106 protein-coding genes (1 of these 106 cut by a window edge) are annotated in these 111,439 nt (G+C 68.6%); 59 read left to right on the plus strand and 47 right to left on the minus strand.

Annotated elements, in window-relative coordinates; translation table 11 throughout:
* Positions 1-87 precede the first annotated feature (87 nt).
* The 4 genes from AC3A6R_RS15570 to AC3A6R_RS15585 all read right to left on the minus strand — a co-directional run bounded on the left by AC3A6R_RS15570 (position 88) and on the right by AC3A6R_RS15585 (position 2,913).
* A complete protein-coding gene (locus AC3A6R_RS15570; RefSeq protein ID WP_487860367.1) occupies positions 88-492 on the minus strand; it encodes a hypothetical protein in 405 nt (134 codons plus the stop codon).
* 197 nt (positions 493-689) lie between these two features.
* On the minus strand, positions 690-1,400 hold the full coding sequence (locus AC3A6R_RS15575; RefSeq protein ID WP_487860366.1) for a L,D-transpeptidase: 711 nt from the start codon (positions 1,398-1,400) through the stop codon (positions 690-692).
* A 25-nt stretch (positions 1,401-1,425) separates the two neighbouring features.
* Positions 1,426-1,749 (minus strand): proteophosphoglycan ppg4, encoded by a 324-nt coding sequence (locus tag AC3A6R_RS15580; RefSeq protein WP_487860365.1) that lies wholly within the window; start codon positions 1,747-1,749, stop codon positions 1,426-1,428.
* 219 nt (positions 1,750-1,968) lie between these two features.
* Positions 1,969-2,913 carry a LysR family transcriptional regulator gene (locus AC3A6R_RS15585; protein ID WP_487864816.1) on the minus strand — a complete coding sequence of 315 codons (945 nt, stop codon included), beginning with the start codon at positions 2,911-2,913 and terminating at the stop codon, positions 1,969-1,971.
* Between the two features lie 139 nt (positions 2,914-3,052).
* Here AC3A6R_RS15585 and AC3A6R_RS15590 point away from each other — a divergent pair, with 139 nt between their 5' ends.
* The gene (locus tag AC3A6R_RS15590) at positions 3,053-3,472 is read left to right on the plus strand and encodes a RidA family protein (protein WP_487860363.1); all 420 of its coding nucleotides are present in this window, start codon (positions 3,053-3,055) and stop codon (positions 3,470-3,472) included.
* On the opposite strand, the gene AC3A6R_RS15595 is transcribed toward AC3A6R_RS15590, so the two are convergent.
* Positions 3,420-4,340: a LysR family transcriptional regulator gene (locus AC3A6R_RS15595; protein ID WP_487860362.1), complete on the minus strand. Its 921-nt coding sequence runs from the start codon at positions 4,338-4,340 to the stop codon at positions 3,420-3,422. The two genes, AC3A6R_RS15590 and AC3A6R_RS15595, sit on opposite strands and share 53 nt — an antisense overlap.
* A 194-nt stretch (positions 4,341-4,534) precedes the next feature.
* On the opposite strand from AC3A6R_RS15595, the gene AC3A6R_RS15600 reads away from it, so the two are divergent.
* Positions 4,535-5,317 (plus strand): SDR family oxidoreductase, encoded by a 783-nt coding sequence (locus AC3A6R_RS15600; protein WP_487860361.1) that lies wholly within the window; start codon positions 4,535-4,537, stop codon positions 5,315-5,317.
* A 19-nt stretch (positions 5,318-5,336) separates the two neighbouring features.
* Here AC3A6R_RS15600 and AC3A6R_RS15605 read toward each other — a convergent pair whose 3' ends face one another.
* The 7 genes from AC3A6R_RS15605 to AC3A6R_RS15635 all read right to left on the minus strand — a co-directional run bounded on the left by AC3A6R_RS15605 (position 5,337) and on the right by AC3A6R_RS15635 (position 10,326).
* Positions 5,337-5,645, minus strand: a complete 309-nt coding sequence (locus tag AC3A6R_RS15605; protein WP_487864962.1) for a copper-binding protein — start codon at positions 5,643-5,645, stop codon at positions 5,337-5,339.
* Between the two features lie 29 nt (positions 5,646-5,674).
* A complete protein-coding gene (locus AC3A6R_RS15610) occupies positions 5,675-6,181 on the minus strand; it encodes a cupredoxin domain-containing protein (RefSeq protein ID WP_487864817.1) in 507 nt (168 codons plus the stop codon).
* A 43-nt stretch (positions 6,182-6,224) separates the two neighbouring features.
* On the minus strand, positions 6,225-7,640 hold the full coding sequence (locus AC3A6R_RS15615; protein ID WP_487860359.1) for a multicopper oxidase family protein: 1,416 nt from the start codon (positions 7,638-7,640) through the stop codon (positions 6,225-6,227).
* Between the two features lie 21 nt (positions 7,641-7,661).
* The gene (locus AC3A6R_RS15620; protein ID WP_487864818.1) at positions 7,662-9,095 is read right to left on the minus strand and encodes a TolC family protein; all 1,434 of its coding nucleotides are present in this window, start codon (positions 9,093-9,095) and stop codon (positions 7,662-7,664) included.
* On the minus strand, positions 9,092-9,418 hold the full coding sequence (locus AC3A6R_RS15625; RefSeq protein WP_487860357.1) for a hypothetical protein: 327 nt from the start codon (positions 9,416-9,418) through the stop codon (positions 9,092-9,094). The genes AC3A6R_RS15620 and AC3A6R_RS15625 overlap by 4 nt, the downstream gene beginning before the upstream one ends.
* Positions 9,419-9,555: 137 nt before the next feature.
* Entirely contained in the window at positions 9,556-9,924 is a 369-nt protein-coding gene (locus AC3A6R_RS15630) for a hypothetical protein (protein WP_487860356.1), read from the minus strand.
* Between the two features lie 57 nt (positions 9,925-9,981).
* Complete coding sequence (locus AC3A6R_RS15635) at positions 9,982-10,326, minus strand: hypothetical protein (protein WP_487860355.1); 345 nt, start codon at positions 10,324-10,326, stop codon at positions 9,982-9,984.
* Between the two features lie 191 nt (positions 10,327-10,517).
* On the opposite strand from AC3A6R_RS15635, the gene AC3A6R_RS15640 reads away from it, so the two are divergent.
* From AC3A6R_RS15640 to AC3A6R_RS15650, 3 genes are read left to right on the plus strand one after another with little or no spacing between them, the layout of a single operon-like run.
* Positions 10,518-11,201 (plus strand): heavy metal response regulator transcription factor, encoded by a 684-nt coding sequence (locus tag AC3A6R_RS15640; RefSeq protein ID WP_487864819.1) that lies wholly within the window; start codon positions 10,518-10,520, stop codon positions 11,199-11,201.
* On the plus strand, positions 11,198-12,538 hold the full coding sequence (locus AC3A6R_RS15645; protein ID WP_487860353.1) for a heavy metal sensor histidine kinase: 1,341 nt from the start codon (positions 11,198-11,200) through the stop codon (positions 12,536-12,538). The genes AC3A6R_RS15640 and AC3A6R_RS15645 overlap by 4 nt, the downstream gene beginning before the upstream one ends.
* A gap of 35 nt (positions 12,539-12,573) precedes the next feature.
* Positions 12,574-12,960, plus strand: a complete 387-nt coding sequence (locus AC3A6R_RS15650) for a RidA family protein (protein WP_487860352.1) — start codon at positions 12,574-12,576, stop codon at positions 12,958-12,960.
* A 16-nt stretch (positions 12,961-12,976) separates the two neighbouring features.
* On the opposite strand, the gene AC3A6R_RS15655 is transcribed toward AC3A6R_RS15650, so the two are convergent.
* Positions 12,977-13,879: an amidohydrolase family protein gene (locus tag AC3A6R_RS15655; RefSeq protein WP_487860351.1), complete on the minus strand. Its 903-nt coding sequence runs from the start codon at positions 13,877-13,879 to the stop codon at positions 12,977-12,979.
* Between the two features lie 55 nt (positions 13,880-13,934).
* Complete coding sequence (locus AC3A6R_RS15660) at positions 13,935-14,933, minus strand: Bug family tripartite tricarboxylate transporter substrate binding protein (protein ID WP_487864820.1); 999 nt, start codon at positions 14,931-14,933, stop codon at positions 13,935-13,937.
* Positions 14,934-15,081: 148 nt separating this feature from the next.
* On the opposite strand from AC3A6R_RS15660, the gene AC3A6R_RS15665 reads away from it, so the two are divergent.
* The 10 genes from AC3A6R_RS15665 (at position 15,082) to AC3A6R_RS15710 (ending at position 25,362) form a co-directional block, all read left to right on the plus strand.
* Positions 15,082-15,642 (plus strand): VOC family protein, encoded by a 561-nt coding sequence (locus tag AC3A6R_RS15665; protein ID WP_487864821.1) that lies wholly within the window; start codon positions 15,082-15,084, stop codon positions 15,640-15,642.
* Positions 15,635-17,143 carry a bifunctional 3-(3-hydroxy-phenyl)propionate/3-hydroxycinnamic acid hydroxylase MhpA gene (gene mhpA / locus AC3A6R_RS15670; RefSeq protein ID WP_487864822.1) on the plus strand — a complete coding sequence of 503 codons (1,509 nt, stop codon included), beginning with the start codon at positions 15,635-15,637 and terminating at the stop codon, positions 17,141-17,143. Before AC3A6R_RS15665 ends, mhpA begins: the two co-directional genes overlap by 8 nt.
* Positions 17,144-17,176: 33 nt before the next feature.
* Positions 17,177-17,914 carry an IclR family transcriptional regulator gene (locus AC3A6R_RS15675; protein ID WP_487860347.1) on the plus strand — a complete coding sequence of 246 codons (738 nt, stop codon included), beginning with the start codon at positions 17,177-17,179 and terminating at the stop codon, positions 17,912-17,914.
* 46 nt (positions 17,915-17,960) lie between these two features.
* The gene (locus tag AC3A6R_RS15680; protein ID WP_487860346.1) at positions 17,961-18,812 is read left to right on the plus strand and encodes a fumarylacetoacetate hydrolase family protein; all 852 of its coding nucleotides are present in this window, start codon (positions 17,961-17,963) and stop codon (positions 18,810-18,812) included.
* A 74-nt stretch (positions 18,813-18,886) separates the two neighbouring features.
* Complete coding sequence (locus AC3A6R_RS15685; protein ID WP_487860345.1) at positions 18,887-19,339, plus strand: DUF1801 domain-containing protein; 453 nt, start codon at positions 18,887-18,889, stop codon at positions 19,337-19,339.
* A 10-nt stretch (positions 19,340-19,349) separates the two neighbouring features.
* The gene (locus tag AC3A6R_RS15690; protein ID WP_487860344.1) at positions 19,350-19,598 is read left to right on the plus strand and encodes a DUF7661 family protein; all 249 of its coding nucleotides are present in this window, start codon (positions 19,350-19,352) and stop codon (positions 19,596-19,598) included.
* Positions 19,595-20,116, plus strand: a complete 522-nt coding sequence (locus tag AC3A6R_RS15695; protein WP_487860343.1) for an N-acetyltransferase family protein — start codon at positions 19,595-19,597, stop codon at positions 20,114-20,116. Before AC3A6R_RS15690 ends, AC3A6R_RS15695 begins: the two co-directional genes overlap by 4 nt.
* A 463-nt stretch (positions 20,117-20,579) precedes the next feature.
* Positions 20,580-23,879, plus strand: coding sequence for a hypothetical protein (locus AC3A6R_RS15700; RefSeq protein ID WP_487864823.1), 3,300 nt, complete (start codon positions 20,580-20,582; stop codon positions 23,877-23,879).
* Between the two features lie 293 nt (positions 23,880-24,172).
* Complete coding sequence (locus tag AC3A6R_RS15705) at positions 24,173-24,652, plus strand: AAC(3)-I family aminoglycoside N-acetyltransferase (RefSeq protein WP_487860341.1); 480 nt, start codon at positions 24,173-24,175, stop codon at positions 24,650-24,652.
* The gene (locus AC3A6R_RS15710; RefSeq protein WP_487860340.1) at positions 24,649-25,362 is read left to right on the plus strand and encodes a phytanoyl-CoA dioxygenase family protein; all 714 of its coding nucleotides are present in this window, start codon (positions 24,649-24,651) and stop codon (positions 25,360-25,362) included. The genes AC3A6R_RS15705 and AC3A6R_RS15710 overlap by 4 nt, the downstream gene beginning before the upstream one ends.
* Before the next feature lie 12 nt (positions 25,363-25,374).
* Here the strand turns inward: AC3A6R_RS15710 and AC3A6R_RS15715 are convergent, their stop codons facing one another.
* The gene (locus AC3A6R_RS15715) at positions 25,375-26,145 is read right to left on the minus strand and encodes a TSUP family transporter (RefSeq protein ID WP_487860339.1); all 771 of its coding nucleotides are present in this window, start codon (positions 26,143-26,145) and stop codon (positions 25,375-25,377) included.
* A 280-nt stretch (positions 26,146-26,425) separates the two neighbouring features.
* Here AC3A6R_RS15715 and AC3A6R_RS15720 point away from each other — a divergent pair, with 280 nt between their 5' ends.
* From AC3A6R_RS15720 to AC3A6R_RS15735, 4 genes are all read left to right on the plus strand, one after another.
* Complete coding sequence (locus tag AC3A6R_RS15720; RefSeq protein WP_487864824.1) at positions 26,426-27,076, plus strand: TetR/AcrR family transcriptional regulator; 651 nt, start codon at positions 26,426-26,428, stop codon at positions 27,074-27,076.
* Positions 27,073-28,305, plus strand: coding sequence for a glycosyltransferase (locus tag AC3A6R_RS15725; RefSeq protein WP_487864825.1), 1,233 nt, complete (start codon positions 27,073-27,075; stop codon positions 28,303-28,305). Before AC3A6R_RS15720 ends, AC3A6R_RS15725 begins: the two co-directional genes overlap by 4 nt.
* Before the next feature lie 148 nt (positions 28,306-28,453).
* Positions 28,454-30,448: a putative Ig domain-containing protein gene (locus AC3A6R_RS15730; RefSeq protein WP_487864826.1), complete on the plus strand. Its 1,995-nt coding sequence runs from the start codon at positions 28,454-28,456 to the stop codon at positions 30,446-30,448.
* Between the two features lie 8 nt (positions 30,449-30,456).
* A complete protein-coding gene (locus tag AC3A6R_RS15735; protein WP_487864827.1) occupies positions 30,457-30,942 on the plus strand; it encodes a DUF1801 domain-containing protein in 486 nt (161 codons plus the stop codon).
* Positions 30,943-30,952: 10 nt separating this feature from the next.
* Here AC3A6R_RS15735 and AC3A6R_RS15740 read toward each other — a convergent pair whose 3' ends face one another.
* From AC3A6R_RS15740 to AC3A6R_RS15760, 5 genes are all read right to left on the minus strand, one after another.
* Complete coding sequence (locus AC3A6R_RS15740; protein ID WP_487864828.1) at positions 30,953-31,330, minus strand: hypothetical protein; 378 nt, start codon at positions 31,328-31,330, stop codon at positions 30,953-30,955.
* A 72-nt stretch (positions 31,331-31,402) separates the two neighbouring features.
* Positions 31,403-32,080: an alpha/beta hydrolase gene (locus tag AC3A6R_RS15745; RefSeq protein ID WP_487864829.1), complete on the minus strand. Its 678-nt coding sequence runs from the start codon at positions 32,078-32,080 to the stop codon at positions 31,403-31,405.
* 98 nt (positions 32,081-32,178) lie between these two features.
* On the minus strand, positions 32,179-32,856 hold the full coding sequence (locus tag AC3A6R_RS15750; RefSeq protein ID WP_487864830.1) for a TetR/AcrR family transcriptional regulator: 678 nt from the start codon (positions 32,854-32,856) through the stop codon (positions 32,179-32,181).
* 22 nt (positions 32,857-32,878) lie between these two features.
* Positions 32,879-34,009 (minus strand): acyl-CoA dehydrogenase family protein, encoded by a 1,131-nt coding sequence (locus tag AC3A6R_RS15755; RefSeq protein ID WP_487864831.1) that lies wholly within the window; start codon positions 34,007-34,009, stop codon positions 32,879-32,881.
* A gap of 46 nt (positions 34,010-34,055) precedes the next feature.
* Positions 34,056-35,213, minus strand: coding sequence for a CaiB/BaiF CoA transferase family protein (locus AC3A6R_RS15760; protein WP_487864832.1), 1,158 nt, complete (start codon positions 35,211-35,213; stop codon positions 34,056-34,058).
* A gap of 208 nt (positions 35,214-35,421) precedes the next feature.
* Here AC3A6R_RS15760 and AC3A6R_RS15765 point away from each other — a divergent pair, with 208 nt between their 5' ends.
* The 11 genes from AC3A6R_RS15765 (at position 35,422) to AC3A6R_RS15815 (ending at position 48,814) form a co-directional block, all read left to right on the plus strand.
* Positions 35,422-38,901, plus strand: coding sequence for an indolepyruvate ferredoxin oxidoreductase family protein (locus AC3A6R_RS15765; RefSeq protein WP_487864833.1), 3,480 nt, complete (start codon positions 35,422-35,424; stop codon positions 38,899-38,901).
* 92 nt (positions 38,902-38,993) lie between these two features.
* Positions 38,994-40,028 carry a glycoside hydrolase family 88 protein gene (locus AC3A6R_RS15770; protein ID WP_487864834.1) on the plus strand — a complete coding sequence of 345 codons (1,035 nt, stop codon included), beginning with the start codon at positions 38,994-38,996 and terminating at the stop codon, positions 40,026-40,028.
* A gap of 9 nt (positions 40,029-40,037) precedes the next feature.
* Positions 40,038-40,889 (plus strand): branched-chain amino acid ABC transporter permease, encoded by an 852-nt coding sequence (locus tag AC3A6R_RS15775; protein ID WP_487864835.1) that lies wholly within the window; start codon positions 40,038-40,040, stop codon positions 40,887-40,889.
* Positions 40,886-41,923 (plus strand): branched-chain amino acid ABC transporter permease, encoded by a 1,038-nt coding sequence (locus AC3A6R_RS15780; RefSeq protein WP_487864836.1) that lies wholly within the window; start codon positions 40,886-40,888, stop codon positions 41,921-41,923. The genes AC3A6R_RS15775 and AC3A6R_RS15780 overlap by 4 nt, the downstream gene beginning before the upstream one ends.
* Positions 41,920-42,687, plus strand: coding sequence for an ABC transporter ATP-binding protein (locus AC3A6R_RS15785; RefSeq protein ID WP_487864837.1), 768 nt, complete (start codon positions 41,920-41,922; stop codon positions 42,685-42,687). The genes AC3A6R_RS15780 and AC3A6R_RS15785 overlap by 4 nt, the downstream gene beginning before the upstream one ends.
* Positions 42,674-43,432: an ABC transporter ATP-binding protein gene (locus AC3A6R_RS15790; RefSeq protein WP_487864838.1), complete on the plus strand. Its 759-nt coding sequence runs from the start codon at positions 42,674-42,676 to the stop codon at positions 43,430-43,432. Before AC3A6R_RS15785 ends, AC3A6R_RS15790 begins: the two co-directional genes overlap by 14 nt.
* A 19-nt stretch (positions 43,433-43,451) precedes the next feature.
* Complete coding sequence (locus AC3A6R_RS15795) at positions 43,452-44,612, plus strand: ABC transporter substrate-binding protein (protein WP_487864839.1); 1,161 nt, start codon at positions 43,452-43,454, stop codon at positions 44,610-44,612.
* A gap of 26 nt (positions 44,613-44,638) precedes the next feature.
* Entirely contained in the window at positions 44,639-45,838 is a 1,200-nt protein-coding gene (locus AC3A6R_RS15800; protein WP_487864840.1) for a CaiB/BaiF CoA transferase family protein, read from the plus strand.
* A 54-nt stretch (positions 45,839-45,892) separates the two neighbouring features.
* Entirely contained in the window at positions 45,893-46,357 is a 465-nt protein-coding gene (locus AC3A6R_RS15805; RefSeq protein WP_487864841.1) for a MaoC/PaaZ C-terminal domain-containing protein, read from the plus strand.
* A gap of 2 nt (positions 46,358-46,359) precedes the next feature.
* The gene (locus tag AC3A6R_RS15810) at positions 46,360-47,136 is read left to right on the plus strand and encodes an enoyl-CoA hydratase (RefSeq protein WP_487864842.1); all 777 of its coding nucleotides are present in this window, start codon (positions 46,360-46,362) and stop codon (positions 47,134-47,136) included.
* 25 nt (positions 47,137-47,161) lie between these two features.
* Positions 47,162-48,814 (plus strand): AMP-binding protein, encoded by a 1,653-nt coding sequence (locus AC3A6R_RS15815; RefSeq protein WP_487864843.1) that lies wholly within the window; start codon positions 47,162-47,164, stop codon positions 48,812-48,814.
* A 21-nt stretch (positions 48,815-48,835) separates the two neighbouring features.
* On the opposite strand, the gene AC3A6R_RS15820 is transcribed toward AC3A6R_RS15815, so the two are convergent.
* Genes AC3A6R_RS15820 through AC3A6R_RS15840 form a run of 5 tightly spaced genes read right to left on the minus strand, consistent with a single transcriptional unit; the run spans position 48,836 to position 53,399 of the window.
* A complete protein-coding gene (locus AC3A6R_RS15820) occupies positions 48,836-49,564 on the minus strand; it encodes an NAD(P)H-dependent oxidoreductase (protein ID WP_487864844.1) in 729 nt (242 codons plus the stop codon).
* Entirely contained in the window at positions 49,561-50,280 is a 720-nt protein-coding gene (locus AC3A6R_RS15825; RefSeq protein ID WP_487864845.1) for an enoyl-CoA hydratase-related protein, read from the minus strand. The genes AC3A6R_RS15820 and AC3A6R_RS15825 overlap by 4 nt, the downstream gene beginning before the upstream one ends.
* Entirely contained in the window at positions 50,280-51,533 is a 1,254-nt protein-coding gene (locus tag AC3A6R_RS15830) for a CaiB/BaiF CoA transferase family protein (protein ID WP_487864846.1), read from the minus strand. Before AC3A6R_RS15830 ends, AC3A6R_RS15825 begins: the two co-directional genes overlap by 1 nt.
* Positions 51,530-52,399 carry an enoyl-CoA hydratase/isomerase family protein gene (locus AC3A6R_RS15835; protein WP_487864847.1) on the minus strand — a complete coding sequence of 290 codons (870 nt, stop codon included), beginning with the start codon at positions 52,397-52,399 and terminating at the stop codon, positions 51,530-51,532. Before AC3A6R_RS15835 ends, AC3A6R_RS15830 begins: the two co-directional genes overlap by 4 nt.
* A 10-nt stretch (positions 52,400-52,409) precedes the next feature.
* Positions 52,410-53,399: a Bug family tripartite tricarboxylate transporter substrate binding protein gene (locus AC3A6R_RS15840; RefSeq protein ID WP_487860330.1), complete on the minus strand. Its 990-nt coding sequence runs from the start codon at positions 53,397-53,399 to the stop codon at positions 52,410-52,412.
* Between the two features lie 115 nt (positions 53,400-53,514).
* Between AC3A6R_RS15840 and AC3A6R_RS15845 the strand changes: the two genes are divergently transcribed.
* Positions 53,515-56,220 (plus strand): LuxR C-terminal-related transcriptional regulator, encoded by a 2,706-nt coding sequence (locus tag AC3A6R_RS15845; protein WP_487864848.1) that lies wholly within the window; start codon positions 53,515-53,517, stop codon positions 56,218-56,220.
* On the opposite strand, the gene AC3A6R_RS15850 is transcribed toward AC3A6R_RS15845, so the two are convergent.
* Positions 56,177-57,100, minus strand: a complete 924-nt coding sequence (locus AC3A6R_RS15850) for a LysR family transcriptional regulator (RefSeq protein ID WP_487860328.1) — start codon at positions 57,098-57,100, stop codon at positions 56,177-56,179. The two genes, AC3A6R_RS15845 and AC3A6R_RS15850, sit on opposite strands and share 44 nt — an antisense overlap.
* A gap of 112 nt (positions 57,101-57,212) precedes the next feature.
* On the opposite strand from AC3A6R_RS15850, the gene AC3A6R_RS15855 reads away from it, so the two are divergent.
* The gene (locus tag AC3A6R_RS15855) at positions 57,213-58,202 is read left to right on the plus strand and encodes a Bug family tripartite tricarboxylate transporter substrate binding protein (RefSeq protein WP_487864849.1); all 990 of its coding nucleotides are present in this window, start codon (positions 57,213-57,215) and stop codon (positions 58,200-58,202) included.
* 12 nt (positions 58,203-58,214) lie between these two features.
* Positions 58,215-60,011 (plus strand): acyclic terpene utilization AtuA family protein, encoded by a 1,797-nt coding sequence (locus AC3A6R_RS15860; protein ID WP_487864850.1) that lies wholly within the window; start codon positions 58,215-58,217, stop codon positions 60,009-60,011.
* A gap of 13 nt (positions 60,012-60,024) precedes the next feature.
* Here AC3A6R_RS15860 and AC3A6R_RS15865 read toward each other — a convergent pair whose 3' ends face one another.
* Entirely contained in the window at positions 60,025-60,843 is an 819-nt protein-coding gene (locus AC3A6R_RS15865; protein WP_487860325.1) for an IclR family transcriptional regulator, read from the minus strand.
* A gap of 98 nt (positions 60,844-60,941) precedes the next feature.
* Between AC3A6R_RS15865 and AC3A6R_RS15870 the strand changes: the two genes are divergently transcribed.
* From AC3A6R_RS15870 to AC3A6R_RS15885, 4 genes are read left to right on the plus strand one after another with little or no spacing between them, the layout of a single operon-like run.
* A complete protein-coding gene (locus AC3A6R_RS15870; RefSeq protein ID WP_487864851.1) occupies positions 60,942-62,111 on the plus strand; it encodes an acyl-CoA dehydrogenase family protein in 1,170 nt (389 codons plus the stop codon).
* Positions 62,108-63,295 (plus strand): acyl-CoA dehydrogenase family protein, encoded by a 1,188-nt coding sequence (locus AC3A6R_RS15875; RefSeq protein ID WP_487864852.1) that lies wholly within the window; start codon positions 62,108-62,110, stop codon positions 63,293-63,295. Before AC3A6R_RS15870 ends, AC3A6R_RS15875 begins: the two co-directional genes overlap by 4 nt.
* Positions 63,292-64,263 (plus strand): Bug family tripartite tricarboxylate transporter substrate binding protein, encoded by a 972-nt coding sequence (locus tag AC3A6R_RS15880; RefSeq protein WP_487860322.1) that lies wholly within the window; start codon positions 63,292-63,294, stop codon positions 64,261-64,263. The genes AC3A6R_RS15875 and AC3A6R_RS15880 overlap by 4 nt, the downstream gene beginning before the upstream one ends.
* On the plus strand, positions 64,263-65,480 hold the full coding sequence (locus tag AC3A6R_RS15885) for a CaiB/BaiF CoA transferase family protein (RefSeq protein WP_487864853.1): 1,218 nt from the start codon (positions 64,263-64,265) through the stop codon (positions 65,478-65,480). Before AC3A6R_RS15880 ends, AC3A6R_RS15885 begins: the two co-directional genes overlap by 1 nt.
* Here the strand turns inward: AC3A6R_RS15885 and AC3A6R_RS15890 are convergent.
* Positions 65,477-66,403: a LysR family transcriptional regulator gene (locus AC3A6R_RS15890; RefSeq protein ID WP_487860320.1), complete on the minus strand. Its 927-nt coding sequence runs from the start codon at positions 66,401-66,403 to the stop codon at positions 65,477-65,479. The genes AC3A6R_RS15885 and AC3A6R_RS15890 overlap by 4 nt on opposite strands.
* A 134-nt stretch (positions 66,404-66,537) precedes the next feature.
* Here AC3A6R_RS15890 and AC3A6R_RS15895 point away from each other — a divergent pair, with 134 nt between their 5' ends.
* Together AC3A6R_RS15895 and AC3A6R_RS15900 are read left to right on the plus strand one after the other, a co-directional pair.
* A complete protein-coding gene (locus AC3A6R_RS15895) occupies positions 66,538-67,821 on the plus strand; it encodes a M20/M25/M40 family metallo-hydrolase (RefSeq protein ID WP_487864854.1) in 1,284 nt (427 codons plus the stop codon).
* A gap of 112 nt (positions 67,822-67,933) precedes the next feature.
* A complete protein-coding gene (locus tag AC3A6R_RS15900; protein WP_487860318.1) occupies positions 67,934-69,259 on the plus strand; it encodes an MFS transporter in 1,326 nt (441 codons plus the stop codon).
* 9 nt (positions 69,260-69,268) lie between these two features.
* Here AC3A6R_RS15900 and AC3A6R_RS15905 read toward each other — a convergent pair whose 3' ends face one another.
* The gene (locus tag AC3A6R_RS15905; protein WP_487864855.1) at positions 69,269-70,168 is read right to left on the minus strand and encodes a LysR family transcriptional regulator; all 900 of its coding nucleotides are present in this window, start codon (positions 70,166-70,168) and stop codon (positions 69,269-69,271) included.
* Between the two features lie 106 nt (positions 70,169-70,274).
* On the opposite strand from AC3A6R_RS15905, the gene AC3A6R_RS15910 reads away from it, so the two are divergent.
* Positions 70,275-71,441, plus strand: coding sequence for a mandelate racemase/muconate lactonizing enzyme family protein (locus AC3A6R_RS15910; protein WP_487864856.1), 1,167 nt, complete (start codon positions 70,275-70,277; stop codon positions 71,439-71,441).
* A gap of 35 nt (positions 71,442-71,476) precedes the next feature.
* The gene (locus AC3A6R_RS15915) at positions 71,477-72,454 is read left to right on the plus strand and encodes a tripartite tricarboxylate transporter substrate-binding protein (RefSeq protein WP_487864857.1); all 978 of its coding nucleotides are present in this window, start codon (positions 71,477-71,479) and stop codon (positions 72,452-72,454) included.
* 33 nt (positions 72,455-72,487) lie between these two features.
* On the opposite strand, the gene AC3A6R_RS15920 is transcribed toward AC3A6R_RS15915, so the two are convergent.
* The 4 genes from AC3A6R_RS15920 to AC3A6R_RS15935 all read right to left on the minus strand — a co-directional run bounded on the left by AC3A6R_RS15920 (position 72,488) and on the right by AC3A6R_RS15935 (position 76,554).
* Positions 72,488-73,273: an enoyl-CoA hydratase gene (locus tag AC3A6R_RS15920; RefSeq protein ID WP_487864963.1), complete on the minus strand. Its 786-nt coding sequence runs from the start codon at positions 73,271-73,273 to the stop codon at positions 72,488-72,490.
* A 17-nt stretch (positions 73,274-73,290) separates the two neighbouring features.
* Positions 73,291-74,229, minus strand: coding sequence for a Bug family tripartite tricarboxylate transporter substrate binding protein (locus tag AC3A6R_RS15925; RefSeq protein WP_487864964.1), 939 nt, complete (start codon positions 74,227-74,229; stop codon positions 73,291-73,293).
* Positions 74,230-74,348: 119 nt separating this feature from the next.
* Complete coding sequence (locus AC3A6R_RS15930; protein WP_487864858.1) at positions 74,349-75,518, minus strand: CaiB/BaiF CoA transferase family protein; 1,170 nt, start codon at positions 75,516-75,518, stop codon at positions 74,349-74,351.
* A 109-nt stretch (positions 75,519-75,627) separates the two neighbouring features.
* The gene (locus AC3A6R_RS15935; RefSeq protein ID WP_487864859.1) at positions 75,628-76,554 is read right to left on the minus strand and encodes a LysR family transcriptional regulator; all 927 of its coding nucleotides are present in this window, start codon (positions 76,552-76,554) and stop codon (positions 75,628-75,630) included.
* A gap of 208 nt (positions 76,555-76,762) precedes the next feature.
* On the opposite strand from AC3A6R_RS15935, the gene AC3A6R_RS15940 reads away from it, so the two are divergent.
* Positions 76,763-77,611 carry a DUF7822 domain-containing protein gene (locus AC3A6R_RS15940; protein WP_487864860.1) on the plus strand — a complete coding sequence of 283 codons (849 nt, stop codon included), beginning with the start codon at positions 76,763-76,765 and terminating at the stop codon, positions 77,609-77,611.
* A gap of 8 nt (positions 77,612-77,619) precedes the next feature.
* Here AC3A6R_RS15940 and AC3A6R_RS15945 read toward each other — a convergent pair whose 3' ends face one another.
* Genes AC3A6R_RS15945 through AC3A6R_RS15955 form a run of 3 tightly spaced genes read right to left on the minus strand, consistent with a single transcriptional unit; the run spans position 77,620 to position 79,637 of the window.
* The gene (locus AC3A6R_RS15945) at positions 77,620-78,000 is read right to left on the minus strand and encodes a VOC family protein (RefSeq protein WP_487860310.1); all 381 of its coding nucleotides are present in this window, start codon (positions 77,998-78,000) and stop codon (positions 77,620-77,622) included.
* A gap of 57 nt (positions 78,001-78,057) precedes the next feature.
* Positions 78,058-78,666: a flavin reductase family protein gene (locus AC3A6R_RS15950; RefSeq protein WP_487864861.1), complete on the minus strand. Its 609-nt coding sequence runs from the start codon at positions 78,664-78,666 to the stop codon at positions 78,058-78,060.
* A complete protein-coding gene (locus AC3A6R_RS15955; protein WP_487864862.1) occupies positions 78,663-79,637 on the minus strand; it encodes an AraC-like ligand-binding domain-containing protein in 975 nt (324 codons plus the stop codon). Before AC3A6R_RS15955 ends, AC3A6R_RS15950 begins: the two co-directional genes overlap by 4 nt.
* Positions 79,638-79,851: 214 nt before the next feature.
* Here AC3A6R_RS15955 and AC3A6R_RS15960 point away from each other — a divergent pair, with 214 nt between their 5' ends.
* The 6 genes from AC3A6R_RS15960 to AC3A6R_RS15985 are packed head-to-tail and all read left to right on the plus strand — an operon-like array spanning position 79,852 to position 85,799.
* Positions 79,852-81,042 carry an amino acid ABC transporter substrate-binding protein gene (locus AC3A6R_RS15960; protein WP_487864863.1) on the plus strand — a complete coding sequence of 397 codons (1,191 nt, stop codon included), beginning with the start codon at positions 79,852-79,854 and terminating at the stop codon, positions 81,040-81,042.
* Between the two features lie 4 nt (positions 81,043-81,046).
* Positions 81,047-81,925, plus strand: coding sequence for a branched-chain amino acid ABC transporter permease (locus AC3A6R_RS15965; RefSeq protein ID WP_487860306.1), 879 nt, complete (start codon positions 81,047-81,049; stop codon positions 81,923-81,925).
* Positions 81,922-82,854 carry a branched-chain amino acid ABC transporter permease gene (locus AC3A6R_RS15970; protein ID WP_487864864.1) on the plus strand — a complete coding sequence of 311 codons (933 nt, stop codon included), beginning with the start codon at positions 81,922-81,924 and terminating at the stop codon, positions 82,852-82,854. Before AC3A6R_RS15965 ends, AC3A6R_RS15970 begins: the two co-directional genes overlap by 4 nt.
* Entirely contained in the window at positions 82,851-83,603 is a 753-nt protein-coding gene (locus AC3A6R_RS15975) for an ABC transporter ATP-binding protein (protein WP_487864865.1), read from the plus strand. The genes AC3A6R_RS15970 and AC3A6R_RS15975 overlap by 4 nt, the downstream gene beginning before the upstream one ends.
* Positions 83,600-84,310, plus strand: coding sequence for an ABC transporter ATP-binding protein (locus AC3A6R_RS15980; RefSeq protein WP_487864866.1), 711 nt, complete (start codon positions 83,600-83,602; stop codon positions 84,308-84,310). Before AC3A6R_RS15975 ends, AC3A6R_RS15980 begins: the two co-directional genes overlap by 4 nt.
* 37 nt (positions 84,311-84,347) lie before the next feature.
* Positions 84,348-85,799, plus strand: a complete 1,452-nt coding sequence (locus AC3A6R_RS15985) for an aldehyde dehydrogenase (RefSeq protein ID WP_487864867.1) — start codon at positions 84,348-84,350, stop codon at positions 85,797-85,799.
* On the opposite strand, the gene AC3A6R_RS15990 is transcribed toward AC3A6R_RS15985, so the two are convergent.
* The 4 genes from AC3A6R_RS15990 to AC3A6R_RS16005 are packed head-to-tail and all read right to left on the minus strand — an operon-like array spanning position 85,762 to position 91,207.
* Positions 85,762-86,766: a LysR substrate-binding domain-containing protein gene (locus AC3A6R_RS15990; protein ID WP_487860301.1), complete on the minus strand. Its 1,005-nt coding sequence runs from the start codon at positions 86,764-86,766 to the stop codon at positions 85,762-85,764. The two genes, AC3A6R_RS15985 and AC3A6R_RS15990, sit on opposite strands and share 38 nt — an antisense overlap.
* Positions 86,767-86,790: 24 nt before the next feature.
* Entirely contained in the window at positions 86,791-88,392 is a 1,602-nt protein-coding gene (locus tag AC3A6R_RS15995; protein ID WP_487864868.1) for a tannase/feruloyl esterase family alpha/beta hydrolase, read from the minus strand.
* 45 nt (positions 88,393-88,437) lie between these two features.
* Positions 88,438-89,856 (minus strand): FAD-binding oxidoreductase, encoded by a 1,419-nt coding sequence (locus tag AC3A6R_RS16000; RefSeq protein ID WP_487864869.1) that lies wholly within the window; start codon positions 89,854-89,856, stop codon positions 88,438-88,440.
* 19 nt (positions 89,857-89,875) lie between these two features.
* Entirely contained in the window at positions 89,876-91,207 is a 1,332-nt protein-coding gene (locus AC3A6R_RS16005) for an MFS transporter (RefSeq protein WP_487864870.1), read from the minus strand.
* Positions 91,208-91,622: 415 nt separating this feature from the next.
* Here AC3A6R_RS16005 and AC3A6R_RS16010 point away from each other — a divergent pair, with 415 nt between their 5' ends.
* Both AC3A6R_RS16010 and AC3A6R_RS16015 read left to right on the plus strand, forming a co-directional pair.
* Positions 91,623-91,877 (plus strand): hypothetical protein, encoded by a 255-nt coding sequence (locus AC3A6R_RS16010; RefSeq protein WP_487860297.1) that lies wholly within the window; start codon positions 91,623-91,625, stop codon positions 91,875-91,877.
* A gap of 65 nt (positions 91,878-91,942) precedes the next feature.
* The gene (locus AC3A6R_RS16015) at positions 91,943-93,439 is read left to right on the plus strand and encodes a sensor domain-containing diguanylate cyclase (protein ID WP_487860296.1); all 1,497 of its coding nucleotides are present in this window, start codon (positions 91,943-91,945) and stop codon (positions 93,437-93,439) included.
* Here the strand turns inward: AC3A6R_RS16015 and AC3A6R_RS16020 are convergent.
* Entirely contained in the window at positions 93,433-94,878 is a 1,446-nt protein-coding gene (locus tag AC3A6R_RS16020; protein ID WP_487864871.1) for an aminotransferase-like domain-containing protein, read from the minus strand. The genes AC3A6R_RS16015 and AC3A6R_RS16020 overlap by 7 nt on opposite strands.
* A gap of 169 nt (positions 94,879-95,047) precedes the next feature.
* On the opposite strand from AC3A6R_RS16020, the gene AC3A6R_RS16025 reads away from it, so the two are divergent.
* Together AC3A6R_RS16025 and AC3A6R_RS16030 are read left to right on the plus strand one after the other, a co-directional pair.
* A complete protein-coding gene (locus AC3A6R_RS16025) occupies positions 95,048-96,202 on the plus strand; it encodes a pyridoxal phosphate-dependent aminotransferase (RefSeq protein WP_487864872.1) in 1,155 nt (384 codons plus the stop codon).
* A gap of 84 nt (positions 96,203-96,286) precedes the next feature.
* On the plus strand, positions 96,287-97,024 hold the full coding sequence (locus tag AC3A6R_RS16030) for a response regulator transcription factor (RefSeq protein WP_487860293.1): 738 nt from the start codon (positions 96,287-96,289) through the stop codon (positions 97,022-97,024).
* Positions 97,025-97,126: 102 nt separating this feature from the next.
* Here the strand turns inward: AC3A6R_RS16030 and oxlT are convergent, their stop codons facing one another.
* Positions 97,127-98,473, minus strand: coding sequence for an oxalate/formate MFS antiporter (gene oxlT / locus AC3A6R_RS16035; RefSeq protein ID WP_487860292.1), 1,347 nt, complete (start codon positions 98,471-98,473; stop codon positions 97,127-97,129).
* Positions 98,474-98,699: 226 nt separating this feature from the next.
* On the opposite strand from oxlT, the gene AC3A6R_RS16040 reads away from it, so the two are divergent.
* Entirely contained in the window at positions 98,700-100,538 is a 1,839-nt protein-coding gene (locus AC3A6R_RS16040; RefSeq protein ID WP_487864873.1) for a sensor histidine kinase, read from the plus strand.
* Here AC3A6R_RS16040 and map read toward each other — a convergent pair.
* Positions 100,525-101,271 carry a type I methionyl aminopeptidase gene (gene map, locus AC3A6R_RS16045; protein ID WP_487864874.1) on the minus strand — a complete coding sequence of 249 codons (747 nt, stop codon included), beginning with the start codon at positions 101,269-101,271 and terminating at the stop codon, positions 100,525-100,527. The genes AC3A6R_RS16040 and map overlap by 14 nt on opposite strands.
* Before the next feature lie 54 nt (positions 101,272-101,325).
* Positions 101,326-102,219: a LysR substrate-binding domain-containing protein gene (locus tag AC3A6R_RS16050; RefSeq protein WP_487860289.1), complete on the minus strand. Its 894-nt coding sequence runs from the start codon at positions 102,217-102,219 to the stop codon at positions 101,326-101,328.
* Between the two features lie 110 nt (positions 102,220-102,329).
* Here AC3A6R_RS16050 and AC3A6R_RS16055 point away from each other — a divergent pair, with 110 nt between their 5' ends.
* Together AC3A6R_RS16055 and AC3A6R_RS16060 are read left to right on the plus strand one after the other, a co-directional pair.
* A complete protein-coding gene (locus tag AC3A6R_RS16055; protein ID WP_487864875.1) occupies positions 102,330-103,328 on the plus strand; it encodes a Bug family tripartite tricarboxylate transporter substrate binding protein in 999 nt (332 codons plus the stop codon).
* Positions 103,328-104,638: an FAD-dependent oxidoreductase gene (locus AC3A6R_RS16060; protein ID WP_487864876.1), complete on the plus strand. Its 1,311-nt coding sequence runs from the start codon at positions 103,328-103,330 to the stop codon at positions 104,636-104,638. The genes AC3A6R_RS16055 and AC3A6R_RS16060 overlap by 1 nt, the downstream gene beginning before the upstream one ends.
* Here the strand turns inward: AC3A6R_RS16060 and AC3A6R_RS16065 are convergent.
* Genes AC3A6R_RS16065 through AC3A6R_RS16075 form a run of 3 tightly spaced genes read right to left on the minus strand, consistent with a single transcriptional unit; the run spans position 104,613 to position 106,859 of the window.
* Complete coding sequence (locus AC3A6R_RS16065) at positions 104,613-104,930, minus strand: DUF3325 domain-containing protein (protein WP_487864877.1); 318 nt, start codon at positions 104,928-104,930, stop codon at positions 104,613-104,615. The genes AC3A6R_RS16060 and AC3A6R_RS16065 overlap by 26 nt on opposite strands.
* Complete coding sequence (locus AC3A6R_RS16070; RefSeq protein ID WP_487864878.1) at positions 104,927-106,564, minus strand: PepSY-associated TM helix domain-containing protein; 1,638 nt, start codon at positions 106,562-106,564, stop codon at positions 104,927-104,929. Before AC3A6R_RS16070 ends, AC3A6R_RS16065 begins: the two co-directional genes overlap by 4 nt.
* A 1-nt stretch (position 106,565) precedes the next feature.
* The gene (locus AC3A6R_RS16075) at positions 106,566-106,859 is read right to left on the minus strand and encodes a hypothetical protein (protein WP_487860284.1); all 294 of its coding nucleotides are present in this window, start codon (positions 106,857-106,859) and stop codon (positions 106,566-106,568) included.
* Positions 106,860-107,027: 168 nt separating this feature from the next.
* On the opposite strand from AC3A6R_RS16075, the gene AC3A6R_RS16080 reads away from it, so the two are divergent.
* From AC3A6R_RS16080 to AC3A6R_RS16095, 4 genes are all read left to right on the plus strand, one after another.
* On the plus strand, positions 107,028-107,528 hold the full coding sequence (locus AC3A6R_RS16080) for a sigma-70 family RNA polymerase sigma factor (RefSeq protein ID WP_487860283.1): 501 nt from the start codon (positions 107,028-107,030) through the stop codon (positions 107,526-107,528).
* Between the two features lie 73 nt (positions 107,529-107,601).
* Positions 107,602-108,579, plus strand: coding sequence for a FecR domain-containing protein (locus tag AC3A6R_RS16085; protein WP_487864879.1), 978 nt, complete (start codon positions 107,602-107,604; stop codon positions 108,577-108,579).
* A 95-nt stretch (positions 108,580-108,674) separates the two neighbouring features.
* Positions 108,675-111,155: a TonB-dependent siderophore receptor gene (locus AC3A6R_RS16090; protein WP_487864880.1), complete on the plus strand. Its 2,481-nt coding sequence runs from the start codon at positions 108,675-108,677 to the stop codon at positions 111,153-111,155.
* Between the two features lie 84 nt (positions 111,156-111,239).
* Positions 111,240-111,439, plus strand: the 5' end (the start) of a protein-coding gene (locus AC3A6R_RS16095) for a sigma-70 family RNA polymerase sigma factor (RefSeq protein WP_487864881.1). It continues 316 nt past the right edge of the window; only the first 200 of its 516 coding nucleotides appear in the window; the start codon lies at positions 111,240-111,242; its stop codon lies off the right edge, out of view.

The raw sequence follows: 111,439 nt of genomic DNA on the forward strand, positions 1-111,439 counted from the left end.
TGAGCATGAACACGGTATCAACAACGATGACCCTGTAGGCCCCGTTTACACAGGGGAGAAATTCAACAGCCTGCTAGGGCGAAGGGCTCAGGCTCGGAAAGACAGCGGCTTCTCCAGTGCCTTCTCGAGCGATTTCCTGTGCCGGCGCAGTGCCGACTTCGAGGGCAGCTGCCCCTTCAGTTCCTTGAGCCTCGCCATCGCCCGCCCGCCCGCCGGCGTGCGCCGCGCATACAGCAGCGCGACCGCGAGCCCGATGCCCGCGACCGCCGCGCCGCCCCACACGGCGGGGCTGTGCAAGGCGCGCGAAAGGCGCGATCGCTCGCCGTCCCGGCCCGGTTGCTGGGAGCCGGTGGCGGCGCTTTCGAGCGGGGTCAGGGGCCGCGCGGTGTTGGGGTCCTCCTCGCCTCCGAGCATGGCCTGGGAGATTTCCAGCGGCGTGAGCTCTTCGGCGGTCGGGCCCTCGAGGGACTTGGCTTTCGTGTCGACGCTCATGGGGAAACCTTTCTGTCTCTGTTGGACGGTGATGTTGCAGTCGCCTCAAGCGTCGCCTACCGCTGCCGGACGAGCCTACGGCGGCCAGCGGACATTCGCGTAGGCCAAACGCGCAAGCGCGGGCGCAGGGCTGACCTCGTGCTGCCGACAGCACGATGATCAGGCCCCGCATTGTGTTGAAGGCAGCCTGGCGGCCGCTACAGCGCGGGCTGCTGCGCGGCCGCAGGCGCGCGTGCCTGCCCGACCGGCTTCAGAAAATCGAAGCGGCTTGCCACCGGCGACGAATCCGGCAGCACATAGACCACGCCACGCCGCGTGCCGAGCGCAGGCTTCACGTAGGCATCGTAGAACGCTGCGGGCACGTTGATGCACCCGTACGAAATGCGGTTGTCGGCGACGGTGCGCGATGCCAGGCGTTCGAGCCGCCGGTCGGCCGCATTGGTGGTGCGCACGCGGTGCATCGACACGGCGGCGTCGTAGTCGACCCACACGATGTCTTCGCCGTGCGTGTTGCGCCCCGGTTCCGACGCGAAGCGGCCGGCGGGGGTGGTGCGTTCATGGGGGCGGACCTGCGCCATCGGCCTTTCGCCGATGCCGGGCACCGATTCATCACCGCGCGCGAGGCCGAGCAGCACCGGCGAGGCGCCGATCAGCCTGCCCGCAGGGTCGAAGACGAACACGCTCGCGGCCTTCTTGTCGACGATGGCGAAGGCCTTGCCGCCGTTGTCGCGTGCCGCGACCGCTGCCTTCGCCATGCGTTCGGCATCGGGTGTGAGCGGTGCAGCCGGCACAGGCGGGACCCGCCCGCCCGCAACAGCCGCCGCAGCTGCGAAGGCCAGCAGCAGCGGTGCCAGGTGGCGCACTGCCATTCGGCGCCGGCTGGCGATCGGCATCGCGATGGTGTTCATCTGCGGCAAAGCTGAAATAGCGGCCTTAGTTGCGGTCCGCACGGGCCGGGCGCATCGGATCGGCCTGGGCCATGTTGGTGCCGCCGCCGCTGTTCATCGTGCCGGTGCCGCCGGTCGTGCCGCTGCCCTGCGACATGGTGGTGCCCGACGACGTGCCGCCGGCGCTACCGCTGTTGTTGTTCTGTGTCAGCACGCCGGTGGTGCCCATGGGCGTGCCGGTCTGGCTTTGCTGCCCCGCCCCGGTGGCGGGGTTGGGCGAAGCAGTGGTCGGCGGGGTGCCTTGAGCGAAGGCGACGCCTGCTGCGGCGCCGAGTGCGAGGGCTGCGATCAGATGGGTAGAGCGATTCATGACGAGTCTCCTGGAGAGTCCGGACGGGCCGGATGGTTGAGGGAAGATTCCGCCGGACCGTTTGCCCGACTGAGGCCAACTTAGGCGACCACGAAAATCCCCAGGTCAGTTCGCAGCGCTGTGTCCTGTAGGAGCTTGGAGCGCGCTTGCGCCGTCACCATCCCGGTCGGCGAAGGCCTGGTCCCACCCGATGCGCAGGTCTGTCTTGCAGGGTCAGGGTCATGCCAGGCTGGCCAGCAGTGCACCACCAGACCGCATGGCAGCAGGCTGCCGGGCCATCAGCTCGCCCACCCAATCGATGAATGCGCGCAGCTTCGCGCCGACGTGCCGGTTCGGCGGGTACACGACATACATCGGCATCGGCTCGATCCGCCAGTCCTCGAACAGCGGCAGCAGTTCGCCGACAGCCGCATGGGGCGCGGCCATGTAGTGCGGCAGCCAGAGAATGCCCATGCCTGCGACACCGACCGCCAGGTAGGCGTTGCCGTCGTCCACCGCGACAGCATGCCGGCCCCTCACTTCGACGTGCTCGTCGCCGCGCCGAAGCGCGAGGGACGCAACCTTGCCGCTGCGCGTGCTCAGGTAGCCGACGATGCGGTGGTGCGTGCCTTCGAGCTCGCTCGGATGCGCGGGCCGGCCTGCGAGCCTCAGGTAGGCCGGCGCCGCATAGACGCCGAGTGCGAGCGCGCCGATGCGTCGCGCCACCAGCGACGAATCGCTCAGTTCGCCGCCGCGCACCACGCAGTCGACGTTATCGCCGATTACATCCACCATGCGGTCGCTCGCGCCGAGCTGAAGCTCGATCTCGGGATGGCGCGCATGGAAGTCCGGCAGTGCGGGCGCCAGCACCATCCGCGCGAACGGGCTCGGCACGTCCACGCGCAGGCGCCCGCTCGGCGACGCCGAGGCGCCCGACAGGCTGGTGTCGGCATCGTCGAGGTCGGCGAGCAGCCGCACCACACGCTCGTAGTAGGCGGCGCCATCGGCCGTGACCTTGACCTGCCGCGTCGTGCGGTTCAGCAGCTTCACGCGCAGTCGCGCCTCGAGCTGCTGCACCTGCTGCGTCACCGTGGTCTTGCTCATGTGAAGCGTCTGCGCCGCCTTGGTGAAGCTGCCGGCCTCCACCACGCGGGCAAAGGCCCGCAGTGTGTCGAATCTGTCCATGTTCATGCCTCCGAACGATTGTTTGCTGCAAGCAAACAATCATTGTGCGACCTGCCTGTTTATCTCGCGGCGCCACCTGCGTAAGGTCGACCCCATCGCACTTTCAACCTACTCCCAACCTTTTCACGAAGGCTGTTCCATGTCATCCACACGCGACGTTGTCTTTCCCGCCGGCCGCCAGGCGCTCTACGAGCGCAACCGCTACTCGCCCGCGATCCGCTCCAATGGCTTTCTGTTCGTCTCCGGCCAGGTAGGCAGCCGCCCCGACGGCTCGCCCGAGCCCGATCTCGCCGCGCAGGTTCGCCTGGCGTTCGACAATCTCAATGCGATCCTCACGGCCGCCGGCGCCAGCTTCGCCGACGTGGTCGATGTGACGATCTTCATCGTCGATCCCGCCTCGAAGTTCGAGACCATCTGGAAGGCCGCTGCCGACCATTGGGGCGAAGCGCCGCACCCGACGCTCACGGGCGTGGGCGTGACCTGGCTCTATGGGTTCGACTTCGAGATCAAGGTGATTGCGCGCCTCCCGGCAGGTCCTTGTCCAGCATGCAATCGATGAACGCGCGCAATGCGGCCGGAAAGTGGCGCCGGCTGGGGTGATACAGAAACAGGCCCGGCCGCACTATCGACCAGTCCGCGAGCACCTGCACCAGCCGCCCCTCGGCGAGATGTTCATCGACGCGCCCGCGGTCGAACGCGTACACGATGCCCAGGCCCTGCAGCGCTGCGGCCACGCCGAGGTCCGAATGGTTGGTGACCAGGGGGCCGTCCACCGCCACCTCGATGCGCTTGCCTTTCTTCCCGAACTCCCAGCGGTAGGCGCTGCCGTCGACCTGCAGCCGCCAGTTGATGCAGGCGTGGCGTTGCAGGTCGGCCGGCGCGCGCGGTGTGCCGCGACGCTGCAGATAGTCGGGCGAAGCCACGGCGACCATCTTCACGTCCGGCGTGAGGCGCACGGCGATCATGTCTTTTTCCAGCCGCGCGCCCACGCGGATGCCGGCATCGAACCGGCCGGCAACGATGTCGCTCAGCCCGTCGTCGACCACGATGTCGAGCGCCACTTCGGGGTGCGCGCGATGGAACCGGGCGAGCCGCGGCGCGATGACCTGCGACGCGGCCATGGCGAGCGTGTTGATGCGCAGCGTGCCGCGCGTCTGCCCAGCCGCTGCGCTGGCTTCGTCCACCGCCTCGGCCATGTCGCGGAACAGCGGCGCGATGCGCGCATGCAACCGCGCGCCGGTGGCAGTGGGCGCCACGCTGCGGGTGGTGCGGTTCAGCAGCCGCGTGCCCAGCCGCGCTTCGAGCTGGCGAATGGTCTGGCTCAGCGCCGAAGGCGAGAGACCCAGGTGCTCGGCGGCACGCGCAAAGCTCGCGCGTTCCACCACCGCGGCAAAGGCCTTGAGCTCGGCGAAATCGGATCCGCGCATTCTGTATCGTCCTCTACATAGCTCCTGAAGATTCTAGGAGATTCACTAATCTATCCCGAGCGCGCATCCTGAGGGCTTCACCACCAAGGAGTCGTCACCATGAGCACCCTGATCCTTCCCGAACCGATCGCCGCCTACTTCGAGGCCGATCGACTGAATTCCGAAACCCTGATCGCATCGCTGGAGCTCACGGCATGAGCTTCGACCTTCAGCTGAAAGGCCAGCGGGCGCTGGTCACGGGCGGCACCAAAGGCGTCGGCGCCGCTGTCGTCGAGGTGTTGCGCGCGGCCGGTGTGGAGGTGATGGCCACCGCCCGCGCTGCGCCCGTGCAACCGGCCGAGGGCGTGACCTATCTCGCCGCGGACCTGTCGACAGCGGAAGGCGCGGCGGAGGTTGTACGCGCAGTGCGCGAGCGCTGGGGCGGCGTCGACATCCTCGTCAATGTGGTCGGCGGTTCCAGCGCGCCTGGCGGCGGCTTCGCTGCGCTGGACGATGCGCAGTGGTTCGACGCGTTGAACCAGAACCTCATGCCAGCCGTGCGGCTCGACCGCGCATTGCTGCCTGCGATGCTGGCGCAAGGCGCCGGCGTCATCGTGCACGTCAGCTCGATCCAGCGCCTGCTGCCTCTGCCGGAATCAACGACCGCCTATGCGGCCGCGAAGGCGGCGTTGTCCACCTACAGCAAGGCCTTGTCGAAAGAGGTGACCCCGAAAGGCGTGCGCGTGCTGCGCGTGTCGCCCGGGTGGGTCGAGACCGAAGCGTCCGTCGCGCTGGCTCAGCGGCTGGCCACGCAGGCCGGCACCGACTACGAAGGCGGCAAGCAGATCATCATGCAATCGCTCGGCGGCATTCCGCTCGGGCGGCCTGCGAAGCCGCAGGAAGTCGCGGACCTGATTGCCTTCCTGGTGTCTCCGCGGGCGGCTTCGATCTCGGGTTCGGAGCACCTGATCGACGGGGGGACGGTGCCGACGGTGTAGGCGCGAAGCCGCACACGGCTCAGCGCGCGCCTTCGATCCGCGTCACAACCATCTTCCCTTCCACCTTTTCCGCATCGAACCGCACCTTGTCGCCCACCTGGAGCTTCTCGAGCAGCGCCGCGTCCTTCACGCCGAACACCATCGTCATGGGCGGCATGTCGAGGCTCTTGAGCGGGCCATGCTTGATCGTGAGTTTGCTGTTCTCCTTGTCGATTTTGCGGATCTCGCCGTCGGCGAGTTCGGCAGCAACAGCACCGGACACCGAGGCGATCACCAACAACGACGCGGCGAATGCCTTGCGGGTGAAATCACCCCAAAAATTCTTCATCATGCTTCTGTGCTCCTTCATCTGATCGATCACTTGGCTGCGGCACCAGCTGCCGCCACCTTGCCGACATTCACGGCCCCTTTCATGCCTGCGTCGTAGTGCCCCGGCTGCAGGCACCCGAAATCGACCTTGCCGGCCTCGGTGAAGCGCCAGACGATCTCGCCGGTCTTGCCGGCGGCCAGGGTCACCATGTTCGGCTCGGCATGTTCCATCTCGGGGTTCTTCTTCATCGCCTCGTAGTGCGCCTCGAGGTCCTTCTGGGTGCCGAGCACGAGTTCATGCTTCAGCTGCCCGGCGTTGCGGACGACGAAGCGCACGGTCTCGCCCTTCTTCACGCGGATGTCGGCTGGCGAGAAGCGCATGTTGTCGGTCATGTCGACATGGACGGTTCGCGTGGCCCGGGCCGCCACGCCGGGCCGGCCGATGGCGTTGCCGGCGTCGTGCCCATGGCCGCCGGCGTGGGTGCCGGCGGCCATGGCGCCTGTCGCCGCCAGGGTGGCGAACAAGATGGTGGTGTTGCGCAGGATGTGTTTCATGGTGTCCTTCGGGAGTGGGTAGTCAAAAACAGGAAAACAAGGATCAATGCCCCGCATGCCCGCCACGTGGCTTGCGCACCTGCACCTCGATGTCGGATGCGGGCATGTTCCGCGCGGGCATCGCGGCGGCGCCGGCGTGGCCGCCGTGCCGTTGCAGTGGTGGTGGCGGCGCCTCGGCGCCTGCGCCGTCGAGTTCATAGGCCACGGTGCCCTGGGGATGCTTGAACCACCCGGGGTTCGCGTAGTCGCCGGGCTTCTGGTCCTTGCGCACCTTGACGACGCTGAACATGCCGCCCATCTCGACCGAGCCGAACGGGCCCTGGCCGGCCATCATGGGTGCGGTGTTGTCGGGCAGCGGCATCTCCATCTCGGCCATGTCGGCCATGCCGCGCTCGCCCATGACCATGTAGTCGGGCACGAGCCGCGTGATCTGCCGTGCCACGTCCTTGTGGTCAAGGCCGATCATCGTGGGCACCTCGTGGCCCATCGCGTTCATCGTGTGATGGCTCTTGTGGCAATGGAAGGCCCAGTCGCCCTCCTCGTCGGCCACGAACTCGATCTGCCGCATCTGGCCGACCGCCACGTCGGTGGTCACCTCGTGAAAGCGCGTGCTGCGCGGCGTGGGGCCGCCGTCGGTGCCGGTCACCAGGAACTCGTGCCCGTGCAGGTGCATCGGGTGGTTGGTCATGGTGAGGTTGCCCATGCGGATGCGCACCTTGTCGTTGAGCCGCACGTTGAGCGAGTCGATGCCGGGAAAGATCCGGCTGTTCCACGACCAGAGGTTGAAGTCCAGCATCGTCATGATCTTGGGCGTGGCGCTGCCGGGCTCCACGTCGTACGCGTTGAGCAGGAACACGAAGTCGCGATCGACCTTCTCGATCAATGGATGCTCGCCCTTCGGGTGCGTGACCCAGAAACCCATCATGCCCATCGCCATCTGCGTCATCTCGTCGGCATGCGGGTGGTACATGAAGGTGCCGGGGCGGCGCGCGACGAACTCGTAGACGAAGGTCTTGCCCGGCCGGATCGGCGGCTGGGTCAGGCCCGAGACGCCGTCCATGCCGTTGGGCAGGCGCTGGCCGTGCCAATGCACGCTGGTGTGCTCGGGCAACCGGTTGGTCACGAAGATGCGCACGCGGTCACCTTCGACGACTTCGATGGTCGGGCCGGGCGACTGGCCGTTGTAGCCCCAGAGGTTGGCCTTGAAGCCGGGCGCCATCTCGCGCACCACGGGCTCGGCGACGAGATGGAACTCCTTCACGCCGTTGTTCATGCGCCATGGCAGCGTCCAGCCGTTGAGCGTGACCACGGGGTTGTAGGGCCGGCCGGTCGCCGGCACGAGCGGCGGCATGGTGTCGGGGCGGGTCTGCAGCACGGGCTCAGGCAAGGCGGCCATGGCGACCTTGCTCACGCCCGCGGCGGCGATGGCACCCGCGAGGAAATTGCGTCTGTTGGTCATTGGATTGGTCGTTCGAATGGTTCAGTGGGCGGGGCCGGCAGGCGCGGCAGTGCCCGCCGATGCGGCCATGGCCGTCGTGGCGCCGGGTTTGCCGATCAGCGATGCGGCGAGCGCCGCATCGGCCAGCCAGAACTGCTGCTGCGCGTTGATGGCGCCGGTCACGCTCGCGATCTGGTCACGCGCCTCGGCGAGCAGCTCGAACACGCCGATCAGCATGCCGTTGTAGCGAAGCACGTTCTCGTCGGCCATGGCCTGGCGCAGCGGCACGATCTCGTCGCGGTAGTGCCGCGCGATGTCGTAGGCGGTGCGGTAGGCCGAGTAGCCCTCTCGCAGCTGCGACGAAGCGCCGCGCACGGCGGCGTCGTAGCGATGGGCCGCGGCCAGCGAGCGCGCATCGAGCGCATCGCGCTGCGCCGAGCCCCAGTCGAACAGCGGCAACCGGATGTCGAGCTCGAAGCCGCGCCGCGTGCTGCGGTGGCCGTCGGCATTGTCGAACACGGTGTCGCGCCGCCCGCCCACCTCCACGTCGATGAAGCTCGACAGCAGGTTGAGGCCCTGCGACCGGCCCGCCACGTCGAGCTGCGCGCGCGCCAGCTGCACGTCGAGCCGCTGCGCGGTGGCAGTGGCGGCCACCTCGCCCGCTTCGCGCGGCGCCTTCGGCAGATCGGGCAGCCGTTCGGGCAGCGCCAGCCTGGCGGCCTGTGCGTCGTCGAGGCCGAGCACGCGCACCAGTTCCTCGCGCGCGGCAGTGGCGGCATGCTGCGCCGAGGCCAGCTGCGTGGCCGCGTCGGCATAGAACACCTGTTGGCGCGCACGCTGCAGCTTGCTGAAGTTGCCGATGCGCTGCATGCGCCGTGCGAGCTCCGCACTGGCCTCTGCGGCGCTGTTCACCTGGCGCGCGTAGTGCAGCAGCTGCTGTGCGGCCACGGCGCGCACCCAGGCCTGGCGCACCTGCGTGACCTGGTCGACCACCGCACCGGTGAGCTGCACCCTGGCCGCGGCCGACTGGCTGCGTGCCATCGACAGCCGCTGCGGCAGCAGGATCAGGTCGACGAGCCCGATGGACAGCAGCCGCCCGAGTTCGAGCTCGCTGTCCATGCGCATGCGCTCGAAGCTGAACACCGGGTTCGCGATCCGGCCGCCCTGGTCGGCCGCGGCCATGTCGGCCCAGCCCTCGGCGACGAGCGCCTGCACGGCGGGGCTGTTGGCCAGCGCCAGCCGCACGGCGTCGTTCTGCGACAGCGGGCGGGACAGCAGGTCTTCGGCCAGCGCTGCACGGCGCTCACGCTGCGCGGGGGTGCGCGCCAGTTCGAGCTGGCCGTGCGTGAATTGGCCGGCCTGCGTGTTGGTGTCCTGCAGGGCCTCGTCGATGCCGACCGAGGCGCAGCCGGCCAGCGCGAGCACCGCGAGCGCGGCCGCCACGGGACGCAGCGGCAACAACAGCATGCGACTCATGGCTGCTTCTCCTTCGACGGCGCGGGGTCGTGGCGATGGTGATCCGCATGCGGATCGGGGGGCGCGGTTTGGCCCGCGCCGCCCGCTTCGGACGACGGCTCGGCTGCTTCCCTGGCATAGGCGCGCCATCCGCCACGGCGGTGGACCGTGTCGTTGGCTTCCTTCCAGGGAATGGGCTTCTCGTCGGCGAAGGCTTGGTAGCCCTCGAATGCGCTCTGGTAGCGCGGGATGGCGGTTGCGGGAGCGGGCTGTGCCACGGCAGCGGACGCCGCCGCCATGGCGGAAAAGACGGCCAGCCAGGCGGCCGGCAAAGAATGGAACATGGAGTCGGTCCTCGCGCGTTCAGGAACGGAATGCGTCGGCGCGGCCCGCGAAAGCGGCCGTGCGCGGATGACGCAGGCGATGCAGGCGCTCGCCCGTGGTCCGAACGGACCGCGAGCGCGCGCGAATCAGCAACGCTTCAGGCGCGAGGAGGTCGGTCGAGAAGGCGCGGCGCGACCGTGGCCAGCGCGGAGGGCGGCTCGGTCAGGTCGGCGCGGGGAAGACCCTGGAACACGACGAGTTCCAGCGTGCAGGTGAGCGCGGTCGCCTGGCAGGCGCCGCAGTTTCCGCACTTGTGCGCGGCATCGTCGGATGCATGGATGGACCCTGTCCCGGCATCGTCTGCCGCGGACGCGTGCATCGCATGGGCGTCGTGCGAGGCAGCGGGTGCCGCGCTCGCCACGCTGCCATGCTCGGATTCGCAGAATGCCATGGCCGCCGCCGCATAGGCCTGGAAAGGCACTGCGAGCGCGACGAGCCAGAAAACGAAGAGGCGGACCCTTTGCATGCTGCCTATTCTAAGAGGCCTGAGAGACAAGCTTGCGCCGGAGGCCGCTCGCGGGTCTCAGCGCGGGCCGAGCCGCGAATAGGTGTCCCAGTTGGGTTGCGATCGCGCGGCCTCCAGCTCGGCTACAACTTCCTGCCGCGACTTGGCGGGCCCAACCTTTGGCGTCGCACGCACGCCCCAGCGCAGCATGCCCGCCCATTGGGGGCTTTTTTGCGCGGCGGCCAGATCGGCAGCAGCCTCTGCGCTCGTCTTCGGCTTGCCCGCGGCGGCTGGGTGATAGACGATGCCCGCTTCGGTCGGTGCGAAATGCGATGGCCCGTCGGCGAACGCCGTGAGCGGCACCGCGGCCATGCTGCCGAAGCCAAGGGCCAATGCGAGAGAGAGGGTATGGCGGTTCGTCATGAGGAGTTTCCTTCGGTCGATGTCAGTAAGAGACGCATTCCTGCGATCGCCGGCTGCCCTTTTACAAACCGGCGATGCGAGCCTTTCGACTTGCACGGCTCAACTCTAGAAATCGCATCCGTCGATCACCCGTCATTTGCATTACAAAGAAGTAATCTGCGCCTGCCCTGCCTGCGGCTACCATCCCCGCCATGCGAATCCTGGTCATCGAAGACGAACCGAAGCTCGGCGACTACCTGCAGAAAGGGCTCTCCGAAAGCGGCTTCGTGGTCGATCTCTCACGCACCGGCATCGAAGGACGTCAACTTGCGCTCGATGGCGAGTACGACCTGCTGGTGCTCGATGTGATGCTGCCGGGCATCGACGGCTTTGCCGTGCTGGAGGGCGTGCGCAAGTCCAAGGCCATGCCCGTGCTGATGCTCACGGCGCGCGACGAGGTGGCCGACAGGGTCCGCGGGCTGCAAAGCGGTGCCGACGACTACCTGGCCAAGCCGTTCGCGTTCTCGGAACTGCTGGCCCGCATCCAGGCGCTGCTGCGGCGTGGCCAGCTTCGGGAAGTCTCCGCCTACGTCCTCAAGGACCTGACCCTCGACATTGCGGCGCGCAAGGCCAACCGCAGCGGCCAGCGCCTGGACCTCACGGCCAAGGAGTTCGCGCTGCTGACGCAATTGATGCGCCGGCAAGGCAACGTACTCTCGCGCACGCAGCTCGCGGAACTGGTGTGGGACATGAATTTCGACAGCGACACCAACATCGTCGAAGTGGCCATTCGCCGCTTGCGCAGCAAGCTCGACGATCCGTTCAGGGAAAAGCTCCTGCACACCGTGCGCGGCATGGGCTACGTGCTCGAAAGCCGCCAGGGTCCCGATCGGTGAGCACGCGTTCGATCGAGCGCTCGCTGTCGCGCTGGTTCGCGGCCCAGACACTGGCGGGATTGAGCGTGGTGTGCATCGCGATCTACGTGGTGACATCCTGGAGCTTCCAGGTCAAGCAGGAGAGCGAGTTCGAACGCCAGTCCGAGCTGGTGTGGCACCTGATCCAGGAATCCCGCGACAACCCCGGCGGCGACAGCTTGCGCCACAAGCTCGACGACTTCTTCGCCACCCACTCCGAAATCAGCCTCGTGCTTCGACAAGGCGACACGGTCATCTACGCCTCTCAACCGCGCCGCACGTCGGCGCTCTGGCAATGGATGCCCGGCACGGGACAACGGCACCCTTCCGAGGCCGGCACCATGCAACTGCAGCTCGCCATCGACGTTCAGGAAGACCGGCGGTTGCTGACGCGCCTCGCCTGGACACTCGTCGGCGCGGTGGTGTTCGGTGCCTTGCTGGTCGCCTGGACCGGCTCGCTGCTGGTGCGCCGCGGCCTCAAGCCGCTGCAGACGCTGGTTCAACAGACCGCGGCCACAGGCCCTGCATTTCCAGGGCGTCGCATCGACCCCGCGCCCTACACCTCGGAGATCAGGCCCTGGGTGGTCCAGTTCAACGCGGTGCTCGATCGCGCCGAACAGGCCTACCAGCAGCTCGAAGCCTTCAATGCCGATGTCGCGCACGAACTGCGCACCCCGCTCGCGAACCTGACCGGCATGGTCGAGGTCGAACTGGCGCGGCCGCGCTCGGCGGAGGAGCTGCACGAGGTGCTCCTGTCCGTGCTCGAAGAGGCGCGGCGCATGTCCACCATCGTGGCCGATATGCTCTTCCTGTCGCATGCGGACCGCGGCGCCGTCGCACGGCGCTCGGTGCCGGTCAGCCTGGCGCAGCAGGTGCGCACGGTGCTCGACTTTCACGAGGCGATGCTCGAGGCCTCGGGCCTGTGGGTCGAGCTCCGGGGCGACGCACAGGTCGGCATCGACGCAGGCTTGGTGCGGCGGGCGCTGTCGAACCTGTTGAGCAACGCAAGCCGCTACGCGATACCGGGGTCCAGCATCGCAGTGACGATCGACGAGGATGCTGACGGTGTCTGGATCAAGGTTGCGAATCGCGGCGAGCCGATTCCGGCCGAACTGCTGCCGCAGCTCTTCAAGCGGTTCTATCGGGGCGAGCGCTCCCGCACCGCATCGTCCGAGCACCACGGGTTGGGCCTCGCGATCGTGGCGGCGATCGCGCGCATGCATGGTGGACAGACCTGCGCATCGTCGTGCTCGGGCGTGACGGAGATCGGCTTTTCGCTGACGGCAGACGCGGCACGGCAACTGCCGCGCGTGGTTTAGCATCGCCAGCCTTCCCACAGACTGGCGACAGAACCATGGCGCGACAACGCATCAGCTCAGGCTCCACCTTCGAGGAACAGATCGGCTATTCGCGCGCCGTGGTGGCGGGCGACTGGGTCTTCGTCTCGGGCACCACCGGCTTCGACTACGCGACGATGACCATCGCCGAGGGCGTCGTCGCGCAGGCCGAGCAGTGCCTGAAGAACATCGTGTCGGCGCTGGCGCAGGCCGGCGCGACCATAGACGACGTGGTGCGCGTGACCTACGTGCTGCCCGACGGCACCGACTTCGAGGTCTGCTGGCCCGTGCTGCGCAAGTACTTCGGCAGCGTTCGCCCGGCCGCGATGATGATCTCGGCCGGGCTCGCGGACCCGCGCATGAAGATCGAGATCGAGGTCACGGCATTGAAGGGCTCGGGCTGACCCGCAGCCTGAACGATCAGGGCGCCATGCCCACCAGCCGAAGCAGGTTGCCGCGCGCCACCGCTTCACGCGCGGCCGGCGCGAGCTGGCGCAGCAGGTTCTGCACACTGGCGAACTTCATCGCCTCCAGCGGGGCCGAGCGATGGCTCGCATCGGTGCCGACCATGAAGCGGTGCGGCATGTCCTCGATCAGCCGCAGCCACTCGGGCCACACGTTCTCGTGATCCCGGAGGATCGTGTAATCGGGCGAGCGCGGATGCCGCGGCCAGGTGCGTGCGCTGAGCTCGTAGTGGAGGTTGGGATGGCGCTCGAGCATGCGCCGCGCCAGGAACAGCGGCGTGTAGCCGCCATGGGCCCAGATTACGTCGACATCGCGAAAGCGCTCGAGCATCTCGCCCAGTTCGGCCATGCGGGTCGACTCGACGTGCACCATCACCGGCACCTTGTGCTTGCGCGCGAGCGCCATGATGCCGGTCATCATCGCGCCGGTGGGGCTGAAGTCGGTCTCGGCGAAGCCGGCCGACGGAAAGTGCGCGGCCGAGATCTCGCCGATGCCCTTGAACTCGCCCGACGAGAGCAAGGCATCGAGTTGCGCGAGCAGCGACGGGTCGTCGCTCTCCCAGGCGGGCCGGTAGGCCGTGCGCTCGGGCGAGATCGACGCGAACGGGATCAGCCGGCCCGGATGGCGGCGCGCCGCTTCCAGCACCGTGTCGTTGCTGCTCCGGCCGCCCCAGAACACCACCGCATTCGTGGCGCCCCAGCGCGCCATCAGCTGCAGCTGCATGTCCGGGTCGTTCAGGTGCACGTGCGCATCGGCGAACGGGACTAACTCCGGGTCCGCACCGGAGAGCGGCTGGGCGCATGCGGGCAGTGCAAGCGAAAGGCAGGCGGCGGACAACAGTGCGACAGCAAGGCGCATGGGCGGCGAGATCAGATGAAAACGACGCACGCATGATGCCGCAACGCGCGGCTTTTCAGCGCTCCCCGTCGAGCTTCACCCCCGCTTCGCGGATCACCTTGCCCCACATCGCGCGGTCGGCCGTGATGAAGGCCGCGAACTCGGCCGGCGTGTTGCAGCGCAGTTCGCCGCCGTAGTCGCGCCACTTGCGGGCGAGCTCGGGCGACTGGCAGGCCTTCTGCATCGCGGCGCTAAGCTTGTCGAGCACCGGCTTCGGCGTGCCTGCGGGCGCCAGGATGCCCTGCCACGCGATCGGCGCGTAGTCGGGCAGGCCGGCCTCGGCGAAGGTCGGCACATTGGGAAAGCTCGCCGACCGTTCCTTGCCCGTGATGGCCAGCAATTTGAGCTTGCCGGCGTGGATGTTGCCGGCGGCCGCGGGCAGGCCGTCGAACATCAGCTGCACCTGCCCGGCCAGGAGGTCGGTGTAGGGGCTGTTGCTGTTGTAGGGCACGAGATTCGTCTTGACGCCTGCGGCGCGGTTGAACCACACGGCCGACAGGTGCGAATAGCTGCCGATGCCCGCGGTCGCGACCGCCACCGAATCGGGCCGTGCCTTGAGTGCGGCGATCAGCGCGCGCGCGTCCCGAGCCTCGACGCCCCGCGCGGCGATCAGCCCGGTGTTCAGCACGCCGAGCAGGCTCACGGGGGCGAAGTCCTTCTCGGCATTGAATGGCAGCTTCGCATAGAGATGCGGCACCACCGAGAGCGAACTGGTGGTGCCGATGTAGAGCGAGTAGCCGTCGGCCGGCGCCTTGGCCGCGGCCTCGGTGCCGATGATGTTCGAGGCACCGGGGCGGTTCTCGACGAAGAAGCTCTGGCCGAGGAGCTTCGTGAGTTCGGCCGCGATCTCGCGCGCGTTGGCGTCGGGCCCGCTGCCTGCCGGGAAGGGGGCAATGATGCGCACCGGCTTGGCTGGGTAGTCGGCCTGCGCGGCCGCGGCCGCGCCGAGCGCCGCAAGCGCGACGCCTGCCAGCCAGCGCATGGCCGGCATTGTGGTCCTGATCGAAAGCTGCATGGTTTGTCTCCGTATGGGAATGCGTGCGGGGCGCACGGACCGGATGATGTAATAAAACATTCAAATTGTCAAAATACGATAACCACGCTATTATTTGCCCATGCGGCAGTGCGAATTGCCGTACTACTTATCGCATGGAGACATTCGAATGACATCGACCAGCACCCCCGGCCTGCAGTTCAGCCACATCGGCCTCTACGTCACCGACCTGCCGCGGATGGCGCGCTTCTACAAGCAGGCGCTGCGCTTCACGCAGACCGATGCGGGCGATCTGGGCGCGGTGCAGCTGGTGTTCCTGAGCCGCGATCCCGGCGAGCACCACCAGCTGGTGCTGGCCACGGGCCGGCCCGCCGATGCCGGCTTCAACGTGGTCAACCAGATCTCGTTTCGCGTGCCCGACCTCGCGGCGCTGCGCTGGTTCCACGAGCGGCTCATCGCCGAAGGCGGCACCGACATGCATCCGGTCACGCATGGCAACGCGGTGTCGGTCTACGGCCGCGACCCCGAGGGCAACCGGCTCGAGCTCTTCATGGACACACCCTGGTACTGCGAGCAGCCGCTGCGCGAGCCGATCGACCTGGCGCTCCCCGACGCGGAGATCCTGGTGCGCGCCGAAGCCATCGCCAAGCGCTTTCCAAACTTCATGCCGCGCGCGCAATGGCAGGCCGAGGTGGCGCGCCGCATGGCGCAGGACCAGCAGCGTGGTTGAGCCCGCGCAGCGCTGCCACGACGTGGCAATCGTCGGGCTCGGCCCCACCGGGGCGGTGCTTGCGAACCTGCTCGGTGCCGCGGGGCTTTCGGTGCTGGTGCTCGAGAAGGAACGCGAGGTTTTCGCGCTGCCGCGCGCGATCCATTTCGACGGCGAGGTGCTGCGCATCCTGCAGGCCGCCGGGCTGCGCGAAGAGGCGTTGGCCATCGCACGGCCCGGCGAGCAGGGCATGCATTTCGTCAATGCCGCGGGCGAGACCATGCTGATCCGCGGCGGCACCGCCGCGCTCGGGCCGCACGGCGGCGCCAACAACTACTACTTCCACCAGCCCGAGCTCGAGGCCGTGCTGCGGACAGGACTCAAGCGCTTCGCCAACGTCGAGGTGCGGCTCGGGCATGAGCTCGCCGGCATCTCGCAGGACGCGGACGGCGTCACGCTCGAGGTGCGCGACCTGCTGCACGAGGGCGCGCGCACGTCGCGCGTGCGGGCGCGCTATGCGGTCGGCTGCGACGGCGCGCGCTCGCCGGTGCGCCGCCACATGCAGAGCGCCATGGTCGACCTCGGGCTGCGCCAGCCGTGGCTGGTGTTCGACGTGGTGCTGCGCGAGTCGGTCGACCTGCCCGGCCACACGGTGCAGTACTGCGATCCGGCACGCCCCATGACCTATTGCAACGTGGTCGGCAACCGGCGCCGCTGGGAGATCATGGTGCTGCCCGGCGACGACCGCGAGGCGCTGGTGCAGCCCGCATCGCTCTGGCGGCTGGTCGCGCCCTGGCTGCAGCCCGAGCAGGCGCGGCTGGAACGCGCGGCCATCTACACCTTCCATTCGGTCATCGCCCAGGGCTGGCGCCAGGGCCGGCTGCTGCTCGCGGGCGACGCCTGCCACCAGACGCCGCCCTTCCTCGGCCAAGGCATGTGCGCCGGCCTCCGCGATGCGGCCAACCTGGGCTGGAAGCTCGAGGCCGTGCTCGCGCAGCGGGCCCCGGCCTCGCTGCTCGACACCTACGAGTCGGAGCGCGCGCCGCATGTGCGCGCGCTGATCGAGATGGCGGTGCGGCTCGGCGACATCATCCAGACCACCGATCCCGTGCGCGCGGCCGAGCGCGATGCGCGGTTTCGCGCCGGCCGGCCCGAGGTCTTCGAGCTGCCGCCGCAGATGCTCGGTGCCGGCGCCTTCGAGCCGGCGCCCGGCACGCCCGCCGGCCGCCCGTTTCCGCAGCCGCGCCTGGGCGACGGCCGGCTGCTCGACGAGCTGCTCGGACGCCGCAGCGCCGTCATCGGCCGCGCCGACGCGCTCGCCACCGCGGCACCCGCGACCGCCGAGCGCTGGCGGCGCAGCGGTGCGCTCGTGATCGATCGGCCCGAGGCGCCGATCGGCGATTGGCTCGACGCCCATGCGGCCCATGCGGTGATACTGCGGCCCGACCGATATATCGTCGGTGTCGCGCGCACGGGGGCCGATCTGGATCGCATTTCGCAATACCTCCCCGTCGCGCCATGAAACCCTGGAGGAATTGGCGTGCCGGAAAAATCCATGTCCAGCCTGGGACGGATGCTGGGCGTGCTCGACCTGTTCGACGACACGCATCTCACGCGCACGGCCGAGGACATCGCGGCCACGCTCGACGTCTCGCTACCCACGGGCTACCGCTATGTGCGGCTGCTGCTCGAGGCCGGGCTGCTGCAGCGCGTGGAAGATTCGCACTACGCGCTGGGGCCGCGCATCATCCTGCTCGACCACTACATCCGCAAGGCCGACCCGGTGCTGCGCGAAGGCGTTCCGGTGATGCGCGAACTGGTCGCGGCCACGGGCTTCGACTGCGTCGCCTCCGGGCTCTTCGGCATGCAGGTGCTCGACACGCACCGCGAGATGGGCGGCGTGCCCGCCACGCTGGCCTACGGCCGCGGGCGGCCGCGGCCGCTCTTTCGCGGCGGTGCGCCCAAGGTGCTGCTCGCTACCTTCGCGCCGGCGCAATTGCGCAAGGTGTTCGATGCGCGCCACGACGAGGCGGTGCAGAGCGGCCTGCCGGCCGAATGGAGCGAGTTCCGCCGCCACTACGCGGCGATCCGCAAGGCCGGCCACTACGTGTCGATCGGCGAACTCGAGCCACAGCTCGCGGCCGTCGCCGCGCCGATCCGCAAGGCCGACGGGGGCGCCTGGGCGGCGATCTCGCTGGTCTTCGACACCTCGCGCCTCGCCATCGTCGATCTCGAAAAGCTGGTCCACCTCGTCACCGAAGGCGCGTCGCGCATAGGAGGTCGGCTGGCGTAGGTGCTTCCTTTCAACCTTCCCCACCAACCTTCCTCACGGACAGACCATGAAATTCATCAGCTACCAATACAACGGCACCGACAGCTACGGCGCGGTGACGGGCGAAGACCGCGTCGTCGACCTGCGTGCGGTCTTCGGCGCGCGCGCCGCCGATCTCAAGGCGCTGATCGCGGCAGACCTGCTCGGCGAAGCGGCCGCGGCCGTCGCCGGTGCGCGCGAAACGCTGCCGCTGAACGCGCTCGGCCTGCTGCCCGTGATCCCGAACCCGGGCAAGATCGTCTGCGTCGGCCTCAACTACGGTGAGCATGTGCGCGAGACCGGCCGCGAAGTGACCGAGAAGCCCACCCTCTTCCTGCGCGTGGCCGAGTCGCAGGTGGCGCACGGCGAAGACATCGTGCTGCCGCCGGAATCGTCGAAGCTCGATTACGAAGGCGAGATCGCCGTCGTCATCGGCCAGGGCGGACGCCGCATCGCCGAGGCCGATGCCTGGAACCACATCGCGGGCTACGCCTGCTACAACGACGGCAGCCTGCGCGACTGGCAGTCGGCCACGCCGCAGTGGACCGCCGGCAAGAACTTCTGGCGCACCGGCGGTTTCGGCCCATGGCTGGTCACGCGCGACGAGATCGCCGACGGGCAGGTCATGACGCTCGTGACGCGGCTCAACGGCCAGGAGATGCAGCGCACCACCACCGACAAGCTGATCCACAGCATCCCGCGCCAGATCGCGCACATCTCGGCCTTCATGCCGCTGGCGCCGGGTGATGTGATCGTCACCGGCACGCCGGGCGGCGTGGGCGCCAAGCGCACGCCGCCGGTGTGGATGAAGGCTGGAGACGTGGTCGAGGTCGAGGTCGATGCGATCGGCGTGCTGCGCAACGGCATCCGCGCCGAGTGAGCCTGTGAGCGCGGCGCGGCATCGCGGGCAGTTAGCATCTCGAGAGAACCGATGCTCCACCCCGAGGAACGCGCATGGCCAAGCCCCACACCACCGTCCCTTCCGCCAGTCCTTCCACCGACAGCGAGCCGGCCGCTTCGGCGCTGATCGACCGCAAGATCGCCGAGCTCGGCGACTGGCGCGGCGCGACGCTCGGCCGCATGCGCGCACTGATCCGCGAGGCCGTGCCCGAGGTGGTGGAAGAAGTGAAGTGGATGGGCACGCCCGTGTGGTCGCACCACGGCATCCTGTGCACCGGCGAGACCTACAAGGCCTGGGTCAAGCTGACCTTCGCCAAGGGCGCGTCGCTCGACGATCCGGCCGGCCTTTTCAACGCGAGCCTCGACGGCAACATGCGCCGCGCGATCGACATCCGCGAAGGCGAGTCGGTGGATGCGGTCGCATTCAAGGCGTTGGTCCGTTCGGCGGCCGCGCACAACGCGTCCAAGGTCAAGGCCAAGACCGCGACGAAACCCAAGACGGCATAGGCGCAGCGCCATGCACCACCTGTTCAACGTCTTCGGCCAGATGGTCCGCGTCGAACGCAGCAGCGACGGCGGCGCGTGGCGGCCCTGGCTCGTAAGCCCCGAAGGCAAGCGCCGGCCGATGGAGCTCGCGATTCCTCCCGAGCTCGCAGCCGGCGAGCTCGGGCAATATCTCTACGACATTTACCACGAGAACGCGACGCCGACGAACGGCGATGTGTTCGAGGTGACTGCGGGCGCACCCTCGGGCGCATCGCCATGAGCCTTTCCATCGAGCCCGTTGCCGAGGCCCACTTCGGGGGCCTGCACGCCGCACTCGACGCGGTCGCGCGCGAGAAGACATACCTCGCCTTCACGCAGGCACCCCCGCGCGAGGCGGCCTTCGAGTTCTACCGCTCGGTCATCGCCGGTGGCGACTGCATGTTCGTCGCGCTCTGGAACGCGCAGGTCGTGGGCTGGTGCGATGTGCTGCCGGTGCGCGGCGAGGCGCGCGCGCACGTCGGCACGCTCGGCATCGGGCTGCTGCCATCGTTCCGGCGGCGTGGCATCGGCGAGCTGCTGTTGAAGACCGCGATCGCGGGCGCCTGGGCCCGCGGGCTCACGCGCATCGAACTGAGCGTGCGCACGGACAACGCGAGTGCCAAGGCGCTGTACCAGCGGCTCGGTTTCGCCACCGAAGGACTGCTGCGGCGCGCCACCCGCGTGGACGGCCGCTACGAGGACAGCCACGCGATGGCGCTGCTGCGCGAGGATGACGACTCGCCGGCCGGGCCGGGATGACGCTCGCCCCGATGTCGAGCCGCCCTGCTCCCGAACGCCTCGGCCTCATGATCGCAGCACGACGTGGCGCGCCACCTCGACGGCCTCAGCTGGTCTGCAGCGCCGCCGACTGAGCGGGACTGGCCGGATCCCGTTGCCATCTTCGGCCGGGCGGCCGCCTCTTCGACCGCCTCTTCGACCGCCTCTTCGACCGCCTCTTCGACCGCCTCTTCGACCGCCTCTTCAGACGTCCAAAGTACTCGTCTGACGCGGTCGAATGCCAGAGGCCTCGGGTTTTCCCCCTCCTGTTGTCTGGGGACGTTACGGCGTTCCGTCCTGCTTCGTAACGTAACGACAACCCACGCAACCGGCTCAAAACCGCTTGAAAGCGTGATCTTTTGCGCATTTTTGGCCTTTTGAGGGGGTCTTTGAACACGGCACGCAACTTGCCCCTGTGTTCGGACTATTCACCGAGGAGGCCCTCATGGCTGTTGCTGACAATTCGAATTCTTCTTCTGCCCTGGCGAGCGACAGCAAGGTCGCTCCCGTAGTGATTGCACAGAGCGGGCAGACGCCCGTCATGTCCGGCGGTGTGGCGCCTGTGGTCGCCGGAATGGCGCCGGAAGCCCGCGGCATTGGCTCGATCACCGAGGCCACGCCAGGAACCATGGTGATCCGCGACGGCGTGCAGATGCCCGTGAACGGATCGCAAGCGCTGATTCCCGGCGACCGCGTCATCGTGCCCCAGGACGGCACTGCCAATGTGATCTTCCCCGGCTCGGCCTCCAACAAGGCCCCGCTCGCCGGCGTCCTCACCGGCGGCACCGACGCCACCATCGGCTCGACCAAGCTGCCTGGCGGCCTCGAGCAGGTCAATGTCGACGTGGCGGCCGGCGATCTCCAGATGACACCGCCCGACAGCGACGCCGATGCTGCAGCAGTCGCAGTGACGAAATCCGTGCCCGCAGCTGGCGGCATCGGCCTTGGCGAGTTCGCGCTCGGCGCACTCGGTGCCGTCGGCCTTGGCGCTGCGCTGGGCGGCGGCGGTGGCGGCAGTGACGGCGGCTTCGTTCCTTTCTTCTCCGGCATCGGTGGTACGCCTCCCCCGGGCGGAGGTGAGGACACCGATGCGGACGCTGATTCCGATGCGGACGCTGATTCCGATGCTGACGCCGACGCCGATGCCGATGCCGATGCCGATGCCGATGCCGATGCCGATGCCGATGCCGACGCCGACGCCGACGCCGACGCCGACGCCGACGCAGATGCTGATGCTGATGCTGATGCCGACGCAGATGCTGATGCTGATGCTGATGCCGACGCAGATGCAGATGCTGATGCTGATGCCGACGCAGATGCAGATGCAGATGCAGATGCAGATGCAGATGCAGATGCCGATGCCGATGCCGATGCCGATGCAGATGCCGATGCCGACGCCGATGCCGATGCAGATGCCGATGCGGACGCCGATGCGGACGCCGATGCGGATGCGGACGCCGATGCGGATGCGGACGCTGATGCAGATGCAGATGCGGACGCTGATGCAGATGCAGATGCAGATGCAGATGCGGATGCGGATGCGGACGCTGATGCAGATGCGGATGCAGATGCAGATGCAGATGCCGATGCCGATGCCGATGCCGATGCGGACGCTGATGCAGATGCGGACGCTGATGCCGATGCAGACGCAGACGCAGACGCAGACGCAGATGCAGACGCAGACGCAGATGCAGATGCCGATGCAGACGCCGACGCCGACGCCGACGCAGACGCTGATGCAGACGCAGACGGCGACGCCCTCCTCAATCCGGGCGACGACCTCCTCGGCGGCATCATCGGCTCGACCGGCGACGGCCTCGGCCTGGGCGACTCGCTCGATCCGCTTACCGGCGTCATCGACGAAACGACCGACCTGGTCGACAACATCCTGGCCCCAGTGCTGGGTGAGGAATTCACGCCCGACAATCCGAACCAGTTCGACCCGGTGGACGACGTGGCAGAGACCGTGCTCGACAGCGTCGGCGAAGCCATCAGCCCCGCGCTGGACGGCCTGCTCGGCGCTGGCGCCACCGATTCGCTGGTCGGCCAGGTCGACTACGTGACCGATGCGCTCCAGAACGGCCTCGACAACCTCGTGGGCACCGACGGCATCCTGAGCGGCGCCACCGAAGCGCTCGGCTTGGACGGCGTCGTCAACGACCTGGTCGGTGACGGCGGCGTGGTCGAGAACGTGGTCGAGGGCCTGCTCGGCGACAACAGCCTCGTGGCCGGCCTGGTCAGCGAAGAAGGTCTCGTGGGTGGCCTGCTCGCCGAAGAGGGCCTGGTCGGCGGCCTGCTCGCCGAAGACGGTGTGGTCGACGGCCTGCTCGGCAGCGTGATGAACGACGACGGACTCGTGGGTGGCCTGATCGGCGATGACGGCCTGCTGGGCGGCCTGCTCGGCGGACCGCTCGGCGAAGAGGGCCTGCTGGGCACCCTGCTCGGCGACGACGGTGCGCTCGGCGGCCTGCTGGGCGACGAAGGCCTGGTCGGTGGCCTGCTCGGCGGCGACGGCGCCCTTGCCGGCCTGCTCGGCAGCGAAGGCCTGACCGGCGGTCTGCTGGGCCAGGACGGCGTGGTGGACAACCTGCTGGGCGCTGACGGCGTGCTGGGCGGCGTGCTCGCCGACAGCCCGCTGGGTGGCCTGCTCGGCGGCGAAGACGCCCTGCTTGGCGGTGTGCTCGATGGCGTGCTCGGCGACAACGGCCTGCTTGGTGGCCTGCTTGGCGACGGCGGTGCCGGCGGCATTCTCTTCGGCTCCGGCGGCCTGCTGGGTAACGACGGTCCGGTCGGTGGTCTGTTGAACGGAGACCTCCTCGGCGGCGACCTGCTGGACGGCGTGCTCGGCGAAGACGGCCTGCTCGGTGGTCTGCTGGGTGGTGGCCTATTGGGTGGCGACCTGCTCGGCGGTGACCTGCTGGGCGGCGTGCTCGGTGAAGACGGCATCGTCGGCGGCCTGCTCGGTGGCGACCTCCTGGGTGGCGACCTGCTCGGCGGCATCCTCGGCGAAGACGGCCTGGTAGGCGGCCTGCTCGGTGGCGACCTCCTTGGTGGCGATCTGCTCGGCGGCATCCTCGGCGAAGACGGCATCGTCGGCGGCCTGCTCGGTGGCGACCTCCTTGGTGGTGACCTGCTTGGCGGTGTGCTCGGCGAAGACGGCATCGTCGGCGGCCTGTTGGGCGGCGACCTCCTCGGCGGTGACCTGCTCGGCGGCGTGCTTGGCGAAGACGGCATCGTCGGCGGCCTGCTCGGTGGTGACCTCCTCGGCGGCGACCTGCTCGGCGGCGTGCTTGGCGAAGACGGCATCGTCGGCGGCCTGCTCGGTGGCGACCTCCTTGGCGGCGACCTGCTGGGCGGCGTGCTTGGCGAAGACGGCATCGTCGGCGGCCTGCTCGGTGGTGACCTCCTCGGCGGCCTGCTCGGTGGCGACCTGCTCGGCGGCGGCGCAGTGGCCAACATCCTCGAACCGGTGTTCGACACGGTTGGCAGCGCGGCAGAAACCCTGGCGCCGGTGATCGGCACCGTCTCCGAAGTGGCCCAGCCCGTGACCGACATCCTGGCCGGTACGGGCACCACGCTGGCGCCGGTGGTCGAGACCGTTGCGGGTCTGGTCGACACGGTGGAACAAGCTGCGCCGGCGCTGACCGACGCCGTGACCCCGATCACCAGCCTGGTCGATCAGGTCGCGGGCGGCAACAGCGTGCTGACGCCGGTGTCGAGCATCCTGCACGGCCTGCTCGGCTAAGGACGAAAGGACAACAAGAGGAGAAGAACGACAGCCCCCAGGGACAGGCCGCATCGGCCTGTCCCCGCGGGGAAACGTTGTCGAAGAGGGCCTACCCGCCCGGATCGCAGCGCCAGCCTCGGCCATCGCCGAAGCCAGGCGCAACGCGATGCCTTCGAAGAACGAACTGCAGCAGCCGGGGATGATTGACTCATCGCCCGGCTGCTTTTTTTGAAAGCACGCACGCGCCAACTGCACCACGGCCGTGGGGAGCCGACGTGCGCGCCATTCTGCCGCTGCACTACCATCCGCCCATGTCCACGACACCCCACTTCACCGTCCGCCAGCTCGCGGCGGAAGACGAGCGGTTGATGAACGGCCTGCTCACCATGTTCGGTCAAGCCTTCGATGACCCCGAGACCTACACAGCACGCCGACCCCGGCCCGAATACCTTCGGCAGCTGCTCGCGGGCGATGCCTTCATCGCGCTCGCGGCCTGCGAGGGCGAGCAGGTGATCGGCGGACTGGCGGCCTACGAGCTCAAGAAGTTTGAGCAGGAGCGCAGCGAGATCTACATCTACGACCTTGCGGTGGCCGAGTCGCACCGGCGCAAGGGCGTGGCCACTGAACTGATCCGCGCGCTGCAGCGCATCGGCCAGTCGCGCGGCGCCTGGGTGGTCTTCGTGCAGGCCGATCCGCCCGACGAACCCGCGGTCGCGCTGTATTCGAAGCTCGGCGTGCGCGAGGACGTGCTGCACTTCGACCTTCCGATGCCGCCCGCGTCGCAGCCATGATCGAGCCGGCGCTCGTCGACGCATTTGACGCGCACGGCCATGTGCGCCTCGCAGGCTTCCACCCGGCAAAACGCATGGCATCGCTGCGCCGCCAGGTGCAGGCCGCGCTCTCGCGCCTGGGCCTCGGGAGCGACCGGAAGCACCACCGCGGCGGCAGCCCGCTCGCGGGCCTGACACCGTTCCAGCAGATCGCGCGGCTTTCCACGCTGGTGAAGATCCCGGGCCTCGAGGAGGCGATGGTCACGCCCGAGCTACTGGCCATCCTGCGCGGCCTGGCGCAAGGCCCACTCTCGCCGTCGGGCGGCATGCAGCTGCTGCTCTCGCCGCCGCACCAGGGCCAATGGTCACTCGACCGGCTGAACTGGCATGTGGACGTGGCGGCCGATCCGCCCGATCGCCTGCCGGGCATCCAGGTCTTCGTGCTGATCGACGACGTGGCGCCGCAGGGCGGCGCGACGCTGGCGCTCGCGGGCTCGCATCGGGAGGCAGCCGGCAACAAGGCGCAGGCGCCGAACCTGCGCGCGCTGCTCAAGACCGCGGACGCGCTCGAGGCGCGGCTGCAGGAGCGCGGACTCAGCATCCTCGAGATGTCGGGCCGCGCGGGCGACGTGTTCCTGATGGACATGCGCCTGCTGCACACCCCGTCGGTCAACGCAACGAAGAGCGTCCGGATGATGTCGACGGCACGCTACTTCACCGGCGGCCGTTGAGCGCAAGCTGCTTCAGCCCTGCGCGATCGCGATCCACGAGGTGGCGACCAGCGTCGAGCCGGCCACTCCTAGCAGCCCGCCCACGATCCACTTGAGCGTGCGCGGATTCAGCTTGTTCGGCAGCCGGTGGTGCAGCCGCGTCACGCCATAGACCACCGGCACCGCGCAGCCCGCGAGCAGCGCCGAGCGCGCAGAGAAGTGGCCCGTTGCCACCACGACCACCAGCCGCACAAGCGAGTTGAACGCGAACATCAGCAGCAGCCCGCGCCGCACCAGCTCGCGGTCGAGTGGTTGACGGTACATGTGGAAGACGATCGGCGGGCCCGAGCTCGAGAACAGCCCACCGAGCAGCCCTGACAGCGCGCCGATCACCGAGAAGCTTGCAGCCCCCGACACCGCGGGCAGCGGCCGTGCCTGCAGCATCAGCAGCAGCGCGCAGCCGAGAATCGAAACGCCCAGCAGCCCGCGCAGCCAGTCGACCGCACCGCCGCTGAGCCACGCCAGCAGCATGAGGCCGGCGAGCACGCCCACGGTGCTGCCGCTGAGCGCCGGCTTCATCAGCCGCCACGGCACCACGCCCGGACGCGCGCGAAAGTAGGTCCAGGCGTTGGTCAGCGTCAGCACCATTGCCGCGTTGGCGGCATCGCTCACGCTCGCGACATGGAACACCGACACCAGCCCGAGCAGGATCAGGCTGAACGCAAAGCCCGTGAGGTTCTGCGCATAGGTGGCCAGCGCCACGCAGGCCATGAACACCAGCACTGGGCCGGCAGAAGACAACATCGCTTGCATCGGGGGATCAGCAGGCGGCGCCGGAGGGCGCATGGGGCTGTGCTGCGGGAAAGTCGGGGGACGCGTTCGAAAAAAGCAAAACGGGAGGCTCTGAGACAGGAATTCAAGGAAGCGAGGGAATGGCGCGCGGTGTCTATTGTCCCCGAATGCATATTTCGCACCGGGGCGGTCTGCCATGGGGCTCATTGACGGGGCTCCCGCGGAGCCTTGCAACACAAATCCGAACGTCGTATAAACTTATACGACGTTCACTTTTTTTGGAACCACCTTCTTGCCTGCTCCGGAACTCCCCGGCCGCCGCGAACGACGGCGCGCCCAGACGCTCGACCATGTCGCCGCCACCGCGATGCGGCTCTTCGAGTCCGCCGGCTACGACGCCACCACGATGGAACAGATCGCGCTCGCAGCCGACGTGGCCAAGGGCACCCTCTACAACCATTTCGCCACCAAGGAGGCGATCCTCGCGCACTGGGTGCACATGCAGCTCGCGGCCGACACCGAGCGGCTGGCCGAGGTGGTGGCGCAGCCGGGTGCCTTTGCGCCGCGGCTGCGCGAGCTGCTCGGTGCATCGGCCCGGTGGTCCGAGCGCCACCGCGCCTACCTGCTCGACTACTTTCGCTTCCGCTTCCTCAACATCGAGGACGAGCTCGAAGGCGGTGGGAAGACCGAAGACCGCCCGCGCGATCTCGCGGGCCTGTTCGCGCAGCTGATCGCCCAGGCACAAGAGGACGGCACGCTGCGCAGCGATCTCGCCGCCGAGCACCTCGCCTCGCTGCTGCACCACCTCTACTTCGGCGCGCTGATGCGCTGGCTGACCTTGCCGGGGCTGGTGCTGACCGAGGAGTTCGAGGCCATCGTCGCGCTGTTCGTCGACGGTGCCCGTGGCACCGCCAAGGCGCCGCAGAGGAGGTGCGCCGCATGAAGATCGCCGTGCTCACCTATGGCACCGAGGGCGACGCGCGCCCGCTCGCGGCGCTGTGCCATGCGCTCGACCAGGCCGGCCATGCGTCGGTGCTGCTGGCCGATGCGGCCACGCTGGGCGCCGCGCAGCGGCTCGGCGTGCGCACGCAGGCGCTTGCGGGCGACATCCGCGGCGCGCTCGGTGCGAGCGGCGCGATCGCGAACGTGGTGGCGCACAGCGAACGCCCGAGCGCGGCCGCCAAGGCGTTGGCCGCGATCGCCAACACGCATGCCACGGCGTGGCTCCGCCAGACGGTCGAGACCGCGCGCGGCTGCGATGCCGTGGTCTGCTCGGGGCTCGCCGCCTTCGTGGGGCTCTCGGCGGCCGAGGCGCTCGGCGTGCCGGCCGTGGGCGCGGGCATGTTCCCGCTCACGCCCACGCGCGAGTTCGCAACGCCCTTCATACCGCCCGCGCGCGTGCCGCGCTTCCTCAACCGCGCCAGCCACCACCTCGTCAACACGATGCTGTGGCGGTCGTTCCGGGCCGCGGTGAATGCCGCGCGCGCCGAGGCCTGCGGCCTGCCGCCGCGCCGGCGCCTGTGGACCACGCATCCGACGATCTACGGCTATTCGCCGAGCCTGCTGCCGCGGCCCGCCGACTGGCCCTCCAATGCGCAGGTCTGCGGCCAGTGGCTCGCGCCCGCGAGTTCCGACTGGCAGCCGCCCGCGACGCTGAGCGCCTTTCTCGGCGCGGGCGAAGCGCCGGTCTACATCGGCTTCGGCAGCATGACGGGCTTCGACGCGGACCGCCTGCGCCAGGTGGTGGTGGCCGCGGCCGCGGGGCGGCGCGTGGTGCTCAACCCGGGCTGGAGCGGCTTCGACACGCAGGGCCTGCCGCCCAACTTTCATGTGGTGGGCGACACGCCGCACGACTGGCTGTTCGCGCGCATAGCGCTGGTGGTGCACCACGGCGGCTCGGGCACCACGCATTCGGCGGCGCGGGCGGGCGTGCCGTCGGTGGTGGTGCCGTTCGCGGGCGACCAGTTCTTCTGGGCACACCGACTGGCGCTGGCCGGCGTGGCGCCGGCAGCCGTGGCGGGCAGTCGCATCGAAGCCGACGCGCTCGCGCGCGGCATCGATTTTGCGGATCAGCCCGAGGTGCGGGCGCGCGCGGCGGCGCTCGGCGAACGCATGCGCGCCGAAGACGGATTGGGTCGTGCAGTGGAAGCGCTCGAAATGTTAAATTCGTAAGGAAAAGGCCGTCGCTGGGGCGCACGATGCTTGCGCGCACTGAAGAGTTGGGAGCAGGCCTTCCGCAGGAGCGATCCTGCGGCCGCCGCGCACTGCGGCAGCCGTGGCGTTCCACGTCGTCCAACCTCGTCCACGGACTCCAGGCCCCATGACTTCTTCGCCCGTTCTTCCGCCCTCGCTCGTAGCGTTCGCAGGCCTTCGAAACCTTCGCTTCTCCTGGCTCTGCGCCCTCCTGCTGGGCCTTGCCGTGCTGCTGTCCGGTTGCGGCGGCGGCTCGGGCGGCGGCGGCTACTTCGGCGTCGTCGTTCCGACCGGCCCGCAGCCGCCCGCGGGACTGAGCTACGCCATGACTTCGGCGGTCTACGAAGTCGGCCTGCCCATCGTGCCGAACCGCCCCAGCGCGAGCGGTGGCGCCGTCGAGCGCTATGCCGTCGCACCACCGCTGCCGGCGGGGCTGGTGCTCGATGAAACGACGGGCGTCATCAGTGGCACGCCCGGCGAGGTGGCATCACCCAAGGTGTACGTGGTCACGGCCGAGAACGCCGGCGGCAGCACGACGGCGCGCGTGGAGATCGAGGTGCGCAACACGCCGGCGGCGCCCGCGGGGCTGAGCTACCGCGTTTTGACGGCGGTCTACACGGTGGGCGAAACCATTGCCCCGAATGCACCCAGCAGCAGTGGCGGCCCGATCACGCACTACGCGATCGTGCCGGCGCTTCCCGCAGGGCTGCTGCTCGATGCTTCATCGGGCGTCATCAGCGGGACGCCGACGGCATCGGCCGTCGCTGCCAACTACACCGTGACCGGGCTCAATGTGAGCGGATCGGCGGTGGTCACGCTGCGGCTGGCCGTGGACCCGGCACTGGTCGCGCCGGCCAGCTTGGCCTATGCCACGCCCGAGGCACTCTACGTGGCTGGTGAGCCTATCGTTCCAAATACCGCCCAGGTGACCGGTGGCGCGGCTTCGGCGTTCTCGGTCTCGCCGGCACTGCCGGCCGGCCTGAGCCTCAACACCGAGACCGGCGCGATCACCGGCACCCCGACCGCCGTCCAGCGGCAGGCGAGCTTCACCGTCACCGCGAGCAACAACGTGGGCTCGGCGCAGACGCAGGTCCGCATCATCGTGACCGGCCGCGGAAGCTGGGCGGCGACGCAGGCGATTCCGATCGCCCGTCACTATTCCCCGATGGTGGTGCTGCGCGACGGCAGGGTGCTGGCAACCGGCGGGATGACGAACTCGGGCGTGACCGCTTCTGCCGCCATCTACGACCCCTTCACGGGTGTCTGGTCGGCTGCGGCGCCGATGCTGCACGCCCGCTCGGACCCTTCGGCGGCGCTGCTCCCGGACGGCAGGGTGCTGGTGGCCGGAGGCGAGGCGAGCGGCAACGCGACACTGGCGGCTGCGGAGCTCTACGACCCCGTGGCCAACACCTGGACCGCGACCGGCAGCATGGCCGAGCCTCGCACGCGGCACACCGCCACGCTGTTGCCAAACGGGAAGCTGCTGGTCATCGGCGGCTACAGCCATACCGTCAGTCTCGGCTTCTCGCAGACGGCCGAGCTCTACGACCCGGCGACCGGCACCTGGAGCCTGATGGCCACGCCGATGTCCACGCCCCGCGCCCAGCACGCCGCGCAACTGCTGCCGGGCGCCAATGCGCTGCTGTTGATCGGCGGCGTCAACCGGACCGGGTTCGTGACCACGGCCGAGCTGTTCCCGGTGCTCGACACTGGCAGCAGCTCGGTCCTGCCCGACCCGGTTTCCGTCGGTAATGTCCACACCTCCGTGCTGCTGCAGGATGGCAGCGTGCTCGTGATGTCCGACGGCAGCCAGACCGCAATGCGCTTCCATACGGCCACGTCGAGTTGGACGACGAGCAGCTTCAGCGAGAGGCGCTCATTGCCGACCATGACGCTCCTCGCCGACGGCCGCGTGCTGTTGGCCGGCGGCGCTGGCAGCGGCGGGGTTCGCTTGGCGACTGCGGAAATTTACAACCCCGATGCCAATGCCTGGACTTCGGCCGCGCCCATGTCGACGGGGCGCTCGGGCGCGGCGGCGGTGCTGCTGAACGATGGAAGCGTGCTGGCCGTCGGCGGTTTCGATGGCGCCAGCCTCGATGCTGCCGAACGCTACACGCCCTGAAGAACACCATGGCCGATCCCGCACGCAAGAAGCCCGCAAAGCCGTCTACCACAAGAAAGCCTGCCTCGAAACAGGCGGCCGCCGGTGCGCCAGCCACCGCGCCGCGACTGCTCTCGGGCGGCAACCCCCAGATCCCCAAAGGCGAAGGCGACGCGCCCGTGCAGGCCTACATCGCCGCGCTGCCGGGCTGGAAGCGCGCGCTCGGCGAGCGGATCGACGCGCTGATCGTGCGCACCCTCCCCGACGTGCAGAAGGCCGTCAAGTGGAACTCGCCGCACTACGGTACCGAGGCCCATGGCTGGTTCCTCGGCATCCATGCCTTCACGCGCTACCTCAAGGTGGCGTTCTTTCGCGGCGCACTGCTCGAGCCGGTGCCCCCGGGCACGTCCAAGCAGGCCGAGGTGCGCTATCTCGACATCCACGAGGACACGCCGCTCGACGAAGCCCGGTTCGCCGACTGGGTCCGGCAGGCCAGCAAGCTGCCGGCGCCCTGAGCGCATTCGCTCAATCGCCGTCGACCTTCGATGCCTTGAAGTACGGCTGCGTCGATTCCATGAACGCATGGTGCAGCCGCGCCAGTTCGATCGCGAGCGCCTGCGCACGCGCCCGCGCGTCGGGCGCGCCTTCGCGCATCGCGCGCACCTCGGCCTCGAAGCGCGACGTGGCGCGCTTCCATTCGTCGTAGCGGCGCTGGAACTCGTCCCAGTCGAGCGCATCGCCGTCGGCACGCGGGCCTTCGCGCGAGGTCTCGCCGCGCGCGGCCGCAAGCTCGTAGGGGCTCGCCTCGATGTTGGGGCCTTCGGTGAAAGTGTCTGCGGCGTGCTTTAGGTCTTCGGGCGACGGCGCGGGGTGGCTGTAATTCAGATCAGATGGATGTGCCATGGGGACGACTCCTCGTGCAATGCATTCCACGCTGAACGGCCGCGAGCCGGCCAGCTGTCGGACGGATTCCGCTCACGGGGTCGGCACGGCCTGCAACCACTCGACCACGCGCCGGTGGTACGCGGCCTTGTGGTCCGCGGCAGTGAGCGCGTGGTCCGCGCCCGGCAGCATGAAGAAGGCCAGCGACCGGGCACGGCCGAAGGCGCGGCGGTAGCTCTCGATCACACTGGGCGGAATCACCTCGTCGTGCTCCGACGCGGCGAGCAGCACGTCGCCCTCGAACGATGCGCAGCAGGCCAGCGCGCGGTTGTCCGGAGGTGCATGCAGGCGCATCCTGTAGTCGCGCAGCTTCGACTCGTCGAGCTGTTCCTTCTCCGCATTCCAGTCGTGGTCGGGATAGAGCGCCGGCGAGCGCAGCACGAGCAGGTCAACCTGCCGCACCGAGGTGAGCAGCGCAGCCATGTAGCCGCCGTAGCTGAAGCCGAGCACCGCGATCCGGCGCGGCGGGCGCGCCATCGCGCGCACCAGCGCGTCGTGGTCCTGCGCCACCTGGTCGAGGCTGTCGCGCGGCACGATGCCGGCGCGCTCGTCGTCGCGCCAGGTGGCATCGGGCAACCGCGCGCGCCGGCAGGCCCAGCGAAGACCTGCGAGTTCGTCCTTGAGTTTTTCGTACTGCGGCCGGCCGTGGTCGTCCCAGCCCGGACAGACCAGCAGCGCGTTCTCGGCGGCGGAATCGGTCCCGACACTCATCGTCATTCAGCCTCCCGGTGTGTCGTTCGATGCAGTCAGCCTGGCCGGCGAGGCACAACCGCGCCGTAGGCGCGCTCCGCCTCGCTGCGTCGGCTCGGTCACATACCTTCGCCCTTGACCGCGTGAAGAAAACCGCTGAACGTCGCTCTCGTGAGCTTGCGGCCGATGTCGGGATCGGTGCCGCTGCGATACCAGATCATCATGTTGCCGTCGTGGACGGCCTGCAGATAGAGCACCGTGTCCTTGGTGTCTTGCTCCGCACTGAACTCGCCGGCGCGTTTCCCGGCATCGATGATCTCCTCGAGCAGGCCCGCGAGCTTCGCGTATAGGCCGAGCATCTTGGTTCGCACCTTCGACTTGGTGTTCGCCGTTTCGATGGACAGCAGCACGAGGATGGCCAGATCCTTCGGATACTTGGCCGCCCAGCGCGTCTGATGCCGCACGAAGTTGACGAGCTGGGCCGAGGGCGTGCCGCCGTCCTTGTGCACGGCGTCGATGGTCGCGTCGATGGAGCGCGCCTCGATGGCGCTCAGCACGTCGAGCAGGAGGCGCTCCTTGCTCTTGAAGTAGTAGTAGACCGCACCTTTCGTGAAGCCCGCCTTTGCCGCGACCTCCTCGAGCGTGCTGCTGGCATAGCCCCGCGTCGCGAACAGGTGCACGGCCGCCTCGATGATGCGTGCCGTGCTGTGCTCCGGCCCCGACGCGGCCTTGGCACCGCGAACGGCGCGCTTGCGGCCGGCGGCCGGCCTGGGTGCAGCCGGCTTGGATGCGGACACCGTCGTTGTTTTTTTTTGCTTTTCACTGACCCGCATAGGCCTCCTTCGCGATCAACAGCCGCTGGATCTGGTTGGTGCCCTCCCAGATCTGCGTCACCTTCGCATCCCTCATCATTCGTTCGACCGGATAGTCTTTCAGGAACCCGTAACCGCCGTGGAGCTGCACGGCGTCGGTCGTTACCGCCATGGCCGCATCGCTGCACAGGACCTTGGCCAGCGACGCGTATTTGCGCGCCTGCGGATTCGCATGCATCCGGTAGTCGACGGCCTGATACAGCACGCTGCGCGCCGCCTCGACCTTGAGCACCATGTCCGCCACCATGCCGCGCAGCAGCTGAAAACGCGAGATGGGCTGGCCGAATTGTTCGCGCGAGCGAGTGTAGTTCAGCGCCTCGTCCAGGGCACCCTGGGCGATGCCGAGCGCATGCGCCGCAATCGTGAGGCGCGAATTGTGCAGCATCTCGACGATGTATTCGGCGCCGCGCTGCGGATCGCCGACCTCCCGACCGACCGGGATCCTGCAGTCCTCGAGGATGACGTCCGCGGTCGGGCTGCCGCGCATGCCCATCTTGTCTTCCTGCCTGCCGAAGCGCAGGCCGGGGTCGTCCCGGTGCACCATGAAGATGCCGAAAGCCTTGGGCCCGGTGCTCGCGAAGATGAGGTACCAGTCAGCCCAGCCCGCGTTGGTGATGAAGCGCTTGGTGCCGCGCAACATCCAGCTGTCGCCGTCGCGGCGCGCCTGCGTCTGCGCCCCCATCAGGTTGGAGCCGCCCTGGGGTTCGGTCAGGCCCCACGCGCCGCGCATGCGCCCCTGCGAGACTGGGCGGATCACGGCCTCCTGCAGCGCCGGCGACCCGTGCGCGGCAACGCCCTCGAGCACCCATCCGCTGGTGATGGTCAGCGACGTCGAGGCGCATGCCCGCGCGAGTTCCTCGGTGGTCAGCACCTGTGCGAAAAGGTCGCCGCCGCTTCCACCGAGGCGCTCCTCGAAGGGCAGCCCGGGCAGGCCGAGCGCCAACGCGGCCTCGATGGCCTCCAGCGGCGGGCGCGCCTCGCGGTCGACCGCGGCCGCATGCGGCGCGACTTTCTCTCGCGCGAAGCGGCGAAGGCTCTCGCGAAATTCCTGGTAGCTGGCTTGTTCGATCGAACGCATCTGACGTGTCTCCTGGGTGGGTTGCCGGTGTGTCGAGGCGACGGCCTCAATCGGTGAAGCGCGGTGGCCATGCGAGGCCGTCCTGCACGCCGCGCTGCGCGGGCGGGCTGGCCTTGTCGATGTCCATCGCCGCGAAGCCGAGCGCGGACAGGACCCCGACGCTGCGGTCGCCGAGGTCCAGCGGCGCGGGCGCGATGGCGCTGCGGCTGAAGGCCGGCACGGCCGGCACTTCCCTCGGGCGCGCGGGGTCGACGCGGGTGCGCACCTGCGCGTCCTGCCACGCTTCGTCCGGCGACAGGACCGGCGTCACGCAGGCGTCCACCCCTTCGAAGCGTGCCACCCATGCGTCTCGGGGCAGCGTGCGGAAGGTGGCCTCCAGCGTGCGCTCGATCGCGGGCCAAGCGCTGTGGCTCATCGCATCGGGCACCGGCTCGCCCAGCGCCAGCGTCTTCCACAGCGCTCGAAAGAACTGCGGCTCGAGCGAGCCCACGGCCATGTAGCCGCCATCGGCGCAGCGGTAACAGCGGTAGTTGGGCGCCGTTCCGGCGAGCCAGCCATCACCGCGCCGCGGCATGGCCGCTGTCTGCCAAGCCGGATAGTGCATGGCGATCAACGACATGCAGCCATCGATCATGGCGGCATCCACGTGCTGGCCGAAGCCGCTGCGGTGGCGCTCCTGCAGCGCGGCCAGGATGCCGATCACCGCCAGCATGCCGCCGCCGGCCATGTCGGCGATCGCATTGAGCGGCACCTGCGGCGGACCGTCGGGCGGACCGAGCGCGCCCAGCACACCGGTATAGGCGAGGTAGTTCAAATCGTGGCCGGCTTCCTGTGCGCGCGGACCGGTCTGTCCATAGCCGGTGAGCGAGCAATACACCAGCCGCGGATTGCTCGCCGAAAGCGTGGTGTAGCCCGCGCCGAGGCGCTCGGCCACGCCGGGGCGAAAGCCCTCGATGAAAACGTCGGCGCTGTCGCACAGCCGCACCAGCGCAAGCCGGCCCTCATCGGATTTCAGATCCAGCGTGATGAACTGCTTGCCGCGCGCGAAGGTCGACACCGGCGGCCCCGCGCGCCCGCCGCCGACGACGATGACTTCCGCACCGAGGTCCGCCAGCAGCATCGTTCCATAGGGGCCCGGGGCAAGGCGCGTCATGTCGACGACGCGGATGCCTTCCAGCGGCTTCATGTGTTTGGTAGCGCTCAACTTGTCTCCTCGTCTTCGTGATTGCATGTGGACTCGTCACCAACGTGACTGGCGAAGCGCAATCCAAGGGACAACCCGTAGGCCATCCGCCTTGCACCGCGCACAACTGCGGCTGTACCATCGACTTCGATTTACATACCGGCTGGATAGTATGAAGCGAAGCAGCCGGATCGCGCAAGCCGGAACATCGCCAGCCAACGGAGACAGGATGAACGCACGCACACCTGCAGAAGCACTTCTGCAAGTCGATCTCGACGACAAGTACCTGCAACAAAACGGGCAGGTCTTCATGTCCGGCACGCAGGCGCTGTTGCGGCTGGCGCTCGACCAGCGGCGCCGTGACGAACGCCAGGGGCTCAACACCGCCGGCTTCATCTCGGGCTACCGCGGTTCGCCGCTCGGTCGCTATGACCAGGAGCTGTGGTCCCAGGCGGAGCTGCTGAAGGCGCACCACATCCACTTTCAGCCGGGCGTCAACGAGGACCTCGCGGCCACCGCCGTGTGGGGCTCCCAGTACGTGGGCAGCGTGCCCGGTGCGCGCTATGACGGCGTGTTCGGCATCTGGTACGGCAAGGGCCCTGGCGTGGATCGCAGCGGCGATGCCTTCAAGCACGCGAACTCGGCGGGCACTTCGCAGCACGGCGGCGTGCTGGCCATCGCGGGCGACGACCATGCGGCGAAGTCGTCCACCACGGCCCATCAGTCCGACTACGCGCTCATGGCCAGCGGCATTCCGGTGCTCTATCCGTCGAACGTGCAGGACATCCTCGACTTCGGTCTGCACGGCATCGCAATGAGCCGCTACTCGGGTTGCTGGATCGGCATGAAGGTGGTGACCGACGTGGTCGAGAGCTCCGGCAGCGTGCAGGTTGGCGATGCACTGCCCGCGACGACCTTGCCGCCCAAGCCGGCATCGCCCGATGGGCTGAACATCCGCGGCAACGACATCTCGCCGCAAGTGCAGGAGCAGCGCCTCTACGAGCACAAGCTGCATGCCGCGCAGGCGTACGCACGCGCCAACGGCATCGACCGCATCGTGGCGAACGCGCCGGGCGCACGCATCGGCATCGTCTCTGCGGGCAAGGCCTTCGCCGACGTACGGCAGGCACTGCGCAGCCTGGGCCATGCAAGCGACGAGGCGGTCGCCGCCGCGGGCATCCGCCTGCTGAAGATCGGCCTGGTCTGGCCGCTCGATCCGGCCATCGTCGAGCGCTTCGCCGATGGCCTGGACACGCTGGTGGTGGTGGAGGAGAAGCGCCCGCTGCTCGAGCATCAGGTCAAGGCCATCCTCTACGACGCGCGGCTTGCGCGCAAGCCGCGCATCGTGGGCAAGTTCGCGGGCAGCAGCGAATGGTCCGACGCGCGCGGCGATGCAGTGTTCTCCTCGGTGGGCGAGCTCGCGCCGCCGCTGATCGCCGAGCGCATCGCGGCGCTGCTGGGCCTGCCGTTCGAGCCGCCCGCGAATCCGGAAAGCGACAAGCTTCCCGGCGCCGTCCGTGCCGCGACCTTCTGCTCGGGATGCCCGCACAACACATCGACCCACCTGCCCGACGGCAGCCGCGCCTTCGCGGGCATCGGCTGCCACGGCATGGTGCTCCTGACCGGACGCGACCCCTACGGCACGGTGGGCCAGATGGGGGCCGAAGGCGCCATGTGGGTCGGGCAGGCGCCCTTCACCGACGAGAAGCACATCTTCGCCAACATGGGCGACGGCACGTACTTCCATTCGGGCTTTCTCGCGATTCGCCAGGCGGTCGCGGCGCATGTGCCGATCACCTACAAGCTGCTGGTCAACGGCTTCGTCTCGATGACCGGCGGCCAGCCGATCGACGGCGAGCTCAGCACGGTGCAGATGGTCAGCGAGTTGCAGGCCGAAGGCGTCAAGCGCATCGTGGTGGTCGCCGACGATCCCGCGCGCTACGACGATCCGGCGATGAAGCTGCCGCCCGGGGTGCCGGTGCGCCACCGGCGCGAGCTCGATGCGGTGCAGCGCGAACTGCGCGAGTACGGCGATGTCTCGGTGCTGCTCTACGACCAGGTCTGCGCCACGGAGCGCCGGCGCCTGCGCAAGCGCGGGCGCTATGCCGACCCGGACAAGCGCACCTTCATCAACGCCGCGGTGTGCGAAGGCTGCGGCGACTGCAGCGACAAGAGCGGCTGCCTCTCGGTCGAGCCGCTCGAAACCGAATTCGGCCGCAAGCGCAAGATCAATCAGTCCAGCTGCAACAAGGACTATTCCTGCGTCGAAGGCTTCTGCCCGAGCTTCGTGACGGTGCACGGCGGGCGCCTGCGGAAGAAAGGCGCGCCCGGTGAGGGCGACGGCGGCTTCGGCGCGCCGCCGGTGCCGACACTGCCGGACATCGCGGACGGCTACGCCATCCTCATCACCGGCATCGGCGGCACCGGCGTGATCACGCTGGGCGCCGTGCTCGCCATGGCCGCGCACCTGGACGGCCACGCGGCGAGTGCGCTCGACATGACCGGCCTGGCGCAGAAATACGGCGCGGTGATGTCCCACGTGCGGATCGCACCCGATGCGGGCCGCATCAAGACCGCTCGCCTGGCCAGCGGCGAGGCCGACCTGGTGGTGGGCTGCGACCTGATCGTCAGCGCCGGCACCGACGCGGTCTCCAAGATGGTGCCCGGCCGCACGCGGGTCGCGGTGAACATGGAGGTTTCGCCCACGAGCGCCTTCGCGCGCGATCCCGACTGGAAGGTGGTGCCAGAGGAACTGCTCGCACGCATCGCGCATGCGAGCGGCTCGGCCGCCGAAGGCATCGAAGCCACGCGCCTGGCGACCGCGCTGATGGGCGACGCGATCGCGGCCAACATGTTCCTGCTGGGCTATGCCTGGCAGCGCGGCTGGCTGCCGGTGAGCCTCGACGCGATGCAGCGCGCGATCGAGCTCAATGGCGTGGGCGTCGAGCTGAACGAGAAGAGCTTCCTGTGGGGCCGCCGCGCGGCGGTGGACCTGCCGGCCGTCGAGAGCCACGTGCGCCCGGCCAATGTCGTGAGCTTCACGCCGAACCGCGCGCGCAAGACGCCCGACCTGATCGCGCACCGTGAAGCGGAGCTCGTCAAGTACCAGAACCGCGCCTATGCCCGACGCTACCGCGCGCTGGTCGATCGCGTCGCGCAAGCCGAGCAGGCACTGCAGGGCGGCGACCGCCTGACGCGCGCCGTTGCGCGCTATTACTACAAGCTGCTGGCGTACAAGGACGAGTTCGAGGTCGCGCGCCTGTACGCCTCGCCGGCGTTCCGCGAATCGCTGGCGGGCGCCTTCGAGGGCGACTACCGGCTGCACTTCAACATCGGTGCCTGGCCATTCGCCACGCGCGACCCAAACACCGGGCTGCCGCGCAAGCGCGAGATCGGACCCTGGGCATTGACCGCGTTCGGCTGGCTCGCGCGACTGCGCGGGCTGCGCAACACCGTGCTGGACCCGTTCCGCGGCAACCGCGACCGGCGGCACGCGCTGCGCGACATCGCCGAGTACGAGGCGGACATCGACCGCCTGCTCGAGAACCTGGACGCGGCCAGGCTTTCCACCGCCGTCGCGGTGGCCGAACTGCCGGAACACATCCGCGGCTACGGCCATGTGCGCGAGCGCCACGTGTCACAGGTGCGCGAGCGCCGCGACGCGCTGTGGCAGCAATGGCAGGCGCAGCGCCTGCCCATCGCGGCTTGATGTGGTGGCCTGACACCGTACCCACGCACCGGAAGGCCGGCGCCTTTCCGGCATTCACTTCTTCTGCACTTTCGAGAACCAAGGAGACAAGCATGCATCACCTCGACCTCGCCGCTGCCGTACAGCAAGTCACCGACTACACGCTCGCGCATCCCTACGAGCGCGACGTCTGGGAAAAATCCCCTGCCATCACCGGCATCCTCATGTGGGACCAGCCAGAGGCGGTGGAGAAGGCCCGCGCCTGGGTCGACCGCGCGGTGCAGGTGCAATCCTCGCGCGGCTTCCTGGGTTATGACGAGCGCATCGAACTGGCCACCGGCCATGCCGCGGTGTTCACGCCCACGGCGTCGCTGTCGAGCGCGCTGGCGTTCAACGTGCTCGCCTACTACGAGCGCGACGGCGGCGACCATCTGCTGCAGGCCGCGCGCCGGCAGGCGCAGGCACTGCTCGCCGGCCCACGCACGAGGAACGGCGGCATTTCCGTGCGCAAGGAAGGCCCCGAGCTGTGGATCGATTTCATCTACATGATGTGCCCGTTCCTCGCGCGCCTGGGCCGCATCGACAACCAGCCCGCACTGGTGGACGAGGCCCTCAAGCAGATTGCGGTGTACGTGCGCCACCTGGTCGACCCCGAGCTGCACCTTGCGCGCCACGCCTGGCGCGAGACGCCCAACAGCTACCTGCAATCGACCTTCTGGTGCCGCGGCAACGGCTGGCTCACCTGCTGCCTGGTGGACACCATCGAGCAGATCGGCACCGATCATGCCGGCGCCGGCGAGCTGAAGGCGCTCGGGCGCAAGGTGTTCGACGCCATCGCCGCCCACCAGGACCGCTGCGGCTTCTTCCACAACATCCTCGACGACGACTACGCAAAGTTCGAAGCCTCGGGCACGCTGATGTTCGCCTACAGCGCGGCCAAGGCCGTCAACCAGGGTTGGCTCGAAGCCGCCTATATCGAGAAGGCCGAGCGCGCGCTGCGCATCGTGGCCGGCTCGATCGAGCCCGACGGCGCGATCCCGGGCGTGCAGGTGCCGCCGGGCGGCCCGGGCGTGCCCTTCGCCACCACGCTCTATGGGCAGGGTTTCTTCATCCAGGCGGCGGCGCAGCTGCGGCACCACCTGGCCTGAGGAAAAGACATGGTTCTCGAAATCCTTTTCAACGGCATCTTCCTCGGTGCCATCTACGCGCTCTTCGCCGTGCCGATGAGCGTGATCTGGGTCACCACCGACGTGATCGACGTGTCCATCGGCGCCTATGCGGTGGTCGCGGGCGTCACCGTGGCGGCCTTCGGGCTGCCATGGGGGCCCGTGGCCGGACTCGCTGCGGCACTGGCGCTGGGCTGCATCACCGGCTCGGTGTTCCTGGGATTCCATGCGCTGCGCTTCATGCGCGACGCGATGCCCATCGTGCTGGCGACCTTCGCCTTCATGCTGCTGGTGGAATCGGCCATCCTGGTCGTGGTGGGCACCGACAACCAGTTCGTCGATCGCATGAGCGGCAACCTGAGCGTCGTGGGCGCGGTGCTCAGTGTGCAGGGCATGTTCAACCTCGCGTTGAGCGTGGTGCTGATGCTGCTGCTCAGCGCGGTGCTCAAGTGGTCGCCGGCCGGCCTTCGCATGCGGGCCTGCGCGATCTCGTCGAAGGGCGCGTCGCTGGTGGGCATTCCGGTCAAGCGCACGCAGTTCCTGACTTTCGTGCTGTGCGCAGGCATCGCCGGCGTGGGCGGCATCCTGGCGGCGATGTCCATCGGCATGACCTATGCCAGCGCATTCACCTTCACGACGATCGCATTCAGCAGCGCCGTGGTGCTCGGCAAGCGCGGCCCGGTGCCGGCCTTCTTCGGCGGCCTGTTCGTCGGGCTGGCCGAGTCGCTGAGCCAGACCTACCTGCCCAGCGGCTGGGCGCACGCGGTGCCCGCGGCGCTGATCATCCTGATCCTCGCATCCGGCCGCCTGCCCAGCGCCGCTTTCTCGGGAGCCCGGCCATGACGCACGACACCACCTTCGCCCGCAAGTGGGGCGCCAGCGTTGGCGTGCTGGTCATCGGCTTCGCCATCGCCACCGCGCTCGGCCAGTTCCGCGGCTCGGTCTACAGCACCTCCACCACCATCGGCATCTACGCGCTGCTGGCGCTGCCGCTGGGCATGCTCTACGGGCAGGGCGGCACGGTCTCGCTCGCCCAGGGCGCGTTCGCGGCCATCGGCGGCTACACCACGGCCATCCTGAGCACGCGCTACGGCCTCGCGCCAATGGTGTCGCTCGTGCCGGCGGTGCTGCTGCCGGCGGTGGTGGCCTTTCTCATCTCCAAGCCCATCCTGCGCCTGCCCGAGCTGTCGCTGGCGCTGGTGACGCTGTCGATCGGAACGGTGGTCGAAGTCGGGCTGCAGCGCGGCGGCGACTTCACCGGCAGCTTCATCGGCATCAACGGAATACCGACATTGCCATTCATCGGCAACTCGCGCATCGGCTCGCATTTCGCGGTGTGGGCGCTGGTGTTGCTGCTGGTGATCGGCTATGTCAACTTCACGTCGAGCCTGCGCGGCCGAGCGCTCAACGCCATCCGCACCGACCATCTGCTGGCGCAGTCGATGGGGGTTAGCGTGCCCTTCGACCTGGCGATGATGTTCTCTATCACCGCGGGCGTGGCCGGTCTCGGCGGCTGGTTCTACGCGCACACGCTGGGCTATGTGGCGCCCGATTCGCTGTCGATCGCAATGTCGGCCAACGTGCTGTTCATGGTGGTGGTGGGCGGGCGAAAGTCGGTGCTCGGACCGATCGTCGGCGCCATCTTCTTCACCCTGGCGAGCGACCTGCTGCCCGGCACCGAGAGCCAGGGCATGTTCTTCGGCTCGCTGCTGATCCTGGTGCTGCTGTTCTCGCCCGACGGGCTGCTGAGCCTGCGTCCTCTCGCCTGGCTGCGCAGCCGCCCGGCATCGGCCGGCACGGGCGGTACCGCTGCGCAAAGCCATGGGCGCAGCGATGCCGTGGCGCGCACACCGCCGTCCGCGGGGGTGCTGCCATGAGCCTGGACGCACGCAACACGAGCATCGCCTTCGGCGGCCTCAAGGTGCTGACCAACGTCAGCGTCCAGGTTCAGCGGGGCCGCATAACCGGACTCGTCGGCCCCAACGGCGCGGGGAAGACGACGCTCTTCAACTGCCTGACCGGCGTGGCCCGGCCGCAGCAGGGCTCGGTCGAGCTCGACGGCGCCGACATCTCTCAGCTGCCGATGGACCGACGCATCCAGCTGGGCATCTCGCGCACCTTCCAGACCCCGCGCCTGGACCTGGACGCGAGCGTGCTCGACGCGGTGATGCTGGGCTTCTATTCGCGCAACAAGCCGACGCTGGCGGGCAGCTTCATCTCGACCGGCGCACGGCGCGGCCATGACGCACGCCTGCGCGAACAGGCACGGGCACTGATCGCGCAGTTCGAGCTCACCGCCGACCCGCTGCAGCGCTCGGGGGCGCTGTCGCTCGGCCGGCTGCGGCTGCTCGAAGTCGCGCGGGCGCTGGCCAGCGAGCCCCAGTACCTGCTGCTGGACGAACCCGCCGCCGGCGTCGACGAGCACGATCGCTCGTTGCTCGCGCGGGCCATCCGCGATGCGGCCGCGCGCAACGTCGGCGTGCTGCTGGTGGAGCACAACGTCGGCTTCGTCGCCGAACTGAGCGACCACATGCTGGCGCTGGTGCGCGGCGAAGTGGTTGCCTCCGGCCCGCCGCAGCAGGTGGTCAACGATCCCGAAGTGGTAACCGCATACCTTGGAGGCCAACGTGTCGCAGCCTGAACCGACCTTTCCCCCTTTGCGCGGCCTGCAGGTCGAGGGCGTGGCCGCGCGCTACGGCAACCTCACCGCGTGCTACCCGGTGGACCTGCGGGTGGCGCCAGGCGAACTGGTGGCGCTGATCGGCCCCAACGGCGCGGGCAAGACCAGCCTGATCGGCGCGCTCAACGGCACGGTGTCCGGCAGCGGCGCGATCACGCTCGACGGCCAGCGCATCGATGCCATGCCGGGCTGGAAGCGCGTCGGCATGGGCCTGACCACGGTGCCCGACAACCGCGGGCTGTTTCCCTCGCTCACGGTCGCCGACAACCTGCGCCTGGGCGCCTTGCTGACCGACCGGCGCAAGCGCGAGCAGGCGCTCGAAGACGCGCTCGGATTGTTCCCTTTCCTGCGCACGCGCTGGAACGATGCGGCCGGTGCGCTCAGCGGGGGCCAGCAGCAGATGCTGGCGGTTGCCAAGTGCATGGCCTGCAGCCCGCGCGTGCTGCTTCTCGACGAGCCCACGCAGGGGCTGGCGCCGATCATCGTCGACGAACTCGCGAAGGTGCTCCTGGACCTGCGCGCCCGGGGCCTGCCCATCCTGCTCGTCGAGCAGAACCAGTACCTGGTCGAGGCCGTGGCGGACCGCTTCATCGTGCTGGTGGGCGGCAAGGTCGTTCACAGCGGCCCGCGCGCCGCGCTCGCCGACCGCGAGCGCATTGCCGGGCTCTATCTGCAGCGCAAGGAAGCCGCTGCGCTTTCCCATTGACAACCACAGGAGACGACACATGGACCACCGTACCGGCAGACGACTCACACTGGCCGCCGCGCTCGCGCTCGGCATCACCGGCCTTCCCCTCCATGCCGCCGCGCAGGCCGCCAAGGGCGAGCCCTTCCGCGTCGGGCTGCTGCTCGCGCTGTCCGGCCCGGCGGCGGCCTACGGGGCGGACGAACGCGCCGCCATCGAGGCGGTCACCGAGCGCGCCAACGCCGCGGGCGGCATCAACGGCCGCCCGATCGAGCTGATCGTGAAAGACACCAAGACCAACCCGACGGAGGCGGCGCGCCTGGCCAACCAGGTGATCCTGGACGACAAGGTGATCGCGATCATCGGCGCCACCACCGGATCGGAAACGCTGGCCTTCGCCGACCTCGCGATGCGGTCCAAGGTGCCGGTGTTCCCGATGGTCGGCACCCAGTCGGTGACCGATCCGAAGGAGGCGTTTTCCAAGTGGATGTTCCGCATGTCCGTGCCGATCGACACCGACCTGCCGGCCAGCTTCGACCGCATCGTGGCCGACAAGCGCAAGCGCCTGGCCATCTTCTCCGAGGAAGACGCCTACGGCCAGCAGGCCTCCGCGATGATGGAACAGGTGGCCAAGAAGAACGGCCAGGTCGAAGTGGTGGAGCACACCTCCGCCCCCAAGGCCGCGACCGACCTCACCGCACATGCCATGCGCATCCGCAATGCCAAGCCCGATGCGGTGTTCCTCGCCACCTCCAGCACCGGTTCGGCCGGCGCGCTGCTGCGCAAGCTGCAGGAAGTCGGGCTGAACGTGCCGGTCTATGGCATGGCGGGCATCGTGCAGAAGCAGATCATCAAGAACGGCGGCAAGGCGGCCGAGAACCTGATTGCGCCCGCGCTGGTGAACCCCGACGAGGCGGGACCGCTCGTCGATCTGTTCGACCTGCTCAAGAACAAGGGCGGCGTGGCCGGCTTCGGCGCGCTGCTGGGTGCCAACGCCATGGCCACCGTGGTGCAGGCACTCAAGGCCGGCGCCACCGACGGCCCGAGCCTGCGCGACAAGGTCGAGACCATGGGCCCTATCAAGGGCTATGCGGCCGCGCCGATCCGGTTCTCGCCCACCGACCATGACAGCTGGACCAAGGAAACGCTGTTCTACGTCACGGTGCGCGACGGCAAGTTCAAGAACCTCGACCCGAAGTGACCCCCGAGACCGAGCAAGGCTTTTGCATGATGACGGCTGACAAGACCCTTCCCCTTCATGGGGTGCGCATCGTCGATCTGACCCAGGTCCAGTTCGGGCCCTGCGCCACGCAGGTGCTCGGCGACTTCGGCGCGGAGATCGTGAAGATCGAGCGGCCCGGCGATGGCGACATCTCGCGCACGACCGACCCCTACATCACCGAACCGGACGGCCAGAGCGCATACTTCCTGGCCCTCAACCGCAACAAGCGCGGAATGATGATGGACATGGGGTCGGAGGCCGGGCGCCAGATCGTGCACCAGCTGCTAGCGCGCGCCGACGTGCTGGTGCACAACTTCCGCCCCGGCGTCGCGGAGCGCCTGGGGTTGGGCTTCGACGCACTGCATGCGCGGCATCCGCGGCTGATCTATGCCGCCGGCTCGGGCTTCGGTCCGGCTGGGCCGCTGGCGCACAAGGGCGGCCAGGACTTCCTTGCGCAATCGCTCTCCGGCATCGCCTCGCGCAACCCGGATGCGCAAGGCGTGCCGCAACTCTTTCCGACGGCGCTGGGCGACTTCACCTCCGGCATGATCCTCGCGCAGGGCATCCTGATGGCGCTCTACCAGCGCGAGCGCACGGGCCTCGGCCAGCGCATCGACGTGTGCCTGCTCGACGTGCTGCTCACGATGCAGCAGCAGGAAGTCACGCAGCAGCTGCTGCGCGACAAGCCCGTCAACTGGGTCACGCAGAATCTGATCGGCATCTTCCCGACCCGCGACGGGGCGGTCACGCTGGTGGGCGTGTTCAGGCCGAACCCGCTGGCCGACCTGTGCCGCGCACTCGGGATCGAAGACCTTTCGGCCCGCCCCGAGTACGCCGACAAGGCATTCTGGGGACCGAAGCGCAGCGAGATTTTCGCGATCCTCGCGCCGGCCTTCGCCAGCTACACCACGGCCGAATGCCTGCAGCGGCTCGACCGCGAAGACGTGCTCTGCGCGCCAGTGCTCCAGCTCGATGAGGCGATCGCCCAGGAGCAGATCGGCGCCAACGGAATGCTGATCGAGTTCGACCATCCGGTGCACGGCCGCGTACGCACCGTGGGCAATCCACTGCACATGTCCGCCGCCCCGCAGCTCGCAACCCGGGCTGCGCCGTTGCCGGGCCAGCACAACGACGAAGTGCTCGCTGAACTCGGCTACACCGCCGCCGACATCGAGCGGCTGCGCCGCGAGCAGGTCATTGCCTGACGCAGCCCCGCCGCCGAGACACCACACCCACTTCCCACCACAACGGAGACAACCATGTTCGTCGACTTCGACACCGGCCCCCGCGCCACCATCCGCGACATCAAGATCGGCGACAAGATCGCGATCGAGAAGACGATCTCGGAATCGGACGTCTATCTCTTCGCAGGCATCTGCGGCGACTTCTCGCCCAACCACATCAACGAGCGCTACATGAAGGGCTCGCGCTTCGGCACCCGCATCGCGCAGGGGGCGCTGGTCGTGGGCTTCACCTCGGCGGCGGCCGCCATGTTCGGCCTCAAGTACCGCGTCGACGGCGTCTCGGCAGGCTACGACCGGCTGCGCTTCGTCGCGCCGGTGTTCTTCGGCGACACCATCCGCATCCACTACGAAATTGCCCGCATCGACATCGAACGCGACCGCGCCTACGCCGCGCTGAAGGTCACCAACCAGAACGACGAAGTGGTGCTGGTGGGCGAGCACGTGCTGCGCTTCGTGGCGCTGGAAACACGGGAGGCCTGAGCATGGCCAAGCCGATCGTTCTGCTGGAGAAGCAAGGGCCGGTGGGCCTGATCACCCTGGACCGCCCCGAGGCACTGAACGCGCTGAGCACGCAGCTGATGGACGAGCTCACCACCCACATCCGCGACTGCGAGGCCGACCACGCGATCGGCTGCATGGTGCTCACCGGCAGCGGCCGCGCCTTTGCGGCGGGTGCGGACATCAAGGAAATGGCCGACAAGGGCTACGCCGACGCGCTGCTCGAGGACTTCATCACCCGCAACTGGGAAGAAGCCACCCGCTGCCGCAAGCCCATCATCGCGGCGGTCAACGGGCTCGCACTCGGCGGCGGCTGCGAGCTGGCCATGATGTGCGACTTCATACTGTGCTCGGAGAACGCCCGCTTCGGACAGCCCGAAGTCAAGGTCGGCGTGATGCCCGGCGCCGGCGGCACGCAGCGCCTGTCGCGCTCCATCGGCAAGTCGAAGGCGATGGAGATGTGCCTCACGGGCCGGATGATGGATGCGGCCGAGGCCGAGCGCTGCGGCCTCGTGAGCCGCATCGTCGCATCGGCGGAGCTGCTGCCCGAAGCGCTGCGCGTGGCCACCCAGATCGCGGAGCTGTCGCGCCCGATCGTCTACATGACCAAGGAGGCGGTGAACCGCTCGTTCGAGGTGCCGCTGGCCGAGGGGGTGCGCTTCGAGCGCCGGCTCGCCCACACCACCTTCGCGCTGGAAGACCACAAGGAAGGCGCCGCGGCCTTCGCCGCCAAGCGAAGGCCGGTGTACAAACACCGCTGACGCCCACTGCCCCCCGAGAGGAACGATGCTCGACCTGCCCTTCGAACGATGGACCCTGGGCGATGCGCTGGCGCAGCGCGTTGCCCGATCGGGTGACGCGCCTTTCATCGGCATGGTCGGCGGCGAGCCCGTCGGCTTTCGCACGCTGCAGCTGCAGGTGCAGGCACTGGCCGAGACGCTGCAGCGGCAGGGCGTCGCGCCGGGCGACCGGGTGGTGGTGATGGGTGGCAACTGCCTCACCACCCTGCGCTGCTGGTTCGCGCTGAACCTGCTCGGCGCGGTCGACGTCACCATCAACACCGCCTACCGCGGCCGGCCGCTGGAACACGCAATCAACACCGCGCAGGCGCGCCTGATGCTGGTGGCGCAGCGCCATCTTCCCGCGCTGTCCGAGTGCGAGGCGCAGCTTCCGTTGCTCGATGACGCGCTTCACTTCGACGACGAGAGCGAACCCGCAGCGCCACCGGAGCACGTGCGCTTCGCGCGTTTGCGATCTGCGCCGCTGCCGCTGCCGGACGAACCTCCGGCGGGCTGGCAAGCACCCGGCGCCCAGCCGCAAGACCTGGCCTCGATCATCTTCACCTCCGGCACCTCGGGACCCGCGAAAGGCGTGATGCTGCCGCATGCCCAGACCTACCTGGTGTCGCTGGAAAGCGCGCGGCAACTCAAGCTCGGGCCTGACGACGCCTACTACATCTTCCATCCGCTGTTCCACATGTCGCCGCGCTACGTGGCCGTCTATGCAGCGCTCATCGCAGGGACCCGGGTCTGCATGGACCGCGGCTTCAGCGCCGCCGACTGGCTGCCCCGCGTACGCGCCTGCGGCGCGACGGTGTCGATCGGGCACGGTCCGATGCTCGAGATGATCCATGCGACGCCCCAGCGCCCGGACGACGCGCACAACCCGCTGCAGCGGCTCGCCACGTCGCCGTTTCCGCAGCACATCGCGGCCGATTTCGAACGCCGCTTCGGGGTGCGCGGGCTCGAGGTCTGGGGCATGACCGAGGTCAACATTCCGCTGTGGAACTCGCTCGACGAGCCGCTGCGCCCCGGCTGCGGCCGGCTCGTCTCCGACGAATACGAACTCCAGCTGGTCGATTCCGTCACCGACCTGCCGGTGCCCGCCGGCAGCACCGGCGAGATCGTGGTTCGCGGGCGGCGCCCGTGGACCCTGATGCAGGGCTACTTCGGCATGCCCGAGGCCACGCAGAAGGCGTGGCGCAATCTCTGGTTCCACACCGGCGACCTCGCATGGCGGGACGAGGACGGCTGCTATCACTTCGTCGACCGCCTGGGCGACCGCATCCGCCGCCGCGCCGAGAACATCTCTTCGTACGAGATCGAGGTGGCCGCGCTGCAGCACCCGTCGGTGAGCGAATGCGCGGCGGTGGGCGTGCCTTCCGAGTTCGAAAGCGACGACGACGTGCTGTTGGCCGTCGTGCCCGCGGCCGGCAACTTCGACGCGCTGGCGCTGCTTACGCACCTGGCGCGCAGCCTTCCACACTACATGGTGCCGCGCTATGTCGATATGCTGGACGAACTGCCGCGCACGCCCACGAACAAGGTCCGCAAGGCCGCGCTGCGCGCGCGTGGCGTGACGCCCTCCACCTGGGACCGCAAGGCGCAGCGGGTCGACCTGCGTGCGCTGGCGGGCAGTCGACAACCCGATGGCCGTTGATCCGGCTCCTGCGCCGCCCTGCTACGCCGGCGCGGCCGGCCCACCGTCTCTCGGGCGGAACTGCTCGTCGAAGCGCTCCAGCGACGGCATCGGCAGCAAGGGCCGCATCTCCAGGTCGGCCACGGCCGCATCGAGGGACGAAAGCATCCGGCCGCGTTCCTGGTCGCTCACGTACGGCACGTGGTAGGCGATGAACGGCTCGAGCACGGCGTAGCCGACATAGCCCAGCGTGCCCTGCATGAGATGCCGCAGCATGCCCATCGGCAGCTCGCCGTGGATTGCACCGGGACCGAACATGTGCGCCCTTCCACCGAGCGAGGTCAGAACCATCGCGCGTCGGCCCGCCATGCCCGCACGGTCGTACACGCGCCGCCCGCCATAGAAGGTGCCCGACAACAGCACGCGGTCGAACCATCCCTTCAGCATCGCGGGCGCCGAGAACCAGAAAACCGGAAAGGCGAGCACGAGCAGGTCGGCCGCCAGCACGGGCTCGAGTTCCTCCACGATGTCGGGCGCCAGCGTGCCCTGCGCGCGCGCATGGCGCTGCTCGAGCGAATACACCAGGTGCGAGGGATCGCTGCGGTTTTCGAAGTCACCGGCCCCGGCCACGGGATTGAAGCCCTTGGCATAGAGATCCGATTGCGTCACGGACCAGCCGGAGCGCTCGAGCGCATCGCGCGCGGTGCGGCTCATCGCGTGGACGAACGATTTCGGCTCGGGATGGCAGTAGACGATGTGGGCCTGCTTCATGGATGGGACACGGATGACGGCCGGCGCTCGCGCACGGCCTGGTTGATGGCTTCGATCTCCTCGTCGATCCGCGCATGCAGCGCATCCGCCGGCGCGAGCCAGTCCTTGATGCGCCTGACCATGCCCTGCGGCTTGTCCGTGAGCTCGCGCGCGCGCGCCATGGCGGCGCCACGGAGTTCGGCGCGCGGAACCAGCTCGGTGACCAGTCCCCAGGCGCAGGCCTCGCGCGCGGTGATCGGGCCGCCGCCGAGCAGCAACTGCCGCGCGCGCAGCGTTCCGACGGCCGGCGCCAGCAGCAGGCTCGCGCCGGCCTCGGGCGCGATGCCCAGGTCGACGAAGGGGAACCGCAAGACCGCGTCGGGCTCGGCGAGCACCCAGTCGGCGTGCAGCAGCGCCGTCGCACCGATGCCGACCGCAAAGCCATGCACCGCAATCACCAGCGGCTTGCGCAACGCGGCGAGCGCATGAAGAAACCGGGGCACCGGATCGTGCACGGCCTGCGGCCACTGCGCAAAGGCCTGCAGGTCGTGGCCTGCGGTGAAGCCCTCGCCCGCGCCGCACAAGAGCACGGCGCGGATGTCGACCTGGTCCTGCGCGGCGCACAAGGCCTCGGCCAGCGCACCGAACATCGCGAGGTCGATGGCGTTGCGCCGGGCGATGCGGTCGATCTCCAGCACCAGCACCCCGCCCTCGCGGTGGCTGTGGATGGCTTCCATCAGATCACCCTCTGTTCGGCGAGGCGGTCGAGCTGCTCGTCGCTGAGCCCGAGCCGCCGCTTGAACACGGCCGCGTTGTCCGCGCCGATGCCGCGCGCGGTCTGCGAGACGGTGCAGGGATGGTTGCTGAAGCGCGGCACCACGCCCGGGATGCGAACGCGTCCGAAGTCCTCGTCGTCGACCGGCTGCAGGAATCCGCGCGCCTTGACCTGGGCGTCGTCCACGATCTGCTGCGACGAATAGACCGGCGCGATCGTGCCGCCGCAGGCTTCGAAGCGTGCGAGCACATGGTCGAGGTCGTGCGCCGCAAACCAGTCGCGGAAGATCCCGTTGATCTCCCCCGCATGCGCGCAGCGGTCCACGTTATGCCGAAAGCGCGGTTCGTCGATCAGCTCGGGCCGCCCGATGGCCCGGCAGTTCGCCGCATAGAGCGCGTTGGTGCTGCCAGACAGCGACACCCAATGGCCGTCGCGCGTGCGGTACACGCCGGTGGGCGCCGCGTACTGGCTCACGTTGCCCGAGCGCTCGTGCGTGGTGCCGAGCAGGTCCTGCTTGAGCGTCAGGAAGTCCAGCAGCTTGAGCACGCCTTCGGTCATCGACAGGTCGATGTCCTCTCCCTTGGCCAGCGGGTCGCGCGCGAGCTTCCACAGCGACGACATGACGCCGAGCGCACCGAAGAGGCCGCCGATCGAATCGCCGATGGGATAGCCGACATGCATCGGCTCTCCGTCGGGCTCGCCGCTGATGTAGGCCATGCCGCCCATGGCCTCGAAGATGCGCGCAAAGCCCGGCTTGTCCTTGTACGGGCCGTCCTGTCCGAAGGCCGTGGCGCGCAGGATCACGAGCCGCGGCTGCGCCTTGCGCAGCGTCTGCGCGTCCAGGCCCCAGCCGTCGAGCGTGCCGGGCCGGAAGTTCTCCACCAGCACATCGGCCTCCTCGACCAGGCGCAGGAACAGCACCCTGCCCTCCGGTTTGCGCAGGTCCAGCGAGACCAGCTGCTTGTCGCGGTTGAGTACCTTCCACCACAGCGACCTGCCGTCCTTGAACGGGGCGAAGGTGCGCAGTCCGTCGCCTGCGCCCGGCAGCTCGACCTTCAGGACGTCGGCGCCATAGTCGCTGAGCAATGCGGCGGCCGTCGGTGCCGCCACGATGGTGGCGATGTCGATGACCCGCAGCCCGGCCAGCGGCCCGCCGCGTGTGGTGCGTGGCGCACAAGGGGAAAAAGAATCAGGGAAGGAAGAAGCGTCGATCACGTTGCGGGGGTTCCATCTGGTCGTTTTTTGTCGGTGCCGGGCGCGACGGCATCGCGGTCCCAGTCGTAGGCGAGCGGCTGCCTGTCGCGAAAGCGGCGGGCCGCGTCGTGGTGATAGGGCGCGGCCATGGCAAGACCCTGGGCATGCGCCTCCATGTCGCCGAGGGCAAGGTAGTCCGCGTCGTGGCTGCGCTGCAGCAGCTGCTTGGTCGCGGCGAACACGTCGCGCGGGCCGCGCGCCAGCTGCCGTGCCGCCGCCAGGGCGCGGTCCGGCAGTCGCTCGACCGGGTGGACCGCGTGCACGATGCCCAGGCGCCTGGCCTCGTCGGCATCGATGGAGCGCGCGGTGAGCAGCAGGTCGCGGGCGACGCCCAGGCCGACCACCCGCGGCAACAGGCAGTGCGCGCCGAAGTCGGGCACCGCGCCGACGCGCGCGAACGACATGCAAAAACGCGCCCGTGGCGTGGCGAGCACCAAGTCCGCATGCAGCGCGAGGCTGAAGCCCCCGCCGAACGCCGGGCCGTCGACGGCCGCGATGACCACGGCATCGAGCCCGAGCAGTTGCTGCAACCAGCGGTTGGCCGACGCGATGCGCGCCTCGGTCTGCGCGGGCGTGTGCTGCTGCGGGTTCTGCAGCCGGGCCGCCATCTCGCGCACATCACCGCCGGCGCTGAAGCTGCCGCCGGCGCCGCGCAGCACCAGCGCACGGACCGCCCTGCCGCCGGAACCCATCCAGTCGAGCAGACGGACGTAGTCTTCACGAAGCGCCTGCCCCAGCGGGTTGCGCGCCTCGGGCCGCGTGTGGACGAATTCGGCAACCTCGCCGCTCACGCGCAGCGATGCCGCCTGGAAGGTCGGTGCGGTCACTCCCGGTCTTTCAGGACTTCAGCGAGAGCTGGAGCTCGGCGGCCAGGCGGGCGATGCGCTGGCGCTGTGCCATGAAGTACGCAGAGGCCTCGCCCGGCGTGCTCGATTCGGGCTCCACGCCGAGGTTGGCCAACTGCTCGCGCACCTCCTTGTCCGCGAGCGCCTCGCGCACCTGGCGATTGAGCGCATCCACCACGGCTGGCGGCGTGCCCGCAGGGGCCAGCAGCATGAACCACGGGGTCAGGCCTTCGATGTCCTGCGTGATGCCGGCCTCGCGGCCGGTCGGCACCTCGGGCCGGATGCGCGATCGCGCCGGCTCCGTGACCGCCAACAGGCGCACCTTGCCGGCTTCCAGCATCGGCCGCGCCACGGCATATTCCATCATCGCGAAATCGACCTCGCCCGCGCCCACTGCCGTGGCCGTGGGCTGCGTTCCCTTGTACGGCACGGCGACGACCGGCATGCCCGCTGCGCGCGCGAGCGCCAGGCCGGCGATGTGCGGATTGCTTCCGTTTCCCGGATGGCCCAGCGTGAGCTGGCCGGTCTTCTTGCCGAGGGCCACGAACCCGGCATAGTCCTTGGCCGGCAGGTCGTGGCGCACCATGAGGAAGGTGGGTGCACGGCCCAGCATGCTGATCGCAACGAAGTCCTTGCCGGGCGCGAATGCCAGGTTCTCGAACATCAGCGGAAACGTGGTGGTCACGGCCGTGGCCAGGCCGAGCGTGTAGCCGTCGGGCGGTGCCTTCTGCATGAATTCCATGCCGATGCGGGTGGCCGCACCCGGCTTGTTGTCGACGACGAACTGCTGGCCCATGCGCTCGCCGAGCTTGCGCGCCAGCACACGGGCGAGGCCGTCGGTCGCGCCGCCGGGCGCAAAGCCCAGGACGATCTTTACCGGGCGGTCCGGATAGGCGGCCGCGTGCGAAGGCAGCGCGGCGCCGGCCAGCCAGGCCAGCGCGATTGCGTTGGCCCCGCGCCGCGTGATGAGTGGATGGTTCAATCGATGTCTCCTGCAGTTGCATGGTCCTTGTGTGCCGATTCTTGCGCTGCCTTCGTCACGGCGCCCCCCCCGTTTCGGGGGGTCGGGTTAGCACCGGATCCGTACAATCCTTGCCGTGCGAAAGACCGTTCATCCCGACACCACCGAGACCCATTTCGCGCGGCCACGTCTGTTCGAAGCGCTGCGGCGCGCGCAGGACAGGCGCTGCGTGGTGCTCGCCGCGCCCGCCGGCAGCGGCAAGACCGCGCTGCTGGCGGCGTGGTCACGCCAGCTGCGCACGCAACGCACGGTGGTCTGGGTCGATGCCGCGAGCGCGCGCGGCCTGGCGGCTGAAATGGCCGCGCGCTGTGCCGAGCAGTTTCCGTGCTGGCCGGCGCCGCCGCCGCGGCGGCGCGCGCGCAGCAGGGACGCGTTCTCCGAACTGCTGGACGTCGCCGTGACGGCGATGCGCCATGCCGCCGCGTCGCTGAAGCCGGTGGTGCTGGTCATCGATCACCTCGATCACGTCCCGGACGCCTCGGTGCTGCTCGCGCTGCAGCCGCTGCTCGACTACGCCCCGCCTCGACTGCAATGCGTCTTCGCTTCACGCAACGGCCTCGCGCTGCCCCTGGAGCGCTTGCGCATGCACGGGCAACTGCTCGAACTCGGCGCGGCGGATCTGCGCTGGTCCGACGACGAGGCCCACGCGCTGGTCCAGTCCCGACTGGGCGACGACACCGAAGCCCCGGCCCTGCAGCAGGCTAGCCGCGGCTGGACGTTGGGCCTGGTGGCAAGTTGCGAAGCGCTGCAGCGCGCCGCCCGGTCGGGCGAAGCGGCCGACCTCGTGCCGGAAGCTGCCGCGCACTGCCTGGAAACGCAGGTTTTCTCCGACTGGACCGAAGCCCAGCGCAGGACCGTGGCGGTGCTCTCGGCCACGCCGGCCTTCGATGTGGGCCTTGTCGCAGCGGCCGGTGGCATGTCGATGCCCGAAGCCCTCGAATTCCTCCATCGCCTCGCACGCACAGGCTTTCTCGACGCGGCTTCGCCGGACGGCTGGTGGCGCTTTCATCCCATGATGGCCACGGTGCTCCAGCGCCGGTTCGCACGCCTGAAGGCGTTGAAGCGCCGCCATTGGCATGGCATCGCGAGCGTGTACCTTGCCGCGCAAGGCCGCCCTGCGGACGCGGTCCGCCAGGCCGTGGCGGGTCGCGACCTGGCCCGGGCAGCCGACCTTGTCGAGACCTGGGCCGGCGCCCTCTTCCAGTCGGGCCGGCACGATGCACTGGCTGAACTGGTTCGCCTCGTGCCGGCCTCCGCAGCCCGCCACCGGCCACAGCTTCGGCTGTGGGTGGCGCTGCTCGCGCTGACCGAGCAGCGCTTCGACGCCTGCGAGGCCATGCTCGCCGCGCTCGACGGCGATGTCGGTGCGGCCGATTCGACCACCCGGCGGCGCATGTGCGTTCTGCGCGGATGGCTCGCCATGTTCCGGGACGACATCGATGCGGCGCAGTCGGCGCTGCGCGGCGCGCCCCGGCGCACCAAGGACCTGCGCGTCGACCCGATCACGCTCGCGGGCGAGCGCAACGTCTGGTCGTGGATTCGCATCTACCGCAACCAGTACGCGGACGCCCGCCGCCTTCAACGATCGGCCGGCCATCGCGAAGCACCGCACGGCACGCTGTTCGGCACGCTCAGCGGCCGGTGCCTGGAAGGCCTGAGCTTTGCACTCGAGGGCCACATGAGCAAGGCCGAGCATGTCTATCGCGAGGTGCTCCGCGAGGCGGAGCCTGGCGGCCGCGCGTTCCTGGATCCGAAGGTGCTCGCCATCGGCCTGCTCGGCGAGACCCTTTATGAGATCAACGATCTCGCGGGCGTGCTGGCCCTGGAGGCGAGGCTGCCGGAGCTGATGACCCACTCGCTGCCCGATCCGCTGCTGCGCGTCATGCTCGGCATCTGCCGTTCCCATGCCGTGCTGGGACAGCTTGACACGGCGTTGCGCGTGGCCGAAGGGTTGCGCATGTATGCGCGCGCGCGGCGGCTCGACCGGCTGCTCTGCTATGCCTTGCTCGAGCGCATGCGCCTGCAGCTGGCGCGGCACGAGACCGCGCAGGCGCATGCGACCTGGGACGAGATCGCACAGTTGCATGCGCTGCATGAACGCAGCGACAGCACGGCGCTGAGCGAGATCGCCATCGTCGCCCGGCGGGCGGAGATCCTCGCGCACATCTACGCGGGCCGGCTGGAAATCGCGCGAGGGCGGATCGATGCGCTGATCGCGCTCTGCGAGGCGCGTGGCCGCCAGCGCCGCGTCGCCGCGCTTCTGTTCCAGCGCGCGGCTGTTGCGCATGCGCTCGGCGAAGGCGAGTTGGCCTCCGCGAGCGCACTCCAGGGACTCAGGCTCGCGCAACGGCTCGGCCTGGTGCGCAGCGTGCTCGATGCGCATCCATCGGTGTGCGAACTGCTCGACGGCGCACTCTCGCTGGCCAGGGAAGACACCTTGCTCTCGTTCCATGCCGACCGGATGCGCGCGGCGGCCGGGCAGGGCCCGCTGGCCGGCGCCGCGCTCGGCAAGCCCGGCCTGGCCCCTGCGCCGGCGGCGCCCGAAGCACTCAGCGCGCGCGAGGCGGAGGTGATGCAGCAGCTCGCGCTGGCGTTGCCCAACAAGGAGATCGCGCGGGCGCTGGGCATGTCGGGCGAAACCGTGAAATGGCACCTGCGCAACATCTACGCCAAGCTGCGCGTCACCACGCGCTATCAGGCGCTCGCGGTGATGCGCCACGGCGCCATGAGCCCGGCGCTCAGCGCGCCGGCCGCCGATGCAGTTGCGCGTCGCGCGCGCTGAATACCTCGATCACCTTGTCGCGAAAGTCCCGCATCAGCGACGAGAAGTAGGCATTGCGCCGCCAGAACAGGCCGATCTGCAGCGTCCAGACCGGCGCGGGCGCCGGCAAGGCGCTCAGGCCGGCGCCGGTGCTTGCGCCCAGCGAGTCGGCCGTCATCACGGTCAGCAGGTTGCTGGCGCGCACCAACGGCGCAAACACGGCCGGCGATGCATCGGCCTGCAGGAACGCAGCCGGCATGGCGATGCCCGCTTCATCGAACATCGACGCGACCCAGGCGCGCAGCGCGATGTTCGGTGGCGGCAGCACCCACGGCTGCGCCGCCATGTCGCGCAGCGTGAAGGGCCGGCGCAGCAGCGGATGGCCCTTGCGTGCGACCACGAACGACTGCTGCTCGCCGAGCAGCACGCACGACAGCGCCGCCGGGGTCTCGGGCTGCATCGCCGCCACCGCGAAGTCGAGCAGGCCCGTCTCGAGCTGGTGCATCAGCACGCCGCTGAGCTGCACATGCGCCTGGAACCGCACATCGCGCGCCGCACCGAGGAAGGACGCAAGCACCGGCGTCATGACCGACTCGACGATCGCCGGCACGGTGCCGATGCGAAGCTCGCCCGATTGCCCGGTCTTCAGGTCCTGCACCTCGTTGTGGATGTCGTCGACCAGTTGCCCTAGCTGGAGGTTGCGCGCATACAGCGCCTGGCCGATGGCCGTGAGCGCCACGCCGCGCGGCGTGCGCTCGAACAGCCGCACGCCGAGCGAGGTCTCCAGCCGCTGGATCGCCTTGGAGAGCGCGGGCTGGGTCACGCCCAGCGCATCGGCGGCGCTGTGCAGGTTGCCGAAATCGGCGGCGATCCTGAACGACTGGAGGTCCTTGAGCAGCATGGCGCGATTCCAAACCGTTATCGCAAAACCCCATGATAGGACTGGCTGCAGCCGCGCGCGATTTCCATAATCGATGCGGACAGCACGACGACAACAAACGGAGACAAGAGACATGCCGACATTCGCTCACCGGGCGCGGACCGCGCTGCGCGTGGCCAGCCTCGCCATCGCGGGCTTGCTCGGCGCCGCCACGGCCAGCGCGCAGGACGCCTACCCGAACCGCCCGATCCGCGTGGTGGTGCCCTACCCCGCCGGCGGCAACACCGACATCATTGCGCGCGACGTGATGAAGGCGCTGTCGGCGCGGCTGGGCCAGCCGATCGTGATCGACAACAAGCCCGGCGCCAACAGCATCCTGGGCACCGACCTCGTGGCCAAGGCCGCTCCCGATGGCTACACGCTGCTGGTGGCGATCGGTGCCTATGCCAACAACCAGTCGCTCTACCGCAACCTGCCGTACCGGCCCGCCGACCTCGCGCCGGTCTCGCAGTTGACGCGGACCTCGCTGGTGCTGGTGACCGCGCGCCCCGGCATCCGCACGCTCGACGACCTGGTGCGCGCCGGCCGCGACGCGGGCGCACCGCTGAGCTTCGCCAGCAGCGGTGTCGGCTCGGCCGCGCACCTGCTGGGCGAACGCTTCGCGCGCGCCACCGCGATGAAGGGCGCCATGCATGTGCCCTACAAGGGCACGAGCGACGCGACCACCGACCTCGTGAGCGGGCGCGTCGGCTTCATGTTCGACGCAATCTCGGCCATGGGCCCGCACATCCGCCAGGGCCGGCTTGCGGCGCTCGCGGTGACGGGGCATGAGCGCTCGCCGCTGCTGCCCGAGGTGCCGAGCCTCAAGGAGCTCGGCCATCCCGAGCTCGCGACCTATGCCTGGGCCGGCGTGCTCGCGCCGGCGCGCACGCCGCCGGCCATCGTCGAACGGCTGGCCGCCGAGATCGCTGCCGTGATGAAGGGCGACGACCTGCGCGCGCGGCTGGCGGCCATCAGCACCGAGCCCGTGGGCGGCACGCCGGCAGAGCTCGCACGCTTCATCGCCACGGAGGCCAAGGTCAACGGCGAGGTGATCCGGCAGCTCGCCATCACGCTCGACTAGGAACCGCCAACAATGACCACCCCACCCCGCACCGTGAAGATCGGCGGCGCCTGTGCCTTCATCGGCGACAGCATCATCGGGCCGCGCCAGCTCGCCAGCGTCGAGGGCATGCAGTACCTCGTGTTCGACTATCTTGCGGAGATGACGCTGTCGAGCTTCGCGCAGGCGCGCAAGCGCGATGCCGCGCTCGGCTACGCCACCGACTTCATCGAGGTCACGCTGCGCGAGATCCTGCCGCAGTGCATGCGGCGCGGCATCCGGCTGGTGGCGAATGCCGGCGGGCTCAATCCGCGCGGCTGCGCGGCAGCGATCGAGGCCCTTGCCAGCGAACTGGGTTGCACGCCGCGCGTCGCCTTCATCGAAGGCGACGACAGCCTGCCGCTGCTGCCGGCGCTGGCCGAAGAAGGCACCCTCGACTTCTATGCAGGCACCCCGATGCCCGCGGGCATCGACAGCGCCAACGTCTACCTGGGCGCACTGCCGATCGCGCGCGCGCTCGGCCTCGGCGCCGACATCGTGGTGACCGGGCGCATCGTCGACAGCGCCACCACGCTCGGCGTGCTGATGCATGAATTCGGCTGGGCCGCCGATGCCTACGACCGACTGGCGGCGGGCTCGCTGGCCGGCCACCTCCTCGAGTGCGGCGCGCAGGCCACTGGCGGCATCTTCACCGACTGGGCCGACGTGCCGGACTGGGAGAACATCGGCTATCCCTACGTCGAATGCAGTGCCGACGGCAGCTTCGTCGTCGCCAAGCCGCCGGGCACGGGCGGGTGCGTGACCCCGGCCGCGGTGAGCGAGCAGATCCTCTACGAAGTGGGCGATCCGTCGCGCTACGTGCTGCCCGACGTGGTGTGCGATTTCACGCAGGTCACGGCCGTGGCCGCAGGCCGCGACCGGGTGCACGTGACGGGCGCGCGCGGCATGGCACCGCCGCCGACCTACAAGCTGTCGGCCACCTGGCAGCAGGGCTGGCGCTGCACGGCGCAGGTGTCGGTGTTCGGCATCGATGCGGTGCCCAAGGCGCGCCGCACCGGCGAGGCGCTGCTGGCGCGCGTGCGCACGCTGCTGCAGGAGAAGGCTCTGGGCGATTTCGACAAGACGCATGTGTCCGTGCTCGGCGCGGAAGACAGCTACGGTCCGCACGCCGCCGCGGGCGCGCCGCGCGAGGCGGTCGCGCGTGTGGCCGTGACCCATGCGCGTGCCGAGGCGCTGGACATCTTTTCACGCGAGGCGCGCGCGCCGGGCGTGTCCTTCGCGCCGGGCACCACCAGCGGCAGCGCCCTGACCCTCAACGGCCGCGCAGCCGTCGAGCCGCGCTTTCGGCTCTTCTCCTGCCTGGTGGCGAAGCACAGGTTGCCCGCGCCGCGCGTGGTGATCGCGGGAGTCGAGGAGACGATCGAGATTCCCTGCGATGGCCAGGCCGTGCCGGCACCCGGCCATGCCCCGCGTGCGGAACCCGGCGATGCGGCGCCCGCGCCGCGGCCGGCCGTGCGCAGCGCGGCGCTGATCTCACTGGCCCACGGACGCTCGGGGGACAAGGGCGACACCTCGAACATCGCCGTGATCGCGCGCCGTCCCGAAGACGTGGCGATGCTGCGCCGCGAGCTCACGCCCGAGCGGGTGCGCGCGCACCTCGTCCACCTCGTCAAGGGCAGCGTCACGCGCTACGAGGTGCCGGGCCTGCATGCCTTCAATTTCCTGTTGACGGAGGCACTGGACGGCGGTGGTCCGAGTTCGCTGCGGCCCGACCCGATGGGCAAGGGCATGGCGCAGATGCTGCTCGGCATGACGATCGCCGTGGACTGACGGGCGTTGCAGGTCAGGCGCCCTGCCGGCCCGCCATGTTGACCAGCTGCACCAGCGCCGGCCCGATGGTCTTCAGCAGGTCGGCGGCCTTCGCGCGGTAGCCCGGGACGGCGCAGTTGAACAGCAGCCTTCGCGGGCCGTAACGGATGCCCGAGGCAACGCCGACCGCGAGCACGCCGAGCCCTGCATCGCCCATGTTGATCGAGAAGCCGCGCTTCTCGTAGTTGGCGAGGCTGGCCGCCAGGCCCTCGGTGCAGCGCACGTATTCGTCGGCACGCTCGCGCTTGGCGCGCGCAAGGAACCGGTTGCGCTCGGCCGGCGACAACTGCGCCAGCCAGGCCCGGCCCATGGCGGTCTCGACGATGCCGCGCACCGCACCCACGCCGGGGCGCTTGAGCGTGCCGTGCTCCTGCGCACACGTTTCCACGTACACCACGTCGAGGTCCATCGTGACGCCCACTGAGACGGCGCCCTCGAAGCGCTCGGCCATCGACTGCATCGCGGGGCGCAACTGCGCCAGCAGTGGCGTGTTGATGACGTAGGGATAGCCCAGCGTCACCGCGGCGGGCCCGATGAAGTAGCGGTCGAGGCGCTCGTCGTGGTCGAGGAAGCCCAGCGCCTGCAGACTGCGGCAGAGGCGGCTGACGGTGGGCCGCGGAATGCCGAGCCGCTCGGCGAACTCGCTGTTGGCATGCGCGCGCGGGTCCCTGACAAAGCTCTGCAGGATCATGAGTCCCTTGGCCAGCGTGCCCGAAAAGTCGGGATCGTCGGCGCGCACGCGGCGCAGGTCCTGCTGGTTCTTCAGCTGGTGGAGGGGTCGGGCGGCACGCATGCTGCGCATTCTCCACGTCGGGGCACGTTTGCGCATCGTCGTTCCAATATTCGAAACGCGTGTTCGCCGATGCAAACCTGCGGCCTACAGTCCGCCGCATGATCCGCGACACCACCCGACTCGACACCCTCCTCGACGACATCCGCACTTTCGTGCGCACCACCTGGCATCCGCTCGAAGACGAGGTGGAGCAGCGCGGCGAGATTCCGCCGGCCACGGTCGACCTGCTGCGCCGCAAGGGCTACTTCGGCTGGAGCATTCCCGAAGAACACGGCGGCCTCGGCCTGACCACCGAGGAACTGGCGCTGTGCGCGATGGAGCTGTCGCAGGCCTCGGTCGCGCTGCGCGCCCGCGTGGGCACCAACACCGGCATCGGCTCCGAAGCGCTGGTGGCCGATGGCACGCCGCAGCAGAAGGCGAAGTGGCTGCCGCGCATGGCCAGCGGCGAACTCACCGGATGCCTCGCGCTGACCGAGCCCGAGGCCGGCTCCGAAGCCACCAACATCCACACCACCGCGCGACGCGAGGGCGACCACTACGTGCTCGACGGCACCAAGCGCTTCATCACCAATGCGCCGCTGGCCGACCTGTTCACCGTGATCGCGCGCACAGAGGAAGGCACCCAGGGCCATGCCGGGCTGACCGCCTTTCTGGTGGAGCGCGGACCGGGCCTGCGCACCGGCGAGCCCTACCGCAAGATGGGCCAGGCGGGTTCGCCGGTGTCCGACGTGCATTTCGAGAACTGCCGCGTCCCGGCGAGCCATGTGATCGGCGAGCAGGAGGGCGTGGGCTTCCGCACGGTGATGAAGGTGCTGAACAAGCAGCGGCTGCACCTGGCGGCGCTGTGCACGGGGCCGGCGATCCGCATGCTCGACCTGGCCGTCTCTCACACCGCGCGGCGTTCGCAGTTCGGCCAGCCGGTGGCGAACTTTCAGCTGGTGCAGGCCATGATCGCCGACTGCCGCACCGAGATTTTTGCTGCGCGCGCAATGATCCTCGAGGCCGCGCGGGCGCGCGATCGCGGCGAGGACGTGGCGCTGTCGGCCTCGATGTGCAAGTACTTCGCCTCCGAGATGTGCGGCCGGGTGGCCGACCGCTGCGTGCAGATGTTCGGCGGCGCAGGCTACGTGGCCGACTTCAGCCCCATCGAGCGCTACTACCGCGACGTGCGGCTGTTCCGCCTGTACGAAGGCACGAGCCAGATCCATCAGCTCAACATCGCCAAGCTCACGCTGCGCGAGCACGAGAAGAAGGCGGCCGCGCAATGAACCTGCTCGACGTCGAGCGCGACGAGGCGCTGGCGGCGCTGCGGCTGCGCGTGCGCGCCTTCGTCGACACGCAGGTGATCCCGCTCGAGCAGCGCGGCCACGTGCACGACCCCGCGGCGCTCGATGCCGCGCTTGCCGTGCTGCGGCCGCTGGCGCGCTCGCATGGCCTCTACCTGCCACAGCTGCCGCCCGAGCACGGCGGCCTCGGCCTGAGCTGGGTCGCGCGCAGCGTGGTGCTCGAAGAAGCCGGCCGCAGCTACCTGGGCCCCGGTGCGCTCAACTGCGCGGCGCCGGACCAGCCGAACATGATCAGCCTGCTAAACCTGGGCACGGCGGCGCAGCAGGAGGCGTGGCTCGCTCCGCTCGCGGCAGGCGAACTGCGTTCGTGCTTCGCGATGACCGAGCCGGCGCCCGGCGCGGGCTCCGATCCTTCGATGCTGCGCACGCGGGCACGGCGCACGGCAGAGGGCTGGGTGATCGACGGCCACAAGTGGTTCATCACTGGCGCGGTCGGCGCGCGCTTCGCGGTGGTGCTCGCGCAGACCGACGACGGCCCGACGCAGTTCATCGTCGAATGCGCGAACCCGGGCTTCCGGCTGCAGCGCGCCATCGCTGCGATCGACCCCTATGCGATCGGCGGGCATGGCGAGATCGAGTTTGTCGACTGCCTGGTGCCGCACGACGCAGTGCTGGGCGAGGTCGGCCAGGGGCTGGCGCATGCGCAGCAGCGCCTGGAGCCTGCGCGCGTGTCGCACTGCATGCGGCTGATCGGGCGTGCGCGCCGCGCGCTCGAACTCGCCGAGGTTTATGTGAACGCGCGCAGCGCCTTCGGCGACCGGCTCGCCGACCTGCAGCAGGTGCAGGCGATGGTGGCCGACTGCCACATCGACCTGCATGCGAGCCGGCTGCTGACGCTCGACTGCGCGGCGCGCATGGATGCGGGCGTTTCCGTGAAGACCGAATCAGCAATGGCGAAGGTCTTCGTCTCGGAGGCGCTGTACCGCGTGGCCGACCGCGCGGCGCAGTTGATGGGCGCGCTGGGCATGTGCGAGGACGCGCCCGTGGCGCTGATCCTGCGCGAACTGCGCCCATTCCGCATCTACGACGGCGCCTCCGAGGTGCACCGGGCCACGCTCGGGCGCCGTTTTCTTCATCTTTCCAACACACCAGGGGACATCCAATGACTGCCAGCACTTCTCTTCGCCTCGCTACCGCGCTTGCGGCCGCCGCCTTCGCGGCCTCCGCGGCCCACGCCGCCTACCCCGACCAGCCGATCAAGCTCATCGTGCCCTTCGCCGCCGCGGGCAGCACCGACCTGGTGGCGCGCGTGCTGGCGGTGGACCTCGGTGCCGCGCTCGGCCAGCAGATCGTGGTCGAGAACAAGCCGGGCGCCGGCAGCCTGATCGGTTCGGAGTTCGTGGCCAAGGCATCGCCCGACGGCTACACGCTGCTGATGGCCGGGCTCACGAACGTGTTCCTGCCGTACGTGCACAAGAACCTCAAGGCGAACCTGGCCGACGACTTCACGGGCGTGGGCCTGGTGGCCGACCTGCCCAACGTGATCGCGGTGAATGCCAAGACGCCCTACAAAACGCTGCCCGAACTGGTTGCGGCGGGCAAGTCCAAATCCAACGCGCTGTCGTTCGGCTCGGCCGGTGTCGCGACGCCGTCGCACCTGGTCTGCGAAATGGTGAACCACCAAGCCAAGATCAAGATGCAGCACGTGCCCTACAAGGGCAATGCACCGGCGGTCAACGACGTGATGGCCGGCCACATTCCGGTGATGTGCAACAACCTGGGCGGCACGCTGCCCTACATGCAGGGCGGGCAGATCCGCATCCTTGCGCAGACCGGAAAAGCCCGCTCGACGGCCGTGCCCGACGTTCCCACCTTCGCCGAGCTCGGCCTTCCGGGCATGGACGCAGGCCTCTGGATGGGCCTGGCGGCACCCAAGGGCACGCCGAAGAACGTGGTCGACACGCTGAACCAGGCGCTCGCGAAGGTGCTCGCCACGCCGGCGATGAAGGAGAAGCTGGCCAAGCTCGGCGCCACCACGCTGGACCCGAGCCTCGGGGCCTGGAGCGAGCGCATCAAGACCGACAGCCGCACCTGGGACCCGGTGCTCAAGACCATCGACCTGAGCAGCAACTGATGAACGCGCCCCGACAAGGCCTGCCGCTCGCGGGCGTGCGCATCCTCGACATGGCCACGGTGCTCGCCGCGCCCTTCTCGGCCACGCTGTGCGGCGACATGGGCGCCGAAGTCGTCAAGCTCGAATTGCCGCAAGGCAACGACGCGCTGCGCGGGCTCGCGCCGGTGCACGAGGGCCACGCGCTGTTCTGGAAGACGGCCAACCGCGGCAAGCGCGGCATCTCGCTCGACGTGCGCAAGCCCGAGGGGCGCGCGCTGTTCCTGCGCCTGGTCGAGGGCTTCGACGTGCTGGTGGAGAACTTCCGCACCGGCACGCTCGATGCGTGGGGCCTCGACCTCGCGACGCTGCATGCGCACAACCCGCGCCTCATCGTGCTGCGCCTCACGGGCTTCGGCCAGACCGGGCCCAATGCGCGCAAGCCCGGCTTCGCGCGCATCTTCGAGGCCATGAGCGGCTTCACGCACCTGAGTGGCGAAGCCGGCGGGCCGCCGCAGCACATGAACTATCCGCTCGGCGATGCGATCGCCGGCCTGTTCGGCGCCTTCGCGATCAGCACCGCGCTGGCCGAGCGCAATGGGCTGCCGCGCGAGGCGCAGCGTGGCGTCGAGATCGACCTCTCGGCCACCGAGGCGCTGCTGCGCCTGCTGGACCCGCTCGCGGCCGAATACCGCTTCTCGGGCAGCGCGCGCGAACGCACCGGCTCGCGCGCCAGCTACACCGCGCCGTCGAACGTCTACCGCACGGCAGACGGCGCCTGGATCACGCTGGTCGGCTCCTCCGATCCGATCTTCGTGCGGCTGTGCGCCGCGATGGAACAGCCTGGGCTCGCGGCCGATCCGCGCTTTGCCACCAACGTGCAGCGCACGCGGCACCACGTCGAGATCGACGATATCGTCGGCGCGTGGACCGCGGGCCATTCGCTCGAGGCGCTCTCGGCACAGCTCGAGCGCCACGATGTGCCCTTCAGCAAGGTCTATTCGATCGCGGACGTCATGGACGACCCGCATTTCCGCGCACGCGAGGCGTTTGTCGAACTGCAGGACCCGGAACTGGGCGCGATCCCGGCGCCCGCGGCCGTGCCGCGCTTCGTGGGCCGCGCGGCCGCTGCGCCGCCGGCGGTTGGGCCGTGGACGGGGCAGGACAACGAAGCGGTGTATGGCGCGCTGGGCGTCGGCAGTGAGGAGCTTGGGCGCTTGCGTGCGTGTGGGGTGGTTTAGGGTGCGCCGGGGCGTTTCGGTGCGTTGCGTGTCCTGATGCTGTCGCCGAGTGCGCGAACCAGATCTTCCACCGCGGTGTTTCGCGGGCGATAGGCGGGCCGGTACATGCCGAGTTCAGTGCGGAATGGGTGTTCGAGTGGGCGGCAGACCAACTCTCCACGTCCATAGTGGGCCGCGCTCAGGTCTTCCAACACCGCAATACCCAAGCCCGCCTCCACCATGCGCCCTGCGATGCGCGATGAGTCGACCTGCATGTGCACGGTGATGTCCTGGGCGATGTCGAACTGCGCCGCCTCCTGAGAATCGACCAGGCTGGGCAGCTTCAGGGCGATCACCGATTCGGTTGCCAGATCCTTCAGGCGAATGCGGCGGCGTTTGGCCAGAGGATGGCCCGCCGGCATGAGGCACGCAAGCCGCAGAGGACCGAGTGGCTCAAAGGAGCGATGCCCCACATCGCGCACCTTCATGGCGATGCCTAGATCTACTTGCTGTGTGTCCACCCACTCGAGCACCTGGGCCGTGTTGCCGGTTTCGACGGTGCACAGCAGCCGCGACTGCGGACCGAACGTCTGGCTCAGCGCGCGTGGCAACAAGAGATCGGCGGCGGCCCCGATGCAACCGATCTGCAGGTGGCCTTGATGGGCCGTTCGCATGTCTGTCGCCAGTTGATTGAGCACCTGGAGAGAAGCCCCCACGCGATTCACCTGGTCGAGGAGTGCCCGCGCCTCGAACGTTGCCTGCAGGCGGTGGCCTTGTCGCTCGAACAGAGCAAACCCGACGTCCTCCTGGAGCTGCTTGAGCTGCTTGCTCACCGCAGGCTGCGAAATATGCAGCCGGTTGGCGGCCTCCGTCATCGTCGTCGACTGCAGGACGACCTGCAGGAGCTGGATGTGGTGCAGGCGAAAGGGAGCTGAGCGAGCCATATGCATCCTTGAGTGGTCCGCGAGGAACGCGTTAGATCATAACCAGCAGTTTGGAATTGCTTCCCAAAATGTATTGGAGTTATCGAACAGCGGTCCATAGCATCCGCCTCATGCAACGACACGGAGACGCTGTGATGACGCTCAGACTGATCGAAGAACTTCCCAACGCCTCAAGCAGCGCGACCGACCCGTCGGAAGCCGCGACGATCGAATCGATCATTGAACTTGCCCAGCGCCTGATCTCCACACCCAGCGAAAACCCGGGCGGCGACACCAAGGCCGTCGCGGCGCTGGCTCGCGATGCGCTGGCCCATCCTGCCATCGAGGTGGCGCTCTACGAGCCGAAGCCTGGCTGCGTCAACGTCGTCGCGCGCGTTCGAGGCGCCCTGCCGGGACCGCGCCTCATCATGAATGGCCACTTGGACACCTACCCTGTCGGTGCGCGCGAAGCCTGGACGGTTCCGCCCCTGACCGGTTATCGGGATGGCGATCGCCTCTATGGCCGGGGCGCGGGCGACATGTGCGCTGGCGACGCCGTTTTGATCACCGTCTTGCGCGGTCTGGCTGAGCGGCAGGCGCAACTGCGGGGCGAGGCCGTGCTGACCCTGGTCGCCGACGAAGAAACGGGTGGTGCTTTTGGTACGGCCTGGCTGATCGACAACGTCGAGCATTGCCGCGGCGACTACGTGGTCAACGCGGATGCCGGACATCCGCGCGTCGTGCGCTACGGCGAGAAGGGCGTGATGTGGCTGCGTGTGAAGACCCGCGGCAAGGCGGCGCACGGTGCGCACACGCACCTGGGCGACAACGCGCTCGACAGCCTGATGGCCGCGGTGCAGGCCATCCAGTGCCTGCGTGCCCACGAAGTCGTGATCGATCCCCGCATGCGTAGCGCCATGCTGGAGGCCCGGTCCGTTTCCGAGCAAGTCGGGGGCCGGGGCGAGTTTGAAAACCTGAGCGGCATCACCGTCAATGCCGGCGCCTTCCACGCTGGCGTCGTGCCGAATCTGGTGCCCGGCGACGCCGAAGCTTTCCTTGACCTTCGCTTCCCGGCGCCTCTCACGATCTCGGCCATGGAGGACCTGATCCGCGACATCCTGGAAGCGCATCCGAAAGTGCAGTGGGACATCCTGCCCGGCAGCGCGACCGAGCCCGCGTTCACAGACCCGAACCATCCGCTGGTCCGGGCATTCCTGCGTCATGCGCGCACGCTGGCTTTTCCGGACGCCGTCGCGAACATGCGCATCGGTCTTACCGATGCGCGCCTCTTCCGGCTGGCGGGCATGCCCGCGGTGACATATGGCCCGTACGCACACGGAATGGGAGGGCCTGACGAGTATGTGACGGTGCAGGATGTGCTGAAGGTGTATCGCGTACACCGCGCCGCTGCGGAAGAGCTTTTGGGCCTCACGGCGTGACCTCCCCATGAATGGCGCGCTTCCACGACGCTGAGCCTCACTGCACCTGTGGAATGTTGCCGGTCTCGATTCGCAATTTCAATGCAAATGACCTTGATAAACGGAGACAACCATGCCCGCAACTGTCAGTGATGAACTTACGCCCGAGAAGAAAGCATACTTCCGGAAGGTGATCGCATCCGCGCTGGTCGGGAACATGCTCGAGTTCTATGACCTCTTCATCTACGGATTCCTGGCGGTCTATATCGCCGCGGTGTTCTTCCCCGCGGCCGATCCGGCCACCTCTCTGCTCGTCGCGCTTGCGACCTTCGGCGTCAGCTATTTCGTCAGGCCGCTCGGCGCCCTGCTGATCGGCAGCTACGCGGACCGGAAAGGCCGCAAGGCAGGCATGATGCTGACCATCTGGGCCATGGGCTTGGGAACGGCGATGATCGCATTCGCGCCGAGCTACGCCACCGCGGGCATCGCAGGTACGCTGATCCTGGTGGCCGGCAAGCTGCTGCAAGGCTTCTCCGCCGGCGGCGAATTCGGTACCTCGGTGTCCTTCGTGACGGAGCACGCGCCCCGCAACCGTCGTGGATACTTCGCGAGCTTCCAGGTGGTCGGTATCGGGTTGGCGACCGGCATGGCCAGCGTCGTCAGCCTGGGCCTGACGTCGCACCTCGACAAGACGGCGATCCTCGACTGGGGCTGGCGCATGCCATTCATTCTGGGTCTGCTCATCGTCCCTTTCGGCTATTGGCTTCGCAGAAACCTCGATGAGACGCCAACCTTCCTGAATACCAGCCAGGTGAGCAGCCCGGTGAAAACCACGCTGACCTCGGCAAAAGCCCGCATCGCCGCGGCCATCGGCATCTATTCGCTGGCAGCCTCTACCAACTACCTCCTCGGCGTGTTCATGCCGCTCTACGCTCAGCGTGAATTGGGTCTGTCCCCCGCCGATTCGATGTGGGGTGCAATCGGTTATTCGGTCGCCCAGATCTTCTTGCCGCCTGTGATGGGGGCGCTGTCCGATCGCGTCGGCCGCTTGCGGATGATCACCATCGGAACGCTGCTGACCGGAGTCCTCAGCTTGCCCGCGTTCCACTTCATGATCGACAACCCCACGGTGATGAACTACACGCTCTGCGTTACGGCCTTGACGGCTTGCGTCATGGTCTTTCAAGGCGCCATGCCTTCCTTCCTTTCGGAACTGTTCCCGAGCAACGTGCGCACGACGGGCCTGGCCCTCATTCACAACATCAACTTCACGGTCATCGGCGGCCTTTCGTTGCTGATCTGCACCTGGCTGGCGCAGCAGACGGGCAGCAAGATGATTCCCGCATACTACGTGATGGTCACAGTAGGCATGGCTCTGCTGTGCATCAGCTACTTCCGCGTGCGGGCTTCGTCGATAGCCGGAGCACGCGAAGCGCTGCAAGGCGAAGCGCGGCCTTGACACCATGGCTTACACGCCGATCGCGGCGTTCCAGAATGCGTTGGCGGCCTTCCCCAGAAGCTCGCTGTCGCAATAGAGCCTGATCTCCAGCGGCACTTCCCATTCGCTGCTCGCCGCGGCAACGAGCCGGCCCTGGTCGATATCGTCCTCGACCAGGGTCTTCGGCAACCAGGCGATCCCCCGGCCGTCGAGCACCATCGTTCTGAGGACCGAGGCCAGGTGCGCCGTGACGACGGTCTGCGCAGGAACCGACTCCAGCCTGCGGCCGATGACCGCGCGCAGGATCCGCCCCAGCCCTGATTCCTCGGTGTACTGGAGCACGGGCACTGCGGGGCCGCCCTGGCCCGCGAGACGATGGCGCGCGCGGCCTGCCTCGTCCGGCGCCGACACCGGAATCAGCAGATCTTCACCGACCCGGGTCGACCGGTACGGCTCCGCATCCAGCGCCCCCTGCGCCTTGCCGTGCGCATGGCTCAACACGAACTGAACCTTGCTTTGCAGCATCAGCGCTTCGCAACGCAAGAGCACGTCGGACATCAGTTGCACCGGCCCGAGCGCGGTGCTCGATTCGAGGCTTCGCAACCACCGCGGCAGGAAAGTGAAGGAGAGCGCATGCGTCGACGCGATGCGCAGGGTGACCGAGCTGGCCTCGGCGATCTTCTTCGCGTCACCGGGCACCCGCGCGACCCGGGCGATCATTTCCTGTGCCACGCCGGTGAACCATTCGCCGACCTCGGTCAGCCTGGCCGGTTGCGAACGCCGGTCGAAGAGCTCGGCGCCGATCCACTCTTCGAGGGCACGAATGCGCCGGCTGAACGCAGGTTGCGAGCTGTGGCGGTCTTCCGCGGCGCGCGAGAAATTGCCCGTGGCGGCGAGCGCCACGAAGTCTTCGAGCCAGATCAGGTTCATGTGCGGTTCGTCCGGTGCATGGAAGCAGCGAAAAAGAGCATTGGCGCTGCAAGCCCGGGCGGCGGAGCATACAGGCTCTCAACCAAAGACCCCCTGGAGCCCAAGCATGAAGATCGTCGAGATCCGCGAGAAAACCGTTCCCATCAGCTCACCCATCCGCAACGCCTACATCGACTTTAGCAAGATGACGCTGAGCCTGGTTGCGGTGATCACCGACGTCATCCGAGACGGCAAGCCCGTGGTCGGCTACGGCTTCAATTCGAACGGACGCTACGGCCAGGGCAAGCTGATGCGCGAGCGGTTCATTCCGCGCATCCTCGAAGCGGACCCGGCTTCGCTCGTCGACGGCACCGGCGACAACCTCGATCCGCACAAGATCTGGAACACCATGTTCACCAACGAGAAGCCCGGCGGCCATGGTGAACGCTCGGTCGCGATCGGCACGATCGACATGGCGGTGTGGGACGCCGTGGCCAAGATCGAAGGCAAGCCCCTCTTCCAGTTGCTGGCCGACCGCTACGGCGACGGCAAGCCGAACCGCAAGATCTTCGTTTACGCCGCCGGCGGCTACTACTACCCGGGGCAGGACCACCGAAAGCTCCAGGACGAGATGCGCAGCTACATCGACCGCGGCTACACGGTGGTCAAGAAGAAGATCGGCGGCGCCTCGCTCGACGAAGACCTGCGCCGCATCGACTCGATCATGGAAGTGCTGCAGGACGGCCAGAAGCTCTGCGTCGACGCGAACGGCCGCTTCGACCTTGAGACCGCCATCGCCTATGCCAAGGCGCTGTCGCAGTATGACCTGTTCTGGTACGAGGAGCCGGGCGACCCGCTGGACTTCGAACTCCAGGCGGCGCTGCGCAACTTCTACAAGAACCCGATGGCCACGGGCGAAGACCTCTTCTCGATGCAGGATGCGCGCAACCTGATCCGCTACGGCGGCATGCGCCCCGACCGCGACTGGCTGCAGTTCGACTGCGCACTGAGCTACGGGCTGGTGGAGTACCTGCGCACGCTCGACATGCTCAAGGAGCACGGTTGGTCGGCCAGCCGCTGCATCCCCCACGGCGGGCACCAGATGTCGCTGAACATCGCCGCCGGGCTCGGCCTGGGCGGCAACGAGTCGTACCCCGACCTGTTCCAGCCCTTCGGCGGATTCCCGGACGGCGTGAAGGTCGAGAACAGTTTCGTGACGCTGCCCGACCTGCCCGGCATCGGCTTCGAAGGCAAGGCCGACCTGTACCGCGAGATGCAGGCGCTGTCGGCCTGACCCCCCATCCAAGAAAAACCCAAGGAGACAAGACCATGACCCATTTCTGGCGCTGCGGCGCCGCCCTCGCCGCACTCGGCTTTGCTTCGCTGGCCTGCGCGGAATTTCCCGACAAGCCGGTCACGCTGATCGTGCCTTTCGCCGCCGGTGGCCCGAGCGACAAGATCGCACGCGACCTGGCCGAGGCGCTGCGCAAGCCGCTCGGCCAGACCGTGGTGGTCGACAACGCGCCCGGCGCGGGCGGCACGATCGGCTCGGCCAAGGCTGCCCGTGCCACGCCGGACGGCTACACGCTGCTGGTGCACCACATCGGCATGGCCACCGCGCCGGCCTTGTACCGCAAGCTCAGCTACAAGGTGCCGGAAGATTTCGAAACCCTGGGCCTCATCAACGAAGCGCCCTCGGTACTGATCGGCAGGCCGAGCCTGGCCGCCGGCAGCTTTGCCGAGTTGCGCCAATGGATCGCGTCGAGTGGCGGCAAGGTCAACCTCGCCAACGCGGGGGTCGGTTCCGCATCGCACCTGTGCGGCCTGATGCTCCAGAGCGCGTTGAAGACGAGCATGACGCCCGTGCCCTACAAGGGCACCGCACCGGCGATGACCGACCTCATCGGCGGCCAGGTCGATGTGATGTGCGAACAGGCGACCAACGCCGTGCCGCAAATCGAAGGCAAGAAGGTCAAGGTCTACGGCGTCACCAGCCTGGCGCGGCTGCCGCTCGCGGCGCTGAAGGACACGCCGACCTTGTCCGAAGCCGGTCTGAAGGACTTCGACGTTCAGGTGTGGCACGGCTTGTACGCGCCGCGCGGCACGCCGCCCGCGGTGCTCGCCAAGCTCAACGCCGCGCTGCGTGCCGCCTTGAAGGACCCCGAGCTGATCAAGCGCGAGGAGGCGCTCGGGCTCAGCATCGTCAACGACGAACGGCTCGACCCTGCGGGGCACAGGAAATACCTCGAGGCCGAGAAGGTGCGGTGGTCGAAGGTGATCAAGGAGGCGGGGGAGTACGCCGACTGATGCGGCATTCGGCATCTCGAGAAAGGTGGCAAGTCAGGCGGACTTGCCCTTGGCCTTCTTGCTCAGGAAGGCATTCATGTGATGCTGCGGCTCGCCCGTGGTAAAGGCCTCGCCGAACTCCGCCACACTGTTTTCGATGGCAGCGTCGAGCGTCATGGCCTCCCAGCGGCGAAGCAGGCGCTTTTGCTGGCGCAGCACTGAGCGCCCGATCTGCGAGAACGCACGCACGACTGCCTCGATCCGCGCATCGAGCTGGTCCTGCGGCACGCACTCGCTGATGAGGCCCCAGTCGCGCGCCTGGATGGCACCAATGTTCTCGCCGGTCAGCAGCATCCAGGATGCCCGGGTCGTGCCGATCTGCGAAGGCATCATGGCCGCATGAATGACCGATGGGATGCCGACCTTGACCTCCGGCATCCCGACCACGGCGTTGTCAGCTGCGATCCTCAGGTCGCCCGCCATCGCCACCTCCAGGCCACCCCCCAGGGTATGCCCCTCCAGGCGCACGATGACTGGCACCGGAAAGTGGCGGATGACATTGCAAAGGTCGCGCAGACCGCTGATGAACGTTCGGCCACTATTGGCATCGAGGCCTGCCATCTCCTTGATGTCCGCGCCTGCAATAAATGCCCGCGAGCCACTGCCGCGCAGAACCACGCAGTTGATGTCTTCATTGCTTGCCAGGCGCTCCAGCGTCTGGATGAGGCCCTGAATCACTGGCGTGCTCAGCACGTTGAGGACGCCGCCGGCGGTGATGGTGACCACCGCGGTGGCGGGCATCGGGAACGAGACCTCCGCAGGGGCAGCCGTTGAGTTCATTTGTTCAGTCGCTGCCATCACATCTTCTCGAAGGCGATGTCCTGGACGAGCTTGGCCCATGCCTTGTTCGAGCGCTCCACCGTCTCCTTGAACTGCTGCGGCGTCGTGTAGTCAATGATGGCGCCTTGATCTTGAATCGTCTTTTTCATTCCCGGGTTCTCCAGCGCTTTCCTGGCTGCCGAGCTCAGCTTGGCAAGGACGGCCGGATTCAGGCCCTTGGGCGCGCCGATTCCATACCAGGACATGTTGTTCATAGCCTTCAGGCCAACCTCGGCGAAGGTTGGAACGTTGGGCAACTGGGGCAGACGCTCCGGGCTCGAGACAGCCAGCGCGCGCAACTTGCCCCCGGCGATCAGCCCGCCAGAGGAGGGCATGTTGTCGAAGACCACGTCGATCTGGCCGGACATCAGATCGTTCAAGGCCGGGCCCAGGCCTTTGTACGGCACGTGGGTGATCTGGGTCTTGGTCGTGCTTCCAAAAAGCGCGCCACTCAGGTGGCTGTAGCCGCCGTTGCCCGACGATCCGTAGTTCAGCTTGGTCGGCGCTTTCGTCGCCGCGTCGATGACATCCTGGACGCTCTTGTAGTTCGATGACGGGTTCACCACCATCACACCGGGAACGTTGGCGATGTTGGTGATGGGTGTGAAGTCCCTGACGGGGTCGTAAGCCCGGGTGGCATACACGTTCGGGTTCACGGCGTGGGAGCTTTCCACCATCATGACCAGCGTGTAGCCGTCTGCGGGCTGGGTGGCCGCGAAGCTCGATCCGGTGCTGCCGCCGGCCCCGGGCTTGTTTTCAACCACGACCGACTGACCGAGCGCTTCGCCAAGGTAGCGCGCCATGACGCGGCCGATCACATCGGTCGCACCACCCACCGCATAGGGAACGATCAGGCGAACTGGACGATCTGGATACGATGAGGCGTCTGCCGCCTGCGCCATGGGGAGGGCGCTCATGCACAGCGCCAGGGACAATATGGTTGTCGAGAGTTTCACTGCTGTCTCCATTCTTGAAGTTGACCGTCATCGCGCGCCAAGCCACATCGAGCCGCAGGCGCGCGGGTGATTGCTTGGGCCTAGGCGAGTTCTGGCCTGGCGTTCTCCACGGCTGATCGGCCCAGCGCAGGCGGTGGATGAACCGTGTTCTGTTCGTCGGGCAAGACCATGGGGTTGCGCACGAGCTTGAGCGTCCCGAACGTCGGATGCTCGACGGTCTGCAGCATCTGACGGTGAACGACCTGCGGATGCTGGAAAACCTGCTCCATGGTGTGGATGTTTCCCCAGGAGATGCCGCGCGAATCCAGTGCCTCCCCCAAAGGGCTTGCGCACCAGCGCTTCATGGCGTCCCGAAGGAGTGGACGAAGCTCACGCATGTTGGTCAGGCGCCCTGCGTTGCTGGCAAACCGGGGATCCAGATGCCATTGAGTCTCCATGAGCGCACAGAAGGACGCGAACTGCTTGTCGTTGCCGATGGCCAGGATGATGTAGCCGTCCGCGCATTCGAAGACCTCGTAGGGCGCCAGGTTCGGGTGAGCGTTGCCGCTGCGCGTCGGGCTTTGTCCGGAGACCAGGTAATTGGCACCCTGATTCGCGTTCATGGCCACCGATACGTCGAGGAGCGCAATGTCCAGGTGCTGCCCCGTGCCGGTCCGTCCGCGCTCGATCAGTGCCGCCAGCACGGCGCTTGTCGCATACATTCCCGTCATGAGGTCAACGACTGCGACTCCCGCGCGAAGCGGTCCTGCGCCTTGCTCGCCGTCGGGTATGCCGGTGTAGCCCATGAGTCCGCCCATGCCCTGGAAGATGTAGTCGTAACCTGGCTTGTGAGCAAACGGGCCGGCTTGTCCGAAGCCAGTCACGGACAGGTAGATCAGCCGCGGATTCACCTTGACCATGCTTTCGAAGTCCAGGCCGTAGCGCGCGAGGTCCCCTACCTTGTAGTTCTCGACCAGGACATCGGCCTCACGGATCTGCTGAATCAGCCATTCACGCTCGGTAGAGCGGGCGAAGTCGAGGGTGACTGAGCGCTTGCCGCGATTGCACGACAGGAAATAGGCGGAGACTTGCTCTCCGGTTTCGCCGACCACGAAGGGCGGGCCCCAGCTGCGAGTGTCGTCGCCCACCTGCGGGCGCTCGATCTTCAAGACGTCGGCACCGAGGTCCGCGAGGTTCTGGGTGCACCACGGACCCGCCAGGATTCTCGACAGGTCGACGACACGGACGCCGCTAAGCGCATTTGCAAGCATTCAATCTCCGATAGCTGGGCCCGATTTTTGGCGCAGCGTATCGGAGGGTCAATTGAACAGTATCAAAGTGAGCGTTCGTGAAAGTTGGACGCGGCCAAGGCGATCCCCGTCACTGCTCGCCGTCGCTCGCCTGTCGCGTCGCTGCCACCCGGGGATCGTCCAGCAGAAAGTCCACGCACGCCTTGATGAAGTCCGGGAAGCGCGCATCGGCTCGGACGGCCAGATTGAGTTCTCGGCGTGCCCAAGGCTCGTCAAGGGCAAGCCGTGCGACCCGGCGAGGCTCCTGACGATTCTCAAGAACGCTGCTAGGAACCAGCGCAACCCCGACGCCCGCAGCTACCAGCGAGAGCACTGCTTCGAACCCCTGTGCATGCAACCGCGCCGTGACTGTTCTGCCTTGCCTGGCGGCCGCGTCGCGAAGAAACAGGTAGTTGCTGCTGTCACGATGCATGCAAACAAACTCAAAGTCCAAGGCATCACACAGGCGCACGGACGAACGCGTCGATATCTCATGCTCCGGCGGCGCAACGATGACCAGCTGATCGATGGCGTAGGGGTGAATGGCCAAGCCCTGGACATCGGTCTTGCCGGCAAAGATCCCGATGTCCGCCTCTCGGGCGAGCACCGCGGCCGGAATGATTTCGCTCTGACGCTCCTCGACATCTGCATCAATGCCAGGGTGAGCGACCAGGAAGCGCCCCAGGGTTTGAGTGACGAAGCTGTTCAGTGAGCTGCTGTTGGCGATGATGCGGACGTGGCCCTTGATGCCAGAGATGAACAGGCGCACGTCGCCTTGCATTCTTTCGACGTCTTCGAAGATGTCTCGAACATGCGCAAGGACCGCCTCGCCGGCTCGGGTCAATTCCATGCCGCGCGAGTTGCGTTCGAACAGGGGTGTACCAAGGGCCTGCTCCAGGTTCTTGAGCCGGTAGCTGGCTGCCGAGCTGGTGATGAACAAGGCTGCAGCTGCCGCGGTCAGGCTTTTCGCCTGGGCGATCTCCAGGAAGAGCCGAAGATCCGTGAGTTCGTATCGCATGGAATGGTCTTGCTCGAGGAGTTTCCGGATTACTGACTTGCCGGCGTGCCGGATGTGCGCGCGCCGAACTGACGCGCAGCCGCAGTGTAGATTTGGCGCGGGCAGAATCAGCCGACCGGGCCGAAGACCGCTTCTCGAGGAGCAGCACTTCTTCTTTCTCGCAACGGCGGCGCACTCACACTGCAGCCGCCATTCACACTTTGATTCCATGGCCAATCGCTCTTATCTGTACAGCCTCAGCAACCGGCCCACGTCGTATGTGGACCGGCCCGAAACGATCTCGGGCGTGTCCGAGTGGAACTACGACGTGCCGTTCATGTACCGGCTGCTGATGTCGGGCGACCCACAGCTGTGCGCGTCGCTGATCGCCGATGGGCTCGACGACGACGAGGCGGACGAAAAGGTGAAGCTGTATGCGATCAGCAGCCGCTTCGAGCCCGGCTTTGCGCGGGTGAAGCGCTTCATCGAGATCGTGCGGTTTCTGGCAGCGCAGGGGCCGATGCCATTGCCCGCAGCCCCGCCCGCGGCGCCAAGGGCCCTGTCGCTGATCGACCGGATCAAGGGCCGGCTCTCGTCGGCCGCCGCATCGAAGGCGCCCCCTGCCATTGCCGCGCCCGCAGCCACCACACCCGCAACGGGTTCAACGCAGCTGCCAGCATGGCTGGACGAGACCCTGGTTTTTCTTGAAGCCCATCGCGATGAGCACCTGCTGCTGGAGACGGTCGAGCTCGACACCATGTCCGAATCGGAAGAAGCCCCGCTGCGGGCCTGCGTCGAGCAGGAGCTGGCGCGCTGCCAGCAGGCCGGCGCCGCGCTCGATGCGCTGCCGCAAGACATCGCGGCGGCGGCGCAGCTGCTGCGCGAGGCCGGTGCGGCCAAGCAGGCGGCGCCGCTCGATGCCTTCTTCGGGCTACGCTTCGACGACGACTGCGACAGCACGCGCAACCGCGCGACGGAATATCCGCTGGGGCTGCAGTGGTCGGAGGTTCTGTACTTCGGCCTGCTCAACCGGGCCGAGTTCGAAGCAGCGCAGCGCGGCGACGACGCGGCTGCTTAGCGTTTCACTCATCTGCCCTCAACCGAATTGGCGCGATGCGCTCGGCTTGAGATGCTGATGGAATTCTTGTCGACGTCTTTCGCATTTGCGAACGCATACCCGTTGGCTTCGTGGACTGGACCGAATGCGAGACCTCGCATCTTGGCTTGCGCGGCAAATGCCGCGACGTCGCGCACGTGGAAGCTCAGCTTCACGCCCACTTGGCCAAGCTTCACAGACTTGGCTGCCTGATGGACCAGCAAGCCGGCGCCGGCGCCTGGATGCTTCAGCTCGATCAGGCCCTCGATGACCTCACCGGTGGTCTGGAAGCCGAAATGCAGGGCATAGAAAGCAGCCGTCTTCTGCATGTCTCTGGCGTAGATGATGACTGTTCCCAGTGGCGAATCCATGTGTGCTTCTCGTTTCGGTAAAGGATGCCAAGCGTCGGCTTCTGTTCGACATGCATGCTACGGCGCCGCTCGCGGCAGCGGGCGCGCATCGACCGCCTCGCCATCGACGATGAAGTGCCCGCCCGCCACATGGTGCAGCGTGCGCAGATCGTCGTGGCCCTCGAAGTGCCAGCGCCCTTCGGAGAACACGCGCGCGTCGGCCTGCGCCGCGATCACCTCGCCCAGGAACAGGTCGTAGCGCTGCTGGATCGGCGGCTCGGGCAACAGCCGGCATTCGAGCCAGGCCGCGCAGCCTTCGAGCAGCGGCGCACCGGTGGCCTCGCCAGTGAAGGTCGAAAGGCCGTAGGCCGCGAACTTGTCGCTGCCGTCGCGCTCGGCGATCTCGCGGCCCGAGCTGTTGCCCAGCGCCTCGGTCAGGTCGAGCTGTGCGCGCGTCGGCACCTGCAGCGCGAAGCTGCCCGCGCCTTCGAGCAGCACGCGCGTCCAGGTGCTCTTGTCGAGCACGACCGCGACCTTGGGTGGGTCGAAGTCCAGCGGCATCGCCCAGGCCGCGGCCATGATGTTGCGCCGCCCGTCGTGCGCGGCGCTCACGAGCACGGTGGGTCCGTGGTTCAGCAGGCGGTAGGCCTTGTTCAACGGAACCGGCCGGCGGTGAGAAGCATTCATGCGCGAAGGACCTGTGCGGGCGAGCCCGCCTGCCGCCTGAACTCGCTCGGGCTGCCGCCCGTGTGCGCGCGGAACACGCGGCTGAAGTGCGAAAGGTTGCCGAAGCCCGCGCCGAGCGCGATGTCGGTGATGGAGCGCGCGGCGTTCGCGGGATCGATCAGGTCGCGGATGCTGGCCGCCAGCCGCTGGTGCTGGATGTAGCCAGTGAGCGTGTCGTCGTCGCCCGCGAAGGCCTGGTGCAGCAGGCGCTTGCTGCAACGCAGCGCCAGCGCCATGCCGTCGATCGACAGCGCGGGGTCGCGCAGGTTCTGCGCCACGTGGCGCTGGATGCGGTCCTTCAACGCCTCGCGCTGGGTCTGCGCGGTGCCCTGGCCCGCGAGTTCCATGAGCGACAGGCGCACCAGCTGGATCAGCAGCTCGCCCGCACCGCGCGCGGCGGCCTCGCTCATGTAGGGCAGCTCCAGGTAGGTGTTGCGCATGGTCTCCAGCGCCACGCGCGAGATGCCGCTGTCGCCGCCGATGCGCCGCGCGACGAGCTCGCGCAACGGCAGTGCGGGCGAGGCGATCTGGTCCTTCGGCAGCATCACGATGAGATGGTCGCTGCGCTCGGGGTTGGCCACGGTGTAGTCGAGCGTGGTGTCGTACAGCGTCCAGCCGCCCGCACGCACCGCCGCCGCACGCCCGCGCTGCGTAACCTCGGCCGAGCCCTGCCAGGGCGCGACGATCTTCAGGTAGGGCGCGTCGCTCAGGCGCGCCATCTGCGGGGTTCGCAAGACGCGATGCCGGTTGGCCTCGAGCCGCGTGAGGATCACGTCGCCCGCGTGCGAGGACGCGAGGTGGCCGTCGAAATCGCTGTCGCCGTACAGGTCGGAGCCCAGCCCGCCGAAGTGGCGCCACACCCACTCGCACCACAGCGGCCCGCGTTCCTTCGGCGGGATCGGGTCGGTGGACAGGAGCAGGGACGCGGTCATGGGCGAAAGCAGTGAAGACGAACGAAAGATTGCAGCACGGAGCCGGGTGCCGCGCATTGTGGAGTGCCCGGAAGGCCCTCGCCCTTGCGGGTTAACCACTAGGCGCCTGCACGCTGCGTCAAGTGCTTTGTGCGCGGCGGGCACAGCGGCCGAAGGCGTGCCTTCCTACGATCCCGGTCAGCGGGCGCATACCGACGCCCGGAAGGAGACCTCCATGCTTCACCCCACCCGCCGCCACTGGATCAAGGGCACGGCCACCGCGCTGGGCGCGGCCGCCGTCGCCCCGCAGCTGTTCGCCCAAAGCGCGCCGGTTCGCATCGGCTATGCCATCGCCCGCACCGGCCCCTGGGCCGCGGGCGCCCAGGTGAGCCAGGAGCCCAACTACCTGCTGTGGACCGAGCAGGTCAACGCCGCGGGCGGCCTGTCGGTGAAGGGCGCCAGGCGGCCGATCGAGCTGATCGGCTACGACGACCGCAGCGAGACCGAGACCTGCGTGCGCACCTTCGAAAAGCTCATGGGCAGCGACAAGGTCGACCTCGTGCTGCCGCCCTGGGGATCGGGCGCCAACTTCGCGGTCGCGCCGCTGGCCAACCGCTTCGGCTATCCGCTGCTGGCGCCCACGGCGCTGTCGCGCAAGCTCATCGACATGCGCCTGCCCTTCTTCTTCTCGCTGCTGCAGCAGCCCGACAAGATGATGGGCGCGCTGGTCGACATGCTGGTGGCGCAGAACGTGAAGACCATCACCATCGTCTACATGGACGACCTGTTCGGGCTGGAGAACTTCGCGGCACTGAACAACGCCCTGAAAAAGACGCAGATCCAGGTGCTCGACCGCAAGAGCTACCCGCTGGGCGTGAAAGACCTCGCGCCCGTGCTGCGCAGCATGAAGGACCTGAACCCCGATGCCTTCATCGGCATCACCTACCCGCCCGACACCATCCTTGCGAGCCGGCAGGCGCGCGAGGTGGGCTTCAATCCGAAGTACTTCTACGCCTCGGTGGGCACCGCCTTCCAGCTCTACAAGAACGTGATGGCCGCCAACACCGAGGGCGTGATCGGCATGGGCTCGTGGAACGGCAAGACCAGCCCCGAGGCCCGCGCCTACTTCGATGCGCACACCAAGAAGTTCGGCAAGGAGCCCGACCGCTGGGCCAGCGGCCACGCGTGGGCCGGCCTGCAGATCCTGCAGCAGGCGGTGGAGAAAGTGGGCCTCGACCGCAAGGCGCTGCGCGAGCAAATCGCCAGGAACGAGTTCAAGACCATCCTCGGGCCGATCCGATTCGAGGGCAGCGAGAACGCGTCGATCCCCGGCACCGTGTCGCAGTGGCAGGGCAGCGACTTCGAAGTGGTGTGGCCGAAAGACCGCGCCACCGCGCAACTGATGCCCAAGCCGGCCTGGAAATAGCAGCGTGTCGTTCTCTGGATGGGCCGAACTGCTGGCCGGCGGATTGATCACGGGCGGCATCTATGCGCTGGTGGCCATCGGGCTGAACCTGCAATACGGGCTGATGCGCATCATGAACATCTCCCACGGCGAGTTCCTGATGCTCGGCGCCTTTCTCACGTGGTGGGCGCACACGGCGCTGGGCATCTCGCCGCTCCTGTTCATGCCGGTGGCCTTCGCGCTGCTGATGGCACTCGGCATGGCGGTGCACTGGCTGTGTTTCCGGCAGGTGGCGGCGCGTGCGCCGAACGTCGACGTGTTCGAGGCGCGCAGCCTGATGGTCGGCTTCGGCCTGATGTTCTTCGTGCAGAACACCGCCCTGCTCGTGTGGGGCGGCGACCTGCGCGGCTACGACTACCTGGCCGAACCGGTGCAGCTGGGCGAGATGCGCTTCACCGCCAACAAGCTGGTGCTGTTCGGCGTGGCGCTGGCGCTGAGCCTCGTGCTCATCGCGCTGCTCAAGCTCACGCTGCTGGGCAAGGCGGTGCGCGCGCTGATGCAGTCGCCCACTGGCGCGCAGCTCGTGGGCATCAACACCAAGCGGCTTCACCCGCTGATGTTCGGCATCGGCCTGGGCCTGTCGGGCGTGGCCGGCGCGCTGCTGTCGATGACCTATGAAATCTCGCCCTCGATGGGCGAGCCCTACACGGTGACGGCGCTGATCGTCATCACCCTCGGCGGCTTCGGCAGCATCGCGGGCAGCCTCGTCGGCGGCCTGCTGCTGGGCGTGGTCGAGGCGCTGGGCATGTACTACACGAGCCCCTCGCTCAAGATGCTGCTGTCGTATGCCGTGTTCATCGGCGTGCTGATCTGGCGGCCCAACGGACTGTTCTCCCGCAAATGATTTCACTCTTTCAAAACAAGCCGTGGTGGGTGCTGTGCGTCGGCCTCGCGCTGGCGGCCGCCATACCGTGGATCGCGAGCGAATTCATCGCGTCGGTCGCGCTCGGCTGCCTGATGTACATCGCGCTGGCCACGAGCTGGTCGTTGTTCTGCGGCGCCACGCGGTATCTCTCGCTCGCGACCTCGGCCTTCTTCGGCCTGGGTGCGTATGCGAGCGCCACGCTGCTCGAGGTGCTGCCCTGGCCGCTGGTCATTCTGAGTGGCGCGGCCATTGCGAGCGCGGTGGCTGTGCTGATGGGCGCGGCGGTGCTGCACCTGCGCGGCACCTACTTCGCGGTGCTGACCTTCGGCATGACCGAGCTGATCCGCCATGCGGTCACCTTCGTGGAGAAGCAGGTCTCGGGCACCGTGGGGCGCGTGCTCACTGTGGTGCCGTCGAACGAGACGGTGTACCTCACGGTGCTGGCGATTGCGGGCGCGGCCATCGCCACCGCGCTGCTCGTGAAGCGCAGCCGCTTCGGCCTTGCGCTGGCCGGCATCGGCGCCGACGAGCAGCGCGCGCAGACGCTGGGCGTCGACACGCGCCGCGTGAAGATCGCCGGCTTCGCGCTCACCGCCGCCTTCGCCGGTGCGGTCGGCGCGGCCATGGCCGTGCGCTGGACCTACATCGAGCCCGCGGCCGTGTTCAGCCCCTTCATCGGCTTCCAGACCGTTCTGATCGCGATGATCGGCGGCGCCGCCAGCATCGGCGGTCCGGTGGCCGCGGCCATCGTGTTCAGCCTGTTGTCGGAAACGCTGCGGCTGCAGCTGCCCTACGGCTACATGATGGTGCTGGGGCTGCTGCTGATCCTGTGCGTGATGTACCTTCCCAACGGCCTCGCGTCGCTGTGGCAACGCAAGCGCGCGGCCCTGCGGAGGCATGCGCCATGACGGCAACAACCCCGCTTCTCGAAGCCCGTGAACTCACGGTGCGCTTCGGCGGACTCACGGCCGTCGATGCCGTGAGCGCAACCTTCCATGCCGGCGAGCTGGTCGGCATCATCGGCCCGAACGGTGCAGGCAAGACGACCTTCTTCAATGCCATCTCGGGCGTGGTCATGCCGACCTCGGGGCGGCTGCTGGTGGAAGGCGATGTCGACCTGACCCGGCGCGGGCCGCACCTGTACGCCGCGCACGGCATCGCACGCACCTTCCAGACGCCGCGCGTGATGGCCGACATGACGCTCGAAGACAACGTGCGCTTCGGCATGCAGTTCGCCGGGCGCCGCCGCGCGCCCATCGCGGGCCTGGGCAGCACCGGCGAGATCCTCGACATGCTGGGACTGGCCGGCCTCGCGACGCAGGCCGCGGCCGACGTGACGCCCTCGCAGCAGCGGCTGCTCGAGATCGGCATGGCGCTCGGCACGCGGCCGCGCGTGCTGCTGCTCGATGAAGTGGCGGCCGGCCTCACCGAGGTAGAGGTCGATGCGATGGCCAGGCGTGTCCGGCGCCTGCGCGACGACCACGGCCTCACGGTCGTGTGGATCGAGCATGCGGTGACCACGCTGCTCAAGTACGTCGAGCGCGTGCTGGTGCTGCACCAGGGCCGCAAGATCGCCGACGGCACGCCGGCCGAGGTGGTGCGGGATGCCGGTGTGGTCGAGGCCTACCTGGGCGACGAGATGGAGGCCACGGCATGAGCGGCACCTCCATGACCGTGCGCGGCCTTGCGGCCGGCTACCACGGCTTCCAGGTCATCCAGGGCCTGGACCTCGACGTGACGCCCGGCGTCACCGTCGTGCTCGGGCCCAACGGCGCGGGCAAGACCACGCTGCTCAAGGCGCTCGCGGGGTTGCTTGCGCGCACGGGCGACGCAGTGCTCGACGGTGCGGCGCTGCCATCCGCCGACGCCACCGCCTGCGTGCGGCGCGGCCTGGCGCTGGTGGCCGAAGGCCGGCAGCTGTTCCCGCAGATGACCGTCACCGAGAACCTCGAGCTCGGCGGTTGGCTGGTCCCCGCGCGGCTGCGCGCCGAGCGCCTGGCGCGCGCCTTCGACGACTTCCCGCGTTTGAAAGAACGCGCCACGCAGCTCGCCGGCACCATGAGCGGCGGCGAGCAGCAGATGGTCGCCGTGGCGCGCGCCCTGATGAGCGGGCCACGCCTGCTGATGCTCGACGAGCCCTCGCTCGGCCTCGCACCGCGTATGGTCGACGAACTGCTGGCGATCGTGCGCCGCATCGCGAACCAGGGCGTGACCGTGCTGATGGTCGAGCAGAACGTGCGCAAGGCGCTGCAGGCCGCCGACCGCGGCTATGTGCTCGAGCGCGGACGCGTGGTCGCCGCGGGCGAAGCGCAGGCGCTGCTGCATTCCGACGCCGTTCGCCAGGCCTACCTGGGAGTGGCCTGAACACCCCTCTTCCTCTCTTCATTTGAAAAGGACACCCATGACCGACATCTCCATGCTCATCGACGGCGAACGCCGCGCGGCCACCGGCGGCGCGACCTTCGAGCGCCGCAACCCGCTGGGCGGCGGCATCGCCACGCGCGCCCCCGCGGCCACGCCGGCCGATGCCGTGGCTGCCGTCGAGGCCGCGCAACGCGCCTTCGCCACCTGGTCGCAGACGGGGCCCAACGAACGCCGCGCGCTGCTGCTGAAGGCCGCCCACGCGCTCGAGGCGCGTGCCGACGCCTTCGTGCAGGCCATGGCGCGCGAGACCGGCGCCTCGGCGCTGTGGGCGGGCTTCAACGTGCACCTCGCGGCCGGCATCCTCACCGAGGCCGCCTCGCTCACCACGCAGATCGCGGGCGAGGTCATTCCGTCCGACGTGCCCGGCAGCCTCGCCATGGGCGTGCGGCAGGCCGCGGGCGTGGTTCTGGGCATCGCACCATGGAATGCGCCCGTGATCCTGGCCACGCGCGCCATCGCCACGCCGCTGGCCTGCGGCAACACCGTCGTGCTCAAGGGTTCCGAGCTGTGCCCCGAGACGCATGCGCTCATCATCGAAGCGCTCGCCGAGGCCGGCCTGCCCAAGGGGACGGTCAACTTCGTGACCAACGCACCGGCCGATGCCGGCGCCGTGGTCGAGGCCATGGTCGCGCACCCGGCGGTGCGGCGCGTCAACTTCACGGGCTCCACGCGCGTCGGCCGCCTCATCGCGCAGACCTGCGCGACGTACCTGAAACCCGCCGTGCTCGAACTCGGCGGCAAGGCGCCCTTCGTGGTGCTCGACGACGCCGACATCGACGCGGCCGTGAACGGCGCGATCTTCGGCGCGTTCGCCAACTCGGGTCAGATCTGCATGTCGACCGAACGCATCGTCGTCGACAACGCCGTTGCCGACGCGTTCGTTTCCAGGTTCGCGGCCCGCGCGCAGGCCCTGCCGCTGGGCGACCCGCGCGAAGGCCCCGTGGTGCTCGGCTCGGTGGTCGACATGAGCACCGTGACGCGCTGCAACGCACTGATCGACGACGCGCTCGCCAAGGGCGCGGTGCTCGTGTGCGGCGGCAAGGCGCAGAACACCTTGATGCCCGCCACCGTGCTCGACCACGTCACGCCCGCCATGGCGATCTACCGCGAAGAATCGTTCGGGCCGGTGAAGGCGGTGGTGCGCGTGAACGGCGTCGAAGAGGCCGTGGCAGTGGCCAACGACAACGAGTTCGGCCTGTCGTCCGCAGTGTTCGGCCGCGACGTGGCGCGCGCTTGGAACGTGGCGCAGCGCATCGAGGCGGGTATCTGCCATGTCAACGGACCGACGGTGCACGACGAGGCACAGATGCCATTCGGGGGCGTCAAGGCGTCAGGCTACGGGCGCTTCGGCGGGCGGGCGGGCGTGGAGGCTTTCACGGAACTGCGCTGGATCACGGTGCAGATGGCGCCTCGGCACTATCCGTTCTGACCACCGGAAGCCTTGGCGGCGCGCCGCTGGCGACGTAGCGCGCGCCCGACCACTGGCCGCTCTCGCAGAGGTCGCGCACCAGCTCGCAGATCAGCCGGCAGATCGCGAGCTTGGCGTTGGTCGCCGGGATGTGGCGCGAGACGCACAGGCCGAGCACGCGCACCATGTCTGGCGAGTCGATGCGGTGGGCCACGAGGCGCCCGTCCGCCACCTCGCGCTGTGCGAGGCCGAGCGGCATGATGGTGGGACCGATGCCGGCCTCGACGGCGCTCTTGAGGACGTAGACCGAATTGATCTCGGCCGCGATGCTCTGCGGCGGAAGGCCGGCACGCTTCAAGGCGTTGTCGACGGTCCAGCGCGTGCAATGGCCATGCTGCGGGCTCGGCAGGACGAGCGGTCGCGCGACTGCCGCGTGCAGCGACACGTCGCCCGCCGCGGGCGCTTGCGGGTCCTGCGGCGAATGCATGAGAACGAAGGCTTCCTCGACCAGCGGCGTAAAGACGATGTCGCGCGGCGGCATGGTGTCGGTGAAGATGGCCACGTCGACGCGGCCGCCGAGCAACTGGTCCGCCATGTTGCCGGTGAGCTCCTCGTTCAGGTGGAACAGGATGTTCGGATAGCGGCGCGACACCGCGCGCATCAACGGGAGCGCGAGCGTGGCGGCCACGCTCTGCGGCAATGCCGCCACCACCGAGCCGACCACCGTGTCGGCGGAGCGCAGCACTGCCGCCCGGGCATCGCTGATCTGCTTGGTGATGCCTTGGGCGTACTCGTAGAACACCTTGCCTGCTTCGGTCGTTGCAACGCCGCTTCGGCTGCGTGACAACAGCTGCACGCCGAGTTCCGACTCCAGTTCGGCGACCTGCTTGCTCAGTGCCGACTGCGCCACGTGCAGGTGCTCGGCGGCGCGCGACAGGCTCTTGTTCTCGACGATTGCAAGGAAGTATTTGAGCTGGCGAAGTTCCATTCCCGGATTTTGAACCGATCGCGTTCAGGGGCTCGCGCAGACGAAGCTCGCCGCGTCGTTCAGGTCGCCGCTGCCCTTGTAGCGCGGGTAGGCCGGGTACTTGCAAAGCGGGCGCGACGCAGTGGTCGCGCCACCCGCATCGACCTTGCGATGCACCAGCGATTGCGCCGATGCCGGCGTGCCCTGCTCCACCCATGTCGCGAGGGCTTGGAGCAGGTCGACCCGGTCGGGTCCGGCGCCCCCGTAGCAGTGACCCACGCCGGGCGCCAGGAACAGCTCGACGGTCTGGTCGGCCTTGGCCTGCCCCATGGAGCCCACGACATCGTCGTAGTAGCGCTCGGTGTCCCGCGGGCTCACCGAGCTGTCCGTCGTGCCGTTCCAGAGGATCATCTTGGCGCCCCGGGCGTTCAGCGCCGTCAGGTCGGGATCCAAGGCCTGGAACATGCCTCCGACCACGCCCATGCGCGGCAGCCAGTCGTCGTAGTTCCAGGAGAGCGTGTCATGGCCGACATCCTGCGTGATGAAGGAGCGCACGAAGCCGTCCGAGAACATGCCCTGCACCGAATTGCCGCCGAGCGCCATGCTGGGCCAGATGTATTCGCCCCAGCCCTTGGCCGTGTTCTCGGCACCCGGGTTGTAGCCCGGATGCGTCCAGGCGCCGTCGGCGGTGGCGATGGCCGACGTCACCGTTCGGACGGTGGCGATCTGCGCATCGGACAAGCAGGTGTCGCCTGCGTCTGCGCCCCCTGCGCAGCGCAGAGGCGCCGGATCGTAGTGGCATGCGCCGGGCCTGGAGATCACGCCGTCCGTGGCGCCGTCCAGCGCGTCGCACTGCGCAAGCACCGCGTTCGCCAGCAGGCTCTGCTTGGGCGCATCGAGCGTGTTCGCGGGCGTGCGCACCTGCTTCGCGATGCGGTTGAACTGCATGAACAGGCCCATGATGTTGCCGGCCGGCGCCCGCGCGACGATGCCGTCGAAGTCTTCGGGGTAGCGCTGCGCCTGCACCAATGCATCGTGCCCGCCCATGGAGCAACCCTCGAAGTAGCTGTGGGACGCGGGCGCACCGAAGAAGTCGGCAACGAGCGCCTTGCCCGCGGGCAATGCGCGGTGTTCCGATCGGTGCGTGAAGTCTGCCAGCTGTTCGGGGTCGAGCGCGAACGCTGCCTTGAAGTAGTCGGGGCCGCGCACGCCCGGGTAGTCGTAGCCGCCATTGGTGCCGAGCGTGGCGTAGCGCTCGCCGACGATCGATGGGCTGAACTGCAGGTCGGTGGCGACCGGCATGGTGCCGTCGAAACCGCCGCCCCCGAGGAACGCGATCTTGCCGTTCCATCCACTGGTCGGCATGCGGGCTTCGAAGCGCAGGGTCGAGCCGTCGAGCCCGGCCTGCACCACGCAGTATTCGGGTTGCGCGCCGGTGGAGGCAACAACCTGTGCGCTCTGCACCGTGGCGCCGCCGCCCAGGGCCTGGCCGGCCAGCAGCGGGCACTTCTGGGCAAGCGTTGGCGCCGGCGCGGGGGCAGGTGCAGGTGCGGGCGGCGGGGCAACGAAGCCGTTGCCGTGCCCGCCGCCGCCGCATGCCGCGGTCGTCAGCACGGCAATCAAACAAACACTGCGCGAGAAATGCATGGTCATACCTTGGTGATGTGATCGGCTGTTTGCAGGGCGCTGCCCTCAGCCGAAATGGACAACCTTGCCCGGGTTGAAGATGTTGTGCGGATCGAAACTCCGCTTGATCGCGCGCATGAGCGCCACCGTGTGAGGCCCGTGCTCTTCGACGAGGTACTGCATCTTGTGGAGCCCGACGCCGTGCTCGCCGGTCGAGGTTCCGCCGTGCTTCAGCGAACGCTGGACCAGCCGATGGCTGAAGGCTTCGGCTGCATCCACCTGTTCGCCCGCCTCAGGATCGACCAGCACCAGGCAATGGAAGTTGCCGTCGCCGACATGGCCGAAGACGGGCGCCAGCAAGCCGTGCGCCCGGATGTCGTCCAGCGTCTCTTCCACGCAGGTGGCCAGCGCAGACAGCGGCACGCATGCGTCGGTGGTGATGCTCCGGCTGCCGGGCTTGAGTTGCAGCGAGGCGAAATAGGCGTGGTGCCGCGGCGTCCAGAGCCGCGACCGCTCTTCCTGCTGGATGGCCCATTGGAATTCGCCACCGCCATGGCCGTTGGCGATGTCGCGCACGACGGCGGCCTGCTCGTCGATCTGCGCCTGGCTTCCCGCAAACTCGAGAAAGAGCGTCGGCCGCTCGGTCAGCGTGGTGCGGCTGTGCGCATTGACGGCCTTGATCGTCAAGGCGTCCAGCATCTCCGCGCGCGCGAGCGGCACGCCCAGCTGAATCGATTCGATCACGCAATCCACGGCCGCGCGCACCGTCGGAAAATGCACCACGGCGGCTGCGGCCACTTCGGGGTGCGGATGGATGCGCACGGTCGCCTCGGTGATCAGCCCGAGCGTGCCTTCGGAACCGCAGAAAAGCTGCGTCAGGTTGTAGCCTGCAGAGCTCTTGCGCGCATGCGACGCGGTGCGGATGACATCGCCCTGCGCCGTCACGACGGTCAGGCTCACGAGGTTGTCGCGCATCGTGCCGTAGCGCACCGTGTTGGTCCCCGAAGCGGCCGTGGCGACCATTCCGCCGATGCTGGCATCGGCGCCGGGGTCGACCGAGAAGAAGAAGCCGGTGCCCGCCAGCGCCGCATTGAGCATGTTGCGCGTCACGCCCGCCTGCACCGTCGCCGTGAGGTCCTCGGTGCGGATCGCCAGCACTTCGCTCATCTGCGAGAAGTCCACGCAGACGCCGCCTTCGACGGCCAGCACGTGGCCCTCGATGGACGAGCCGACACCGAAGGCGATCACCGGCACCCGCTCGCGTGCACAGGCGCGCACCACGAACGCCGCCTCGTCGGTGCTGTGCACGTAGACCACCGCGTCGGGCGGTGCCGGACGGTAGCTCGACTCGTCGCTGCCGTGCTGCAGCAGCACGCTGTCGGCCGTCGAAAGCCGCGCGCCGAAGCGGTGCCGCAAGGACGCCAGGAGTTCGGCAGACGGTGCGCGGCGGTCGCCGGGCGCGGCAACGGCGCGCACAGGGTTCATCAGATCGGCATCCATGGTGCTAGCGCGCCGTGCGTTGGGCGGTCGGGCTCGACGGCTTGACCCAGAACACCAGCACCGCGCCCAGTACCAGGAGTGCTGCGAGCATGTGCAGCCCGGCGTCCGTGCTCTGGGTCGCATCCTTGATCACACCGATCATGAAAGGCGCGGCGAAGCCGGACAGGTTGCCGAACGAGTTGATGAAGGCAATGCCCGCCGCTGCTGCGGCACCACCGAGGAACCCGGTGGGCATGCCCCAGAAAACGGGCAGGGTCGACATGATGCCCATCGTCGCAATGGTCAGGCCGACCATCGACCAGGTGGCGCTCCCATGCATCGCCACGCTCATCATCAGTCCCGCCGCGCCCACCACGGCCGCGATGGCCGAGTGCCAACGGTGCTCGAGGCGACGGTCGGCACTGCGTGCCGTCAGGTACATCGCAACGACGCCGAAGGACCAGGGGATCGCGCTCAGCAGGCCGATGTCGAGTGCACCCTTCACCCCGATGGCCTTGATGATGCTGGGCAGCCAGAACGAGATGCCGTACAGGCCCGCCACGAAGGAGAAGTAGACCAGGGCCAGCAGCCAGACCCGGCCGTTCGAGACCACACGCCATACGCTCGCTTCGGACTTGCCTGTGCCGTCCGCGGCGATGTCGCGTGCGATCAGCTCGCGTTGCTCCGCGCTCAGCCAGGCCGCATCCTTCACGCGGTCGTCGAGGTAGCGCCAGACCACCATGCCAAGCGCCACGGTGGGCAGACCCTGCAACAGGAACATCCACTGCCACCCCTGCCAGCCGTTGACACCCGCCATGCTTTGCAGGATCCAGCCGGAGACAGGCCCACCCAGGATGCCGGCGAACGGGATCGCCGCCAGGAAGAGCGAGGTGGCCTTGCCGCGCCGGGCAGCCGGATACCAGTAGGTGAGGTAAAGGATGACGCCGGGGAAGAAGCCCGCCTCGGCCGCGCCCAGGAGGAAGCGGATGACATAGAAGGTCATCGGCGAATTCACGAACATGGTCGCCGCCGACAGCAGGCCCCAGGTGACCATGATCCGGGCGATCCAGCGGCGCGCGCCCACCTTGTGCAGGATGACGTTGCTGGGCACTTCGAAGAGGAAGTAGCCGACGAAGAAGATCCCCGCGCCCAGGCCATACACCGCTTCGCTGAACTGAAGCGCATCCTGCATCTGCAGCTTGGCGAAACCGACGTTGACGCGGTCCAGGTACGCGACGATGTAGCAGAGGAACAGCAGCGGTATCAGCCGCCAGCTGACCTTGCGGTAGACCGCATCCGCAGCCGAAGAAAGAGAATCCGCGCCGCCGTGGGGGGCCGACAGGGTAGTGGTGGTCATTTCGTGTGCCTCGCGTTGCTTGCTCGGCACGATGGTCGATCCACGCGGCAACCGGACGTACCGGGTTAACTCGCGAAATTCATACCGATGGGAGAAGGCACCATCTCTTGCAGAGATGACCTGGCCGGCCAGCGTGCGCCCCGCCGAAGCGAGCGACCGCTCGGCGCCGCGGGCTGTTGCTATGGCCTTCAGTCGCCGCAGTCGGCGGCCTCCTTTTTGTAAGGCTTTAGGCCTACACGAGCGCAGCGCGAAGGCGCAGTGCGGCTGCCGAGGCAGACAGCTAGTTTGTGATTTCTTTGACATACATGTGTCAACAAAATCAACTGTCCCGCCGGTGCCGCCATTGCTGCGCCGTCCTGGATGCCAGCAATCGGAGGAATGAATGCCGCTTTTATTTCTGATGAGACTGCAGCATGTGCAACTCCCTGTCCGCGTGGGATGCCCTGAAGAACTGCGCCAGGTCTCGGTGCTCGTCGCCACCGGCCTGATCGAGGCCGAGATCGCGCCGGCCGATCCGTCCGGGCGCTACGCCTTGCCGCGGCTGGCGACCGTGCTTCGCATCACCGAGGCAGGGCGCGCCGAACTTGCGGCCATGAACCGGCCGCCAGCGCCCCGGCCCTACACCCCGCACCCGCGCGCGCGTCCACGACGGGGCTTGCAACTGATGTGAGCGCGGCGCGACCGGGGTACCTATGCCCCGTTTGCATCCACAATCCTCAACAAAAGGAGCGTGCGATGCCATCTGCCAACGATTTTGAGTCCATGTTCGAGTTCGCGCCCATGTCGCTGTGGCTCGAGGACTACAGCGGCCTGCAGCGGCTGTTCGGGGCCTGGCGCGCCGAAGGCGTGATCGATGTCGCCGCACACCTGAAGGCCGACCCGCAGCGCGTGCGCGACTGCATGGCCCAACTCAAGGTGGTGAGCGTCAACCGCAGCACGCTCTCGCTCTTCGGCGCGCGCGACCAGGCCGAGCTGCTGTCGCAGCTGCACAGCGTGTTCCGCGACGACATGGCGGCGCCGGTGATCCTCGAGCTCGAGCAGCTCTGGCGCGGCAACCTGTGCTTCGACAACCAGAGCTTCAACTACACGCTCGATGGCCGCCGGCTCGACGTGCATGTGCGCGTGCGCGTGCTGCCGGGCCACGAGGCATCGTGGGACCGCGTGCTGGTGTCGCTCGAGGACGTCACGGCTCGCGTGCAGGCCGAGCGGCTGCGCGACGAGAGCGAACGCTATGCGCGCGAACTGTTCGAGCGCTCGCCGGTGTCGCTCTGGGTCGAGGACTTCAGCGCCGTGAAGGCGCTGCTCGACGACATCCGCGCGCGCGGCATCACGGACTTCGGGACCTTCATCAAGGTGCACCCCGAGTTCGTGACGCGCTGCATGAAGGAGATCCGCGTGATCGACGTCAACCGCGAGACGCTGCGCATGTTCGCCGCCGCCGACAAGGAGACGCTGCTGCAGAACCTGTCGGACGTGTTTCGCGACGAGATGCACGACTCGTTCGCCGAGCAGCTGCAGGACCTGTGGAACGGCAAGATGCAGCAGCAGCGCGAGGTGGTCAACTACGCGCTGACCGGCGAGCTGGTCAACATCCACATGCAGTTCGCGGTGCTCGACGATCGTCTCGACAGCTGGGACCTGGTGCTGGTCTCGCTGATCGACATCACCGCACGCAAGAAGGCCGAGGCCTACCTCGAATACCTCGGCAAGCACGACGTGCTGACGCAGCTGCGCAACCGCGCGTTCTTCAGCGAGGAGCTGAACCGGCTTTCGCGCAAGGGGCCATGGCCCGTGTCGGTGCTGGTGATCGACATGAACGGCCTCAAGCCGGTGAACGACGAGGAAGGCCATGCCGCCGGCGACGCCCTGCTGCGCCGGGTGGGCGAGGTGCTCTCCAAGGCGGTCGAGGAGCCAGGCTGGCCCGCGCGCATCGGCGGCGACGAGTTCGCCGTGGTGCTGCCGAAGACCGACGAGCGCGGCGCGGAGGCGGTGCGCGAGCGCATCGTGTCGATGCTCGAACTCAACAACCAGTTCTATGCCGGGCACACGGGCCGGCTCCTGCACCTGGCGATCGGCATGGCCACCTGCGAGGCCGGCGAGCCGCTCGATGCCGCGCTGCAGCGCGCCGACCGCGCGATGTACGAAGACAAGACGCGCTACTACCGCGAGAACCCGGGCGAATCGCGGCGCCAGCAGATCGCGGACGCGGTGCCGGGCGACAGCCTCTACTGAGCGCTGCCTTCGGCGCGCAGCGCCTTTGCCGCCATCGCGCCGAGCGTGCGCAGGCCCTTCTCGATGCGCGCATCCCAACCATGGCCGCCGCTCAGCCGCAGGCAATGCGCGTACTTGCCGCTGGCCGAGAACACCACGCCCGGCGCAAAGCAGATTCCCTTGTCGAGCGCGTGCGCGAACAGGCGCTGCGTGTCCGCCGGGGCCGGCAGCTCGACCCATAGCACGAAGCCGCCTTGCGGCCTCGACACCTTGGTGCCCGGCGGAAAGGCCTGTTCGATCACCCGCGTCATGTGCGCCAGGGTGTCGGCGAAGCCGCGCCGCATGCGGCGCAGGTGGCGGTCGTAGTCGCCGTTCGACAGGAAGTCGGCAAGCGCCACCTGCGTCAGCACCGGCGTGGCGAGACTGGTGGCGAACTTGGCCTCGAGCACCCGCGCCATGTGGCGGCCCGTCGAGATCCAGCCGATGCGGTAGCCGGGCGCGAGCGTCTTCGAGAAAGAGCCGCAGTGGATGACGTTGTCGTGCGTATCGAGCGCGCTGAACGGCTTGGGCCGCTCCTCGCCGAAATGCAGGTCGCCGTAGACGTCGTCCTCGATCAGCGGCACGCGGTGCGCCGCCAGCAGGCGCAGCACGGCGCGCTTGTTCTTCTCGGGCATGGTGCAGCCGAGCGGATTGCTGAAGCTCGACGCCAGCACGCAGGCGCGCACCCTGCCCGAGGCCACGGCATTGCCAAGCGCCTCGACGTCGACGCCGGTGACCGCATCGGTCGGCAGCTCGACCACCTTGAGCTTCTTGGCGCGCAGCACCTGCAACAGCCCGAAGTAGGTCGGCGACTCGATGGCGACGGTGTCGCCCGGCGCCGTGACTGCGTCGAGCGCGAGCGCCAGCGCCTCGGTGCAGCCGCAGGTGATGGCGATGTCGTCGGGCGCGAGCGCCTGGCCGAAGCGCAGCGCGCGGCGGGCGATCTCCTGGCGCAGCGAGAGCTCGCCGCGCGGCGGCGAGTAGGTGTTGCAGCGGCCGCCCTTCACGCGGGCCGTGCGCGCCAGGACGAGGTCGAGCCTGGACGAGGCCAGCAGGCGCTGGTTGGGGATGGCGCAGCCGAGCGGCACCAGCGCCTCGTCCGAGGCGTGCTCGAGCAGGTGCAGCATCAGGCCGGACAGTTCGACGTTGGCGGCGCGCACCGAATGCCGCGTGGTCGTCGGCACGGGGAGCGCAGGCGGCGGCTTGGCCACGTAGTAGCCCGACTGCGGGCGCACCTCGAGGATGCCGCGGTCCTCGAGCAGGCGATAGGCCTGCACCGCGGTGCTGAGGCTGGTGCGCTGCTGCGTGCTGATCTCGCGCAGCGACGGCGCCCGCATGCCCGGCTGCAGCGCGCCGCGCCCGGCCAGCCCGGCGACGAAATCTGCAATTTCTTCATAGCGGAACCGGGGCGACTGGGACACGGGGACTGCTCCTTGGCTTGTGGCGAGCGCAGCTGCGCCGCCGGACCCAACTGTACTGCATCGAATTCAGGAAAATTGTGGCTGTTATCGCGAGCCCCGAATCTGCATCATCGATGCCGGCTTCATCCCGACACCACATCGACGCATCGCGCGGCAACAACAACAGCACATGGCACGTTTTCCGGACAACGAGATCATTTCCCTGGTGAGCAAGGCACCGCGCTTCGACCTTGCCGAGAGCGTGGGGCCGAGCGTGCGGCTGGCCGAACTGCTCGAGACGGCGTTCAGCGATGACGGCCTCGCACTCGACTACGGCACCGCCGCGGGCAGCCCCGCGCTGCGCGGCGAGATCGCGGCAGACAACGGCGTCGATGCCGATGACGTGTTGGTCACGGTCGGTGGCATGCATGCCCTCTTCCTCATTGCCTTCACGCTGTGCCAGGCCGGCGACGAGGCGATCGTGGCCGAGCCGGTGTTTCCGCTCGCGCGCAATGCACTGACGGCGGTCGGCGCCGTTCCGCGCGCGCTGCCGCTCAGCTTCGACGACGGCTACCAGGTCGACCTGGAGGCGCTGCGCGCGCTGCTGTCGCCGAAGACCAAACTCGTGAGCCTGGCCTCGCCGCAGAACCCCTCGGGCGTCGCGATCCCGGCACGCACGCTGCGCGCCATCGCGGCGATGCTCACCGCGCATGCGCCCGAAGCCTGGCTCGTGATCGACGAGACCTACCGCGAGGCCGCCTACGGCAACGACGACGTGGCACCCGGCGCAGCTTGCCTGGGGCCGAAGGTCATTTCGGTCTCGTCGCTGTCCAAGGCGCATGGCGCGGCGGGCCTGCGCATCGGCTGGGCCATCACGCGCGATGCGTCGCTGCGCCAGGCGCTGGTGACGGCAAAGTTCAGCACCGTGATCTCGTGCTCGCCGGTCGACGAGGCGCTCGCGCTCGCGGTGTTGCGCCAGCGCGGCCGGATCATCGGCGAGCGGCGCGCGCTGCTCGCGCAGAACCTGCAGGTGGTCGCCAACTGGGTCGGGCGCCATGCCGCGCAGATCGAATGGGTTCGCCCCGACGCCGGCGCGCTGTGCTGCGTGCGGCTGAAGCGCGAGGTGTTCGATGCGGCGGCCGTTGCGCGCTTCTATGCCACGCTCGCCCGGTACAGCACGCGCGTGGCACCCGGGCCCTGGTTCGGCGACGAGCCGCTGGTGTTCCGGCTGGGCTTCGGCTTGCCCACGGTCACCGAACTGGCGATAGCGCTCGAGTGCGTATCGGTCGCGCTGACCGAGGCCGCTTTGCCGTCTGCAGGCGTGGGCGCCGACCAGCCGGGCTGAGCGCGCGCGCGGGTCGAACGCGCTGTCTTTTTTGCGCGCGCAGGCACGCCGGCTGCGCACGCATCGGGGCACAATGGCCTCGCCATGAGCACCACCGCCGAACTCTCGCCTCCCGCCCCGCGCGCTGCGCCGCGCATCCGCGTGCTGATCGCCGACGACCAGGCGCTGATACGCCGCGGCATGGCGATGCTGCTCGACGCCGACCCCGACATCGAGGTCGTCGGCCAGGCCGCCGACGGCATCGAGGCCGTGGACCTCGCACGCCGCCTGCTGCCCGACGTGGTGCTCATGGACCTGCACATGCCGCGCAAGGGCGGCGTGCTCGCCACGCGCGAGATCTCTGCGGCGCTGCCGCACACGCGCGTCATGGTGCTGACCACCTTCGACCGCGACGACCTGGTCTTCGATGCGGTGCGCGCCGGCGCGCAGGCCTACCTGCTCAAGGACGCTTCGGAGGAAGAGGTGTTGGACACGGTGCGGGCCGTTCACCGCGGCGAGTCGCGGCTCACGCCGCAGATCGCGCGCAAGGTGATGGACCAGTTTCGGCTCCTGGCCGACCGTGTGGCCCAGGAGCCGGCGCCCGCGCCTGCGCCTGAACTGCCGGCGGCGGGCCAGCCCTTGTCGCCGGCCGATGCGACCAAGCCGCTGACCGAGCGCGAGGTCGCGGTGCTCGAATTGATCGCCAAGGGCTACGGCAACCGCCAGATCGCCACCGCGCTGAACCTGGCCGAGGGAACAGCCAAGAACCACGTCAGCCGGATCATGCAGAAGCTGCACGCGAACACCCGCACCGAACTCGCGGTACTGGTCTTGAAGAAGTAACCCCCGAAGCGCCTTCCCAAAAGGGAACGCACCCGCAGACCCGGCATCGCCGGTTCCACGGGTGCGCTGGCCCGCCCGATCAGGCGGGCGAGGTTGCGTCTGTCAGGCCGTGCGCCCGGCGGGCGAGAGCCCCGGCATCGCCAGGTCGGGTGCGGCCGGCGGCGGGGCGGCTGCCGCATTGCCCGCGGTGTGCTTCGCGAGCATCGGCCGCAGCGCGACGATCGCGAGGAACGCGGCGAACAGGTCGAGCGCGGCCACCGTGTAGAGCACCGACGACCAGGTGCCCGTGGCTTCCATCATGAGGTTGCCCAGCGGCACGAACAGCGCGCCGACGCCCTTGGCGCAGTACAGCACGCCGTAGATCTTGCCGATGTGCTTGGTGCCGAACGCGTCGCCGGCGAGCGCCGAGAACAGCGAATACACCTCGCCCCAGGCCAGGAACACCACGCCCGACAGGATCAGGAAGGCCCACGGGTTGTGGCCGAAGTAGCCGAGCGCGATGATGCCGAAGCCTTCGAGCGTGAAGGCGATCACCATGGTCTTCTCGCGGCCGATGTGGTCGGAGATCCAGCCGAACAGCGGGCGCGAGATGCCGTTCATGATGCGGTCGAGCATCAGCGCGAGCGGCAGCGCGGCCATGGTGACGAAGTACAGGTCGACCTTGAAGTCCTTCACGCCCAGGTCCTGTGCGATCACGCCGAGCTGCGCCACCGCCATCATGCCGCCCGTGACGACGCACGAGAACATCAGGATCATCAGCCAGAACAGCGGCGTGCGAAGCGCCTCGCCCAGCGTGTAGTCGCGCCGGCTCTGTGCGAGCTTGGACGATGCACGCACCTCATTGCCCTTGGGCTGACGCAGGAACCACGCGGCCAGGAAGGCCAGCGTGCCCTGCAGCACGCCGAAGAACAGGAAGGCTTCCTGGAAGCCGGAGGATTCGATCATCGCAGCGATCGGCAGGATGGTGGCGGCCGAGCCGGCACCGTAGCCGCCCGCGGTGAGGCCCACCGCGAGACCGCGGCGATCGGGGAACCACTTGAGCGCGTTGTTGATGCAGGTCGCGTAGATCGAGCCCACGCCGATGCCGCCAACGGCCGCGCCGATGTAGAAGCCCAGCAGCGTCGTCGCCTGCGAGTTGATGATCCAGGCCGCGCCGATGAACAGCGCGCCGAAGGCCACGATCAGTCGGGGCCCGAACTTGTCGATGAAATACCCTTCGATCGGCGCGAGCCAGGTCTGCACCAGCACGAAGATGGTGAACGCGATCTGGATCGAGGCGCGCTCCCAGCCGAACTTGCCCTGGATCTCGGGCACGAACAGGGTCCAGGCGTACTGGATGTTGGCGGTGGCGATCATGCAGACGATGCCGACCACCAACTGGAACCAGCGGTTGTCGAACAGCCGCGGCGGTGCGCCGGACACGGTCTGGGTCGGGGAAGAAGGGTTCATTCGCTTTGTCTCCATTCGATGTCATGCCGATCGCGTTGCGGCACGTTTCGGGGGGTTGGTTTCATCGCGCTGAGGCACGGATCGCGATGGGATGCAACTGTTGCCGCAATCGGCCGCCGCCGCGCCTGCCGGAAGTCACGCGGCGAGTCGAGACAAACCCCGAGGTCTCAGGGGAACTACCCGTGCCGAAAGTCATGGCCGTCGTTTGCGAGAATGCGCGGGCCCCATGAACCTCGCGCGCCGCATCGACCCCCGACGATCCATGGCCGCCGCCATCGGCTGGCTGCTGATTGCGCTCACCCTGTGCCTGGCATTGGCGGCAAACCTGTGGCTGCGCAGCTTCGTGCGCGCGACGCTGCTCGAGCAGCACAGCCAGCGCCTCGAGGCCGCGGCCGAGCACGTCAACGCCGAACTCGACACCGCGCTGCTGCTGCGGCTGCAGGCGGTGAGCGTGGTGGCGGCCATGCTGTCCGAAGACGTGCAGCAAAGCGAGGGCGAGCGCCTGAAGCGTTCGCTGGCGGCGGTGCGCCAGGGCGTGCCCGACCTGATCTGGCTCGCGGTGACCGACGCCGACGGCTTCATCGTGGCTGCGACCGACCCGCAGGTGGTCGGCCAGAACGTCAACCAGCATGCGTGGCTTTCGCAGGGCCTCGACGCGGCATGGATCGAGGAAGGCCGCTCGCCGGCCGAACGCTTCCTGAAGCTCACCGCGCCGGTCAGCAATGCCGACGGCGCGATCATCGGCGTGGTCGCTGCGAACCTCAGCTGGCGCTGGGTACAGAAGATGGTGTCGGAGATCCGCGCCTCACCGGGCGAATGGCTGCTGATCGACCGCGACGGCATCGTGCGCCATGGGCCGCCCGCGCTGCTGGGCCAGCGCTGGGAGGACGTGGGCGATCCGGTCACGCCCTTCGACCCGGCGGTGGCCGGGCTCGGCAACGACGGCGCCGACCTGCCCACGCGCATCCGCACGCGGCGGCTGCTCGACAACCGCCCCTACCTGATCGCAAGCCCGCCGAGCGCGCGCGACGGCACCTTGCGCCGGCTCGGCTGGAAGGGCGTGGTGATCCAGCCGGTCGAATCGGTCGCGGCCTTCGCGACGGCCATCGAATGGCGCATCTCGATCGTGCTGAGCCTGCTGGGCCTCGGCGCCGCTGTCACCGGCATCATCGTGGCGCGCAGGCTCACGCGCCGCGTGAGCCTGATCGCGCATTCGGCCGACGCGGTGCTGGCCGGCAGCGCAACGCGCATCGAGGTGCCGCATGGCGTGGACGAGGCCGCGCGGCTGGGCAGCGCGCTCGACCGCCTGCTCGACACGCTGCAGCGCGAACGCGACGAGCTGCGCCGCCTCAATGCCGAACTGGACGAGCGCGTGCAGCAGCGCACCGGGCAGATCAACCGGCTCGCGCAGGAGTCGCGCGATGCCGCGGTGGTGCGCGAGCGCCTGCGCCTCGCGCGCGGGCTGCACGACACGCTGGCGCATTCGATGATGGCCATGCTCACCGAGATCCGCGTGCTCAAGCGGCTCGCATCGAGCCGGCCCGATGCGCTGCCCGACGAGCTGGTGCGCGCCGAACGCGCCGCGCGCGACGGGCTCGACGAGGCACGCCGCGCGATCGAGCAATTGCGCAGCAACCCGGTGCGCGACATCGGGCTTGGCGCGGCGCTCGCCGAACTGGCCAAGAACCTCGGCGAGCGCTCGGGCCTCGAGCTCGACTGCCAGATCGAGCCGGCGCTGGCCGCGCTCGCCGCCGAGCCCGCCGAGACCGTGTTCCACATGTGCGAGGAAGTGCTGCGCAACGTCGAGCGCCATGCGGGCGCGCGGCGCCTGCTGATCCGGCTGCGGCGCGCGGGCGAGGAACAAGTCGAACTGGAGATCGGCGACGACGGCGTCGGCTTCGAGCCGAGCGCCGGTGCGCCGGGGCACTACGGCCTGGTGGGCCTGCGGGAGCAGGCCGATGCCATCGACGCCAGCCTGCGCATCGAGAGCCGCCGCGGCGAAGGCACCTGGGTCTCGCTGCGATGGGTGCAGCAGCGGACCGCCAGTGGAGTCAGTGCAGCGTGACGACGATCGGTGCAGCCTGCGTGATGATCATCGTGTGCTCGTACTGGGCCGAGAGGTTGCCGCGGGCGCCCGCGAGCGTCCAGCCGTCGCCCGTCTCCGAGACGATGCGGCTCTTGGTCGACAGGAAGGGCTCGATGGTGATGACCATGCCTTCTTCGAGCAGGCGCCGGTCCGAGGGATCGAAGTAGCCGGCGATGTGTTCCGGCTCCTCGTGCAGGGCGCGGCCGACGCCGTGGCTGCCGAGGTTCTCGATGACCTTGAAGCCGTAGGCCTTGGCGGTGCGCTCGATGGCCGCGCCGATCCCGTTGATCGGCATGCCGGCCTTGGCGCTCTTCATGGCCTCGGCCAGAGCGGTGCGCGTGGCATGGCACAGGCGCGTCTTCTGCGGCGTGCTCGGCGGCACCACGCGCGTGCCGCCGGTGTCGGCGAAGTAGCCGCCGAGCTCCGCCGACACGTCGATGTTCAGCACGTCACCGGCGCGGATCACGCGGTCGCCCGGAATGCCGTGAGCAGCTTCCTCGTTGATGCTGATGCAGGTCGCGCCCGGGAAGTTGTAGGTCAGCCGCGGCGCGGAGCGCGCGCCGTGTTCGTCGAGCAGGCGCTCGCCGAGCCGGTCGAGCTCACGCGTGGTCATGCCGGGTTCTGCGGCATCGAGCATCTGCCGGAGCACCAGGGAGACGATCCGGCCGATGCGCTTGAGGGCGATGACGTCGTCCTGCGTTTCGATGGTCATGGGGAAGAAATCCTTGTGAAAGACCCAGCAATAGTAGACCGCTGCGCAGTCGCCTCAGTCGCGGCCGGCGTTCTTCAACGACGCCGCCGCGAGCGCGACCATCCTGTCGCCGAGCGTCGACCCTGCGAAACCCGCGTGCGTGAGCGCGAAGATGCCGAGCGTCGGACTGCCGACGATCGGGCGAAAGTCCAGTTCCTGGCTCCGGAAAGCGTGCGCCGTCAGGTCGTCGACGATCGCGACGCCCGCGCCGCTCGCGGCCAGCGCGCAGGCGATCTGGCCCGAGCGAACCTCCACCGACGACGCCGGCTTCACCTTCCGGCTGCTGCACCAGTCGTCGATGATGCGGCCCTGCGGCGTGTCGCGGCTGAACGAGATCAGGCGCTCCGCAAGCACGTCGCGCGGGTGCAGCAGGCGTTTCGCCGACAGTGCATGGCCCTTCGGAAACACGCAGACCAAGCGCCACTTCCCGATGGCCTTCGAGGCCAGCAGGGCGTTGTCGGTCGGGATCGTCGAGATCGCGAGGTCGGCTTCGCGGTGGGTCAGGCGCGCCAGCATCTCCCGCGTGGGCAACGTCTCGATGAAGATCCTGGCCGCCGGATACTCGCCCGCCAGCTTGGCCACGGCGCGCGGCATCGCGACGAGCGCCGTGCTGGGGCTGCAGAGCACGCGCAGCGAGAGCCTCGCGCCTGCCTTGAGCTCTTCGGCGAGCTCGCTCACCCGGCGGATGCCGCCATACACCTCGGCGACCTCGGCATGCAGCACCTGCGCCTCGGGCGTCGGCAGCAGCCGGCCCTTGCGCCGCTCGAACAGCCTCAAGCCCGACTGCAGTTCGATGTGCGCGAGCATGCGGCTGATGCCGGGCTGCGACACATGGAGCAGCCGCGCCGCATCGGTGACCGATCCCGCGAGCATCACTGCGCGGAACACCTCGATTTGCCTCAGGTTCATGGGAGCCTCCACATACCCTCATGTTATGGGAGCGGCCGATCTTGGTATTGGCTGGCTTGGGCGGCGCTTTCTAAGATGCCCGAATCACACCAATGAAGGAGACACCACGGATGAACACATCGCTTTTCCGCCCGAACCGACGCACCGCCCTGTCGGCCATTGCGCTTGCCGCGGCCCTCGCGCACGCAGGACCGGGCTGGGCCGCAGAGGCCTGGCCGAGCAAGACGGTGCGCATCATCGTGCCGTTCGCGCCGGGCGGCGGCGCCGACAGCTCGGCGCGCATCCTGGCCGAACTGCTGGCGCCGAAGCTGGGCCAGAGCGTGATCGTCGAGAACAAGCCCGGCGCCGGAAGCGCCATCGGGGTGATGGCCGCCGCGCAAAGCAAGGACGGGCACACACTGCTGATGGGCAGCAACAGCATGGTGATCAACCCGGTGCTCAACCCGTCGATCAGCTACGACGTGGCGCGAGACTTCGATGCGGTGGGCATGGTGTCGGCGCAGCCGCTGGTGCTGGTCGTGCCGGCAACGTCGGCGATCACCAGCTATGCCGAGCTCGTGGCCCAGGCCAAGGCCAGCCCCGGTGCGCTCACCGCGGGCAACAGCGGCAACGGCACGCTGGCGCATCTCACGGCGGAGCTGTTCGCGCTCGAGACCCAGACCGCGGTCACCAGCGTGCCCTACAAGGGCGAGAGCGCGCTGCTGCCCGACCTGATCGGCGGGCTGGTGTCGTGCGGGTTCCTGAACCTGCCGAGCGTCATCGCGCACATCAAGTCGGGCCGGCTGCGCGCGCTGGCTGTGTCTGCGCCGGCGCCGGTGGCCGAGTTGCCCGGCGTGCCGACCTTGCGCTCGTTGGGCCGGCCCAGCCTCGAGGTGCAAGGCTGGGCGGCCATCGTCGCGCCGAAGGGCAGCATCCCGCCAGACGGCCTCGCGCGGCTCGAGGGCCTGCTCGCGCAGGCGCTCGCCAGCAACACCGTGAAGACACGCTTTGCGGCCAGCGGCCTGGAGCCCGTCGTGCGCACGCGGGATGCCACGGCGCAGCTGCTGAAGGAAGAAGCGGCGCGCTGGCGGCAGGTGATCCAGGCGCGCGGCATCAAGGTGGACCGGTGATGGACCGCACCGCCCTCGGTTTTCGCGTCGCCGCCACGATCGATGCGCAGGTGATCGTCTGCGGCGGTGGCGTGGCGGGTGCCATGGCCGCGGTCGCGGCGGCACGCGCGGGTGCGTCGGTCGTGCTGGTCGAGCGCTACGGCTTCCTCGGCGGCAATGCCACGGCCGGCGCCGTCGCGCAGTTCAACAGCTGGCAGACCGCCAACGGACGCCGCGTGGTCGCAGGGCTGGCCGATGAAGTGGTCGAACGCCTGACGCGCTACGGGGGTGCCGGCGCGCATGCGACCTTCACGATGTCGACGGGCCACCGCATGGACCGCGTCGAGTACGCGCCCGAAGTGCTCAAGCTGGTGCTCGACGACATGGTGCGCGAGGCCGGCGTACGCCCGTTGCTGCACGCGAGCGTGCTCGACGTCGTGGTGACGGGGCGCCGCGTCGATGGCCTGCTCGTGCTCACGAAAAGCGGCGTCGTCGCGCTGCAAGGCCAGGTGCTCGTCGATGCGTCGGGCGACATCGACGCGATGAAGCGTGCGGGCGCCGCCTTCCAGGAACTCGAGGCCGGCGAGGCGCTGCAGCCGGCCACGATGATGTTCCGCTTCGGGCCGATCGACTTCGCGCGTTTCGACGCGCTCTCTCGCGAAGAGGTGGCCGCCCTGGCCGCGCGCGGCTACGAAGACGGGCAGCTCGCGCGCGCTGCGCTGCATTCGAGCCGCGATCCGTTCAGCGACGATGCCTGGTTCAACATCAGCCGCCTCGGGATCGACGCGACGGACGCGATGGCACTGGGCGCCGCGGAGATCGAGGGCCGCAGGCAGGCCTGGAAGGCGGCGCAGTACCTTCGGCAATGCGTGCCGGGCTGCGAGCACGGCCAGTTGCGCGCATTCGGCACCCAGGTCGGCGTCCGCGAAACCCGGCGCATCGTCGGCGACCACATCCTGACGAGCGAGGAACTCCTGTTGCCGGAGCAGTTTCCCGATGCCATCGCGGCCGGCGCCTATCCGATCGACATCCACCCGGCCACGGGCGGCGCACTGCAGTACGAAGGCCTCGGCGACGACCACGCCTACCAGATCCCCTACCGCAGCCTGATCCCGGTCGGCTTCGACAATGCGCTGGTGGTGGGGCGCGGCATCTCGGCCACGCACAGCGCGCACGCGGCGATTCGCGTCATGACCATCTCGATGGCCGTGGGCCATGCCGCCGGGCTGGCCGCGGCGATGGCGGCGGCGGCGCACGGCGCCGAGGTCCGCGGGGTGCCGATGCGGGAACTGCGTGAGAAGTTGCTCAGCGAGGGGGCGAAGCTGGCCTGACCTGCGCGCGGCCCGGCAGGCAGGACAGCAACACCGTCACGCCCAACGCGCCCGCGCTCAGCAGACACAGCCACACGACGATGCCCACGCTGGCGCCCCAGGCAAGCAGGCAAGGCACCAGCGCGGCAGCGATCAGCAGGCTGCCGAGCGCGCGCAGCAGCGCCCGCAGCAGGCGGGGCGTGTCGCGCCGACGCGTGAGTTGCTCGAAGTGACGGTCCATCCCAAAGCTCAGCGCCGCCATGCCGACAAAGGCGAGCGCAAGCGCCAGCAGCGATGCAGTGAGCGTGCTCATGGCAATGCCTTCGCAGTGTCCTGCGCGCGGCGCCCGGGCATGAAACGCAAGGCGCCCATGGCGGCCAGGCCGAAGGCCAGCGACACCGCCTCGACCCCCGCGCTTTCCCAGTCGCCGCGCAGCCATTGCGCGGGCAGGTGGTCGCCGGTGGTCGCGAAGTTCAACAGCGGCAGCAGCAGGCACAACCCCGCCAGCAGCGCGAGCTGCTCGCGCCAGGCAGCGCTCTGCCGGCGCAGCAGCGCATGGAACAGTGCGAGCAGCCAGAGCCCGAAGAAGACGCCCAGTTCCCATTCGGCGCGGTGCGCCAGGTCCAGCGGCAGCATCCGGTTGCCCCAGAGGTAGCCTGCGCAGGCGATGCCCAGCCCCGCGGTCGCGGCCACGTTCAGCCCTTCGATCCAGCGATGGACGCGCGCGCTGGCGCTGCCGAACTCGCCGCCGTGCCGGCCGCGGCGCTTGACCATGAACAGGATCGCGCCCGTGGCCATCATCGCGGCACCGGCCAGTCCGCAAACGAAGTAGAGCCACTTCACGGCCCAGCCGCCGAAGGTCGCCTTGTGCAGGCCGCCCATTGCGGATTGCGCGCGCGCCGCGGCGCCGCCGTCGGCCATGCCGGGCAGGCGCACCTGCAGCGTCTCGCCCGTGGCGGCCGAGAACATGGCCATGCCGGTGGTGCCGCTCAGCCGGTGCAGCGTGTCGGCGTCGCCGTTCCAGCCGTAGACGCCGATGCGTGCCGCGGCATCGCCGGGATGGTCGATCACGATCGCGCGCACCGGCTGGCCCATGAGCGCCTGGCCGCGCGCGGCGAAGGCTTCGAGATCCGGCACGGGCATCGCGTTGCCGCTCGGCGCCGGCCGGCCGCCGCCGTTCATTTCGGCGACGAACTGCCGCTCTGCGACCGGGTCGCTGCCGTAGTGCACGAGCTTGCCCGCGGGCAGGAAGGTCATGCCCGAAATGACGATGCCGGTATAGGCGATCATGAACTGGAAGGGCAGCGTGAGCACCGCGGCGGTGTTGTGCGCATCGAGCCAGCTGCGCTGGCCCTTCTTCGGCCGGAAGGTGAAGAAGTCCTTGAAGATGCGCCTGTGCGTGACAACGCCCGAGACCAGCGCCACCAACATGGCCAGCGTCGCGATGGCCACGGTCCACAGGCCGATGCGGCCCGCATGCAGTTCGTAGTGCAGGTCGATGAAATGTTGGCCGCCGAAGGTGTCGCGCGTCGGCGTGTGCGTCTGCGTCTGCGTCTGCGCGGCCAGCGGCGCGCCGGTGCGCGGGTCCAGTTTGGCGGCCACGTACTGCTGCCTGGCATCGAACCAGTACACGGAGAGCCCACCGCCGCCCTGCGCATCCGAAGGCCAGATCTCCCACATCGGCGCCGACGGGTGGTGCTCGGCCATGTAGGCCGCGCCCCAGGCAAGGCGCTGCGCGCGGCCGGTCTCCGTGCCGTTCGGCGTGTCCGCCGCCTTCTCTTCCTCGGCATGGTGCTCGGGCGTCATCCAGTGCGAGATCGGCTCGGCGAACACCGCCAGCGTGCCGGTGAGGAACACCGCGAACAGCAGCCACGAGAACCACAGCCCGCACCAGGTGTGCAGCCAGGCCTGCGCCTGACGGAAGCCGCCTTCGCCAGCACTGCTCATCTCAGCCTCCCAGGCGCGGCCACAGCCAGCCGCATGCTGCGAGCGCGGCAGTCGGCACGAGAAGGCCGGCCCACATGCGGGCCAGTGGCACCGGCGAAAAAGCCCAGATCACGGCAAGCGGATAAGCGACAAAGCCGAGCTGCATGCCCGCCAGCACCGCATCGGCGCGCGCGGACGGCAGCACCGCGCCCACAAACACGGCCAGCGCGGCAGCCAGCGCATAGCCGCCGAGCACAGCGGCCGCGAGGCGGGAAAGGACGGCAAGGCCCGGATGGGCAAGGATGGAAGAAGGCATCGGGCGGGGTGAGTGGGCGGACGAGGCGCCAACAAAAAAGCACCTCTCCCCTACATGCGCAACGAGGCCGAAAAAAGGGCCATCCAAAAGCCCGCGCGGCGCGGCCGGGCATCGATGCTTATAAAATGAGATTAGTTCTCAATTGCATTGGCGTCTTCTTCCTCCTTCATGTCTCCCGCCGACACCCGCGCCATGCAGGCGCTCTACACCGAGCACCACGGCTGGCTCAGCAGCTGGTTGCGCCGGCGCCTGGGCTGCACGCACAGCGCCGCCGACCTGGCGCAAGACACCTTCGTGCGCGTGCTGCTGCGCCCGCAGGTGCTGCCCACGCTGCGCGAACCGCGCGCCTACCTGACCACGCTGGCCAAGGGCGTGGTCAGCGAGCACTGGCGCCGGCAGGCCCTGGAGCGCGCCTACCTCGAGGCGCTCGCGCTGATGCCCGAGGCGCTGGCGCTGTCGCCCGAAGACCGCCTGCAGCTGCTGCAGACGCTCGACGAGATCGACGCGATGCTCGACGGCTTGCCGCCCAAGGCGCGCGAGGCCTTCGTGCTGTCGCAGCTCGAGGGGCTGACCTACGCGCAGATCGCCGAGCGCCTGGGCATCAGCGAACGCACCGTCAAGCGCCACATGGCGCTGGGCTTCGAGCGTTGTCTGGCGCTGGTCGAGTGAGCGCCGCGCCGGGCCGCCCCAAGCAAGCTTGCTCCCGCTTGGCGGGAAGGCGCGCAGCGCCAAGGGTGCACCCGTGAGCGCCTTGCCGCCGGTGCCGGACGCCGCGGTGCTGCGCGAGGCCGCGCAGTGGCTGGTGCGACTGCACTCGGGCCAGGCCGGCGCAGCGGACCACGCCGCCTGCGCGGCCTGGCGCCATGCGGACCCGGCCCACGAGCACGCATGGCGGCGCGCCGAGCGCCTGTCGCAGAAGTTCGGTGCCGTGCCCGCTGCGGTTGGCGTGCCGGTGCTCGCGCGGCAGGCCCGCGGCAACCGACGGGCCGCGCTGCGCACGCTGGCCCTCGTGACCACGGCCGCGCCGGCCGCCTGGCTCGGCTGGCGCCTCGCGCCGTGGGACAGCTGGACTTCCGACCACGCCACCGCCACCGGCGAACGGCGCGAGGTGCACCTGGTCGACGGCAGCCGCGTGCTGCTCGACACCGGCAGCGCGATCGACGTGCGCATCGACGGTCTGCAGCGCACGGTGCAACTGCGAGCCGGCGCGATCAGGGTCAGCACCGCCGCCGATGCGCGGCCGTTCGTCGTCGAGACGGTGCAGGGCCGGCTTCGCGCGCTGGGCACGCGCTTCACCGTGCGGCAGGACGACGCGGAGACCGCGGCAACGCACGGGCCTGCCGTGCGGCTGGCCGTCACCGAAGGCGCCGTCGAGGTCACCCTGCGAGGTGCCTCGTCGCCGGCCGCGGTGGTGGCCGCCGGCCAGCAGACCGTGCTGAGCGGCCAGGGCGCCTCGGCCCTCGCCGCGGTGTCCCCGGAGAGCCAGGCCTGGACGCAGGGCGTGCTCTACGCCGAGAACATGCGCCTGGCCGACTTCTGCACCGAGCTGTCGCGCTACCGGCCCGGGCTGCTGCACTGCAGCCCGGAGGTCGCGAACCTGCGCATCTCCGGCGCCTTTCAGCTGCGCGACACCGACTACGTGCTGTCGATGGTGGCGAGCACGCTGCCGGTGCAGGTTCTCATGCGCACGCGGTGGTGGGTGACGGTGGCGCCGGCCTGAGATTTTTTCCGCCGGCCCTGTCCCCTTTTGGTGGTTCGTCGGGCAAGCCATGGAGCCGCACTGCAAGTGCGGCAAGAACAGGACCACCACCGACCATGCCAACGCCCTCTTCCCGCAACGCAGCCCTGCGCCCATCTTCCCTCTGCCTGGCCATCGCGCTCGCCGCTTCGGGCGGCACGGCCGCAGCGCAGGCGAACCCGCCCGCCGGCGCAGCCGTCGCGGCCCATGACATTCCCGCGGGCGCACTGGGCCCAGCGCTGTCGCGCTTTGCCGCGCAGGCTGGCGTCACGCTCTCGTTCGACCCGTCGCTGACCGACGGCCGCCGCACCGGTGGCCTGCGCGGCAGCCATGCGGTGGACGAAGGCTTCGCCCGCCTGCTCGCGGGAACGGGCCTCGAAGCGGTGCCGCGCGAAGGCGGCGGCTACACGCTGCGCCAGCAGCAGGCGGCCGGCGCGAGCCCCTCCGCCGCATCGGCGGGCGCGGGCGCACCGATGCTCAGCGAAGTGCGCGTCACGGCGCAGGCCGAGCGCAGCGCGGTCACCGAGGGCTCGGGCTCGTATGCGAGCCGCCGCGTGACCGTGGGCAAGGGCGAGCAGACGCTCAAGGAGATCCCGCAGTCGGTCACGGTGGTCACGCGCCAGAAGATGGACGACCAGAACCTGAACACCATCGACGACGTGCTGGCCCAGTCGACGGGCATCACGATGTACGACAGCCCGATGGGCGGGCGCTATGTCTATTCGCGCGGCTTTCGCGTCGACACCTACCAGTACGACGGCGTGAACCGCGCCTTCTACTATCCGCAGGCCAACAGCTTCACGAGCAATGCCGCCACGCTGGACCGCGTGGAGGTGGTGCGCGGCGCCACCGGCCTGCTGCAAGGCGCCGGTTCGCCGAGCGCCACCATCAACCTGGTGCGCAAGCGCCCGACGGCTGACAAGCAACTTCAGGTGTCGGCCGGCGCGGGCTCATGGAACAACTACCGCGCCGAGGTCGATGCGAGCGGCCCGTTGAACGAAGCAGGCACGCTGCGCGGCCGCGTCGTCGGCAGTGCCAACGACCGCGACTATTTCTACGACCACGCGAAGAGCCGCAACGGCGTGCTGTATGCCGTGCTCGAGGCCGACCTCGGCCCGCAGACGCTGCTCACCGTCGGCGCCAGCCACGAGACGCTGCGCGCGCGGCCGTTCTTCCAGGGCCTGCCGCGCTACAGCGACGGCGCCGACCTGCGCCTGCGCCGCTCGACCTCGCTGGCGGCCGATTGGAACCGCTGGGAAAGCGCGCAGACCTCGGCATTCGCCGAACTCGCGCACCGCTTCAATGCCGACTGGTCGCTCAAGGTCACGGCGGGCTACGTGCGCGAGGCGCAGGACATCAAGTACGCCTTCGCGCTCGGGGCCGTCAACCCGGCGACCCTGAAGGGCAACGTGATGTACGCCGGGCTGTTCGATTTCGAGACCGACAACAAGACGCTCGACGTTGCCGTCGACGGCAAGTTCGAGGCCTTCGGCCGCAAGCACTCGGTGAACTTCGGCGCCAACACCGCCCGCATGCGCAACCACAGCGACTTCTCGCTGATCCAGTTGCCCGGCGTCGCCAACAACGTCTTCGCGCCGGTCTCGGCCATTCCCGAGCCGAGCCGCGCCACCTTCCTGGCGAACCGCTACCGCGGCGGCGACACCGACACGCGCATCACGCAGTCGGGCGCCTACGGCGTGGCGCGCCTGAGCCTCAGCGATCCGCTGACGCTGGTGCTCGGCGCCCGCGTCACGCGCTACCGGGCCAACGAACGCGACCGCATGACCGGCGAGGCAATTGTCGATCCGTACCGCGAGAGCGGCGTCCTCACGCCCTACGGCGGCCTGGTCTACGCGCTGAACCCGCAGTGGTCGGCGTATGCAAGCTACGCCGACATCTTCCAGCCGCAGAACGCGGTGACCGCCGCCGGCGACATGCTGCCGCCGGTGAAGGGCCGCAACTACGAACTGGGCCTGAAGGGCGAGCTGATGGACGGCAAGGTCAATGCGTCGCTGGCGCTGTTTCGCGTGGACCAGAACAACCGCGCCCAGGAAGACCTGACCAACGTCTGCTCGCGCAGCACCTACTGCTACGTGTCCACCGGCAAGGTGCGCAGCCAGGGCTTCGACGCGGAAATCAGCGGCGAGGTGGCGCGCGGCTGGCAGGTGTTCGCGGGCTACACCTTCAACGAATTCAGGTACCTGAACGACACCGCGAACGCCGGCATCGACTTTGCCAGCACCTATTCGCCGAAGCACATGCTGCGCCTGTGGACCGACTACCGCCTGCCCGGCGCGCTCAACGCGTGGACCGTGGGCGGCGGCGTCAACTTCCAGACCGCAAGCTCGCGCACCACGGGCGCGATCACGCTCGAGCAGACCTCCTACGCGGTCTGGGGCGCGCGCATCGGCTACCAGATCAACCGCAACTGGTCGGCCGCGCTGAACGTGAGCAACCTGTTCGACAAGACCTACTACCAGACCATCGGCGCGCCGGCATGGGGCAACGTCTATGGCGAGCCGCGCAGCGCGATGGTGACTTTGCGCGGGAAGTTCTAGGCGGCTGCCAGCCGTGGGCAGGGCCGGCTAGAATGAGAATGCTTCTTATTTGACAACGTCGGCCCGGCCGGCGTGCCGCAAGCCATGCCCGCCGCCCAAGCCGTCCAAGCTGCCCACCCGCAAGTCCGCACCCTCTACAGCGACCATCACGGCTGGCTGCAGTCGTGGCTGCGCCGAAAGCTCGGCAATCCGAGCGATGCGGCCGACCTGGCGCAGGACACCTTCACGCGCCTGCTCACCGCACGCCATCCCGAAGTGATCGTGCAGCCGCGCGCCTACCTCAC

This window comes from Variovorax sp. Soil_C_19 (assembly GCF_057657255.1).

Excerpts from the sequence above, each read along its gene's own strand:
- AC3A6R_RS15570 (WP_487860367.1), bottom strand. The coding sequence starts at position 492 with ATGAGCGTCGACACGAAAGCCAAGTCCCTCGAGGGCCCGACCGCCGAA.
- AC3A6R_RS15575 (WP_487860366.1), bottom strand. The coding sequence starts at position 1,400 with ATGAACACCATCGCGATGCCGATCGCCAGCCGGCGCCGAATGGCAGTG.
- AC3A6R_RS15580 (WP_487860365.1), bottom strand. The coding sequence starts at position 1,749 with ATGAATCGCTCTACCCATCTGATCGCAGCCCTCGCACTCGGCGCCGCA.
- AC3A6R_RS15585 (WP_487864816.1), bottom strand. The coding sequence starts at position 2,913 with ATGGACAGATTCGACACACTGCGGGCCTTTGCCCGCGTGGTGGAGGCC.
- AC3A6R_RS15590 (WP_487860363.1), top strand. The coding sequence starts at position 3,053 with ATGTCATCCACACGCGACGTTGTCTTTCCCGCCGGCCGCCAGGCGCTC.
- AC3A6R_RS15595 (WP_487860362.1), bottom strand. The coding sequence starts at position 4,340 with ATGCGCGGATCCGATTTCGCCGAGCTCAAGGCCTTTGCCGCGGTGGTG.
- AC3A6R_RS15600 (WP_487860361.1), top strand. The coding sequence starts at position 4,535 with ATGAGCTTCGACCTTCAGCTGAAAGGCCAGCGGGCGCTGGTCACGGGC.
- AC3A6R_RS15605 (WP_487864962.1), bottom strand. The coding sequence starts at position 5,645 with ATGAAGAATTTTTGGGGTGATTTCACCCGCAAGGCATTCGCCGCGTCG.
- AC3A6R_RS15610 (WP_487864817.1), bottom strand. The coding sequence starts at position 6,181 with ATGAAACACATCCTGCGCAACACCACCATCTTGTTCGCCACCCTGGCG.
- AC3A6R_RS15615 (WP_487860359.1), bottom strand. The coding sequence starts at position 7,640 with ATGACCAACAGACGCAATTTCCTCGCGGGTGCCATCGCCGCCGCGGGC.
- AC3A6R_RS15620 (WP_487864818.1), bottom strand. The coding sequence starts at position 9,095 with ATGAGTCGCATGCTGTTGTTGCCGCTGCGTCCCGTGGCGGCCGCGCTC.
- AC3A6R_RS15625 (WP_487860357.1), bottom strand. The coding sequence starts at position 9,418 with ATGTTCCATTCTTTGCCGGCCGCCTGGCTGGCCGTCTTTTCCGCCATG.
- AC3A6R_RS15630 (WP_487860356.1), bottom strand. The coding sequence starts at position 9,924 with ATGCAAAGGGTCCGCCTCTTCGTTTTCTGGCTCGTCGCGCTCGCAGTG.
- AC3A6R_RS15635 (WP_487860355.1), bottom strand. The coding sequence starts at position 10,326 with ATGACGAACCGCCATACCCTCTCTCTCGCATTGGCCCTTGGCTTCGGC.
- AC3A6R_RS15640 (WP_487864819.1), top strand. The coding sequence starts at position 10,518 with ATGCGAATCCTGGTCATCGAAGACGAACCGAAGCTCGGCGACTACCTG.
- AC3A6R_RS15650 (WP_487860352.1), top strand. The coding sequence starts at position 12,574 with ATGGCGCGACAACGCATCAGCTCAGGCTCCACCTTCGAGGAACAGATC.
- AC3A6R_RS15655 (WP_487860351.1), bottom strand. The coding sequence starts at position 13,879 with ATGCGCCTTGCTGTCGCACTGTTGTCCGCCGCCTGCCTTTCGCTTGCA.
- AC3A6R_RS15660 (WP_487864820.1), bottom strand. The coding sequence starts at position 14,933 with ATGCAGCTTTCGATCAGGACCACAATGCCGGCCATGCGCTGGCTGGCA.
- AC3A6R_RS15665 (WP_487864821.1), top strand. The coding sequence starts at position 15,082 with ATGACATCGACCAGCACCCCCGGCCTGCAGTTCAGCCACATCGGCCTC.
- AC3A6R_RS15675 (WP_487860347.1), top strand. The coding sequence starts at position 17,177 with ATGTCCAGCCTGGGACGGATGCTGGGCGTGCTCGACCTGTTCGACGAC.
- AC3A6R_RS15680 (WP_487860346.1), top strand. The coding sequence starts at position 17,961 with ATGAAATTCATCAGCTACCAATACAACGGCACCGACAGCTACGGCGCG.
- AC3A6R_RS15685 (WP_487860345.1), top strand. The coding sequence starts at position 18,887 with ATGGCCAAGCCCCACACCACCGTCCCTTCCGCCAGTCCTTCCACCGAC.
- AC3A6R_RS15690 (WP_487860344.1), top strand. The coding sequence starts at position 19,350 with ATGCACCACCTGTTCAACGTCTTCGGCCAGATGGTCCGCGTCGAACGC.
- AC3A6R_RS15695 (WP_487860343.1), top strand. The coding sequence starts at position 19,595 with ATGAGCCTTTCCATCGAGCCCGTTGCCGAGGCCCACTTCGGGGGCCTG.
- AC3A6R_RS15700 (WP_487864823.1), top strand. The coding sequence starts at position 20,580 with ATGGCTGTTGCTGACAATTCGAATTCTTCTTCTGCCCTGGCGAGCGAC.
- AC3A6R_RS15705 (WP_487860341.1), top strand. The coding sequence starts at position 24,173 with ATGTCCACGACACCCCACTTCACCGTCCGCCAGCTCGCGGCGGAAGAC.
- AC3A6R_RS15710 (WP_487860340.1), top strand. The coding sequence starts at position 24,649 with ATGATCGAGCCGGCGCTCGTCGACGCATTTGACGCGCACGGCCATGTG.
- AC3A6R_RS15715 (WP_487860339.1), bottom strand. The coding sequence starts at position 26,145 with ATGTTGTCTTCTGCCGGCCCAGTGCTGGTGTTCATGGCCTGCGTGGCG.
- AC3A6R_RS15725 (WP_487864825.1), top strand. The coding sequence starts at position 27,073 with ATGAAGATCGCCGTGCTCACCTATGGCACCGAGGGCGACGCGCGCCCG.
- AC3A6R_RS15730 (WP_487864826.1), top strand. The coding sequence starts at position 28,454 with ATGACTTCTTCGCCCGTTCTTCCGCCCTCGCTCGTAGCGTTCGCAGGC.
- AC3A6R_RS15735 (WP_487864827.1), top strand. The coding sequence starts at position 30,457 with ATGGCCGATCCCGCACGCAAGAAGCCCGCAAAGCCGTCTACCACAAGA.
- AC3A6R_RS15740 (WP_487864828.1), bottom strand. The coding sequence starts at position 31,330 with ATGGCACATCCATCTGATCTGAATTACAGCCACCCCGCGCCGTCGCCC.
- AC3A6R_RS15745 (WP_487864829.1), bottom strand. The coding sequence starts at position 32,080 with ATGAGTGTCGGGACCGATTCCGCCGCCGAGAACGCGCTGCTGGTCTGT.
- AC3A6R_RS15755 (WP_487864831.1), bottom strand. The coding sequence starts at position 34,009 with ATGCGTTCGATCGAACAAGCCAGCTACCAGGAATTTCGCGAGAGCCTT.
- AC3A6R_RS15765 (WP_487864833.1), top strand. The coding sequence starts at position 35,422 with ATGAACGCACGCACACCTGCAGAAGCACTTCTGCAAGTCGATCTCGAC.
- AC3A6R_RS15770 (WP_487864834.1), top strand. The coding sequence starts at position 38,994 with ATGCATCACCTCGACCTCGCCGCTGCCGTACAGCAAGTCACCGACTAC.
- AC3A6R_RS15775 (WP_487864835.1), top strand. The coding sequence starts at position 40,038 with ATGGTTCTCGAAATCCTTTTCAACGGCATCTTCCTCGGTGCCATCTAC.
- AC3A6R_RS15780 (WP_487864836.1), top strand. The coding sequence starts at position 40,886 with ATGACGCACGACACCACCTTCGCCCGCAAGTGGGGCGCCAGCGTTGGC.
- AC3A6R_RS15785 (WP_487864837.1), top strand. The coding sequence starts at position 41,920 with ATGAGCCTGGACGCACGCAACACGAGCATCGCCTTCGGCGGCCTCAAG.
- AC3A6R_RS15795 (WP_487864839.1), top strand. The coding sequence starts at position 43,452 with ATGGACCACCGTACCGGCAGACGACTCACACTGGCCGCCGCGCTCGCG.
- AC3A6R_RS15800 (WP_487864840.1), top strand. The coding sequence starts at position 44,639 with ATGATGACGGCTGACAAGACCCTTCCCCTTCATGGGGTGCGCATCGTC.
- AC3A6R_RS15805 (WP_487864841.1), top strand. The coding sequence starts at position 45,893 with ATGTTCGTCGACTTCGACACCGGCCCCCGCGCCACCATCCGCGACATC.
- AC3A6R_RS15810 (WP_487864842.1), top strand. The coding sequence starts at position 46,360 with ATGGCCAAGCCGATCGTTCTGCTGGAGAAGCAAGGGCCGGTGGGCCTG.
- AC3A6R_RS15815 (WP_487864843.1), top strand. The coding sequence starts at position 47,162 with ATGCTCGACCTGCCCTTCGAACGATGGACCCTGGGCGATGCGCTGGCG.
- AC3A6R_RS15820 (WP_487864844.1), bottom strand. The coding sequence starts at position 49,564 with ATGAAGCAGGCCCACATCGTCTACTGCCATCCCGAGCCGAAATCGTTC.
- AC3A6R_RS15825 (WP_487864845.1), bottom strand. The coding sequence starts at position 50,280 with ATGGAAGCCATCCACAGCCACCGCGAGGGCGGGGTGCTGGTGCTGGAG.
- AC3A6R_RS15850 (WP_487860328.1), bottom strand. The coding sequence starts at position 57,100 with ATGCTGCTCAAGGACCTCCAGTCGTTCAGGATCGCCGCCGATTTCGGC.
- AC3A6R_RS15855 (WP_487864849.1), top strand. The coding sequence starts at position 57,213 with ATGCCGACATTCGCTCACCGGGCGCGGACCGCGCTGCGCGTGGCCAGC.
- AC3A6R_RS15860 (WP_487864850.1), top strand. The coding sequence starts at position 58,215 with ATGACCACCCCACCCCGCACCGTGAAGATCGGCGGCGCCTGTGCCTTC.
- AC3A6R_RS15865 (WP_487860325.1), bottom strand. The coding sequence starts at position 60,843 with ATGCGTGCCGCCCGACCCCTCCACCAGCTGAAGAACCAGCAGGACCTG.
- AC3A6R_RS15870 (WP_487864851.1), top strand. The coding sequence starts at position 60,942 with ATGATCCGCGACACCACCCGACTCGACACCCTCCTCGACGACATCCGC.
- AC3A6R_RS15875 (WP_487864852.1), top strand. The coding sequence starts at position 62,108 with ATGAACCTGCTCGACGTCGAGCGCGACGAGGCGCTGGCGGCGCTGCGG.
- AC3A6R_RS15880 (WP_487860322.1), top strand. The coding sequence starts at position 63,292 with ATGACTGCCAGCACTTCTCTTCGCCTCGCTACCGCGCTTGCGGCCGCC.
- AC3A6R_RS15885 (WP_487864853.1), top strand. The coding sequence starts at position 64,263 with ATGAACGCGCCCCGACAAGGCCTGCCGCTCGCGGGCGTGCGCATCCTC.
- AC3A6R_RS15890 (WP_487860320.1), bottom strand. The coding sequence starts at position 66,403 with ATGGCTCGCTCAGCTCCCTTTCGCCTGCACCACATCCAGCTCCTGCAG.
- AC3A6R_RS15895 (WP_487864854.1), top strand. The coding sequence starts at position 66,538 with ATGACGCTCAGACTGATCGAAGAACTTCCCAACGCCTCAAGCAGCGCG.
- AC3A6R_RS15900 (WP_487860318.1), top strand. The coding sequence starts at position 67,934 with ATGCCCGCAACTGTCAGTGATGAACTTACGCCCGAGAAGAAAGCATAC.
- AC3A6R_RS15905 (WP_487864855.1), bottom strand. The coding sequence starts at position 70,168 with ATGAACCTGATCTGGCTCGAAGACTTCGTGGCGCTCGCCGCCACGGGC.
- AC3A6R_RS15910 (WP_487864856.1), top strand. The coding sequence starts at position 70,275 with ATGAAGATCGTCGAGATCCGCGAGAAAACCGTTCCCATCAGCTCACCC.
- AC3A6R_RS15915 (WP_487864857.1), top strand. The coding sequence starts at position 71,477 with ATGACCCATTTCTGGCGCTGCGGCGCCGCCCTCGCCGCACTCGGCTTT.
- AC3A6R_RS15920 (WP_487864963.1), bottom strand. The coding sequence starts at position 73,273 with ATGAACTCAACGGCTGCCCCTGCGGAGGTCTCGTTCCCGATGCCCGCC.
- AC3A6R_RS15925 (WP_487864964.1), bottom strand. The coding sequence starts at position 74,229 with ATGAGCGCCCTCCCCATGGCGCAGGCGGCAGACGCCTCATCGTATCCA.
- AC3A6R_RS15930 (WP_487864858.1), bottom strand. The coding sequence starts at position 75,518 with ATGCTTGCAAATGCGCTTAGCGGCGTCCGTGTCGTCGACCTGTCGAGA.
- AC3A6R_RS15935 (WP_487864859.1), bottom strand. The coding sequence starts at position 76,554 with ATGCGATACGAACTCACGGATCTTCGGCTCTTCCTGGAGATCGCCCAG.
- AC3A6R_RS15940 (WP_487864860.1), top strand. The coding sequence starts at position 76,763 with ATGGCCAATCGCTCTTATCTGTACAGCCTCAGCAACCGGCCCACGTCG.
- AC3A6R_RS15945 (WP_487860310.1), bottom strand. The coding sequence starts at position 78,000 with ATGGATTCGCCACTGGGAACAGTCATCATCTACGCCAGAGACATGCAG.
- AC3A6R_RS15950 (WP_487864861.1), bottom strand. The coding sequence starts at position 78,666 with ATGAATGCTTCTCACCGCCGGCCGGTTCCGTTGAACAAGGCCTACCGC.
- AC3A6R_RS15955 (WP_487864862.1), bottom strand. The coding sequence starts at position 79,637 with ATGACCGCGTCCCTGCTCCTGTCCACCGACCCGATCCCGCCGAAGGAA.
- AC3A6R_RS15960 (WP_487864863.1), top strand. The coding sequence starts at position 79,852 with ATGCTTCACCCCACCCGCCGCCACTGGATCAAGGGCACGGCCACCGCG.
- AC3A6R_RS15970 (WP_487864864.1), top strand. The coding sequence starts at position 81,922 with ATGATTTCACTCTTTCAAAACAAGCCGTGGTGGGTGCTGTGCGTCGGC.
- AC3A6R_RS15975 (WP_487864865.1), top strand. The coding sequence starts at position 82,851 with ATGACGGCAACAACCCCGCTTCTCGAAGCCCGTGAACTCACGGTGCGC.
- AC3A6R_RS15980 (WP_487864866.1), top strand. The coding sequence starts at position 83,600 with ATGAGCGGCACCTCCATGACCGTGCGCGGCCTTGCGGCCGGCTACCAC.
- AC3A6R_RS15985 (WP_487864867.1), top strand. The coding sequence starts at position 84,348 with ATGACCGACATCTCCATGCTCATCGACGGCGAACGCCGCGCGGCCACC.
- AC3A6R_RS15990 (WP_487860301.1), bottom strand. The coding sequence starts at position 86,766 with ATGGAACTTCGCCAGCTCAAATACTTCCTTGCAATCGTCGAGAACAAG.
- AC3A6R_RS15995 (WP_487864868.1), bottom strand. The coding sequence starts at position 88,392 with ATGCATTTCTCGCGCAGTGTTTGTTTGATTGCCGTGCTGACGACCGCG.
- AC3A6R_RS16000 (WP_487864869.1), bottom strand. The coding sequence starts at position 89,856 with ATGAACCCTGTGCGCGCCGTTGCCGCGCCCGGCGACCGCCGCGCACCG.
- AC3A6R_RS16005 (WP_487864870.1), bottom strand. The coding sequence starts at position 91,207 with ATGACCACCACTACCCTGTCGGCCCCCCACGGCGGCGCGGATTCTCTT.
- AC3A6R_RS16015 (WP_487860296.1), top strand. The coding sequence starts at position 91,943 with ATGCCATCTGCCAACGATTTTGAGTCCATGTTCGAGTTCGCGCCCATG.
- AC3A6R_RS16025 (WP_487864872.1), top strand. The coding sequence starts at position 95,048 with ATGGCACGTTTTCCGGACAACGAGATCATTTCCCTGGTGAGCAAGGCA.
- AC3A6R_RS16030 (WP_487860293.1), top strand. The coding sequence starts at position 96,287 with ATGAGCACCACCGCCGAACTCTCGCCTCCCGCCCCGCGCGCTGCGCCG.
- oxlT (WP_487860292.1), bottom strand. The coding sequence starts at position 98,473 with ATGAACCCTTCTTCCCCGACCCAGACCGTGTCCGGCGCACCGCCGCGG.
- AC3A6R_RS16040 (WP_487864873.1), top strand. The coding sequence starts at position 98,700 with ATGAACCTCGCGCGCCGCATCGACCCCCGACGATCCATGGCCGCCGCC.
- map (WP_487864874.1), bottom strand. The coding sequence starts at position 101,271 with ATGACCATCGAAACGCAGGACGACGTCATCGCCCTCAAGCGCATCGGC.
- AC3A6R_RS16050 (WP_487860289.1), bottom strand. The coding sequence starts at position 102,219 with ATGAACCTGAGGCAAATCGAGGTGTTCCGCGCAGTGATGCTCGCGGGA.
- AC3A6R_RS16055 (WP_487864875.1), top strand. The coding sequence starts at position 102,330 with ATGAACACATCGCTTTTCCGCCCGAACCGACGCACCGCCCTGTCGGCC.
- AC3A6R_RS16060 (WP_487864876.1), top strand. The coding sequence starts at position 103,328 with ATGGACCGCACCGCCCTCGGTTTTCGCGTCGCCGCCACGATCGATGCG.
- AC3A6R_RS16065 (WP_487864877.1), bottom strand. The coding sequence starts at position 104,930 with ATGAGCACGCTCACTGCATCGCTGCTGGCGCTTGCGCTCGCCTTTGTC.
- AC3A6R_RS16070 (WP_487864878.1), bottom strand. The coding sequence starts at position 106,564 with ATGAGCAGTGCTGGCGAAGGCGGCTTCCGTCAGGCGCAGGCCTGGCTG.
- AC3A6R_RS16075 (WP_487860284.1), bottom strand. The coding sequence starts at position 106,859 with ATGCCTTCTTCCATCCTTGCCCATCCGGGCCTTGCCGTCCTTTCCCGC.
- AC3A6R_RS16080 (WP_487860283.1), top strand. The coding sequence starts at position 107,028 with ATGTCTCCCGCCGACACCCGCGCCATGCAGGCGCTCTACACCGAGCAC.
- AC3A6R_RS16090 (WP_487864880.1), top strand. The coding sequence starts at position 108,675 with ATGCCAACGCCCTCTTCCCGCAACGCAGCCCTGCGCCCATCTTCCCTC.